Here is a 95879-nt window from a genome sequence, read left to right as displayed (position 1 = left end):
ATGAGTCACGGGGTCAATAAATTGGCATTGACAATGTGCACGCTGTTGAGTTCTCAAGGACCAGACGCACTCCCCACTCGACCCCGAAAGAGGTTCCGCCAGAGAGGCTTTTGGCTTTCGTTGCCCGGGGAAGAACCGTGGTGGACAAGATCTCCGGGTCTGTGACCAGGTGACCGTCTCGGCCGTTCCGTTCTCCGCCTCAGCGGCAACGAGTGATTACTTTACGCAGAGGTGAACGGCAGCACCAACCCGGGCCACATCCCGGGCGTGTCGGCTCTGCGAGGCCCGGAAACACGGGGATCGCGCGGTACGGGCAGTGCCGACCTGCGCCGGGAACGACGGAAGGCACGGTGCGAACCCGCACCGTGCCTCCCGAACGGACGAACCGGACCGACCTACTCGGCCGCAGCCAACTGCCCGCACGCACCGTCGATCTCCTTGCCGCGGGTGTCGCGGAGGGTCGTCGGGATGCCGGCGGCGTTGAGTCGGCGGACGAACTCGTCCTGCACGTGGACCTCGGACGAGGTCCAGACCGAGCCGGGCGTCGGGTTGAGCGGGATCGGGTTCACGTGCACCCAGCCCTTGCCGCGCTTGTTCAGCTTCTCGGCGAGCAGGTCGGCACGCCACGCGTGGTCGTTCATGTCCTTGATGAGCGCGTACTCGATCGAGACACGTCGGCCCGTCTTGACGAAGTAGTTGTGGGCGGCGTCGATCGCCTCGTCCGCCTTCCACTTCGAGTTCACCGGGATGAGCTCGTCGCGGAGTTCGTCGTCGGGCGCGTGCAGGGAGAGCGCGAAGGTGACGGGGATGTCCTCGTCGGCGAGCTTGTTGATCGCGGGGACGAGCCCCACGGTCGACACGGTGATGCCGCGGGCGCTCATGCCGAGACCGTTGGGTTGCGGCGCGACCATGATCCGGACGGCGTCCATCACGCGCTTGTAGTTCGCGAGCGGCTCCCCCATGCCCATGAACACGATGTTCGTCACGCGCTCGGCGTCGACGCGGTCCTTCCCGCCCTTGCGGGGATCACCGCCCAGCTCCCCCGCGGCGATGGCGGCGTTGGCACGGACGATCTGCTCGATGATCTCGGCCGTGGACATGTTCCGGGTGAGCCCGGCCTGCCCGGTCGCGCAGAACGGGCAGTTCATCCCGCACCCCGCCTGGGACGAGACGCAGAGCGTGATGCGACCCGGGTACCGCATGAGCACCGACTCGACCAGCGCCCCGTCGTGGAGCTTCCAGAGGAACTTGATCGTGTCGCCCTTGTCGGTCGCCAGACGACGGGTCTCGGTGAGGAGGGGCGGGAGCATGCCCGCCACGAGTTCCTCGCGCTGGGCCGCCGGCAGGTCGGTCATCTGCGCGGGGTCGGACGTGTAGTGCGTGAAGTAGTGGGTCGAGAGCTGCTTGGCGCGGAACTTCGGCAGCCCCAGCTCGACGACCTTCGCCTCGCGCTCGGCGACCGTCATGTCGGCGAGGTGCACGGGCGGCTTGCCACGCTTCGGGGACGCGAACTGCAGCAGTGGCCGGCCGTCGGTCCCGGTGGCCTGCGTCCAGCCCTCGGTGCGCGGACGCACCTGCGGACGAGCAGAGCGCTGCTCTTCGAAGGGGGTGCGGGTCTCGGAGGCCATCACTCCAGTTTACGGGACGACGACGCTCCGCGGGTGCCGGTCAGCTGCCGGCGGGGAGCACGCGGGCGAAGTGGTGCGCCGCGGAGTACATCGGCACGATGTCGACGACCGCGCCGGGGTGCGGCGCCTGGAGCACCAGTCCGTCGCCGAGGAAGATGCCGACGTGGTCCTCGTTGTCGTACACGACGAGGTCGCCGGGCTGCGCCTCGGACTCCGGGATCGTCGTCGCGGCGGCGTCCTGCGTCGGGACGTAGTGCACGAGCGGGATCCCGACGGCCGCGTACGCGACCATCGTCAAGCCGGAGCAGTCGATGCCCTCGTGGCTCGCGCCGCCCTCGACGTACGGGTCGCCCATGTACTGCAGGGCGGTGGAGACCACGGTCGCCCGGTCGCCACCGGCGGAGAGGATCTTGGAGATCGCGTCCTCCGCCTGCTGGGTGCTGACGCCGAACTTCGTCACGATCGTCGGGTAGGACACCACGGTCGTGGTCGTCGTCATGCCGTCGGTCGACACCACGGGGACCTCGACGTCCCGGGCGACGGTGTAGGTCTGCGTGTGCTGCGAGGTGGTCGTCCCGTGGTGCGCGTCGGTCGACGGGGTCGCGGCGTTCGCCGGGACCGCGAGCGTCAGGCTCGAGGTGATGGCCAGCGCGGGCGCGAGGAGCACCGCTGCGCGCTTCGCGTTGGCAGCCCGGCGGACGTGCCGCGGGTCGACCGCACGTTCGGCTCGGAGCGCTGCGGACCGGGACAGCACGGCCGCTCCGGCGACGGCCGTCGAGGCGACCGGGCGGGTGTTCGACAGGGACACGCTGCGCGCCGGCTTCTCGTGCTCCACGAAGGTCGAGCGGGCCACGGCGGGGCCGAACGCGGAACGACGTCCGCGGGGACGGCGCAGTTCGACGGCTTCGGTCGTGGCCGCGCCGTCGGGGGCTGCGGGCAGTGCGTGGCGTCCCATGGTTCCTTCCGGGTCGGACGAGCCGGCCCGAGCAGATGACGAGGCGACTCGGGAAGATAACGTATTGGTCACGAACCTGGGCCCCGCTGGGCACTCGCCGCGGGTTCCTGCAGTTCGTCACAGGCTCGGGCGTTCCTCGCAGCCCGTTCAGAACCGGCCCGCACGGCTCCGGACGCGGCTCAGGCGGGGGTGGGCCGCATGACGGCGGCGATCCGCGCCTCCCGAGCCCGTGCCAGGTCGTCGAGGCGGGCCGCCAGGGCGCGCACCGACTGGTCGACCGGCGCGTCCCCCGAGATGTCCCCCGGCGACGGCCGGCGGATCAGGGGCGACTGAGCCGCAGGTGGCTCCGCACCCGGTCCTGCACGGCGCTGGCGTCCGGGTGGTCCCAGAGCGCGAAGTGGGTGCCGCCGGGCAGGACGAGGAGCTCCGCTCCCGGCACCTCGTCCGCCGCCCGGACGCTGTTGGACGGCGGGACGTCGACGTCCGCGTCACCGTGCAGCAGCAGCGTCGGCGCCCGGACGGCTCCGAGGTCGAGGTCGGTGACCGCGCCGAGGTTCCGGACGTCCGCCTTCCAGCCGGCACGGTGCGGGCCCGCGGTGTTGCCGGTGCGGGCGAGGTCGAGCAGGAACGTGCGACGCTCCGGGTCGCGCAGGATCCCGCGGACGTGCTCGCGGAGCCGTCGACCGCGCAGGGAGCTCACGCCCGAGACCGCGAGGCGCACGACGACGCCGGGCACCAGTCGCGCGGCGGCCCGGGCGAGCGCGGCGCCGAGGAGGGTGCCGCCGACCAGGCGCTCCGGTGCGGAGACCTCCGGGGGCGTCCAGGGACCGGTCAGTCCGGCCGCCACGACGAGGGAGTGGACCCGCTCGGGGTGGCGGACGGCGAACCGGTAGGCGGCGGGGGCCCCGCCCGACCACGCGAGCACCGCCACGCGGGCGATGCCCAACGCGTCGAGGACCTCGGCGTACCGATCGGCCTCGTCGTCGAGCGAGTCGTGACCGGGTCGGACCCGGGTGCCGAGGTACCCGGGACGTGAGAGCGTGACGACGCAGAAGTCGGCGGACGGCAGGAACCGCGCCATGATCTCGGCGACGTCGATCCCGCCGGGGGTGCCGTGCACGACGAGGACGGGAGCGCCCGCGCCGCGGACGGCGAACTCGGTGTCGTCGGTGACGACGGGACGCGTCTCTGGTGGCATCACCCGACGATATCCGCGGCGGCGATGAGTCGTCTCCGACCGCGGAGGGTGTCCCCCGGGTACTCGCCGTACATCGAGAAGTACGACCCCGAGAAGCGCCCCATGTGCCGGAAGCCGCAGGAGTGCGCGACGGTGGCAACGGAGGTCTCGCGGGGGTCCGCGAGCTGCAGGCCGAGGCGGGCCTTCTCGAGGCGCAGGTCGCGGAGGTACGCCATCGGGGTGCTGCCCTCGCGCCGTTGGAACCCCTCCTGCAGGGTCCGGACGCTGACCTCGGCCGCGGCGGCGATGTCGGTGGCGGCGATGGTCCGGTCGAAGTGCGCGTACATGAACGCCTTCGCACGTTCGACCGTCCCGGCGGGCGCAGCGGTCCCCCGGCGGTCGGCATCGGAGCGGAAGGCGCCGAGCACGGCCTCGGCGAGCCGCAGGTCGAGCGCGGCCCGGTCGGCGTCGACCACGGCGACGTCGAGCAGCGGACGGGCGACCTCGCGCAGCACGGCCTGCAGCGGCGCGAGGCGTTCGGCGGACACGGTCACGGGGAAGGCGAGGGGCACGGGGGCGGCGTCGGTCCCCACGACCGCGACGGCCTCGAGGAAGTCCGCGTCGAAGTGCACGAGGTGCTTCGTCCCTGCCGGTGCCGAGACGTGGAAGGGGCGTCCGGCCGGGTACATCACGGGCACGCCGGCGCGGAGGAGCACGTCGTCGTCCACCACGATGCCGCCCTCGACCGACCACGCCAGCAGGTACTGCCGTTCGGGTGCGAGGAAGCCGGACCGAGCGGCGGACACCGACGACGTGCGGAGACTCAGGCGACCGTCCCCGGTGGCGCGGTACCGGAAGCCGAACGGCGACGAGGACGGGGCGAAGGCCATGTCGTGGCCGTCGTACACGCCGCGGTAGAACTCGAGTGCTTCATCGGGGTCGGTGCCGCTCTGGAGGACCTCCCGGACGGAGGTCCGACGGACCTCCGCGGTCGAGGACTCCGCCGGCGGCCGGTCCGCCGCGGGGATCACCGTCGCTCCGGACCACCAGGCGATCGCTCCCCGACGAGGTCGGCGAGCGACGGCTCGGACTCGACGGGGACGGCCCAACCGCGGCGTGTTGCCCGTCGGAGGTGTCGGTACGTGGTCACCCGCACCGGCTGGACGTCGGCGTTCGACTCGTAGCTGCTCAGTTCCTGGCTGCTCATGGCGTGCTCCCTGCTCGCGAGCCCGGCTCCGCCTCGGCCTCATGGATGCCGACGTCCAGAACGGCCTCAGGGTCAAGGAGGTGCCATCGGAGCGTCGGGAGGACGCGGATCGATGCCGTCTTCTCCAGCGACGGTACGCGCGTGCCGGACAGCCCACGTGGACCGGACACCCAGCCCGCGCTATCCGGACGGACCGCTGTCGGCACGGTCTGGATTGTTCGCATACAATGCGAACATGTTGATCACCGTCGACCCCGGCGCGCGGGCATCGCTCGCGGACCAGGTGGCCGCCCAGATCCGGCACGCGATCGCCCGCGGCGAGTTCCGCAACGGCGAGCGGCTGCCGTCCGCGCGCGAACTCGCGGCCGCCGTCGACGTCAACGTGCACACGGTGCTTCGGGCGTACGCCCAGCTGCAGGACGACGGGCTCATCGAGCTGCGCCGGGGCCGCGGTGCCACGGTGCTGCGATCGGGCAACGCGTCGTTCGACCGGCTGCGGTCGCTGGTGGTGGAACTTCGTGCGCAGGCGGAGGCCCTCGGGGTCCCGCTCGACGACCTGTACGCGATGATCAAGGGGGCACGATGACGACTCGGACGATGGGGACCGGCGCACGACTGGCCGTGGTGGGACCGAGCGTGGCGGTGGCCGTCGCGCTGGTCGTCACGGCGCTCGTGCTCGGACCCGCGCTGCCGGCACGGGTGGCGACGCACTTCGGCGCGGACGGTGTCGCCGACGCCTGGGGGTCGCCGTGGCCGTTCTTCTGGGGGTCCCTCGTGGTGGCCCTGGTCGCCGCCGGACTCGCGGTGGTGGCGCTCGGACGCAGCGACCGCCGGACGTGGGCGACCCTGCTGCTGGTGGCGAACCTCCTGAGCGGGTCCGTCGCGACCGCGTGGATCGCCGAGGCGATCGTGAACCGCGTCGACGACCCGACGTTCCCGGTGTGGTGGGCCGCCCTCACGCTCGCGGTCGGTGTCGCCGTGGCGGTGTCGCCGACGATCGCGCTCGTCCGGACGGCAGCGCCGGTCCCCGCGCACGACGTCCCTCCGTTGGACGTCCCGACGGACGCCCGGGTCGCCTGGCGTGCACGGGTCGGCAGCCCCTGGTTCGCGGGGCTCGGCGTGGTCCTCGTCGTCGGCGGCGTCGTCGCGGCCTGGGCCACCGCGTCCGCGTCCGCGTCCGCCGACATCGGCGCGGCCGTGGTGTCGGGCGGGCTGCTCGTCCTCGCCGGGATCGCGGTGGCGGTGCTCGCGCGGGTCGAGTGCACGGTCGATCGACGCGGCCTCCGGCTGACCTCGACGTGGACGCGGATCCCCCTCGTGCGGGTCCCGCTCGACCGCATCGAGTCGTGCGGGTGGGAGCAGGTGTCGCCCGGGCAGTGGGGCGGGTGGGGCTACCGGATCTCCGGCCGGGGTGTGGCGTACGTGGTCCGTTCGGGGCCGGGGCTCGTCGTCCGGCTCCGGGGCGGCGGAGCGCGGGTGGTCACGGTCGCCGATGCCGAGCGCGGTGCGGCGGCGCTCGGCGCGCTGCTCCGGGCACGCGGGCACGCCTGACCCCCGGGGCGCGTGCGCTCTTGGTGAGCAGGAATGGTCGGGTCGGTCGAGCGGACCCGACCATTTCTGCTCACCATCGAGCAGCGCGGCGGGGCGCGGGGGCGCGGGCGCGGGCGCCCGGGGGCGCGGCGCGGCGCGGCGCGGCGCGGCGCGGCGCGGCGCTACAGGCTCGTCATGCCGCCGTCGACCCGGAAGAGCGCGCCGGTCGCGTAGGACGACTCGTCGCTCGCGAGGTACACCATGATCCCGGTGACGTCGTCCGGGGTCCCCGCCCGGCCGAGCGGCGTCCGGGACACGATCGCCGCGCGGGACTCGGGGTCGCCCGAGATCGTCTGGACGAGCGCCGTCTCGGTGTAGCCCGGCACGACGGTGTTGGCACGGATGCCGTCACGGGCGTAGGCCATCGCGGTGGCCCGGACGAGCGCGTGGACGCCGCCCTTCGTGGACGAGTAGGCGGCGAAGTCGGCGCCCTCGCCGTTCAGGCCGGTCGGCGACCCCGTCACGATGACGGACCCGCCGCCACCGGCCGCGAGCATCGCCCGGACGGCGTGCTTCACGGTGAGGAAGGTGCCCGTCAGGTTCACCGCGAGCGTGCGGTTCCAGGTCTCGAGCGAGACGTCGGCGACCTTGGCGTCGTGGCCGAAGAGCTGCACGCCGGCGTTGGCGACGACGACGTCCGGCACGGCGCCGCGGGCGACCAGGGTGGCGAAGCTGGCCGCGACGCTCGACTCGTCCGCGATGTCCACGGTGAGCGCGATCGCCGAGTCGGCAGTGGCAGCCGCGGCAGCCGCCGCACTCGCAGATGCAGCGGCAGCCGCGGCGTCCCGGTCCGCGTACACGACCCGCGCCCCCTCGGCCACGAACCGGTCCGCGATCGCCCGCCCGATCCCCGATCCGGCCCCGGTCACCAGGGCGGTCTTCCCGGTCAGTCGTCCGGCCATGCGTGCGCTCCGTCCTCGGGGCGGCAGTGCCCCGTCCTCGGAGCGACGTCGCTCCTGGACACATCATTGCGCAACCGGTTGACCGACTGGTAGCAAAGGGACATGACCGACGACGGTGCGTGGGCGGACTCGACCGCCGAGGACGTGCTCGCCGTCGGACCGTGGCGTGTGACCCTCCGCGGCGCCGAGCTCGCCGACGTCCGCCACGACGGGGTGCCGGTGCTGCGCGGCATCCGGTTCGTCACCCGCGACCAGGACTGGCGCACCGCGGACGACACCGTCACCCGCCGGACGACCGACACCGACACCGACACCCAAGCCGACACCGAGGCCGAGGCCGACGCGACCGACGAACACGGGCACGCGCGGGCCCGGACCCGCGCCCGCATCGAGGTGACGAGCGCCTTCGACGGCGCCGAGGTCCTCCGCACCACCCTCGACCTCACGATCGCCGACGACACCCTGCACGTCGACGCGACCGCCACCACGACGGCGCCGTTCCGCCGCAACCGCATCGGCCTGGTCGTCCTGCACCCGCCGGCCCTCGCCGGCACCTCGTTCGCGGTCCGCCACCCGGCAGCGCCCGCCACGGCGCACACGTTCCCGCTGTGGATCGCCCCGCACCAACCCGCGACCGACGTCGCCGGGTACGCGTGGACGACCGGCGGCACGGACTGCACGCTCGACCTCACCGGCGACGTGTTCGAGATGGAGGACCAGCGCAACTGGACCGACGCCTCGTTCAAGACCTACTCGACGCCGCTGGCCGAGCCCTTCCCCGTCGCGCTCGACGCCGGTGCCGTCGTCCACCAGGCGCTCACGCTGCGCGCGGTGCGACACCCGGGAGGCGCACCCTCCCCCGCCCCGGACCTCGCCGCGCTCGACGGGCCGGCCCCGACCTCCGTGGTCACCCCGCCCCCGACCCTCCAGCTGCTGGCCGCCTCCGCCCCGGCCGCTGCGCGCCCGGACGACGCGGCACTCCCCGGCGGCGTGCCGATCCTGGTCGAGCCCGTCCTCGGCGACCCCGACGTCACCGCGGTGCTCGCCTCCGCTCGGCGGGACGCCCGAGGCGCACCGCTCGACGTGCGGTTCGTCACCGACGACCCGGCCCTGCTGCGCGCCGCGGTCGACGAGGTCCTGGAGTCCGGGCCGGTGGTGCGCGTCGGCGCGTTCGACCCGTCGTCGCACGTGACGACCACGGCGCTGCAGCGGGCGCTCCGGGGGGCGGCGGCCGCACACGAGGGACTCGACGTCGTGGCGGGGACACGCGCGCACTTCACCGAGCTGAACCGCACGATCGACCTGTTCGGCGACTGGGACGGTCCGCTCACGTTCAGCGTGACGCCGCAGATGCACGACCGCAGTCGTGCCCAGGTGACCGAGTCGATCCGGATGCAGCGCTGGGTGGCGATGAGCGCCTCCAGGCTGGCCGCCGGCAGGCCACTCCACGTCGGGCCGGTGACGCTGCGTCCGCGGTTCAACGCGGTGGCGACGTCACCGCGTCGGGCCGTGACCGACGCGTCGGTCGAGGCCGGCTACGGGCCGCAGTCCGTGCCGGACGCGACGGATCCGCAGCAACACTCCGCGCCCGCCGCCGCGTGGTTCGACGCGGCGGTCCAGGCGCTCACGGTGCCGGGAGTCGCCTCGATCACGCTCGCCGAGGCGTGGGGACCGAGGGGAACGCCCCGCCGGAAGGGGGTCGGCGGGGCGTTCCGGTCGCGGGGGTGATCAGCGCTTGACGGCGTCGATCTTGAGCATCTTGGCGATGACGCTGTCGAGCTCGCTGTCGTCGAAGACCTGCTTCCAGTCCTCCTTGATGAGCTTCTCGCGGCCGTAGCCCATCGCGATGTGGCAGGCGTCCGAGAACGGGTTCGAGCCGCGCAGGCCGTTGGTCAACGCGATCCAGGTGTGGCCGTAGAGCATGGCGCGGGCGGCCTCGCGGGGCACGCCGACACCGGTGACGGTCTCCTCGAGGGCGTCGTTGAGGAAGTCGCCGATCATGCAGGCGATGGTCTCGACGAGCGTCGGCTCGAGGACGGCGAGCTGCTTCACCGTGACCCAGTGCACCTGGATGACGGGCGCGTACATGGTCGTGATGACGGCCTCGGCGACGGCCTTGGCGGCGTCGCCCTCGTCGCCGAGCGACTCCGACGCGTCGAAGGCGGCGATGACCTCCTGCGGGGCGGCGATGCCACCGAAGGTGTCGTCCCACTCCTCCTTGGTGGTGCGCTCGAGGAACACCGACGGGTGGCACGGGTGCGCGACGGCGTAGTGGATGTCCTCGCGCTTCGCGAGCAGCCCGGCGTAGGCGGCGGCCGGGTCGAGGGTCAGGATGCTGGCACCCGACTTCATGACGGGGACGAGCTGCTCGGAGATGCTGCCGAGCAGGACGTCCGGCACGGCGAGGATCACGACGTCGGCGACCTTGGCGGCCTCGACGCTGTCGGTGAGCGACCGGCCGAGGGCCTCGATGCGCTCCTGCCCGGCGGGCGAGGCCTCGCTGTAGAGCGTCGTGTACTCGCTCTTGGCGAAGTTGTTCGAGACGCGGGTGCCCATCTTGCCGCCGGCACCGATCACGGCGACGGTGACGTCGGCCGTACCGGATCCGGCAGCGACGGTGTGGGGGGTGGTGACGGTGTCGGTCATGATTCCTTGCTCCTGATGTACTCGATGGTGTGTTCGGTCCACGCCGCCTCGATGCGGGTGGTGGTCTGTGCCGGGTCGCCCGTGGCGCCGAGGGCCTCGTCCTGCCAGGGCAGCCAGAACTCGACCACGCGGTTGATGCCCCGTGCGTCGGGGTGGATCGCGGCGCGGACGGCGTCGTAGTCGAGGAGACCGGTGCCGGTGCGGACGCCGGTGTACTGGAACCCGACCCAGCCCGGTGAGCGGGTGAACCCGGAGTCCTTGACGTGCCAGTTGCGGGTGTACGGGGCGGCCGCGGCGACCACGTCGGCGGGGTGCTCCAGCCGCGCGACGGTGTTCGCCGGGTCGAGGCAGATCCCGAGGTGGTCGGAGCCGACGGCCCGGACGACGGCGACGAGGTCCTCGGTGGCGACGACCTCGTAGGTCTCGAGCGCGAGCGTCACCCCGGCGGCCTCGTACGCGGGGAGCGCCCGGCGCAGTCGGCGTTCGGTCTCGAGGGCGTCGGGCTGGTCGTCGCCGCTCGTCCACATGCTCCGCACGAGGGTCGCGCCGAGCGCCTGCGCGACGTGGAGGTACCGCGCGAGGTGCTCCGGGGCCGTGCCACGGGTGCCGACCTCGAGCGCGAGCCCGAGCTCGTCGGCCAGTGCCCGGATCGCGGCCAGTCGGTCGTCCGAGGCGGTGTCGAGCGGCAGGTGATCGCAGATCTGGAAGAGGTCGACACCGTCGTGCGCCGCTGCGTCCCGCATCGCGTCGTCGAGCGACATCGGGTCCGGCACGCGGTCGGACATCCGCCAGAAGTAGGCGTAGGTGGAGAGGCCGAGCAGGGAGGTCATGCGGTCGCCCCCAGCTGCGCGGCTTCGTCGAGGATGGTCCGGATGGCGGCGGGGTCGTGCGCGAACCGTCCGAGGAACAGCCCGCCGATGCGCCCCTGCCCACGGGTGAGCAGGCCCGGTCCGGCGCTACCGCCGTAGATCGCGACGGAGCCGGAGAGCTCCGGCCGGGAGGCGAGGTGCTCCTCGATCCCGGCGAGGACCGCGACGATGTGCTCGTCGGGCGCGGGCGCCGGGGCGCCGATCGCCCACACGGGTTCGTACGCCGCGATGACCGGCCCGGCGAGACCGTCCGCGGTCGCGGTCGCCAGGAACCGGTCGAGCTGCGCGGTCACGTCCGCCACGGCGGTCTCACTGGAGGCAGGGCCCACGCCGGCCGGTTCCGACGCGTCGCGGAGCTTGCGGAGCGACGTGGCGGCCGAGCCGGTGGGGAGGGTGGTCTCCCCGACGCAGATCAGGGGCCGCAGGTGGTTGCGGAAGGCGGCGTGCACCTTCCCGGCGATCTCCTCGTCGGTCTCGTGGAACAGGGAGCGCCGCTCCGCGTGCGCGATCTCGACGAGCGCGACGCCGATCTCGCGCAGCTCCGCACCGGACACCTCGCCGGTGAAGGCGCCGGTGTCCGCCCAGGCCAGGTCCTGCGAGCCGAGCGTCACGGGGGCGTCCCCGATCACCTCGCGCACCGGCACGAGCGCGGGGAACGTCGGGATGACGAAGAGCTCGACGGCGCCGGACTGCACCGCGGGGTGGGTCCGGGCGATGTCGGCCACGGCGGCTGCCCACTCGAGCGTCCGGGCGTGGGAGAAGTACATCTTCAGCGACACCCCGATCGTGAGCGGGGCGGCTGCCGTGGACGCGGGCATCAGGCGTCGGTCCCGACCGGGGCCGACCCGTCGGCAGTGCTCGTTTCGTACGAGCAGATTGCCTGCACCTTCTCCGCGCTCGCGGACGACGTGTCGAAGGTGTAGCCGAGCCACTCGCGCGCCATGCGCCGGGCGACCTCGACGCCGACGACGCGCTGGCCCATGCAGAGGACCTGGGCGTCGTTCGAGAGGATCGAGCGCTCGACGCTGAACGAGTCGTGCGCGGTGACGGCCCGGATGCCGGGGACCTTGTTCGCGGCGATCGCGACGCCGAGTCCGGTGCCGCAGATCAGGATCGCCCGGTCCGCCTCGCCGTTCGCGACGAGCCGTGCGGCGTCGACGGCGACGTGCGGGTAGGCGGTGTGCCCGTCCGCGTCGACGCCCACGTCGACCACGGACTCCACCCGCGGATCGGCGAGCAGATCGGCCTTGATGATCTCCTTGTAGTCGAACCCGGCGTCGTCGGAGCCGACGACGATGCGGAACTGCTGCTCGGTCATGGGGTCTTCCTTACTTCTCGGAGAGCGTCGCGAGGACCGCGGCGGTGATGAGTGCGAACGAGATCGCACCGGCGTCGGGGGTGCCGACCGCGTCCTCGCCGTGGGTCCGGGCGCGGCCCATCCGCGGCAGCAGGTCGGCGGTGGCGTCGGCCGCGGTCGTGGCGGCGGCGGACGCGGCGGACCAGGCGGTGACCAGGTCGTCGCCGGCCGCGATGCGGGCGGTGAGGACCTCGTCGAACGGGACGAGCGCGTCGACCATGGTCTTGTCGCCCGGGACGGCCCCGAACGCGAGGACGGCCTCGGCGGCCGCGTGCACGGCGCCGGCGACGGTGGTGGCCGTCGGGCGCGAGGTGTCCCCGAGGACGCGACCCAGTGCCTCCAGGGCCGCACCCCAGATCGCGCCGGACGTGCCGCCGGCCTTGTCGGACCAGGCGTCACCGGCGATCGCGAGGACCGATCCGGCACCGGCGCCGCGTGCTGCGGCGTCCTGCGCCGCCGCGTCCGCCGCGGTGGAGCCGCGCTGCATGCCGATCCCGTGGTCGCCGTCGCCGGCCACGGCGTCGATGCGGCCGAGTTCGTCGGCGTGGGCGTCGATCGTCGCGCGCACGGCCGTGATCGCCGTCGCGATGCGGGTCGCGGCCACCCGGGACTCGTCGGTGCCGACGCTCACGGGGACGACCACGCCGGCCTCGAGGACGTCGGAGGACACGGGCTCCTGCGGGACGGCACCGCCCTTGCGGTAGGCGGGACTGTCGGCCGGGGCGGCCCACAGTTCCTCGAGCTCGTCGTCGAGCCAGAACAGCGTCAGCGAGACGCCGGCCATGTCGAAGCTCGTGACGAGTTCGCCGACCTCGGGCTCGACGACGAGTGCGCCAGCCGCGGTCAGTCGGCGCTGCACGGCGTCGAACACGACGAAGAGCTCCTCGTACTTGACGGAACCGAGGCCGTTGAGGATCGGGACGACGCGTGCTCCGTCGGCTGCGACACCGGACGGCAGCTCGGTGAGCAGCTTGTCGACGAGCAGGTCCGCCAGTCCGGACGCGGTGGGGACGTCGGCTTCGTCGATGCCGCGTTCGCCGTGGATGCCCATGCCGATCGCCATGCGCCCCTCGGGGACGGTGAACAGGGGTTCGTCCGCGCCGGGCAGCGAGCAGCCGGAGAACGCGACACCGAACGATCGGGTGCGGTCGTTCGCCCGCTCGGCGATCGCCGTGACGGTGTCGAGGTCGTCGCCCCGCTCGGCGGCGGCTCCGGCGACCTTGAACACGCAGAGGTCGCCCGCGATCCCGCGGCGCTTGTGGGCCTCGGCGCTCGGGGCACTCGCGACGTCGTCGGTCACGCGGACCGTGCGGACGTCGATGCCGGCCGCGGTGAGTGCCCGGGCAGCTGCGTCGAAGTTGAGGACGTCGCCGGCGTAGTTGCCGTAGCTCAGGAGCACCCCGCCGCCGTGCTCGGATGCATTCGCGACCGCCGTGACCTGCTGGGCGCTCGGGCTGGCGAACAGGTTCCCCATCGCCGCACCGGCCGCGAGCCCGTGTCCGACGAGCCCCCCGAACGCCGGGTAGTGCCCGGACCCGCCGCCGACGACGAGCGCCACGGTCCCCTCGGGGCTGGTGGTCGAGCGGGCGACGCCGCCGTGGACCTTCCGCACCCGGGAGCGGTTCGCGGCGACGAAGCCGTCGACCATCTCGTCCGCGAAGTCCGCGGGGTCGTTGAACAGGCGGGTCATGCGTGGGACTCCTGGGTCGTGGTCGTCGCGGCCTGCGCGGCAGCGTCGGCGTCGCGTCGCTCGTTCCGCTTCGTGGTCCGGCCGAGGACGAACATCAGGACGCTCGACAGCACCATGAAGAACCCGACGATGAACATCGGCACCTGGTACCCGCCGGTCCACTCGCTGACGGCGCCGGTGATGTACGGCGCGGCGAAGCCTCCGAGGTTGCCGACGGTGTTGATGAGCGCGACGCCCGCCGCTGCTGCGGCACCGGTGAGGAACTGCGTCGGGACGGTCCAGAAGTTCGGCAGCGCGGCGAAGATCGAGCACGCGGTGATCGCGATGACGGCGACCGTGGCGGCCGGGCTGTTCATGTAGAGGGCCACCGGGATGCTCAGGCCGCCGACGAGGGCGGGGACCGCGATGTGCCACACCCGGACGCCGCGCCGGAACGCGTCACGCGACCAGAAGTAGAGCACGACGGCGGCGGGCACGTACGGGATCGCCGTGATGAGCCCCTTCTGGAACAGGTCGAACGTGGTGCCGAACTGCTCCTGGAAGCCGTCGATGATGGTCGGCAGGAAGAAGCTCAGGGCGTACAGGCCGTAGATGAAGCCGAAGTACACGGCGGCGAGCATCCAGACGCGACCGGAGCCGAACGCCGCTCGGAGGCCGCCCTTGCCGTGCGCGCTCCCCTCCTTCTGGCTGTTCTCCTTCGCGAGGGCGCCCTCGAGCCAGAGTTTCTCGTCCTCGTCGAGCCACTTCGCCTGCGACGGCTTGTCCTTCAGCACGAAGAGGCACAGGATGCCGACGATGATCGCGGGGATCGACACGCAGAGGAACATGAAGCGCCAGCCCGCGAGGCCGCCGAGCAGTCCCTCGTGGGTCATCAGCCAGCCGGCGAGCGGCGAACCGATCACGCTGGTGAGCGGCTGCGCCAGGTAGAAGAGCGCGAGCATCTTGCCGCGGTGCCGGGCGGGGACCCAGGTCGACAGGAACAGGATCGCGCCGGGGAAGAACCCGGCCTCGGCGATGCCGAGCAGGAAGCGCAGGCCGACGAGCTGCGGGTAGTTCTGCACCCACGTGAAGAGCAGCGAGACGATGCCCCACGTGATCATGATGCGGGCGAGCCAGACGCGGGCGCCGAACTTGTGCAGCGCCAGGTTGGACGGCACCTCGAGCACGAGGTAGCCGATGAAGAACACGCCCGAGGCGAACCCGAACTGTGCGGCGGTCAGGCCGAGGTCGGCCTCCATGCCGTTCGGGGCCGCGAAGGAGATCGCGGTGCGGTCGAGGAAGTTGATGAAGAACATCAGCGCCACGAAGGGCACGATGCGGATCGCGATCTTGCGGATGGCCGTCTTCTCGACGACCGAGGTGGGGATGCCTCGCGTGGCGGGGATGTCCACGATGACTCCTGCTCGGGTGGGGTGGTGCTCCGGTCGGCTGCTGCGCCGGGGACGGAGGTGACGCATCGGTGCGCACGGACCAGTGTGCGCGGTCACTCCAAACTTGTCAACCGGTTGACCATTCCGTGCCGCCGCGGCTCGGCGAGGAGTCCCACCGCAACCGGTTGACCGACCGGTACGCTCACTGCATGCCCGCGTTCAGCCCGGACGACCCGCTCAACATCCGCCTCGAACTCGAGTCGGTGCCGACGGGCTCCCCCGCCTCCGAGGTCGCCCGACAGCTCGTGTCCCTGCTGACCGCCGGCGACCTGGCACCCGGTTCGCGGTTGCCCTCGGAACGGGTGCTGGCCGAACGGCTCGGGGTCGGTCGGTCCGCCGTGCGAGAGGCCCTCGCGGCGCTCGAGATCCTCGGCATCGTGCAGATCCGCCCGGGTTCCGGCACGTACCTGCAGGGCGGGACCTCGGACCTGCTGCCGACGACCCTGTCGTGGGGGCTCATGCTCGCGTCGAACCGGACGCGGGAGCTGCTCGAGGTCCGGTCGTCGCTCGAACGCACCGCGGCGATCCTCGCCGCACAGCGTGCGACGCCGGCGCAGCTCGACGAGCTCCAGACCTACATCGACCGACAGCACCAGGCGCTCGACGACCCGGACGCCTTCATCGACGCCGACGTCCGGTTCCACGTGCTGCTCGCCCGCTCCGCCGGGAACGACGTGCTCGCCGACCTGCTGCAGAGCCTCCGCTCGATGCTCAGCGTGTGGGTCGGCCGTCGCGTCCGGACCCGCCAGGCCACCGAGGCCGCGTACGAGGAGCACCGTGCGATCCTCGAGGCGCTCCGGGCTGGGGACGTGCTCGCGGTGCAGCGGGCGATGGACGACCACATGGCCACGGCGAGCGCTCGCATCGAGCACGCCGGCCCCGCCGACTGACGGGCGGGGCGCGGGGGCGCGCGGGCGCGCGGGCGCTTCGTGAGCAGAAATGGTCGGGTCGGGGACAGCGTCCCGACATCTTCTGCTCACGATCGGGCGGCCAGGAGGCGCGGCGCGGCCCCGCCACGCACGGTGCGACGTTGCCGGGGTGGCAACACCGCTTGGGTTCCGGCGGTCCGTGCGGTGGAGTGACGGCATGCACACGCACCGGGAGCCGTCCGACACGACCGCACGCAGCTGGTGGGAGGCCCGCTACGCCGAGCACGACGGGATCTGGTCGGGGCGGGTGAACGCGGTGCTCGCCGACGTCGCGTCGTCGCTGCCCGCGGGACGCGCGCTGGACCTGGGCTGTGGCGAGGGCGGCGACGTCGTCTGGCTCGCCCGGCAGGGGTGGGCGACCACCGGGGTGGACCTGTCGGTGACGGCGGTCACCCGCGGGTCCCGGGCTGCCGTCACCGCCGGGGTCGAGGAGCGGACGGCGTTCGTCGCGGCGGACCTCGACTCGTGGGACACCGCGGCGCGGTTCGACCTCGTCACGGCGTCGTTCCTGCAGTCGTGGCCGGTCGAGATCCCGCGTGGGGCGATCCTGCGGCGGGCGGCCGGGTTCGTGGCGTCCGGCGGGCACCTGCTCGTGACGGCGCACGCCGCGCCCCCGCACGGGGACCTGCCCGAGGAGATGCGGGCGTACCGCTTCCCGACGCCGGCGGAGGACCTCGCGGCGCTGGGGCTCGACGACGGGTGGGAGGTCGTGGCCGCCGAGCTCCGACCGCGCACCGCGGTGACGCCCGAGGGAGCGCCGCACGAGGTGCTCGACAGCGTGGTGCTGGTCCGCCGCCGCCCCCTCAGCGAGGCAGGGGCAGGGGCAGCGGCACCGATGCCGTGAACGCCCGGACCACCCGGTCGACGACGTCCGTCGCCGGGGCGTCCCACACAGCCTGGTTGAAGATCTCCACCTCGACGTCCCCGGAGTACCCGGCGGCGGTCACGGCAGCGGTGACCGGCCCGAAGTCGATGTGCCCGTCCCCCATCACACCGCGCGAGAGCAGCGGGTCGGCGGCGATCGGGGTGAGCCAGTCGCACACCTGGTAGCTCGCGATCCGCCCGGCGGCACCGGCGCGGGCCACCGAGGCCGCGAGTGCCGGGTCCCACCAGACGTGGAACGTGTCCACGACCACACCGACGGCAGCGGCCGGGAAGGGCGCCGCGAGGTCGAGGGCCTGCGCGAGGGTCGACACGACGGCCCGGTCGGCGGCGTACATCGGGTGCAGGGGCTCGACGGCGAGCTGGACGCCGGCGTCGAGGGCGTGCGGGACGAGGTCGGCGAGGGCGTCGGCCACGCGGTCCCGGGCGTCGATCAGGTCGCGGGACCCCTCGGGCAGCCCTCCGGCGACGAGCACGAGCACCGGCGCGGACCCGGGCGCGCCGGCCTCGGCCAACGCCGCGGTCTCGTCGATCGCCCGGCGGTTGTCGTCGAGTGCCCGCTGCCGTTCGGTGCCGGCCGGGAGGGTGAAGAAGCCGCCGCGGCAGTGCGAGGACACCCGGAGGCCGGAGTCGGCGACCATCCGCACGGCCTCGGACAGCCCGACCTCGGCGACGGGCTCCCGCCACGTTCCGATCGCCTGGACGCCGGCGGCGCGGACGGTGTCGAGGGCGTCCCGGAGCGAGGCGTACTTGATCGTCGCCTGGTTGATCGAGAGCCGCGGATGCGGGGGTGCGGAGCCCGGGGCGGCCCCGGTCCGCGTGGCGCGGACGACGGGGGTGCTCACGCGACGGCCCCGGAGAGCGGGCGGTCGGCGGGGGTCGAGCCGCGCCTCCTGGCCGTCACGGGCACACCGGACACGGTGAGCAGGTCGTGCCACCGCGACGCCGCGAGCGACGGGTCCTCGAGCGCGCCGCAGGCGTTCGCGAGCCGGACGGTCTCGGACAGGTGCGGCAGGGAGCGGCCGGCGTGCTGACCGCCGACCATGGCGAAGGCGCCCTGGTGGCCGTTCAGCCAGGCGAGGAAGGCGATGCCGGTCTTGTAGTGCCAGGTCGGGGCGCTGAAGACGTGGCGGGACAGGGCCTCGGTGGGGCCGAGCAGCGCGCGGAAGGCGGTCTCGTCGGGGAGGGCCCGGACGGCGGCGGAGGCGATCGGCGCCACGGCGGCGAACGCGCCGAGCAGGGCGTCGGAGTGCGTCCGATCGGTCCCGGCGATGAGGTCGACGTAGTGGAAGTCGTCGCCGGTGAACATCCGGACGCCGGCGGGCAGCTGGGAGCGGAGGGCGACCTCGGCCCGGGCGTCGAGCAGGCTCATCTTGATGCCGGCGACCTTCGACCCGGCGTCGCCCATGATGTCGAGCACGGTGTCGGGGCCGTGCTGACCGCCGAAGTAGCCGGCGAGGGCGGGGTCGAACGCCTCCCCCAGCCAGTGCAGGACGACGGGGGCGCTCGCGCGCTCGATGACCCTGCGGTAGACGCGGCGGTAGACCGCGGGATCGCTGCCCGCCAGGCGCGCCAGGTGCCGGCTCGCCATGAGCACGACCCCCGCGCCGGCGTCCTCGGCGTGGTGGAGCTGGGCGACGTAGGCGTTGACGACCTGCTGCTCGGTGGCGACCTGGTCCGGGAGGTCGTCGGTGTTCACGCCGACGACGATGCGGCCGCCGACGGACTGCGCCTCGCGAGCGCTGCGCGTGATGAGCTCGCGCGTGGCGGCCGGGTCGAGCCCCATGTTCCGCTGCGCGGTGTCCATCGCGTCCGCGACGCCGAGGCCCCACGACCAGAGGTGGTGCCGGAACGCGAGGGTGGCGTCCCAGTCGAGGTCCGCCGGCGCACCCGGCGTGTTGTCGGCGGCGGTGCGCGGGACGACGTGGGCGGCGGCGTAGACGACGCGCTCGGTGAGCGGGGCGGTCGGCTTCGCGGTGGCCGCCACGGCCGGCTCGCGCAGGTCGACCCGGCTGGTCGTGCCGTCGGGCGCGAGGAGGGTCAGGGTGGTCATGCGCGTGCTCCGACGGTCTCGGCGTCGTCGGCGCTGTCGGCGCGGTCGGCGCGGCCGGTGCGTTCGGCGCTGTCGGCGCGTTCGGCGCTGTCGGCGCTGTCGGCGCGTTCGGCGCTGTCGGCGCTGTCGGCGCGTTCGGCGTTGTCGGCGCTGTCGCCCTGGAGGCGCGGCTCGGCCCCGGTGGGCAGGGTCAGCTCCGGCAGGTCGATGCGTCGTCCTTCGGCGCTCGAGCGCAGACCGGCCTCCGCGAGCGCCACGCCGCGGGCACCGGACAGCAGGTCGTAGGGGTGCGGGCGGCCGGCCACGAGGTCGTGCAGGAAGTCCTCCCACTGCGCGCGGAAGCCGTTGCCGAACACCTCGTTGTCGGGGACCTCGAGCCACTGCGCCCTGTAGTCGCGGTCGTCCCGCAGGTCGGGGTTCCACACCGGCTTCGGCGTCGCCGTCCGGGGCTGGATCCGGCAGCCGAACAGTCCCGCGACGGCGCTGCCGTCGGTGCCGTCGACCTGGAACTCGACGAGCTCGTCACGGTCGACCCGGACCGCCCAACTCGAGTTGATCTGCGCCGTGATGCCGCCGGCGAGGTCGAACACGCCGTAGGCCGCGTCGTCCGCAGTCGCCGCGTACCCGGCCCCCTGCTCGTCGGTGCGCTCGTCGATGTGCGTGACCGCGCGGGCGTACACCGACTCCACGCGGCCGAACAGCTGCTCGAGGACGTAGTTCCAGTGCGGGAACATGTCGACGACGATGCCGCCGCCGTCCTCGCGGCGGTAGTTCCAGCTCGGCCGCTGCGCGGTCTGCCAGTCCCCCTCGAACACCCAGTAGCCGAACTCGCCGCGGACGGAGAGGATCCGGCCGAAGAACCCGGAGTCGATGAGCCGGCGGAGCTTCCGGAGGCCGGGCAGGTAGAGCTTGTCGTGCACGACGCCGTTCGGCACGCCGGCGTCGGCGGCGAGGCGGGCGAGCTCGAGTGCCTCGTCGGAGGTCTCCGCCGTGGGCTTCTCGGTGTAGACGGCCTTGCCGGCGGCGATCGCCTTCCGCAGGGCGTCGGCGCGGGCGCTCGTCACGGCGAAGTCGGCGAAGACGTCCCAGCGGGGATCGGCGAGGGCGGCGTCGAGGTCGGTCGTCCAGTGCTCGAGGCCGTGCCGGGTGGCGATCTCCTCGAGCTTCGCGGCGTTCCGGCCGACGAGGATCGGTTCGACCTGCAGCCTCGTGCCGTCCGGGAGCGGGAGCCCGCCGTCGTCGCGGATGGCCAGGATCGACCGCACGAGGTGCTGGCGGTAGCCCATGCGTCCGGTGACGCCGTTCATGATGATGCCGATGGTGCGCGTGGTCAACGCGTGCTCCCTTGCTCGCTGTGGCCCGCTCGCCACCGTGGTGGAAAGCGCTTGCCGGAACCGTACACCACGGCCCGTGCCGACCGCACGCGCGTGTTCGGGTGTGTGCGTTCGGGGCGGGGCGTGCGGCGTGGGCGTGCGGGGGCGTGCGGTGCGCGGGCCCGGGGCGTGCGCACCCCGCGCCACTTCGTGAGCAGGAATGGTCGGGTCGCGCCACGGCACCCGACCGTTTCTGCTCACGATCCGGGCGACGGGACGGGCCCGGGCGCGGGGATGGGCGCGGGCGACGGGGACGGGCGCGGGCGACGGGGACGGGCGCGGGGCGCCCGGGCGCGGCGCGCCCGGGCCGGGCCCGCTAGCGCGCTGTGCTCGCGCGCAGCACGACCTCGCCGTCGATGGCGCCGTCCGCCTCGAGCCCGAGGGCCCGCCGCACCGCCCGCTCCCCGATCTCCTCGAGGGGCAACCGCACCGTGCTCAGCGCCGGCACGACGTCGGCGAGCATCCGCACGTCGTCGAACCCCGCGACCCCGACGTCCACCCCCGGGACGAGCCCGCGCTCCCGGATCGCCGCGACCGCCCCCACCGCCATGAGGTCCGTGACCGCGAACACGCACCGCGGCAACGCCCCCGAGCCCGCCGCAGCCCGGTCGAGCAGCGACACCATCGCCCGGTACCCGCCGTCCCGCGTGAACTCCGACGGCACCACGGCGTCGTCGGGCACCCGGATCCCGTGGGCGGCGAGGCCCGCGACGAAGCCCTCGTAGCGCGCGTGCGCGGTGGCGAGCGACGGATCCCCGGCGAGCACCGCGAACGAGTCGTGCCCCTGTTCCACCAGGGCCCCGGCGAGCGCCGCAGCACCGCTGAGGTTCCGGATCACGAGTGGTTGCACTCCCGACACGCCTGCCACGGCGCCGTCGAGGTCGGACACGAGCGCCGACACCCCCGCTCCGGCCGCGACGAGCCCGGAGACGGCCGACGCCAGCTCGGCGCCACCACCGAGACGACGGCTCACCGCGAGCACCACGGCCCGCGGCCGGAGCCCCGCGACGACGCCGAGGACGGCCGCCTCACGCGACGGGTCCCCTCCCGTCGACGTGATCGTGACGACGAGCCCGGCGTCGTCGGCGGCACGGATGGCCCCGGCGGCGATGGCTGCGAAGTACGGATCGGCGATGTCGCCCACGACGAGCGCGAGCGTCGTGGTGGTCCCGCGGGCGACCGCCTGGGCCTGCACGTTGGCGGTGTACCGGAGCTCCCGGGCCGCAGCGTGGACGCGGTCGACCGACTCCTGCCGGACCTTCCGCACGCTGCCGTTGAGCGCGCGCGACGCGGTCGCGAGGGAGACGCCTGCCCGCGCAGCCACGTCGGCCAGGGTGACCGAGCTCCGTTCGGGCATGTCGCGCCTCCAGTCCGTCGGCTCCGCGCTGTGTGGCGAGGGCTGTCTGTGGCGAGGATAGCGATTTCCCGCCCGCCGGGGCGGAGCCGCGGCAACGGATCGAGCCGTCACGTCACAATGTCCAAACATTCTGCAGGAAAGCGCTTGCCAGAATCACCGGGCGTCGTGTAGACCTTGTCTCCTCGGCCGAGACACCCCGAACGCTCGCCCACGGCAGACGCCAGTGGTCCCGAACGAAAGCAGTGACGATGAAGTCATCCAAGAAGATGCTCGCGCTCGCCGGCGGCATCGCCGCACTGGCGCTCCTGAGCGGCTGCGCCTCCGGCAGCGGTTCCGGCGACGGCGGCAAGGTCGACCAGCTGACCTTCTGGCTCTCCACGTCGACGGCGCAGGAGAAGGGCTACCAGGACCTCGCGACCGACTACGAGAAGAAGACCGGCGTCACGGTCAAGATCGTGAACCTGCCGTACGACGGGCTGCAGACGAAGCTCCGCGAGTCGGCGCAGGCGAACTCGCTGCCCGACGTCGTGCGAGCCGCGGGCATCGACCCGATCTGGACCGGCAAGACCGTCGACCTGGCCTCGATCGTGGACGACGACGCGAACAAGATCGACAAGGACATCATCGCGAAGGACGACGACGGCAAGGTCACCTCGATCCCGTCCGACGTCACCGCGGCGGGCCTGTTCGTGAACAAGTCGCTGTTCGACAAGGCCGGCATCGCCTACCCGACGGACCCCGCGAAGGCCTGGACCTGGGATGAGTTCCTGCAGGCCGCCGACCAGGTGAAGGCGAAGACCGGCGCGAAGTACGACCTGGTGTTCGACTCCTCGCCGTCCCGCCTGCGCGCCTACATGTTCACCAAGGGCACCGACTTCATGCAGCAGGAGAAGGACGGCTCCTTCCCGACCGACGCGAAGACCGTCTCGGCGCTGCAGGACTTCGCCGACATGAACGACGACTCGACGATGCCGAAGTCGGTGTGGACGAGCGGGCAGGACCCGAACGCCCTGTTCAAGAGCGGCCAGGTCGTCGCCTACTTCTCGGGCGTCTGGCAGTCGTCGGACTTCGCGTCGAACATCACCGACTTCGACTGGGCCAGCGCCGCGACCCCGGCCGACCCGACGCACGCCACCGAGATCAACTACGGCGGCAACATCGTCGGCTTCGAGAACTCGGACGCCCGCGGGACCGCGGCGAAGAAGTTCATCGACTACATGTACGAGCCGACGAACTACGCGAAGCTCGTGACGACGAACGGCTTCCTGCCGGTGGAGACCGGGCTGGACATCAGCTACCCGTTCGAGTCGCAGGCCGCCAAGGACTCCTTCGCGCTCTACCAGAAGGAGATCGACGCGGCCGACCCGATCTCGAGCTCCTACGCCAAGGAGAGCGCGAAGTGGGCGGTCGAGGGCAAGGAACTCGGCACCGACCCCACCACCGCCGAGGTCGGCAAGCTCATCAACGGGCAGCAGTCGGCCAAGAAGACCCTCGAGACGATCACGAAGTACTACGAAGAGCACGTCGGATGACGGATCGGGGTCGGGTGCACGCACCCGACCCCGGCGTCTTTCCCCCAGCAACACCGCGACGAACGAAGAGGATCATCGTGAGCATCCCCACCGCAGCCGGCGACGTGCAGACCGCCGTGCCCACCCCGGTGCCGCCCCGCCGGCCCGGAGCCGCGAAGACGACCAAGCGCCGCCGCTCCGGCGTCAGCAAGCCCGTCCTCGCCCCGATCCTCTTCGTCAGCGTCAACGCGGTGCTGTTCGTGGTGTTCTTCGTGTGGCCCGCGGTCATCGGCCTCGGCTACTCGTTCACCGACTACAACGGTGTCGTCGCCCCGAAGTTCATCGGGCTCGAGAACTACTTCGAGCTGTTCGCCGACGACACCTTCTACGCGGCACTCCTCCGGACGTTCCTCTACGCGATCGTGGCGGTTCCGCTCGGCTTCGTGCTCTCCCTGTCGATGGCGCTCATGCTCACGAGCCCCGCGGCGAAGGGCCGGAGCGTCGCCCGCATCGTCTTCTTCGTGCCGTGGCTCATCTCGCCGATCGTGACCGGCGTCATCTGGCGGTGGATGTTCGGCGAGAACTTCGGGCTCGCGAACTTCGTCATCGAGTCCTTCGGCGGCAAGGCCGTCCCGTGGCAGTCGAACGCGGACCTGTCGCTGCTCGTCGTGGTGTTCGCCACCGCGTGGGCCGGAGCCGCCTTCAACATGCTGCTGTTCGTGGCCGCGATCCGGAACGTGCCGCAGTCCTACTACGAGGCGGCGTCCCTCGACGGCGCCGGCGCCTGGCACCAGTTCCGCTACATCACGCTGCCGAGCATCGCACCGACGTCGTTCATCGTGGTCCTGCTGTCGTCGCTCGGCGCCTTCAAGGAGTTCGCGACGATCCAGGCACTCAACGGCGGCGGTCCCGGCACCGACAACAACCTGCTCGTGCAGTACATCTACACGAACGGGTTCCAGAACGCCCACATCGGCTACGCGAGCGCGGCGTCGATGGTCCTCATGCTCATCCTCATGGCCATCGCGCTCATCCAGCTGGCCGTGAACCGTCGGACGGAGGCCCGCCGATGACCGCAACCCTGCCCAGCGCCTCCGGCGCACCCGCGACCGACGTCACGTCGGGAACCACCAGGAACACGACCAGGACCAAACGCCTCGACGGCCCGCGCCGCCCCAGGGCCATCGCCGCCACCGCCCTGCTCTGGGTCTTCATCATCGCGTTCGGCTTCCCCGTGCTCTGGTTCGTCCTGAGCGCGTTCAAGCCCGGCGGCGAGCTGTTCTCCTACCCGCTCACCCTGTTCCCGAAGACGTGGTCGGTCAGCGGCTTCACGGAGGCCTGGGCGAGCTACGACTTCGCCCGCTACTTCGGCAACACCGTCATCGTCGCGCTGGTCACCACCGTCCTCACCGTGCTGGCGAGCGCGGCGACGGGGTACGCGCTGGCGAAGTACGACAACAAGTGGCTCAAGGTCTTCTTCGTCTGCATCCTCGCGACGACGATGCTCCCGACCGAGGTCATCCTCGCGCCGACGTTCATCGTGATCCGCGACCTCGGCATGTACGACTCGCTCGCCGGCATCATCGTGCCGTCGGTGATCACCGCGACCGGCATCTTCATGTTCCGGCAGTTCTTCCTCACCGTGCCGGACGACCTCGTCGAGGCCGCCCGCATCGACGGCGCGAGCGAGTTCGGGATCTTCTGGCGGATCATGCTGCCGATCTCCCGCCCGATCATGCTGACGCTCGCGATCTTCTCGTTCCAGTGGCGGTGGAACGACTACATCTGGCCACTGCTCGTCCTCAACGACCCGCACCAGTTCACGATCCAGATCGCGCTGCAGAGCATCGTCGGCGCGGAGAACGTCAACTGGACGGTCCTGCTCGGCGCCTCGGTGATCTCGATCATCCCGCTCGTCCTCATCTACCTGGTCTTCCAGAAGTACGTGAACGGCGCGGACCTCAACGCGGGCCTCAAGGACTGATGGGCTTCCTCGACCTCGCCGGCACCGCGGCCGACGCCGACGCGGCCCGGCTCCGGCAGGCCACCGACGCCCCGGAGACGCTGCAGCACCGCGAACTCATGGCGCGCGCCCTCACCCTGGTCGGGGCGTGGGTCCGGAACGAGCGGACGGGAGGCGCGGCTCGCCCCACCGACGACGACCTCGCCACCGCGCACGGCTGGGTCCGGCACCTCGCCACCAGGCAGTCCCCCGGCGGCACGTTCGTCGGCGGCGACAACGTCCTCTCCCCACCCGACTCCGCGTTCACGGTCAACGACGTGTGCGACGCCATCGAGCTCCTCGCGCCGTACCGTGCGACCGTGCCGACGGCCGCGGCGCTGGCCGACGACCTCGACGAGATCGTGCACCGCGCGACCCCGGCGTTGCTGACGGGTGGCGTGCACACCCCGAACCACCGGTGGGAGATCGCGGCCGCACTCGCCCGCGTCCACCGGCTCCACCCCGACCCGGCCCTCGTCGAGCGGATCGACGAGTGGCTCGCCGAGGGACCGGACATCGACGCCGACGGCCTGTGGTCCGAGCGCAGCCCGAACTACGCCGCGGCGGTCTCGTGCCCGTCCTTCCTCGTGCTGGCGTCGGTGCTGGGGCGGCTCGAGCTGCTCGACCCGGTGCGCCGCTCGCTCGACGCGACACTCGCGCTGCTCCTGCCCGACGACACCGTCGAGACCGTGCAGTCCCGACGGCAGGACCAGTCGCGGCCGTTCGGGATCGGACCGTTCGCACCCCTGCTCTGGCACGTCGCGGTGCTCGACGGCCGAGCCGACCTCGCCGCCGTCGCCGCCCGGGCAGCGGTCGCCGACACCTGGCAGCCCGGCGCGGTGGCCGCACGGGCGATGACCGACCCGGTGCTCGAGCGGCCGCTGCCGGCGGGCGCACCGCTCCCCCGGTGCACCTCGACGTTCCGGGCGGCACGGCTCGTCCACGTCCGCGAGGCCGACCGCGACGTCGTGCTCTTCGCCGGCTCGGACGTCCCGGCGGCCGGACACGTCCGCTCCGGGCTCGCGAACAGCCCGACGTTCCTGCGGGTCGTCGCCGGCGCCGTCGTCCTCACCGACGTCCGGCTCTCGCGGGAGTTCTTCGGCCTCGGCCCGTTCCGCCCGACGAGGCTCGAGGACCTCGGCGCCGGCCGGTTCCGGCTGACCGAACGCGTGTCGGCCGACTACCACCAGCCGCTCGCACCCGAGCACCGGCGGGCAGACGGTGACTACGCGCTCGCCGACGAGGGGCGGTTCTCGGCGTCGATGGCTTTCGGTAGCCGGACCGCCGACGAGGTGGCGCTCACGACGACGGTCGACGTCGCCCTGACGGCCGACGCGGTCACGCTCGACATCGAGACCGCTGGGGCCGACGTCCCGTGGTCGCTCCAGCTGACGTTCCGCGACGGGGGTACGTTCTCCGGTGTGAGCACCGATGCCGCCACCGCCGAACGCGTCCTCGTCACCGGGACCGCTTCGTACCGCGTCGGCACCGACACCGTGACGATCGGGCCGGGCAACGGCTCCGGCCCCGGGCAACCCGCGTTCTACGCGCCCGGCCAGGACTACGCGTTCCTCGGCGGGACGGACCGGCCGACGGGCTCGCACGTCCACGTCACCGGACGCGCGCCGGGCCGGACCCGTGTCGTGATCGGCACCCCGTCGGTGGGGTCGTGACCACGGAGCGACCGGCGGCCGGAGACCCGAGCCGCACCGCGCCTCCCGGCATCGTCCTCGTCGGCGCGCGCGGCTACGGCCTGCACCACCGGGCGACCATCGACCGGCTCGTCGGCCTCGGTGTCTGCACGCTGACGGCCGTCGTCGACCCGACCCTCGACGCCGACGTGGACGGCGGCGTGCCCGTCGTCCACGACGTCGCCGCGGCCCGCGCGACCGGCCCGGTCGACGTCGTCGTGGTCGCGGCCCCGATCGCCGCGCACCTCCCCCTCGCCCTGGCCGCCCTCGAGAGCGGCGCCGACGTCCTCCTCGAGAAGCCCCCGGTCACGACCCGCGCGGACCTGGCGAGCCTGCTCGACGCCGAACGACGCAGCGGGCGCGTGGTCCAGGTGGGGTTCCAGAGCCTCGGGTCGCACGCGCTGCCCGCACTCCGTGACGGGTCGCTCGTCGGGACCGTCCGGTCCGCCGCGGCCGTCGGCACCTGGACGCGCGACCAGGCGTACTGGGACCGCTCCGCCTGGGCCGGCCGCCGCCGGGTGGACGGGGTCGACGTCCTCGACGGGGTCATCACGAACCCGCTCGCCCACGCCGTGGCGACCGCCCTCGCGCTCGTCGGCTGCCGTCGAGCCGACGAGGTGGCGCGCGTCGAGGTCGAGCTGTACCGGGCGAACGCGATCGAGGGCGACGACACCTCGGCCGTCCGGGTCACGACGACCGCCGGACGCGAGGCGACCGCGGCGCTCACCCTGTGCGGGCCGACCGAGGTCCTCCCGAGCGTGCGGGTCCGCGGCACGACCGGGAGCGCGGTCCTCGGGTACACGACCGACGAGGTCACGATCGACGGGGTGACCCACGGCCTCGGGCGCACCGACCTGCTCGAGAACCTGCTCGCCCACCGGTCCCGCGGCGACGCGCTGCTCGTGCCGCTCGTGTCGACCGGCGCGTTCGTCGAGGTGCTCGAAGCCGTGCGGGCGACCGAACCGGTGCAGATCGACCACCCGTGGGTGACGTGGGACGGCGAGGGGCCCGCGCGTCGGCCGCTCGTCACGGACGTCGAGGCGGTCGTCGACCGCGCGGCGGACCAGGGCGCACTGTTCTCCGAGGTCGGCGCACCCTGGGCGCACGCGGACCGCGACGAGGTGCTCGACGAGCTCGTCGTCGACGGCGTCGCGGTCGCATCGGTCCTCGACGGCGCGGGGACGATCCCGACGTCGTCGCCCCGCCCGTACCTGCACCCGGTGCGGACCCTCGGCGGCACGGTCGTGAGCGCCCACCACCCGCCGGACCACGACTGGCACTGCGGCGTCGGGTTCGCGATCCCCGACCTCGACGGCGTGAACTGCTGGGGCGGACGGACGTACGTCCACGGCGAGGGCTACGTCTGGCGCGACGACCACGGGAGCGCAACGGTCGTGCACGCCGAGCACCACGGCCCCTCCCTGCGGCAGGAGGTCGTCTGGCGCGGTCCCGACGGCCACGTCACCCTGCACGAGGACCGGGCCCTCGCCTGGCGGGCGGTCGACACCGGGTGGGAGCTCACGTGGTCGTCGTCGTTCCGCGTGCCAGGGGACGCGGTCGTCCGGCTCGGCGGCCCGGGCAGCAACGGTCGGGTCGGGGCCGGGTACGGCGGCTTCACCTGGCGCTTCCCGCCGTGCGCCGACATCGCGGTCCGGACGGCGACGGCCAGCGGCGAGGACGCGGTGCACGGGTCGGTCGCGCCGTGGGTCGAGTGGTCGGCCGTGTTCGAGGGCGTCGGCGCCACGATCCGGTTCGAGGCCCTCGACCACGACGACCCGTGGTTCGTCCGTGCCGCCGAGTACCCCGCGGTCGGCTCGGCGCTCGCCTGGCGCACCCCGACGCTCGTGCACCCGGGGGTGCCCCTCGTCCGGTCGTTCCGGGCGACGGTCTCGGACGGCCCGGTCGAGCACGGCGCGATCCGGCACGGCCCGGGCGAGCACGGCCTGGACCGGTCCGCCAATACGCTGGTGGGATGAGCACCGAGGACTGGGAAGCCCGCGTCGCCGAACTCTGGGCCGACGACACCATCGACGACCAGGAGCGCATCAACCGCATGCGGGTCCTCGCCGACGCCGCACCCCACCCGGCGCTGGGCGCGTTCGAGCTCGGCGGGGCGAACGACTCCGGCGGCCACGAAGCCGAGGCCGACGTCCACTACACGGCCGCGACGGCAGCCGGGCTCGACACCGTGGACCCGACGAGGGCGGCGCGGATGGTCGTCCAGCACGCCTCGACGCTCCGCAACCTCGGCCGGGTCGACGAGGCGATCACGATGCTCCGCGACGCCCCCGAGCACCCGGCGACCGGCGCAGCGCCGAAGGTGTTCCTCGCACTCGCGCTGCACAGTGCCGGTCGCCACGACGAGGCGCTCCGGGTCGCGATCGAGGCGGTGGAGCCGACGCTCCCCCGGTACCACCGGTCGGTCCGGGCCTACGCGGCAGCCCTCACCGACGCCTGACCGCGACCACCCGTCAGGGTGCCAGCGGCAGCGCGTCGCTCGTCGTGCGGAGCGACTCCTGACGGATCTCGAGCTGGGTGACGGCGAGCGCGGCGAGGTCGTGCAGGTTCGCGAGGTCCGCCCCGGTCGTCTGGCGCGGCTTCGTGTCGAGCACCGCGAGCGTGCCGATCGGGGTGCCGTCGTGCTTCACCAGCGGGACGCTGACGTAGAACCGGATGCCGAGCGGGCCGGTGACGAGCGGGCTGTGCTGCATCTCGGGGTGCGTCTGGCCGTCCGGGATCACGACGGGCACCGGCACCGGGGCGAACCCGTTGCGGAAGTTGATGTGGCGCGCCGCGTCGTCGACACCGGGAGCGATGTACGACTGCGACCAGGCACGGTCCTCGTCGAGGACCTCGACCAGCGCGATCGGGGCGTCGAACAGTCTCGCGGCCATCGCCGTCGTGCGCTGCAGCGCCTGTTCGGGCAGGCTGTCGAGCGTCGCCGGGCGGGCACGGTCGGCGTCGCCTGCCGGCTGGGCCGCGGACGTCGTCTCGACGACGTGGTCGGCGGCGGTGGTCTCCGCGATGACGACGTCGCGGAGCATGGTCACGAGATCGGCACCGGCCGGGCGCGCTGCCGGGTCCTGCGCGGTCATCGCCCGGAGCAGGACCTTCCAGTGCTCGGGCAGCGGCTCGGGCAGCACCGGGTCGCGGGACAACCGCGCGACGGCGGACTCGACGAGCGACCCCGGGAACTCCCGACGGCGGGTGAAGCACTGCAGCAGCACGAGCCCGAGCGAGTAGACGTCGCTCGGCGGACCGACCTCGCCGCCCCGCGCCTGCTCGGGGCTGAGGTAGGCGGCGGTCCCGGTGGTCACGCCGTCGGCCGTCAGCCGCTCGACACCGGCGGCGAGCGCGATGCCGAAGTCGGTCAACCGGGCACGTGCACGGTCGGAGTCGTTGCCGTAGTCGACGAGCAGGATGTTCGACGGCTTGATGTCGCGGTGCACGACGCCGTGGCTGTGGATGTAGTGCAGCGCCTCGGCCATGTCGTAGCCGATCTCGGCGATGTGGCGGGAGGCGAGCGGGCCGACGGAGAGCCGGTCCTCGAGGTCCTGCCCGGCGACCAGCGCCATCACGAGGTACCGCTGACGGGTGCCGTCGTGGCCGGTGACGACGCCGGTGTCGAGCAGGCTCACGAGGTTGTGGTGCTCGAGGGACGCCAGGACGCCGAGCTCGGCCTCCTGCCGGGCGACGTCGACGGTGCCAGCGTGGAACACCTTCACGGCGACGGGCCGGTGGAGGCTCTCGTCGACCCCGCGGTACACGACGGACATGCCGCCCTGGCCGATGGCGTGTTCGAGCCGGTACCGCCCGTCGAGCAGTGGGGCCGTGGACGCGGTGTCCTCGGTCGGACTCATCTGACCCTCGTTCTCGGTTCCGGCAGGCAACGATGCATCTTCGCATCCCGGCGGGGATCGTGTTCCGTCGACGCGCTCAGCGGCCCGTCGCCACCGTGCTCACCCGCAGGTCGTCGAAGGTGCTCGTGAAGCCCGCACCGCCGAGCGAGATCAGCCCGATCCGCGGCTCGGCCCCGAGGTCCGCCGTCCACGTCCCGCCGCGCACGAAGTGCCGTCCGTCGACGCTGGTGTACGCGGTGTATCGGTGCTCCCCGGCCACGAACCGGTGCACGATCCGCAGCGTGGTGGTGTCCCCGACCGGCCCGACGACCATGTTCCCGTAGGTCGGGGCGCCGGCCGGTTGCCCGGAGACCTGCTTGCCGAACTCCGTCTGCCGGGTGTCGAAGATCGAGTTCGAGGTCAGGCGGACGTAGTCGCTGTCGCTCCCGTACACGATGAGCCCGCCCTGCACGTAGTTCACGCCGTCGCCGGTCGCCGGGGTGTCGACCGCGACGGTGGTCTCGGCCACCCAGTCGCCCCGAGGAGCCGGTTCGGACAGGACCGAGGCGAGCGGTGTCTGCGGCGGGTGGATGTCGGCGTCCTGCGTCCGCCACCGGAAGGCACCCCCGGCGACCGTCCACGCGGAGGCATCGGGCTCACGGGTCCAGCGGAGCGCCGGCGGCAGGGTCGTCCCGTCGAAGTCGGTGGACAGCGCACGGATCGTCCGACCGGGCACGTCGACCGGTGCGGCGGTGGCGCGGTACGTCGGCCGTTGACCGGGCTGCGCCACCGGCCCCGGTTGCACGCCGTCCGAGGGGCCGGCTCCGCCGCGGACCACGGGCCAGCCGTGCACCCAGTCGAGCGGGTCGATGAGCACGGGCCGCTTCGTGTAGGTGCCCTGGCCCACGTAGTACGGGTCGTCCCGGTCGACGGCGTGGTAGACGATCCAGTCCTGCCCGGCGAGGTCGGTGACGACCGTGTTGTGCCCGGTGCCGACCCAGCGGTTGCCGTTCTGGGCGAGCAGGGGCGTGCCACCTACCCGGGTGCTCGTGATCCGCACGCCGTCCTGGTCGGTGAACGGGCCGAGCGGGCTGCGCGACCGGGCGACGAACACGCCGTACCCGGTCAGGGCGCCGTTGCAGCAGTTCGTGGCGGACCCCATGAAGTACCACCAGCTATCGTGCCGCATCAGGTACGTGCCCTCGTAGCGGTTGTCGATCGCGATCTGCCGCTCGGTCGAGGGGATCGACCGCAGGCCGTCGGTGCTCAGCCGGCGGACGTTCACCCCGCCGAAGTAGCTGCCGAAGTACAGGTACGTGCTGCCGCGGTCGGTGATGACCTCGGGGTCGAACTCCCACCGCTGCCCGGTGCCGTTCGGTGCCGCCTGCGGTGCCACGACGGGTCCGCCGGAGTCCGTCCACGGTCCGGTCGGGCCCGGGCTCGTCGCGACCCCCACGGCCGACCCGCCGCCGGTCGGTGCCGTGCCGCTGGGGGTGTCCGACGCCGCGTAGTAGAGGTACCACGTGCCCGGACGCCCGTGCGTCCCGGCGCGGTACACGACGTCCGGCGCCCAGATGCCGTTCGCGTCGCCCACCCAGGCCGGCTTCGTGGGGAAGGCGTCGTCGACGTACGTCCAGTGCGTCAGGTCGGTGGACCGGTACGTCGGGACCCCGTGCTGCACGAGCGACCCGTCCGGGTTCTGCTCCGTCGCCGTGAGGGCATCGGTCGTGCAGTAGAGGTACCAGTTCCGGTCGCGTCCCACCCCGCGCACGACGGTCGGGTCGGCGCAGCTCGCCGCGGTCTGGCCGTCCGGCAGTGCGAGCGTCATCGGGTTCTGGTGGGTCGGCGCGGCACCGCCCCGTGCGGACGTGGTCTCCGCGGCGACGGCGGGCGCACCGCTGGCACCGACCTGGAGGAACGTGGTCGCGAGTCCCGCGACCGTCGCGATCGCGAGGACTGCTCTGAGTGACCGGCGCACGGTGGACCTGCTCTCGTCGTCGAGGAGCGTGCGGACGAGCGTGAGCGTACGCTCACGCCCACCGGCCCGTCCGACGAAGGAGTCGCGAGATGCCCGCACGGTTCGTGTACTGGATCAACGCCTCGCTCGACGGCTTCGTCGAGACCGAGGCCGGTGAGCACAGCGGCGTCGAGGGACCGGAGTGGATCCGGATCGACGAGACCGTGCACCGCGAGTTCAACCGCCGCGCCCGGGCGATGACGCTGTCCGTCGAGGGCCGCATCGTCCACGACATGATGGACCCGTTCTGGCCCGACGCCCGCACCGACGAGTCCCTGCCCGCGTACATGCGCGAGTACGGCGAGATCTGGACCGAGCAGCCGAAGGTCCTGGTCTCCCGGTCGCGGACGGCGGCGGACCACAACACGCGGATCATCGGCCGCGACGAGGACGCGATCGACGAGCTCGCCCGCATCCGCGCCGAGTCCGACGGCGACGTCGGTGTCGGCGGTCCGAGCATCGCGACACAGCTGCTCGACGCCGGACTCCTCGACGAGCTGATGGTCTTCACGCACCCCGCCGTCCTCGGGCGTGGGCGGCCGCTGTTCGACCCACCGCCGTCGGGTGCGCGACCGCCGTTGGTCCTCGACCTGCTCGAGCAGCAGCGGTGGGACAACGGGGTGACGCTGCACCGGTACGACCTCCGGCGCTGATCAGCCGGCGGACGGTGCCGTCCCGACGATGACCAGCCGCCACGCGCTCGACCGGTCGCTGTCGAAGCCGTTGAACGCGACGGAGTCGACGTCCGTGCTCGCGAGCCGCGTCAGACGGATCGGGTTCGGGCTGTCCCGGCAGGCCACGGGGTCGAAGGTGAAGTCGCCGGATCCGCCCCGGGACTCGATGCGGACGATCCCCCGCATGTGCCCGTTGCCGAAGCACGAGAACTCGAGGTGGTCGATCGCCTTCGCGGCCGGGAACCGCAGCGTGACGCCGGTCCCGACCTCGGACGGGTCCTCGTCGCCGGGTTGGATGTCTGCGGTCAGCACGCCGAGGACGTCCGGGTCGGTCTCCGTCGCCGCCTCCTGCGCGCTCCGCCAGTCGGCGAGCGCCTCCTCGTCGACCGTCGGCGTCGCCGTGCAGCCGGCCAGCAGGAGCAGGACGGCGAGCGGCGGGACGAGGAGGTGGGGGCGGTGCACGGTGCGAGCCTACGGAACTGGAGGCGCGGCGCCAGCTGGCACCGCGCCTCCAGTCCGGGGGATGGTGGCGTCAGACGTCGCGTCGGCGTGCGACCACGAGTGCGAGTGCGCCCACCACGGCCACCTCGGCCGCGAGCACGCCGAAGCCGCCCCAGCCGTTCAGGACGATGCCGTCCTGCGGCGCGGCGTCGCCGGCCGAGTAGGTGAACAGCTGCATCCCGGCCTGGTCGGGCAGGAACTTCGTGACGTCGAGGAGCCACTGCGCCTGCAGCACGCTCGCGATGAGCGACAGCACGATCGGGACGACGAGCAGGAGCCCGAGGGTGATCGCGATCCCGCCGGCGCTCGACCGGACGAGGAGTCCGATGCCGTACGCGAGCAGGGCGAGGAGCGTGACGTACACCGAGGCGCCGAACAGCGGCATGAACACCGACGGATCGGCGAGGTCGGCGTGCACGCCCTTGCCCGCCTGCAGGGCCGCCGAGGCGAACACCCCGATCCAGATCGACACCGCGCTGACGACGAAGGTGGTGACCGCGAGGACCGAGGCCTTCGCGAGGATCACACCCGTCCGGCGGGGGTCGGCGGTGAAGGTCGAGCGGACCTGGCCGGTGCCGTACTCCCCCGTGATGATGAGCACGCCGAGCACCGCGACGACGAGTGCCGTCAGGGAGACGCTCGCGGTGTTGATCGTGACGAGGGTGCCGTTCGCGGAGTCCTGGGCGACGGGCGTGCCGACGTCGAGGGCGTTGCCGATGAGCACGGCCATCGCGATCGTGACCACGACGAGGATCGCCAGGCACCAGATCGTGGAGCGGATGCTGCGGAGCTTGATCCACTCGCTGCGGACGAGCCGGCCGAAGCCGAGCCCGATCGTGGGCGGCAGGGTCGTGGGCGGCAGGGTCGTGGCGGTCATCGGGTGCCCTCCGATCGGTACTCGACGTCGTCCCGGGTGAGCGCCATGTAGGCCTCTTCCAGGCTGGCGCCCACGGGTGTGAGCTCGTGCAGCGGGACGCCGACCTGTGCGGCGATGTTCCCGACCGTGGTCGCGTCCGGGCCGACCACCATGAAGGTGCCGTCCTCGCGCGGGGTGACGGAGGCGTTCGGGCCGATCGCCTGGAACAGCTGGTCGGGGGCCGGCGTGCGGACGACGACGCGGCTGCCGCCGGTGCCACCGCCCGCCGCGACGAACTCCTGGATGGGGGCGTCGGCGAGGACCCGGCCGCGGCCGAGGACGACGACGCGGTCGGCCGTCTGCGCCATCTCGCTCATGAGGTGGCTGGACAGGAACACGGTGCGCCCGTCGGCGGCCATGCGGCGGGCGAGCTGCCGCACCCAGAGCACGCCGTCCGGGTCGAGGCCGTTGACCGGCTCGTCGAGGATGAGCGTCTTCGGGTCGCCGAGCAGTGCCGCGGCGATCCCGAGTCGCTGCCCCATGCCGAGCGAGAACCCGCCGACGCGCTTCTTCGCGACGGAGTCGAGGCCGGTCATGTCGATGACCTCGTGCACGCGGGACTTCGGGATCCCGTGGGTCGCCGCGAGCGAGAGGAGGTGGTTGTAGGCGCTGCGGCCCTGGTGGACGGCCTTCGCCTCGAGCAGCGCCCCGACCTGCCGGAGCGGATCGCGGAAGGACGTGTACGGCTGCCCGTTCACCGTTGCCCGCCCGGCCGTGGGGCGGTCGAGCCCCATGATCATGCGCATCGTGGTGGACTTCCCGGCGCCGTTCGGCCCGAGGAAGCCGGTCACGCTGCCCGGCCGCACGACGAACGAGACGTCGTCGACGGCGGTCTTCGGACCGTACTGTTTGGTGAGGTGCTCGACTTCGATCACGGCGGCCACGCTACGGGGACCTGGGAGTCGGCCGCGTCCACCCTGAGGGGGAGATGGGGTGGACCGCTCGGCGGACCCGGGCGCGACCTCGGCTCGGCGCGCGACCCCCAAAGACCCGTTTGACGGTCGCCTCGTGTCCGACCACGATGGCCTCCGTGTCCACCATCGAGAGTCTCCGGGCGACCGCGCACCCCGTCCGCCTGCGACTGCTGTCGCTCGTCACGGGTGCGGCGATGAGCGCTGCCGAGGCCGGGCGCGAGCTCGGCGTCTCCCAGGCCGCGGCGAGCTACCACCTGCGGGTGCTCGAACGCGCTGGACTCGTGCGGGTCGTCGAGACCGTGCGGCTCCGGGGCGGCGACGCGAAGCGGTACCGGCACGAGTCGTCGGCTCGGCGGTTCCGCCTCGACGACGGCGACGGGAGTGCTGCTCCGGAGGTCCTCCCCGCGGACGACCAGCGTGTCTACGTCGAGGCCCTGGTCCAGGAGCTCCTCCGGCGCACCGACGACCGCACGACCGGTCCGTCGACCTCGACCGACGCCGAGCTCTGGGTCGGACCGGAGACGTGGCGCCGCGTGGTGCAGCACGTCGGGGACGCGGCCGCGCTCCTGCACGCCGCGGCCCGACCACCGCGGACCCCGGGAACGGTGCCGGTCTCGATGACGGTCTCGATGTTCCCGCTGCGGCGACCGTGAGGACGCCGAGGGGCACCGGGCCGCTGCGGCACGCCCCGTTCCGGTGGCTCGTCACCGCCCGGACGGTGAGCATCGTCGGGAACGCGGTCGCCCCCATCGCCCTCGCGTTCGCGGTCCTCGACCTGACCGGCTCCCCCGTCGACCTCGGTCTCGTGGTGGCGGCGCGGTCGGTGGCGAACGTCGCCGTCCTGCTCTTCGGCGGCGTGCTGGCCGACCGGCTGCCCCGTGACGTGCTGCTCGTGGTCACGTCGCTCGCGGCCGCTGCCACCCAGGCGACGATCGCCGTGCTCGTCCTGACCGGCAGCGCCACCGTCCCGCTGCTCGTCCTGTTGAGCGTCCTGAACGGCGCGGTCGCCGCGGTGAGCCTGCCGACGACCGCGGCGATGGTGCCGGAGACCGTCCCGGCGACGGAACTCCGTCCCGCCAACGCGGTGATCCGGCTCGCGCTGAACGGCGGCACCATCGTCGGGGCGTCGGCGGGTGCGGCGGTCGTCGCCGTCGTCGGTGCCGGCTGGGGGCTGGCGATCGACGCGGCGGGGTTCGCGCTCGCCGCGCTGCTCTTCACACGGATCCGGCTGCCGAGACGCGTGCGGGACGTCGACGCCGAGCCGACGTCCGTGCTCGCCGACCTCCGGGACGGCTGGGCGGAGTTCACCCGGCGCCGGTGGGTCTGGACCGTGGTGGCGCAGTTCACCGTCCTGAACGCCGCTTTCGTCGGTGCGACGACCGTGCTCGGCCCGGTGGTGGCCGACGGGTCCTTCGGTCGAGCTGCCTGGGGGCTCGTGGTGTCCGCGCAGACCGTCGGGCTCGCGCTCGGCGCGGTCGTGGCACTGCGGTGGCGGCCCCGGCGAGCGCTCGGCATCGGGGTCGCGACGATGGCGGTGACCGCGCTGCCCGCAGCGGCGCTCGGACTCGTGCCGACGCTCCCCGTGCTCCTCGTCGCGTTCCTGCTTGGCGGCACGGCCCTCGAACTGTTCTCCATCGCCTGGGACCACGCGCTGCAGACGAACGTGCCGCGGGAGCTGCTCTCGCGGGTGTACTCGTACGACATGGTCGGGTCGTTCATCGCCGTGCCGCTCGGCGAGGCGCTCGTCGGACCCCTCGCGGGGGTGGTCGGCACCCCGGCGACGCTCGTCGGGTGCGCGGTCGTGATCGTGTTGGCCACCGCCGTCGCCGCGTCGACCCGGAGCGTCCGGCGCGTCGAGGTCACCACGGCCTGACGTGCCGCCGCAGCCGGCGCCGGGGCTAGCCTGACGCCGTGAGCGACGCACTGGACGACGGGCCGTTCTTCCATGGGACCAAGGCGGACCTGCACGTCGGCGACCTGCTGACCGCCGGGTTCCGCTCGAACTACCGGCCCGAGGTCGTGATGAACCACGTGTACTTCACCGCGCTCCGGGACGGCGCCGGGCTCGCGGCCGAGCTCGCGGCGGGCGACGGACTCCCCCGGGTGTACGAGGTCGAGCCGACCGGCGCCTTCGAGGACGACCCGAACGTGACGGACAAGAAGTTCCCGGGCAACCCGACGCGCTCCTACCGCAGCACGGCGCCGCTCCGGATCACCGGCGAGGTGACGGACTGGCCGCGATTGACGCCGGAGGCACTCCAGGCGTGGCGCGATCGGCTGGCGGCGCTGCGCGCGGACGAGCGGGGGGAGATCATCAACTGACCGCCGCGCGCGGCGGAGGACGTCAGCGCGACCGCGCCCGGTACTCCCCCGGCGGCCCGCCGCACGCCCGGGCGAAGTGCGCGTAGAAGCTCGACTGCGACCCGAACCCCGCCGCGTGCGCGATCTCCGACGTCGTCATCGAGGTCGTCGCGAGCAACCGCTGTGCCTCGGCCACCCGGCACCGGGTGAGGTACTCGAGGATGGTCGTCCCGACGTCCTGCCGGAACACCGACATCGCGTAGTGCGGGTGCAGGTGCGCCGCCGCGGCCACGTCGGCCACCTCGATCGGCTCACGGAACCGGTCGACCACGAACCGCACCATGTCGATCACCCGGTGCATGGCGTCCGCGGTGCCGTGCCCGCCGCCCGGGCGGAGGTCGACGGCGTCCCGGTGGTGCCGCAGCAGCCGTCGGACGAGCGCCTGGGCCTCGAGGTTCGCGATGGTCTCGGCGCCCTCGTCCGCGAAGTCCCGCTGCCACGAGCCGAGCATCGACTCGACGTCACGACCGGCGGCCTCGGTCGGCACGACGACCGGCCGGTTGAGCAGCATCGCGCCGAGGTCGTGGTCGGGCAGCCCCCACGCGAGCACCTCGCCGAGCGGGATGTGCACCCACCGGAACTCCCCCGTCCCCGTCCCGTCGCCGACGAGCTGGTGCGGGGTCCAGCCCCAGAAGAGCGCGATCTCGCCGGCGTGCACGCTGACCGGGGCGCCGCCGAAGCGGTAGTCGAGGTGCCCGTCGAGCACGAGGTTGATCTCGAGGTCGTCGTGCCGGTGGGACGACGGCATGAGCGGCGCCGGGCCACGGTGGCTCCAGTACGCCGCTTCCATCGTCTCCACGTCGAGCACACCGCGAGCCTACGACAGCGACCCGAGGGCCCGACAGCGACCCGAGGGCGCCCATCCGAGGATCCTGGAACCCCGCCGTCCGAAGCCGGAGGCCCGCACCCGCCCCCGCTTCCTAGCGTCGTTGCATGACCAAGATCACCATCATCGGCGCCGGCGGCTTCGTCTTCCCGTTCCGCCTCATCGGCGACCTCGTCTCCTTCCCCGCACTGCAGGGCGCGACGCTGCACCTCATGGACCTCGACGCGGGCAGGGTCGCCCGCACCGCGAGCGCTGCCCGCGAGCTCGTCGCCCACCACGGCCTCGGCACCGAGGTCCTCGAGACCACCGACCGTCGCGAGGCCCTCGCCGACGCGGACGTCGTCATCATCACGTTCCAGGTCGGCGGCGTGGAGTCGTACAAGTGGGACGTGGAGATCCCCCGGAAGTACGGCATCGACCAGGCCGTCGGCGACACCGTGGGACCCGGCGGCGTGTTCCGCTTCCTGCGCTCCGTGCGCGCCTACGAGGACATCGCCCGCGACGCGCTCGAGCTCTGCCCGGACGCCCAGTTCATCAACTACGCGAACCCGATGGCGATGGCCACGGCGTTCCTCAACGCGAAGGGCCTGCGCACGGTCGGCCTCTGCCACAGCGTGCAGGGCACCACGCGCATGCTCGCCCGGACCCTCGACGTGCCGTACGACGAGGTCGAGTACGTCAGCGCCGGCATCAACCACCAGGCCTGGATCCTCGAGTTCAAACGGCGGAACGGCGAGGACCTGTACCCGCGCCTCCGCGAGGTGATGACCGCGAAGCACCGGCGCGGCGTCGCGGCGGCCGACCTGCACGACGACGACGGCGACCACAGCGAAGCGGCTGCGGCGGCGAGCAACTACGAGGGCGGCAACGAGCAGGTCCGCACGCAGCTGATGCGGTCGTTCGGCTACTTCGAGACCGAGTCGAGCCACCACGCGAGCGAGTACGTGCCGTACTTCCGCAAGGACCCGGAGACGGTGCTCGAGTACATCCCGGAGCGCTGGGACTACTACGAGATCTGTCTCGCCCACGACGAGCAGGGCGACGTCGACCAGCAGCTCGAGAAGCTCAAGGCCGATCTCTCCCCGTCGGTCGAGTACGGCGCGAGCATCGTCAACGCGATCGTCACCGGCGTCCCCGCGGTGGTCTACGGCAACGTCCCGAACCGCACCGGCGTGATCGCCAACCTGCCGTCGGACGCCTGCGTCGAGGTCGCCTGCCTGGCTGACGGCAACGGGGTCACCCCGATCTCGTTCGGCGAACTCCCCCCGCAGCTCGCGGCGATCAACCGGACGAACACGAACGTGCAGACCCTGGCCGTCCGCGCGGCGCTGACCGGCAGTGTCGAGCACGTCCACCACGCGGTCGCGCTCGACCCCCTCACCGCGGCGCACCTCACGCTCGACCGGATCGCCGAGATGACCGACGAGCTGCTGCACGCGCACGCCGCGCTGCTCCCGGAGTCGCTGCGTCCGGCGACCGCGGCACCGGCCGCGCAGGGTGCCGTCCAGGAGGCGCGACCCGCCCTCGTCTGACCGCCCCGTCCGCCGACGGGGCCGGGTCCACCGCGCGACCCGGCCCCGTCACGGACGCACCCGGACCCCGGGACGCGCACCGCGCCTCCTGGACCACCACGGCACCACGACCTCGAAGGAGAGGACCATGCCGACCCGACCACCCACCCAGCTGGCCCGACGCGGGTTCCTCGCGTTGGCCGGCATCTCGATGGCCGGCGCACTCGCCGCCTGCGCCGGCCAGGGCACCGCTGCCCACGGCGGCACGAAGCACATCCGTCTGTCGACCTGGAACATCCCGACGGACATCACGAGCTACCAGCAGATCGCCGACGAGTTCGTCGCGGCGCACCCCGGCACCAGCGTCGCCGTCGAGGTCACCACGGGCCAGTTCCACCAGTGGTTCATCACCCGGCTCGCCGCGGACCTCGCGCCCGACGTCATCCGGATCACCCCGCAGCAGATCGGCCGGTACGCCGCGAACGGCAGCCTCGTCGACATCTCCGGCTCGATTCCGAAGGACTACCAGCAGGACTACAGCACGCCGTTCTGGGCGATCGGTGCCCGGGACGACGGTGTGTACGGCGTCTTCCAGCACACCGACAACTTCATCACCTACTACAACCGCGAGGTCATGGACCGGATCGGGGTCACTCCGCCGGAGAGCCTCGCGGACGCGTGGACGTGGGACGAGTTCCTCGACGTCGCGAAGGAGGTCAAGCAGGTCACCGGCAAGTACGCGTTCGGGTACGGCTGGTCCGCGCCGGAGACCGCCTACCGGTGGCTGCCGTTCGTCTACCAGAACGGGGGTGCGTTCCTCGGCGAGGACGGTGCCACCCCCTCGATGGACACCCCCGAGGCGATCGACGCCCTGGCGTTCGGACGCAAGTGGTACGCCGACGGCCTCGCCACCACCGGCAACCTGTCGAAGAGCGGCGGCGGGGACGTCTCCCGCAACCTGTTCCTGACCGGGCAGATCGGCATGATGCTCAACAACCCGGAGTCGATCGTGCAGCTCGACACCGACATGCGGGACAACTGGGGCACGGCGCCGATGATCCGCAACGTCGGTGAGGCGAGCGACCTCGGCGGCAACGCCCTCGCCGTCACGAAGTCGAGCAAGCACCCCGAGCTCGCGGCCGAACTCGTCGCGATGATCACCTCGCGGCCGAAGATGCAGCAGTTCTGCCACGACGGCAACTGGCTGCCCGCCCGCGAGTCCCTCGACGCGGCGGACATCGGGTACGCCGCGAACTCGGACACCATGCAGCGGTTCATCGACCAGGGGTCGACCATCCCGCTGTCGATGGTGAAGGCCGAGAGCGGGCAGTACTTCTCGTCGCTCAACGCGGTGTTCGCCGACTACCTCGACCTGTGCCTGCTCGGGCAGCTCAGCCCGAAGGAGGCCTCGAGCCAGATGATGGAGGCGATGCGCAGTGTCACTGCGAACTGAGACCGGGCCGGTCCGGACCACGGCGTCGACCGCCCCGCCGACCGGTGGGCGCCCCGCCGGTGGTGCCGCACGACGACGTCAGGGCCGGTTCGTCCCCTGGGTGTTCGTCGGCCCCGCCTCACTGCTGTTCCTCGGCTTCTCGCTCATCCCGATCGTGACCGCCATCGCCCTGAGCTTCCAGGACTCGAGCACCTCGCTCGGCGACGGCACCTGGGTCGGCGGGAAGAACTTCGTCGACATGGGCTCCGACCCGCTCATCGGGACGGCGCTGCGGAACACGCTCGTCTTCACGATCGGGACCGTCCCGACCGCGATGGCGATCGGCCTCGCCCTGGCGGTGGCGCTGAACCGACCGCTGCCCGGGCGTTCGGTGTTCCGTGCGCTCTTCTTCGTGCCGATGGTCGCCGCCGGCGTCGTGGTCGGCGTCATCATGTCGTGGATCTTCAACGGTGACTACGGCGTGGTGAACAACCTGCTCGAGGCGCTCGGTCTTGGCCGCGTGCCCTGGCTGACCGCGCCCGGCTGGGCGATGGCGACCCTGGTGATCGTCGTCGTGTGGACCCGGATCGGGTTCTGCATGGTGATCTACCTCGGCGCGCTGCAGTCCGTGCCCGCCGAGCTCAAGGAGGCAGCCGCGATCGACGGCGCCTCGCGGTGGGTGCGGTTCCGGACGATCACGTGGCCGCTCCTGCGACCGACGACGTCGATCCTGCTCATCCTCAACGTGGTGTTCTCGCTGCAGGCGTTCGACGTGATCTACGTGATGACCGGCGGCGGCCCCGGCTTCTCCACCACGGTGCTCATCCAGTACGTGTTCCGGTCCGCGTTCATCGACGCGCGGATGGGGTACGCCGCGGCGCTCGGGCTGGTGCTCGTCGCGATCCTGCTCGTGTTCACGCTGCTCCGGCAGCGGGCCAACAAGAAGGCTGAGGAGGCCATCTGATGGCACTGTCCGTTGCGGGGTCGACCCGCGCCTCCCGTCCGACCGCCGCGCGGCGGAAGCCACGCCCGGGCCGCTGGGTGCTCGTCGCCGCACTCACCGCGTTGGCGATCCTGATGGTCTTCCCGCTGTACTGGATGGTCGTCTCCGCGCTCACCCCTGGCGGCCAGTCGCAGAGCGGCACGTTCTCGCTCTTCCCGACCCGGCCCACCTTCGAGAACTACGCGCAGGTGTTCAGCACGCAGCCGGTCTGGCGGTGGCTCGGGAACTCTGCGCTCATCACCAGTGTCGGCACCGCGCTGAGCGTCGTCGTCTCGCTGATGGCCGGGTACGCCCTGGCGAAGTTCCGGTTCGTCGGGCGGGGGCTGCTCTACTCGGCGTTCCTCGTCACGATCATGATCCCGATCCAGGTCACCCTCGTGCCGAGCTTCCTCGTCGTCGCGAAGATCGGGCTCGTCGACTCCCCCTGGGCGGTCATCCTGCCGACGGTGTTCGACGTGGTCGGGATCTTCATCGCCCGGCAGTTCATGCTCGGGGTGCCGGACGCCCTGATGGAGGCCGCGCGGCTCGACGGCGCCGGCGAGTTCCAGACCTTCTTCCGGGTCGTGCTGCCGACCTGCGGTCCCCTCGTCGGGGTACTCGTGATCCTCGGGTTCATGACCCGGTGGAACGACTTCCTCTGGCCGCTCGTCGTGCTGCAGGGCAACGAGAACCTCACCGTGCCGGTCGCGCTGTCGACGCTGACGAACAACCCGGCGTTCAGTTCGCCGTGGGGTGCCGTGATGGCGATCGCCACCGTGACGGTGCTGCCGCTGCTCGTGGTGTTCCTGGCGTTCCAGCGGCAGTTCGTGCAGGGCATCGCCTCGACGGGGATCAAGTAGGCCGCGCCGCGGCGCGGAGCACGGCCCCCACGACGCGCGCGGGCTCCGGCAGCCGCTCGTTCGTGGCCGACGCCCGGAAGGAGTCGAGTGCGAGCGCGGCGAACCGCCGCGCGGCACCGAGTCGCTCGGCCGGGTCGTCCCCGCCCAGCCCCCGCGCCGCGAGCAGCACGAGGAGCAGGTCGTCGACGACGAAGTCGGGCCGCAACCGTCCCGCGGCCTTGGCTCGCAACGCCAGGCCCGCCATCGCGTGCAGGAGCTCGGCGCGGTGCCGTGCGAGCCGGTCGGACACCTGGCCCGCGGCGACGAGCGCATCGACGAAGCCCTGGTTGCGGGCGTTCAACTCGACGGTCCGCTCGACGACGGAACGCAGGCCCAGCCAGGGGTCCGGGAGCGCGGCACCCTCGAGGACGATGCTCCGGCAGAGCTCGAGCTCGTCCTCGAACGCGGCGTCGACGAGGTCCTGCCGGGTCGGGAACCGCCGGTAGAGCGTCGCCGGCCCGACCCCCGCGTGCCGGGCCACGTCACGCATCGTCACGTCGAGGCCCCGCGCGCCGAACAGCTCGCGCGCGGCCTGCAGCACGCGGTCGCGGTTCTCGCGCGCGTCGGATCGGAGGTGAGACGTCTCGTCGGTCATCGCTCCCACTTTACTCAAGTGGACGCGGGCGTCCGTTAGCGTCGCGAGCATGCACGCAGTCACCATCCAGTCCTTCGGTCCGCCGGACGGCCTCGTCCCCACCGAGCTCCCCGAACCCGTCGCCGCGCCCGGCCAGGTCCTCGTCGACGTCGAGGCGACCGGCGTCGGCGGCGTGGACGCCGTCATCCGGCGCGGGACCATCGCGCGCCCCGGACTCGATCCCGGGTACGTCCCGGGCAGCGAGGTCGCCGGGCGCGTCGTCGCCGTCGGGGACGAGCGGGACGCCGTCTGGCTCGGCCGCCGGGTCTGGGCGTTCACGGGCGTCGGTGGCGCGTACGCCGAGCGTGTCGTCGCCGGGACCGGAGACCTCACACCGCTCGACGACGGGTTCGACGCCGTGGACGCCGTCGCCCTGGGGTCGGCCGCCCCGGTCGCCCGGTTCGCGCTGGCGCACGCGCACCTCGCCCCGGGCGAACGGGTGCTGGTACGCGGAGCCGCCGGCAGCATCGGGATCGCCGCCGTCGAGCTCGCCGCACAGGCCGGTGCCGCGGCGGTCGCGGTGACGACGGGTTCGGCCGAGCGAGGCGACCGGCTGCGCGGGTTCGGCGCCACCCACGTGCTCGACCGACAGGGCGCGGGCGACGGGCCGGACTCCTACGACGTGGTCATCGACGTCGTCGGCGGCCCCGCGATGCCCGCGTTCATCGACCGTCTGGCACCGAACGGTCGGCTCGTCCTCGTCGGCGCCGTGGCCGGCATGCCGCCGGCGGACTTCGGTGCGCACCTGCTCCGCGGCTTCCAGCAGTCGCGGTCGGTCGCGACCCTCAGTCTCGACTCCGTGCCGCGCGACGCCCTGGCGTCGGCGCGGACGGAACTGTTCCGCGCGGCCGCCGCGGGGACCCTGTCCCCGGTCGTCGACGCGGTGCTGCCGCTCGCAGACGCTGCGGAAGCGCACCGCCGCATGGACGACGGCGAGGTCTTCGGACGGATCGTCCTGACGCCCTGATCCCGGCCATGGACAGACGGGAGGCGCGGGGCCCCCGGGGCCCCCCCCCCCCCGCCCTCCCCCGGGGGGGGGGGGCGGCCCCCGGGCCCCCCGCGCCTCCCGTCCGTCACCTGGTGACGTCAGCCGCGGATCACGGAGATCTCGTCGGCCTGCGGACCCTTCTTGCCGGGGCCGACCACGTAGCGGACGTGGTCGGTGTCCTCGAGCGAGCGCAGGCCCGTCGACGCGACGATGCTGGAGAAGTGGGCGAACAGATCGTCGGACCCGTCGTCCGGGGTGATGAAGCCGAAACCCTTGTTGTTGTCGAACCACTTGACGGTTCCGGTGGGCATCAGAGCCACCCCTCTCAGTGGATGCGCAGTTGCGCGACCATCGGGCAGGCGAACGGGTCACGAGCAGCGAGCCCGACCCGGTTGAGGTACCGGACGACGATGCCGTACGAGCGCAGCAGGGTGGTCTCGGTGTAGGGCACGTCGAGCGTGTCGCAGTGGTCGCGGACGAGCAGGCGGGCCTGCTTCAGCGCCGGACGCGGCATCGACGGGAACAGGTGGTGCTCCACCTGGTAGTTCAGGCCGCCCATGAGGAACGAGACCCACCAGCCACCGCGGATGTTGCGGGAGGTGCGGACCTGGCGCGAGAAGAAGTCGACCTTGGCGTCGTGCGCGATGGTCGGCATGCCCTTGTGGTTCGGGGCGAACGAGGCGCCCATCATCACACCGAAGACAGCGAGCTGGACCCCGAGGAACGCGCAGGCCATGCCGAAGGGCAGGAACCAGAACACGATCGTCAGGTAGATGCCGAAGCGGGCGACGAGCAGGCCGGCCTCGAGCCAGCGGTGCTTCACGTCGGCCTTCGTGCCGTTGCCCGTGACGATGCTCATCACGGCGTAGCGGTGCAGGTTCAGGCCCTCGAGCGTGAGGAGGGGGAAGAACAGCCAGCCCTGGAAGCGCATGAACGTCGTCATGAGCGGGCCCTTCACCGACGCGGCGTCCTCCGGCAGGAAGCGGATGCCGTCCGGCGCGATGTCCGGGTCCTTGCCGACGGTGTTCGGGTTGCCGTGGTGGCGGGTGTGCTTGTTCATCCACCACGAGTAGCTGAGGCCCACCATGAACGTGCCGAGCCAGCGGCCGGCGTGGTCGTTCCACTTCTGCGAGGCGAAGACCTGGCGGTGCGCGGCCTCGTGCGAGAGGAACGCGAACTGCGTGAAGAGGACGCCGAGGGCTCCGGCGACGATGAGCTGGAACCACGAGTCGCCGAGGAACGCGAACGCGACCCAGGCGAGGGCGAGGGTGCCGATGAGGGTTCCGAACAGGGACCAGTAGAAACCGGTGCGGCGGCGCAGGAGGCCGTTGTCCTTCACCTGCGCCAGCAGCGCGGAGTAGGTCGAGGTGCCCTTGCGGGGACCTGTTGCGGGACGGGTGCGGGTGTAACCCGGTGCGAGCGGAGTGGTGGTCATGAGGACCGCCTTCCGGTACGGATCGGTCCTTCAACCAATGCGAGTGAGTTCACGCGTTTGCGCTTGGCGCGACACTAGGGGCGGAACATGCGTGTTCGCCTGGGAGTCCGGTTTGCGTCGGTCCGTCTGCCACGATGTTCCGTCGGTCCGTCTGCCACGATCGACGCATGCCTCTCGACGGACGTCCCCTCGAACGCCTCGGCTTCCTGACCATCGGGTCGTTCGACCCGGCACGGCCCCGACTCGGTCACGAGGAGACCCTCCGGGTCATCGAGCGCGCCGAGGCCCTGGGCTTCGACAGCGCGTGGTTGCGGCACCGGCACGTGCAGCACGGCATCTCCTCCCCCGTCGCACTGATGGCCGCCGTCTCACAGCGGACCTCCCGGATCGCGCTCGGGACGGCCGTCACGCCGATCGGCGCCGAGAACCCGTTCCGGCTCGCCGAGGACCTGGCGACGGTCGACGTGCTCCTCGGCGGTCGTCTCAACCCCGGTTTCTCCTCCGGCACCCCGATGCACTACGACCTCTACCGGGACGCGCTGTACCCGGACACCGCCGAGCAGGAGGACTTCGGCGACGCCCGACTCCTGCGCTTCCGTGACCTCGTCCGGGGCGACCCGGTCGTCGAGGTCGCCGAGCAGCGCGGCATCGAGGAGTTCGCCACGACCGTGCAGCCGCAGAGCCCGGGCCTCGCCGACCGCCTCTGGTACGGCACGGGCAGTACGCGGTCAGCGGTGTGGGCGGCGCAGAACGGCTTCCACCTGCTCACCTCGAGCGTGACGCGGAGCGAGATCGGCACGGACTTCGCGACGAACCAGCGCGCCCAGGTCGACGCCTACCTGGAGGCGCACCCGTCGCCGGCGACCGCCCGTGTCTCGCAGGGTCTCGTCGTGATCCCCACCGACACCGCGACACCGGAACAAGAGGCCCGGTACCGCGCCTACGTCGAGGGTCGGTCGGGTCGCGTCGGGGTGCCGATGGGGCCGGGGAAGCTGCTCTTCGCCGCCGACCTGGTCGGGACGTCGGCCGAGATCGCTGATCGGCTGCGCGCGGACGCCGGGTACCAGGTGGCCACGGAGGTCGCCTTCGCGCTGCCGTTCTCGTTCGAGGCGGAGGACTACGCGCAGATCATCACGGACATGGCGGAGCGGCTCGGGCCGGCGCTCGGGTGGGCGCCGGTGTCGGCCGGCGGGCGCTGACGCGGTCGCTGACCGGCGATCGAGCCGGATCCGCATCGGTGCGCGGTTCGACCGGCGCCCGTGACGGACGGGAGGCGCGGTGCGGGCCCCCCCCGCGCCTCCCGTCCCGGATGTGCGCGCGTTCGACGGCGGCACGGCCGACGCGGGGGCGTCGGCCCGACGGTGGAGGTCCCACACCCAGCGGGCCCCCACCGGGGTCGCTCTCCTAGGACCCGATGCCCAGGTGCGCACCGCCGGCGACGTCCAGGGAGACCCCCGTGACGTACCGGTTCGCCCGGTCGGTGAGGAAGGTGATGGCGCTCGCGACCTCGTCGGGCTCGGCGAACCGCTGCATCGGCAGCTGGGCGGCGCGGGCGTCGCGAGCGGCCTGCGCGGACCCCGACTGGTCGGCGAGCTGCGACCAGAGCGGGGTGTTCACCGGTCCGGGGTTGACGGCGTTGACCGAGATGCCCGCCGGGCCGAGGATCTTCGCCATCGACCACATGATGTGGAGCACCGCGATCTTGCTGGCGTTGTAGGGCAGGTAGTCCACCCGCGCTTCCTTCGCGGCCACCGACGACAGCAGCAGGATGGTCCCGGCGGTCCCGGCGTCGCGCATCGTGTTCGCGACTTCGCGCGTGATGGTGAACGTCCCGGTGGCGTTGATGCGCATGATGTGCTCGAACTCCTCGGTCGTCGTCACGAGTGGGTCCGGGGTCCCGCCGAGCACGCCCGCGGCGTGCACGAGGACGTCGATGCGGCCGTGCTCGGCGACGACCTGTCGGACGACGTCCGCGGTGCGCTGCTCGTCGGTGACGTCGAGCTCGAGGAACCCGTCGATGGGCTGGCCGTCGAGCGGGGCGCGGTCTGCTCCGACGACGAGGTCGCCGCGAGCACGGAGCGCGGTGACCACGGCGGCACCGATCCCACCGCTCGAGCCGGTGACGAGCGCGATCTGGCGGTCCGCCGTCGCTGCTACTGCTTCGCTCTGCTGGACCATGTGCGTCCTTCCTGTTCCTCGGTCGGCAGCGCTGCCGCGGCGAGGATCCGATCGAGGAGTTGTTGGGTCTTCACTGCTTCCCACCCGGAGGTGAGGGGTTGCTGCCGGTCGCGGACGCGGTCGAGGAAGTGGCGGACGGCGTCGGCGAAGCCGAAGCTCTCGGTCGCCGTCGCCCAGCCGAACGCCTCGGGACTCATCGAACGCACCGTCCGGACGCCGTCGACGGTCACCGCGACGGAGTCGGGCGCGATGACCTCGGCGGAGCGCATCTGCCCGTACGCGTCGAGCTTCTCGCCCCAGGCGCCGGCTGCACGAGCCGCCACGAGGATGCCGGTGTTCCCGGTCGAGAACCGGACGAGTGCCGCGGTGCCGTCCTCCTCCCACCGGTCCGTCCCGGCAGCCGCCGCCGTCACGTCGACGACGTCCCCGCCGCAGAACCACCGGAGCAGGTCCACCATGTGGATGGCGTTCTCGAAGGTCGCCCGGTACTCCGAGCCGGCGCGGTTCTTCTGCGCGACGCAGAACGACGCGCCCGACTCGCCGAACGCCTCGCGCGCGGTGACGTAGACCGGGGCGAAGCGCCGGTTGAGCCCGACCATGAGGACCCGCCCGTGCTCGTCGGCGAGTTCGGCGAGGCGGACCGAGTCGGCGGCGGAGGTGGCGAGGGGCTTCTCGCAGAACACGTCGACACCGGCACGGAGCGCGCTCTCCACCGCGGCGACGTGCTCGGAGCGCGGGGTGAGGACGAAGACCGCGTCGAGCGTCTCGGCCGCGAGCATCGCGTCGACACTGCGGTACACCGCGCCGAACCCCCACCGCCGCTGCAGGGCGCTCGGGTCGTCGCGCCGCGACACCAGCGCGCGCAGCTCGACGTCGTCACGCTGCACGAGGGTCGGCAGCTGCGCGATGCTGGCGATGTTGCCAGCACCGACCACGCCGATGCGGAGCGCGCTCACGAGCGGACCCCGGCGCCCTGGTCGGCCCCGTGCAGCTCGAGCTGGAGCAGGAGGTTCCGCAGGTGGTCGGCGCCCCGCCGGAACCCGGTCTCCGGGTCGTCGAGGTCCTGCGGGTGCCACCGGTACTCGTACTCGAGGGAGAGCACGTCGTCGTAGCCGACCTCGCGCAGGCGTCGGAGGATCCGCGACCAGGCGAGCGAACCGTCGCCGACGACGCGCGACGTGACGGCGCGCTCCTCGGCGTGCACCCGGGCCGTCTCCGAGGCGACGAACGGAGCGTCCGGGTCCTTGAAGACGAGGTCCTTGACGTGCACGTGGCCGATGAGGTCCCCCTGCACGGCGAACGCCGCGTCGACGTCCTCGTCGTGGGTGAAGGTGAGGTTCGCCTGGTCGTAGAGGACCCGGACGGCGGGCGAGCCGACCGCGCGGACGAGGGCGGCCGTGTCCCGGGCGGTCTGGGTCATCGTGCCGAAGTGGTTCTCGGCGCAGAGCACGACACCGGCATCGGCCGCCGGGCCGGCGAGGTCCTGGAAGGAGCGGACGAGCTGCGACCAGTGCGCCGCGTGGTCCTGCTGGTCCGGCTGCCACGCTCCGGAGTACACGCGCACACGGTTCGCACCGATCGCCTGCGCGGTGTCGATCGCCGATCGCAGTTCGTCCACCGCGGCGCTGCGGACGCGCTCGTCGGTGGCGTTGATCGCGGTCGTGTACGGGGTGAGCCCGACGATCGGGATCCCCTCCCCGTCCGCGACCCGGGCCGCCTCGGCCGCGGCAGCCGCGTCACGGACCGGCAGGCCGCTCCGGTAGTCGTCCTGGTAGATGACCTCGGCGGCGTCCAGGCCGGCGCGGCGGAACAGCCGGAGTGCTTCGGGAACGGTCTGGTCGGGCGTGCCGAGCGTGTGGCCGGCGATCTTCATGGGAGGTCCTTCGTGGTCGTGGTGGTCGGCTTCGTCCAGTCGGCTGGTCCGACCAGGCGTGGAGGGTCCTGCACCCGTGAGCGGTCGACGAACTCGAGGATGAGTCCCCAGTCGGTCCGCGCGTACACCCAGCGGTTCCCGGCGACCGCGGGGCTGTCACCCCCGACCTCCTTGCGGTGTCCGAGCACCTCGACGCTCGGGTGCTCCGCGATGGCCTCGACGACGGCGTCGACGTCCTCGACCACGAAGCAGAGGTGGTGACCGCCGGCGTCGCTCGCACGGGGGAACACCGCGGACCGGTCGTCGCTCCACCACTGGAACAACTCGATGTTGAGGTTCGGCGGCAGACGGAGCATGGCCAGCTCGAGACGCGCGTCCGCGGGCACACCGAAGTGCAGCGGCATGAACGCCGCGTCCGGTCCCCGGGTGGAACGGTAGAGCTCCTCGGCGCCGAGCACGCCGGTGAAGAAGGCGATCGCTGCCTCGAGGTCGGGGACGGTGAACGCGGTGTGGTCAACCCAGCGCAGGCCCGGCAGCGTCCGGGAGTCGGTCATGATCGGGGTCCTGAGGTCGAGGATCGGATGAGCAGGGACGGTGGGAGCACCTCGTGTCGGACGGGACCGCCGTCGAGGAGGCTCTCGCCGAGGTCGACCGCGATGCGCCCGAGGTCCCCGATGGGCTGTCGGACACTGGTGAGCCGGGGCGCCACGTGCGCGCCGAGGTCGAGCCCGTCGAACCCGACGACGGACACCTCGTCCGGCACGCGGTGACCGCGCGCTTCGAGCTCGGCGATCACGGCGAACGCGATGACGTCGTTCGACGCGATGATCGCGGTGGCGCGGACCGGCTCGGCGAGCCAGTGATCGACGATGCCGCGGCCGAGTTCGACGCCGTCCGGGGCACCGAGCACGAGCGGCGCGACGCCGTGTCCTGCCGCGATCTCCTCGTACGCCTCGTGACGGTCCTGCGCCGTGTAGGTGCCGACGATGCCCGGGGCGTACGCGATGGCACGGTGCCCGAGCAGCGCGAGGTGCTCGAACGCGAGCTCGACACCCCGGCGGCTGTCCACCGTCACGGTCGGCACCGTCGGGTCGTCCTCCACCCGGTCGAGCACGACGACGCGGTTCCCCGAACCGTAGGTCCGCAACGCCTCGAGGTCGACGCGGGTGGACGGAGCGACGATGCCGAACGGTGAGTACATCGCCTGCATCGCGGTGACGTACCCGGCCGTGGAGCTGCCGTCGTTCTCGGTGACGCAGAGGACGAGCTGGTAGCCGCGCTGTTCCGCCGCCGCGGCCGTCGCCCGCGCGAGCTCGGCGAAGAAGGGGTTGGTGATGTCCGGGATGACCAGCGGCACGAGTGTGCTGGACCGGCGGCGGAGCGCTTGGGCGAGCGGGTTCGTGGAGTACCCGAGCTCTGCAGCGACCCGGAGCACGTGTTCGCGGGTCTGCGCCCGGACGGCGGTCGGGTTCGAGAACGCGCGGGAGACGGTCGAACGGTGGACACCCGCCGCCGCGGCGACGTCGTCGATGCTCGCGTCGGTCATCGCTGCACTCCCTCGGTTCCGCCGAGGTGCCAGATGCGGGCCATCGTGTCCTCCAGGTCGTCGAGCGTGGGCATGCCACGGAACCCGTCGGCGAGCGCATCGGCGACCGCGTCGACGAACCGCGTGTAGAGCGGGTCGCTGTCGACGTCGATCACGGTCTGCTCGGTGACACCGTCGGTCCCGGTGAACCGCGCCGTCCCGTCCGTGTCGATCGAGACGAACCCGTCCGTGCCGGCGGCGGTGAAACTGCAGTAGCGCTTGGCTGGCGCGTCCGGGAAGGCGTAGCCGACCTCGATGACGGCCTCGGCGCCGGCGTCGGTCGTGAGCACCAGTGTGGCGTGGTCCTCGACGGTCTCGCCGTGCAGCGCGTGACTGCGCGATCGGAGGCTGACCGCCGCCGGACCGAGGTGCTGGAGCGCGAGGTCGACGAAGTGCGGCCCGAGGTTGACGAGCGCTCCGCCGCCGGCGCGCGTCGGGTCGAGCATCCAGGGGCTCCCGCCGTGGCGGTACCGGCTCGGCGGACCGGCGATGAACGACGCGCGCTCGTAGCTGATCCGACCGGCCTTGCGGAGCCAGGCATCGACCGGCCCGCCGCGCTGCACCAGCGCGACCGTGGCCGGGACGTCGGCGGCGTGTGCGGCGGCCACGACGGAGCGGAGTTCCGCCAGGTCCACGCCGAGCGGCTTCTCCACGGCGAACGGGATCCCGCGGTCGACGAGCGTCCGGCAGACGGCCGCGACCTCGTCGTGCGGGCTGAGGACGTAGGCCAGATCGATGTCCGGGAACGCGAGCGCCTCGTCGACCGCGGCGACGATCGGGGCGTCCCAGGCGGCACCGTCGGCGACGGCGGCGGGCTGGGCGTCCTGGACGGCGAGCACGTCGTGCCGACGCAGCACGGCGTCGCGGTACAGCGGCGTGTGCCAGTGCGAAGCGCCCAGGACGACGACACGGGTGCGGTCGGGTTCGCTGGATGCGGGTTCGCTGGTCACGTGACTTCCTCGTCGTTGCGGAGCATTTCTGAGATCGATTGCTGAGATCGATTGCAGTGATCGTGCCACGCGGGTCGAAATCGTGTCAAGGCTGGGAGTCCGCTGAGTCGACGGCGTCCGAAAAGTGGTGTATCCACTTGACCCATGCCTCAGAAACTCGACGTCCTCAACACCATCCGCGACTCCGGCAACGTGCTCATCGTCCGCCTCGACACCGCCGACAAGGCCTTCGACGCCGCTTCGGCCGCGGTCGAGGGCGGCATCCGCGCCCTCGAGATCACGCTCTCGATCCCCGGAGCACTGCGGGTCATCGAACGGCTCTCGGAACGCTTCGCCGACCGCGACGTCGTGTTCGGCGCCGGCACCGTCCTGGACGAGCACGCGGCGTGGGCGAGCATCCAGGCCGGCGCACGGTTCCTCGTCAGCCCGAACCTCAACCCGGCCATGATCCGGGTCGCGAACCGCTACCAGGTCGCGACGATCAGCGGCGCCTACACGCCCACCGAGGTGCTCGACACGGCCGAAGCCGGTTCGGACATGGTGAAGATCTTCCCGACCGAGGCCGGCGGGATCCCGTACGTCAAGGCCATGCTCGCCCCGCTCGCGCAGATCCCGATGGTGCCGGCCGGCGGCGTGACGACCGCGAACGTCGGCGAGTGGTTCGCCGCCGGGGTCACGGCCGTCGGCGTCGGCAGTGCGATCACGAAGGCCGGCGGCCCCGAAGGCGACACCACGAAGATCACCGCGGCTGCTGCGGAGTTCGTCGAGGCGATCGAGCGGGCACGGAGGTGACGGGGGCGCTGCCCAGCGCGTTCATCACGCTCGGAGGCGCGGGGTCCGGCAAGAGCACCGTGTCGAAACAGCTCAGCCGGATGACCGGAGCCGTGTACCTCGACAAGGACACGATGTCCGGCGCCCTGGTCCAGGCGGCCCTCGAGGCACTCGGACACGACCCCACGGATCGCGAGTCGAACCCGACGTACGTCGAGCGGATCATGCCGCTCGAGTACCGGACACTGTTCGCGGTGGCCGCCGACAACCTGGCGCTCGGCCACTCGGTGGTGCTCGATGCACCGTTCGTCGCCTACCTCGACGATCCGGCGTTCCTGTCACGGTCGACGGTCGCTGCCGGCTGGCCCGCCACGAACGTCCACGTCGTCCACGTCCGCGCCTCGGCCGAGATCGTCCGGGCCCGACTCCAGGAGCGGGGGCTCGATCGGGACCGCGCGAAGCTCGCGGACTGGGACGCGTACTGGGCGCGGTTCGGTGAACGCGCCTGCACCTGGGACGGGGCACACCACGCCACGATCCGCAACGTCGACGCGGCGCAGGCCGCCGAGGACCTCGAGCGCCTCGTGATCCAGACGAGCGCTTGACAGGCCCCGAGGGCCGTGCGATGGTCTGTAACAGCGTTACCGAGTAACGCTGTTACAGACCCCGATGACGAGGAGAAGCAATGGCGCTCCAGGACGATGTCACCAACGGCATGAAGGTGCTGCACCTGCTCGCACCCGAAGCCGACGGCCTCGGCGTCAGCCAGGTCGCGACCAGCCTCGGTCTCAACAAGGCGATCGCGCACCGTCTGCTCGCCGCCCTCGTCGCGGCCGGCTACGTCGCCCAGAACCCGAAGACCTCGGCCTACTCGGCGACGCACCGCCTCGGTGCCCTCGGACTCCTGCAACTCTCGGCGTCCGGCATCGACACGTGGGCACAGCGCGAACTCGACGCGCTCGCCACCACCAGCGAGGAGCTCGTCCGCCTCGCGGTCGCGTCCTCCGACTCGCTGCAGTGGATCGCGAAGGCGCAGGGGTCGAACTCCTCCCTCCGGCTCGACCCGGTCATGGGCCGGGACGCCGTGCCGCACGCGACCGCTTCCGGCAAGGCCTGGCTCGCCACGCTCACCCCGGACGAGGTGCAGCGGGTCATCGACCAGCACCACCTCACCCCGCAGACCCCGCGGACCGTCGTCGACCCCGAGGCACTCGCCGAGGAGCTCGCGTCGGTGCGACACCGCGGGTACGCCACCACCTACGAGGAGATGGACCCGGGCATCAGTGCCGTGGCCGCCCCCATCTTCGGCGCCGGGCGTGACCGTCCCGCCACGGGCACGATCAGCATCGCCGGCCCGTCCGTGCGCATGACCCGGGCCCGTCTGGCCGACCTCGCACCGGCCGTCATCGCGGCGGCCGACGAGATCGCCGCCACCTGGCCGTCCTACGCGTACCTCACCTCGGAATCCGTCAGCGCGTAGACCGAACCCGCACCGCACCTCCCGACCCCCGCGTCCTCCCGCCCGTGGAGGTCCCCTTCTCCGGCGCGCCCTCGCGTCGAACCTCGGCGTGCCCCGAACGCACGACGACCACTCGAACAGGAGAGTTCAATGACGACCTCGCACTCCACGCCGGACCCGTCCGCTCCGGACAGCACCGATCCCCTCGCGCACAAGGGCCGCACGAAGAACCTCGTCGCCGGCACCGTCGGCCACTTCGTCGAGTGGTACGACTGGTACGTCTACGGCCTGCTCGCCGCGATCTTCTCCGCGCAGATCTTCCCGTCGCACTCCGCCTTCGCGTCACTCATCGCCGCGTTCCTCACCTACGCGATCGGCTTCGTCGTCCGCCCGCTCAGCGGCATCATCATCTCGCCGATCGCTGACCGGTACGGACGACGACGCATCATGGCACTCGGCATCTCGGGAATGGCGCTCGGCGCCCTGATCATCGGGCTGACGCCGCCGTACGCGACCGTGGGCGTCCTCGCCCCGATCATGTTCGTCGTCGCCCGCATCCTCCAGGGCATCTCCGCGGGCAGCGAGGGGCAGAGCGCCATCGCGTACCTCGTCGAGCACGCGCCGGCGAAGCGACGCGGCCTCTTCGGGTCCCTCACGAACCTCGCCAGCGGCCTCGCCACCCTCGCCGCGACCGGCGCCGCTGCGATCGTCACCTCAGCGTTCGCCCCCGACGCGCTCGCGTCGTACGGATGGCGGATCCCGTTCATCTTCGGCGGGCTCATCGGCGTCATCGGTCTCATCATGCGAGCCCGATCCGACGAATCCCCGGAGTTCGAGGCCAGTGCCGCGGTCGACCAGAAGTCCGCACCGAAGAAGCTCCTCGAGCTGCTGCGCAACCACCCCAAGGCGATCATCCAGACGGCCGCGCTGTCCGCCCCCGCTGTGGCCTACTACACGTGGGCGACGTTCCTGCCGACCTACGCCAACCTGACCTCCGGTCGGGACCTGTCGCAGACCCTCGCCGGCAGCGTCATCGGCCTGGTCCTGCTCGTGATCACCGTCCCGCTCACCGGCTACCTGTCGGACCGTCTCGGTCGCCGGAAGATCTTCCCGATCATCGGCGCGATCGGCATGGTCGTCCTCTTCTACCCGCTCCTGCTGCTCCTGAACCAGCCCGGCTTCGGCGTCTACATCCTGGTGGCCGCCTCCGGATGGGTGGTCCTCGGCATCTGGCAGGCCGTCTACCCCACCATCCAGGCCGAGCTCTTCCCGGCGGCCGTCCGCGTCTCCGGCATCGGGTTCGCGCACCAGATCGTCATCGCGGTCTTCGGCGGCACCGCACCGCTCATCGCGGCAGCGTTCGTCGGCTCCGGTCACCCGATGCTCGTCGCCGTCTACATGATCGTCATCGTCGCGATCTGCCTCGTCGTGTACTTCACCCTCCCCGAGACCGGCAGCCGGAACCCGCAGGCAACCGTCTCCGTGACGGACAGCATCGCCGTCGTCGAGGACAAGTCCGCGAAGACGACCGCCGACACGACGGACGTGCAGAACGAGTCCTCGCAGGTCTAGCCCGACGAGGACCCGGAACGACAGCGGCACAGAACCGAACGGAAGTCCCACATGATCATCAACACCTTCTCCTACCTCTGGTCCGCGACGGCCACCGATGCGATCTCCCAACTGATCGACCACGGCTACACGACGTTCGAGATCCCGATCAGCTCTCCGCACTGCTGGCCGGAGGAGATCGACGCCGCCGAACGGGCGTCGACGCGCGCTCGTCTCGACCAGGCGGGGGCGTCCATCCGGTCGCTCAACGCCGGCGGGTACGACCTGAACCTCGCGAGCCCCGCGGCGAGCATGCGGCGCAATAGCATCGAGCACATCGCCTCCGTGATCGACCTGGCCGCGGAGTGGGGTGCCCGGGACGTCGTCATCTCCCCGGGCACACGGCGGCCCATGATCTCGCCGACGGTCGACCAGGTCCACGGCTGGATGTACGAGAGCCTCGAGGAACTCCTCCCGATCGCTCGCCGGAGCGGACAGCGGCTCCTCTTCGAGAACACGCCGTACTGCTTCGCCCCGACGATCGGCGACCTCGCCCGGATCGTCAGCACCGTTGACGACGATGCGCTCCGCATCGTGTACGACGCCGCGAACGCCGCGTTCATCGAGGAGGACCCGGTCGCCGGTCTCCTCGCGCACGCCGACTCCATCGCGCTGATGCACGTCTCCGACACCGGCCTGGAGACCTGGGGACACGACCCCATCGGCACCGGGATCATCGACTGGCGAGCGCTCGGCGCTGCGGTCGACTCGACGATCGGTACCGAGAACGTCGTGCTCGAGGTCATCCGCGAGGAGAACCCCGTGCTGGAGTTCGACAAGGCGATGACCGAACTGCGCACCACCGGCTGGGACGTCGCGGCCTGAACGCCGCCCACGATCCCCGACACACACACCACGAAGGAGAACGGCAATGAGAGCACTGGTCACCGGCGGAAGCAGCGGCATCGGCGCAGCGGCGAGCGTGCGACTCGCAGAGGCTGCGTTGGCCCGGGGCGAGCAGGCGATGATCGCCGTCGCCGGGCACGAGGCCAACGATCGTCAGCAGGAGGTCGTCGGGACCATCCGCGGCATGGGCGGCACCGCCATCGCCCTGACCGGGAACCTCGGTGACCCTGCGGTCCCGAGCCGGCTCGTCGGCGACACCGTGGAGGCGTTCGGTGGCCTGGACGCCCTCGTCGCGAACGCCGGCGTCGCGAACCCCGCACCCCTGAACGACGTCAGCCTCGAGGACTGGGACGAGATGTTCGCGGTCAACCTCCGCGGCGCGTGGCTCCTGGCGAAGGCGAGCTTCGCGCACCTCCAAGCCAGCGGTGGCGCCGCGTGCTTCACCTCGTCGATGTCCGGACAGCTCCCCCACGCCGGCTCCGGACCGTACAGCCCGACGAAGGCGGCGTTGACCCTGATGGCGCAGACGTTCGCCCTCGAGTGGGCGCCCGACGGCGTCCGCGTGAACGTGGTGTCCCCCGGCATGACCCGGACCGCGATGACCGAGAAGATGTACCTGGACCCGGACGTGAAGGCAGCGCGGGAAGCGATCATCCCGCTGCATCGGATCGGCGATCCCCTCGACATCGCCAACGTCATCGAGTTCCTCGTGTCGCCGCTCGCCGGCTACGTCACGGGCCAGGACATCTGCGTCGACGGCGGGTTCTCGAAGTCGATCCTCAGCCACATCCCCGGCCGCCCCAGCTCGAAGTGACGCATCGCCGCTCGGCGGCGCGTCCACCCGCGCCGCTGAGCGGCCGAGCGGCCGAGCGGCCGAGCGGCCGGTGAACGCCCCACGCGGTGTTCAGTGCGCGGCGAGGAAGGGGTCGAGGACCGCCCACGTGGCCGCGGGTGCCTCCAGGTGCGGAAGGTGCCCCGCCGCAGGGACGACGTGGAACTCGGCACCCGGGACGGCAGCGGCAAGCGGACCTCGTCGTCCTTCCTGCACAACGGCACGAGGGCGATGTTCGAGCAGGCGGGCTTCACGTTCGAGCGCCACATCGGCACGAGCAAGACCGTCATGCGGCTGACCGTCCCCCCGGCTCCGGTCGGCTGACGGCACCTCCACCGCTGTCGGCGACACCGACCGGGACCCTGCGGTCACCCGTTGATGATCTCCGTCGCGATCCGCGCGGCGTCGTCGATCGGGATCGCGAAGCCGATGCCGATGTTCCCGGAGCTGTAGCCGAGGGTCGCGATCGAGCTGTTCACGCCGATGACGCGGCCGTCGAGGTCGACGAGTGGCCCGCCGGAGTTGCCCGGGTTGATGGAGGCGTCGGTCTGCAGGAGCGGCTGCGTCGACCGTTGCGAGGTGCGGTCGAGTGCGCTCACGATGCCGGACGTGACGGTGCCGTTGAGTCCGAGCGGCGATCCGACGGCGATGACCTGCTGGCCGATGCGGAGGTCGTCACTGACGCCGAGCTCGACCGCCGGGACGGCGAGGCCCTGGGCTTCGACGACGGCGATGTCGCTGTCCTCGTCGCCGCCGAGGACCCGGCCGGGGACCGCGCTGCCGTCGGGCAGCACGAGCGACACGCGTTCGGCGCCGTCGATCACGTGGTGGTTCGTCATGACGTGACCGGCATCGTCGATCACGAACCCTGATCCCGACCCTGAGGTCGTCCGCACCTGGACCACGCTGCGGAGCATCCGCTGCGCAGCGGCCTCGGCATCGCCCTGCGTCGAGGTCGCGGACGGCGCCTGCTGCGTCTGTCGCAGCACGGTCGGCGCGCTGGTCGCGTCCGGGGCGACGAGGAGGGCGCCGGTGGTCCCGGCGGCTCCGCCGAGCGCGATCGCGGCGACGAGGATCCCGGCGGACCGCCACCGTCGCTGCGGGCGCAGCTCGCCGGATCCGGTCGCGTCGGCGGGGGCCGGCTGCGGCTCCGGGATGGCGGGGAAGGAGGACGGGAGGCGCGGTGCGGGGGTGCGGCGCGCCTCCCGTCCGTCCTGTGGCACGTCGGGTGACCCGGCGATCCAGGTCTGCGGCCCGCGGGGCCGTCCGATGCCGTCTGGCTGGTTGGTCATGGCCTGTCCTTGTCGGTCAGATGATGCGGGAGGACCAGCGGAGGGAGAACGCGCCGGCGACGACGGCGAGGAGCAGGCCGAGCAGCGCCAGGTACGGCGTGATGTCGACGGGTTCGACGTGCCAACCGATGGAGGATCCGATGTCCTGGTAGACGTTGCGGAGCTCGTCGGTGCTCTCGGCGCGGTAGAACCGACCGTCGGTGTCGTCGGCGAGTTGCCGGAGCGTGGTCTCGTCGACGGGCACCGCCTGCTGTCCACCCCAGAGGTCGGCGACGCCGTCGGCGGTGCCGTAAGCGATGGTGGAGACGGGCAGTCCGGCCTCGCGGGCGGCCTGTGCTGCTGCGGAGGGGTCCCGGCCGGCGGTGTTCGCACCGTCGGAGAGCAGCACGAGTCGCGCGGGGACGCGCTCGGCCTCGTCGCCGGCGGACGGGGTCGGCGACGGTCCTGCGGCCGCTCCGTCGGCACTGATCCGGTCGACCTCGTCGACGGCCTCGAGCACGGCTTCGCCGATCGCGGTCCCGCCGCCTCCGTCGTCCAGCGCGGCGATCGCGTCGCGGACCGCTTCGTGGTCCTCGGTCGCCGGTGCGATCACCTCGGCACCGCCGGCGAAGCTGATCGCGCCGACGTTGAAGGTCTCGGGCATCTCGGCGACGAACTGCTCGGCGGCGGACTTCGCCGCCTCGAGGCGGTTCGGTCGCACGTCGTCGGCCTGCATCGACCCCGAGGTGTCGATCGCGACGATGACGGTCGCGCGTTCGTAGGGGACGCGGATGTCGAGCTGGGGTTGCGCGGCGGCGACGCCGAGGCTCCCCAGCCCGAGCAGGACGAGCGCGGCGGGCAGGTGCCGACGCCAGCGAGGGCGCTTCGGCACGAGCTTGTCGAGCATCGGCAGCGTGGCGAACCGGACGGCGTAGCGCTGGCGGCGGCGTTGCACGAGGACGTACGCGATCGCGAGCGCGGCGACCGGGATCAGTGCGAGCAGCAACCACGGGGTGGTGAAGGTCATCGGGTCCTCCGGGCTGGTCGGGTGGGGGTGCGGTGCCGACGGTGGACGAAGCGGGTGAGGACCCGGGCGAGGTCGTCGTCGGTGCGGAGCACGAGGTGGTCGGCGCCGGCGCTGCGGACGGCCGCCGCGGTCGCCTCCCGGTGCGCGGCGGCGCCTGCGGCGTACGCGTCGCGGATGCGGCGATCGGAGGTGGAGACCTCGCGCTGGGCACCGGATTCGGGATCCGTGAGCAGCACGTCACCGACGTCCGGGAGTTCGAGTTCCCTCGGGTCGACGGTCTCGACGACGATGACGTCGTGCCGGGCGGCGAGCTTCCGGAGCGGTCCTTCCCAGCCGAACGGCCCGGACGGCTCCCCCGTGGGGTCGAGGAGGTCGGAGACGACGACGCGGAGGCCACGTCGGGGCGCCTGTGCGGCGAGCCGGGTGAGCGCCGCGGCGAGGTCGGTGGCGGAGACGCCGTCGCGGTCGTGGTCCGGGGCGCGGAGCATCCGCCGCGCGGCGATCCGTCCGGGGCCGGGAGCCTGCCATCGGACCCCGTCCCGTCCGACGAGGCCGACGCCGACCCGGTCGCCGCCGCCCCGCGTGAGCAGTCCGACGGCCGCGGCGACCCAGGTGGCGACGTCGGCCTTCTCGCGGGTGGTGGTGCCGAAGGCCATGCTGGGGGTCCGGTCGACGAGGACCCAGGTCTCGAGCGCGTGCTCGGCTCGGGTGAGCCAGACGTAGGGCTCACCGGCGCGGGCGCTGGCGTTCCAGTCGATCCGGCGGACGTCGTGGCCCGGCTGGTACCGGACGAGTTCCTCGGCGTCGCTGCCGGTGCCGATCGTGAGGCCCGGGTGGTCGCCCTGGAACGCACCGTCGATGCGCCGTCGGACGGTGAGGTCGAGGCGCCGGAACGCGAGCTCCTCGGTCATCGGCGGCCGCCGTCGTCCGACCGCGCCGCCGCGCGGTCGGTGGCGGGAGCGGCCGCGGCGGGGGGCTGCGCAGCTGGGGGGTACTGCGTTCCGTCACCCGCCGCGACCGCGTTCGGGTCCCCGGCTGTCGCGACGCGGGGCTGCGGCACGACCTGCAGCACGGTGTCGACCGCGGTCCGGGGGTCGACACCGTCGGCGACGGCGTCGAAGGCGAGGACGAGACGGTGCGCGAGGACGTCCGAGGCGACGTCCGCGACGTCGCCGGGAAGGACGTAGTCCCGCCCGCGCAGGAGTGCGAGCGCCCGCGCCGCGGCGACGAGTCCGAGTGATCCACGAGCGCTGACGCCGTACTCGAGGACGCCGTCGAGGGTGTGGATGCCGTACCGGTGCGGGTGCCGGGTGGCCATCACGAGCTGCACCGCGTACAGCGCAACGGCGTGGTGCACGAAGACCTGCTCCGCCTCCACCTGCAGCCGGCGGACCTCGTCGATCGTCAGGATCTGCTGCGCGACGGGCCGCACGGCGCTCATCCGCTGCACGATGGTGAGTTCCTCGAGTTCGTCGGCGTGGTCCACGTCGACCTTGAGCAGGAACCGGTCGCGCTGCGCCTCCGGGAGCTGGTAGACGCCGTCGTTCTCGATCGGGTTCTGCGTCGCGAGCACCAGGAACGGATCGGGCAGCCGGTGCGTCTGCCCACCGATGGAGACCTGCTGTTCCGCCATCGCCTCGAGGAGCGCCGACTGCACCTTCGCGGGGGCACGGTTGATCTCGTCGGCGAGGACCAGGTTCGCGAAGACGGGACCCCGTTCGACGTCGAACGTCTCGGTGGACGGTCGCCAGACCCGGGTGCCGACGATGTCCGACGGCATCAGGTCCGGGGTGAACTGCAGGCGGACGAAGTCCCCACCCACGACGGTCGCGAGGGTGCGGACGGCCAGGGTCTTCGCGACACCCGGCACGCCCTCGAGCAGGACGTGGCCGCGGGCGAGCAGGCCGATCATCATGCGCTCGACCATCGCGTCCTGTCCGACGATGACGTGCTTCACCTCGAAGAGCGCGCGTTCGAGGACGGCTGCTGCGGACGGGAACGGTGCTGCATGTGCTGCGTCGGTCATGGGGTGTCCTCCTGTCGTTCGGGTGTCCCCACTCCAGCTCGGAGGGGCGAAAACGACGGGAAGCCGGAGCGAAACCCGACCGAAAAGGGTGTTCCGGCAGTCCCTGTTGCCACGCAGCACGCGCGGTTAGGTTCTCTCCATGCGGGTGCTGCTGGTGGAGGACGAGGCCGGACTGGTCAGTGCACTCCGTGTCGCCCTCCAGCGGGAGGGCTACGCCGTCGACACCGCGCTGCGGCTGGCCGACGCTCGCGAGAAGCTCGCGGTGACCGAGTACGACATCGTCCTGCTCGACGTCAACCTGCCCGACGGCACCGGGTTCGACCTCGCCGACGACATCCGCTCCGGCCGGCTCGTCGCCGGTCCGTCCTCCCCCTCCGGTCACGAGCCCGGAGGCCCGACCGACGTCACCGACGTCGGCCCGCGCATCCTCATGCTCACCGCCCGCGGACAGCTCCGGGACCGGGTGCGAGGCCTCGACCTCGGCGCCGACGACTACCTGGTCAAGCCCTTCGCGCTCGTCGAGCTGACGGCGCGGATGCGCGCGCTCACCCGCCGCGCCGGCGAGGCGGCGTCGTCGGTGCTCGTCGACGGCCCCGTCGTCCTCGACACCGCCCGGCAACTCGCCCGACGCGGCGACCGCGAGCTCGCGCTCACGCTGAAGGAGTTCGGCGTCCTGCGCTACCTGCTGGGTCGGATCGGGTACGTCGTCCCCGCCGAGGAACTCCTCGAGCACGTCTGGGACGAGAACGCCGACCCGTTCACGCAGACCGTCCGGGTCACCGTCGGGACGCTCCGCCGGAAGCTCACCGTCGACGACGAAGACCCGGCGATCGAGACCGTCGTCGGCCGCGGCTACCGGCTGCGCGACCTCACGCCTCCGGTCGAGCACGAGGTCCTGGGGTCGCCGGCGGTCGGCTCAGCGTCGTGACCGCGCTCGATCGTGCGCGTCGCGAGTTCGGCGGCCGACGCTTCCTCCGACTCCCGACCTGGGCGCGCACCATCCGGATGCGGCTCACCCTGACCTACAGCGCGGTCCTCTTCGGCATCACGGCCGCAGCACTCGCCGCGGTCTACGTCGCGCTCTCGAGCACGGTCAGCGCCGCGCCCCTCAACCCGGTGACGATCAAGAAGTTCTACAAGACCGCCGACGGCACCATCGTCTACAAGCCCGGCGAGCAGTTCCAGGTCGCCGACCTCGAGACGGTGCAGCGGGCGGTCAACTACGCGTCGCTGCAGTCGCTGCAGACGTACTCGATCGTCGCCCTGGTCGTGATGTTCGCGCTGAGCCTCGTGATCGGGTGGTGGGTCGCGGGGCGAGCGCTCCGCCCGGTCGACGCCATCGCCAAGGCGACGCAGGAGATCACCGCGACGGACCTGTCCCGACGCATCGACGCATCGGGCCCTCCGGACGAACTGCACACGCTCGCGGACACCATCGACGGCATGCTCGATCGGCTCGACAGTGCGTTCCGCGCGGAACGGATGCTCGTCGAGGACGTTTCGCACGAGCTCCGCAACCCGGTGGCGGTCGTGCAGTCGAACGTCGAGGCCGTCCTCGCCGACGACGATGCGACGCCGGAGGAACGCCGCGCCGCTGCGACGGTGGTGCTGCAGTCGACGCACCGGATGATCCGACTGCTCGAGGACCTCCTCGCCACCGCGCGCGCACGCTCCGAGGCGTTCACCGACCGGGACGTCGACGTCGCCGAGCTCGCACGGGCCGTGGCCTCCGAGTACCGCGTGCTGGCGGACCGACGTGACCTCGCCGTGCACGAGCGCATCAACGGTGGCCCCGTCGTCTTCGCCGACCCGGATGCGCTCGCCCGGGCTCTCGGCAACCTGTTGTCGAACGCGGTCCGGCTCGCGCCGACCGGTTCGACCATCACCATCGGCGTCGGGAGCAACCGCGGCTGGGCCTGGATCGCGGTGCGTGACGAGGGACCCGGCATCGCCGAGGACGAACGTGCCCGCGTGTTCGACCGGTTCTTCCGGAGTGCCGACGAGACGCATCGTTCGACGGGGACCGGGCTCGGGCTGTCGATCGCACGACAGATCGTCGAGAGCCACGAGGGCCGTCTCCGGCTGACCAGTCGCGCCGGCACCGGGTCGACGTTCACGATCTGGCTGCCGGAGCGGGCGCTGCCCGGTGCACCCGCACGGTCGGAGGAGCCACCGACCGGCGACCCGGTCTCGTGATCTCCGACGTGGTCAGGGACGGCTCCCCGCCCGACGACGCGCACGGAGGTCCGACGGCAGCACGAGCACGAGCGTCGCGACGAGTGCGATCGCGAGCATGACCGAGCCGCCGGTGTAGGCGTCCGACACCCGGCCGGAGAGACTCGCTGCACCGGCACCGACCGCGGTGAGGACCGCGACGCCGAGCGTGGAACCCAGCTGGTGTGCCGTGTTGACCAGGCCGGAGGCAGCGCCGGCGTCCTCGGCCGGAGCGCCCGCGATCCCGGCTGCGGTCAGCGGCCCGAAGCAGAGTCCCTGCCCGATGCCGAAGAGCACGAGCGGGCCGGCGAACCCGGCGAGGTAGCCGACGTCCGGCGTGATCCGACTGAGCCAGAGCACCGCGACCAGGACGACGGCGATCCCGACCGCGACCAGGACCGCGTTGCCGAACCTGCGGGTGAGGCGGGGGACGAACAGCGAGACGGCGAACTGCAGGAGCGTCATCGGGAGGAACGCGACGCCTGCCTGGAGCGCGGTCCAGCCGTACACACCCTGCAGGAACTGCGTCGTGAAGAAGAAGAACGCGATGCCGGTCCCGGCGAACAGCAGTCGGGCGATCGCCGCACCGGATCGGCCGGCGTCGGCGAAGAGGCGGAGCGGCATGATCGGGTGGACCGCGCGCCACTCATCGAGCACGAACACCGCGAGGACGACCACGCCGACGACGATCGGCACGAGGGTCGCCGTCGCTCCCCACCCGCGGTCGCCGCCGTTCACGATGCCGTACACGAGTGCGCCCATGCCCAGGGTGGACGTGATCGCGCCGAGCAGGTCGAAGCGTCCGCGCGTCGGCGCGACCTGCGGGAGGTACCGGACGGCGAGGACGATCATCACCACGGCGATCGGGACGTTGATGAAGAACCCGGCACGCCACGAGACCAACCCGGCGAGCGCTCCCCCGACCACCATGCCCAGGCTCGCGCCCACTCCGGCGGTGGTGCCGTAGAGCGAGACGGCTCGGGTCCGCTCCGGTCCGGCCGGGAACGTCGAGGTGATGAGCGACAGCGACGACGGCGCGACGACCGCCGCGCCGATGCCCTGGAACGCCCGGGCGGCGATGATCCACGCCTCGTTCTGCGCCGTCCCGACGAGCAACGACGCGAGCCCGAACAGCGCGAGTCCGACGACGAACACCCGCTGGCGTCCGAGGAGGTCACCGGCCCGGGCCCCGAGCAGCAGCAGGCCGCCGACGACGAGCGTGTACGCGTTCTGCACCCACGACAGCGCCGTCGGCGACAGGTCCATCCCGCGTTGGATCTCGGGCAGCCCGGTGAAGATGATCGAGTTGTCGAGGACGATCATGAAGTAGCTGACGAGGACGATGGCGAGGACGACTGTCCGGTGCACCACGCGTGGGGACGCGGGTCGTGCTGTCGCGGTGGGTGCGGTGTCGGGGGCGGCGGTCATGGACGACAGTCCATCGCGCTGCGCCGTCGGGCGGCAGTGACGGGCTTTCCCTGTACCAGCGGTCCCTCCTTCCCACCGTCGCAGGCGCGTAGCGTGGTGGGATGGACCAGCACCACGGCCCCGCGAGTGACGGCTCCCGGCACAGCACCGAGATCAGCGACTTCCTGCAGAGTCGGCGTGCTCGGATCACGCCGGAGCGCGCAGGCATCATCGGTGGCGGCCGTCGACGTGTGCCCGGGCTCCGACGTGAAGAGCTGGCGATGCTCGCCGGCGTCAGCTCCGACTACTACGCGAAGATGGAGCGTGGCCACCTGGCCGGGGTCTCCGCCGAGGTCCTCGACGCCCTGGCCCGCGCACTGCAGCTCGACGAGGCCGAGACCGACCACCTGCTCGACCTCGCCCGTGGGGACTCCCCCGTCCCGGTGCGACGACGCACGCCGAAGTCGACCGACCACGTCGTCCGCCCGAGCCTGCAGCGCTTCCTCGACACGATCACCGGCACGCCGACCATCGTCCAGGACCGCCGCACCGACGTCGTCGCGACGAACGCACTCGGCCGCGCGCTGCTCTCCCCACTCCTCGACGACCCCGCGAACCAGGGCAACAACGCCCGCTTCACGTTCCTGAACCCGGCGTCGCGGAACTTCTACGTCGACTGGGAGCAGGGCGCTTCGAGCCTCGTCGCCTCGATGCGCAGCCATGCCGGCAAGAACCCGCACGATCGTGACCTGACGGACCTCATCGGCGAGCTCGTCACGCGCAGCGACGACTTCCGCCGCCGCTGGGCCGCGCACGACGTCCACTTCCACCGATCCGGCACGAAGCGACTGCACCATCCCGAGGTCGGCGACGTCGAGGTGGCCTTCGAAGCGATGCAGCTGCCGGACAGCCCGGGATGGACGATGTACGGGTACACGACCGTGCCCGGATCACCCAGCGATGAGCGCGTCCGGCTGCTCGGGAGCATCGCCGCGAGCGAGAGCGCCGCTGCGGCCGGCGCGACGACGGACACGACCGGGACGGTGTGAACACCGCTCGCCGGTTCGTCCCCGACGGCATCGGGACCGTCACGCCTCCCCCTCCGGACGGCTGCGACCCGTCACCGGTCCGGACCTCGTCGTGACGCGTCACGAGCAGGTGCCACGCCGAGCGCGCCCCGCGACGTGCCGGCCCGGGGCTCGTGGGAGGATCGCACCGTGACGACGGAGACCGACGGCCCCGAGCGGCGCCCGCACGGAACGGGGCGCCTCCCGACGATGCGCGACGTGGCCGAGCACGTCGGGATGTCCCGGCAGCTCGTGTCGCTCGTGCTCCGGGGAGCGCCGGGGCCGAGTGCCGAGTCCCGCGAACGGATCCTCGCCGCGGCCGCCGAGCTCGGGTACCGGCCGCACACCTCCGCTCGCCTCCTGCGTGAGGGACGGACCCGGCTCATCGGCGCCGTGTTCAGCATGCGGAACCCCTTCCAGGTCCGGTTCGTGGAGCGGCTCTTCGCCCGCGCAGCCGAGCAGGGGTTCGGCGTCGCGCTCGGCCCCGCGGGTGCGGACCGCTCGACGGACGAGATCGTGGCCGACCTGCTCGGCGAGCGCGTCGAGGCGCTCGTCGTGTTCAACCCGGACCCCGGCACGACCGCGCTCGAGGACGCGAGCCGCCTGGTGCCCGTCGTCCTGCTCGGCGAGTGGACGGACGCGCCGTACGCCGACAACGTGCACGTCGACGAGGCCGGCGGACTCCGCGCGGCCGTCGAGCACCTGGTCGGCCTCGGCCACCGCCGGATCGCCTACGTCGGCGGCGAGGACGGACTGGTCGGCCGGGACCGCGCCACCGCCTACCGCGGCGCGATGGCGGCCTGCGGCCTCGACGACGAGGTCGACGTCGTCCCGTCCGGCTTCAGCGAGGAGGGCGGTGCCGCGGCCGCCCGCTCGCTCGTCGCGCGCGAGTCGTTGCCGACCGCCGTCGTCTGCTGCGGCGACCAGTGCGCCACCGGGCTCCTCGCCGTGTTCGCCCAGCAGGGCGTCGAGGTCCCCGGCCGGGTGTCGGTGGTCGGGTTCGACGACAGCTACCTCGCGTCGCTCAGCTACCACCGGCTGACCTCGGTGCACCAGGACGTCGAGGCGACCGTGGACGCGGCGCTCTCGGCCGTCGTGGACCGGACCGACGGCGACGGCGGCGCGCGCCGTCGCGTCGCGACGCCCACCGGGTTCGTGGTGCGCGAGTCGACGGGTCCTGCCGCGAGCGTCTGACGGACGGGAGGCGGGGGGCGGGCCCGCACCGCGCCTCCCGTCCCTGACGAGGTCCCGCTGGACTCAGCGCACGCTGCGGATGGGCAGGACCACGGCCGCGCCGACGAGCGCGACGATCCCGGCGACCCACAGCAGCACCTCGTAGTTGTCGCCGGCGCCCACCCCGAGGAGCAGTGCCCCGAGGCCGGGTGCGATCGACTGCGGGAGCGAGTTCGCGATGTTCATCACTCCGAGGTCCTTGCCGGGCTTGTCCGGTTCGGGCAGGACGTCGACGACCAGCGCGCTGTCGACGGCGACGTAGATGCCGTAGGCGAAGCCCATGACGACCTCGGCGGCGTAGAAGTGCGCGATGTCGTTCGCGAAGACGAGGACGACGAGGCCGACCCCGAACAGCACCGTGGAGCCCGCGACGAACACCTTCCGGCGTCGCAGCCGGTCCGACGCCCAGCCGGAGAACACCGTCCCCACGAGCAGCGCGATCGTGTACAGCAGCACGCCGAGTGCGATCGCCGACGTGGCCCGCGCCGTGGTGAGTCCGATGTGGTCTTCCATGTAGAACAGGCGGAACGTCGTGAACAGGAACGTCGCGAGCGTGATGAGGAAGCGGGACCACCAGGCCATGCCGTAGTCGGGGTGCTTGATCGGGTTCGTCCAGAACGTCCGCAGGATGGTCAGCCACGAGAACGGCTTCGGACGGGTCTCGGGGAGGCGGTCGGGCGTGACGAAGACGTACACGACGACGCAGAGCACCCCGAGGACACCGGGCAGGATGAACAGCAGCGGCAGGTTCTGCACGAGCAGCACCGCCGCGTAGGTGCCTGCCAGGATCGCGACGTTCTGGGCGAAGCCGATGACGCTCGCGGCACGGCCGCGCTGCAGCTCGGGGACGTTGTCCGCCCAGCTCGCCATCATCGCCGAGAACGCGGCGTTCGACCCGAGCTGACAGATGAGCCACGCGACGGTCAGCGCGCCGACGTTCGGGGAGAACGCGACCATCGTGAGCCCGCCGAGCAGCACCAGGATGCCCGCGAGCAGCCACGGCCGGCGGCGACCCCAGCGCGTGCGCGTCCGGTCGCTGAGCGCGCCGAACAGCGGGTTGCCGATGATCGCGCCGAGGGAGCCGAGCGGGAGCGCGACGCCGATGACGGACGCCGGATCAGCGGGGTCGAGCGCCTGCGCCTTGAGCTGCATGCTCACGAAGACCGGCGACAGGATCGCCACGTAGATGCCGAACTGGGCGAGTCCGAGCGCGGTCAGGTACCAAGCGCTGACGTTCTGGGTCGGGGTGGCGGTGGTGAACGGGTGGGCCGGCAGCCGTGTCGACATGCGACTCCTCCTTGGGTCGTGTCCACGTCGTCCGGTCGGAACCCGATCATCGGTGATCGGATTTGGCTCGTGCTAACCTGACGACGACGGCGATGTTATCTCGTGCCAAACGAGATTGCCACCACTCGTCGGAGATCCACGGCAACGCGAGCACTGGAGCACGATGATCCCCACGGTCCTGCCAGAACCCGACCTCTTCACCACCGGCTCGGGCGAGCCCGTCCTGCGATGGGGCATCGTCGGCCCCGGGTGGATCGCGGGCGAGTTCGCCACCGCGATCCGGTCCCACACCGCGCAGCGCCTGGTCGCGGTGGCCTCGCGCTCGCTCGACCGCGCGACCGCGTTCGCCACCGAGCACGGGATCGAGACCGCCCTCGGCAGCGTCGACGAGCTGCTCGCACGCCCCGACGTCGACGTCGTGTACATCGCGACGCCGCAGAGCGACCACGCCTCGACCGCGCTCGCAGCGATCGCCGCCGGCAAGCACGTCCTCGTCGAGAAGCCGTTCACCGTCACGGCCGCCGAGGCTCGCCAGGTCGCCGACGCCGCCCGCGCCGCCGGGGTCCTCGCGATGGAGGGGATGTGGAGCCGGTACCTCCCCCAGGCGTCCGTCCTCCGCACCCTGCTCGCCGACGGCGCCCTGGGCGAGGTCCGCAGCGTCCTCGCCGACCACGGCCAGGCGATCCCCTTCGGCCCGGACCACCGGCTGTTCCGTCCCGAGCTCGGGGGCGGCGCCCTGCTCGACCTCGGCATCTACGCGGTGCAGTTCGCGTCCACGGTGCTCGGCGCTCCGACGCGGGTCACGGCGCGCGGGGCGATGACCGAGTCCGGCGTCGACGCCTCCGGCTCCCTCGTGCTGGAGTACGCGGACCAGGCGCAGGCGCTGCTCCACACGACCATCGCCGCCCGGACGCCCACGACCGCGTCGATCGCCGGAACCGCCGGCACCATCGACTTCGCCGGACCCTTCTACAACCCCGCGACCTTCACCATCTCGGCCGCCGCACACGGCTCGCCCGTGCAGCACTGGGAGGACCCGACACCGCTCCGGGGCTTCGCCGCCCTGGCGTGGGAGGCCACCGCGCTGGCACGCTTCGTCGGCGAGGGTCGTACGGAGTCCCCGCTGCACACCCTCGACGAGACGATCTCGATCCTCGAGACCATCGACACCGCCCGCGCGCAGATCGCCGCGGGCTGAGCAGGAGACGACGATGTCCGACCTCATCACCACCCTCGAACAGCAGGAGCGCGAGCTCGTGCTCGACACGTTCACCCACGACGACGCCTGGGAGCTCGGCCTGGTCCTCCGCGGGATCGCCGCCGACGCCGGACACGGTGTCGGCATCGACATCCGGCGCCCGGGACTCCGACTCTTCCGCGCCGCACTGCCCGGGATCACCCCCGACCAGGACGTCTGGATCGACCGGAAGGCCGCCGTGGTGCTCCGGATGGAGGCCTCGAGCGCGCTGGTCGACGCCCGACTGTCCGCTGCCGGGGTCGACCCCGCCGCGATCGGCTGGCTCGGCTCGGACTACGCCGTGACCGGTGGCTCGTTCCCGATCCGGGTCCGCGGCGTCGGGGTCGTCGCGGCCGCGACCGCCTCCGGCCTGTCCTCGATGGAGGACCACGAACTCGTCGTCGCCGGGATCCGGGCGTTCCTCGAGGGGCGCCGGTGACGGCACTGCGCGTCGCGGTGATCGGATCGGGCATGATCGCGGCCGCACACGTCCGGGCTGCGCGGGACGCCGGAGCGGTCGTCGTCGGCCTGCTCGGGTCGTCGGCAGCGCGGTCGCGGGAGGTCGCCGAGCAGTGGGGCGTGCCGATCGGGTACGCCTCGCTCGACGACCTGGTCGCCGCCGGCCCCGACGTCGTGCACGTGTGCACGCCGAACGACACCCACGTCGACTACGCCGTCACGCTGACCGCTGCCGGGCTGCACACGGTCGTCGAGAAGCCCGTCGCGACCACCCTGCCCGAGGCGCGTCGACTCGCCGATGCCGTCCGCGTCGCCGGCACCGTGAGCACGGTCCCGTACGTGTACCGCTACCACCCGATGGTCCGCGAGCTCCGCGCCCGGATCGCCGCCGGGACACTCGGCCGCGTCCTCACCGTGCACGGGTCGTACCTGCAGGACTGGATGGTCGCACCCACGGCGTCGACCTGGCGGGTCGACCCGGCCCGGGGCGGCGCCTCGCGGGCGTTCGCGGACATCGGAACGCACTGGACCGACCTGGCCGAATTCGTCACCGGAACACGGTTCGCGGAACTCACGGCCCGCACCTCGATCGCGTACGCCGAACGTCCGGACCCGTCCACGGCCGGCGCGTCGTTCGGCGGACCGGACGGCACCGCCGCGGCCACCGTCCCCGTCCGCACCGAGGACACCGCCGTCGTCAGCTTCGCCGGCGCCGACGGCTCGCTCGCCAACGCCGTGGTGTCGCAGGTCGCCGCCGGCCGGAAGAACCGCCTGTGGGTCGAGGTCGACGGCACGACCGGCTCCGGGGTGTTCGACCAGGAGCGACCCGAGTCGGTGTGGTTCGGCGGCGAGGACGGCTCCACGACCGTGCACCGAGCCGAGGGGTCCGTCTCCGCCGACCAGGCACGCCTCAACCGGACACCGGCCGGGCACCCGCAGGGGTGGACGGACGCGTTCGCCGCGTTCTGCGCCGACACCTACGCGGCCGCCCGCGGCGAGACCCCCGAGGGACTGCCGACGGTCGAGGACGGCGTCCGCTCACTCGAGGTCGTCGACGCCGTGCTGCGCAGCGCCACGACCGGCCGGTGGACCGGCATCAGCACCGGAACGGAGACACGATGACGACCACGACCAACCCGGTCACCCTGTTCACCGGACAGTGGGCCGACCTGCCCTTCGAGGAGGTCGCACGCCTCGCCGCCGAGTGGGGGTACGACGGCCTCGAGATCGCCGCCTCGGGTGACCACCTCGACCTCGCGCGCGCCGACGAGGACGACGCCTACCTGCGCTCGCGCCTGGAGGTCCTCGACCGGCACGGCTTGGGCGTCTGGGCGATCTCGAACCACCTCGCCGGGCAGGCCGTGTGCGACGACCCGATCGACTTCCGCCACCAGGCCATCGTCCGCCCGGCGATCTGGGGCGACGGCGACGGCGAGGGCGTCCGGCAGCGCGCGGCCGCCGACATGCAGCGCGCGGCCCGGGTCGCCCGGAAGATGGGCGTGGACACCGTCGTCGGGTTCACCGGGTCGAGCATCTGGCAGTACGTCGCGATGTTCCCGCCGGTCGGTCAGGACGTCATCGACGCCGGCTACCAGGACTTCGCGGACCGGTGGAACCCGATCCTCGACGTCTTCGACGGCGAGGGCGTCCGGTTCGCCCACGAGGTCCACCCGTCCGAGATCGCCTACGACCACTGGACGAGCGTCCGCGCCCTCGAGGCCATCGACCACCGCGACGCGTTCGGCTTCAACTGGGACCCGTCGCACATGGCATGGCAGGGCATCGACACCGTCGGGTTCATCACCGACTTCGCGGACCGCATCCACCACGTCGACTGCAAGGACACCCGGATCCGTCCGGCGTCCGGCCGCCAGGGCATCCTCGGGTCGCACCTGCCGTGGGGCGACCCACGCCGCGGCTGGGACTTCGTCTCGACCGGACACGGGGACATCCCGTGGGAGGACGCCTTCCGCGCCCTGCGGCACATCGGGTACACCGGGCCGATCTCGATCGAGTGGGAGGACGCCGGCATGGACCGCCTGCACGGCGCCGCCGAAGCGGTCGGGCACATCCGGTCGCTGCTCTGGCCGCAGCCGGAGGCCGCGTTCGACGCCGCCTTCAGCAACCAGTAGCGGTGGCCGTCACCGTGTGACGGACGGGAGGCGGGGGGGGGGCGCGGGCCGCGCCCCCCCCCCCGCCGCCGGTCCCACCTCGACTCGCGTTCGCGAGCCGCACCTGCTCAGGCGGGCAGGGGTACGAAGTCGAACTCCTGGAACGACGCGACCTCGTCCGCCCAGCGGGTGGCGACGAACCCCTGGTGCGCCGGGTGGGCGTCGTACGCCGCGTAGGCGTCCTGGTCGGCGAACGCCATCGAGAACTGGAAGCGGAAGTCACTCTGCTCCGACACCTGCCGCGACACCGTGAAGTCGCGCACGCCGGGGATCGCCGGCAGGGTGGCTCGCGCCGCGGCGAGGAACGCGGCCTCGCCGGCGGAGTCGGGCTCGTGGACGAGCGTGAAGCAGACGGTGTGGACGATCACGCGGCATCTCCGATGGGGTAGTCGACGAAGGCGAAGGCGGACCCGTCGGGAGCCCACCCGTTGACGTTGAGGGTGCCCTGTCCGCCGTCGAGCTCGACGACGGTCTCGGCTGCCTGCCAGACCTCGGGGCCCCAGGTGCTGACGGGTCCGGCACCGGTGACGAGGCGCAGCCGGACCCGCTTGTCCGCCGGGTGTCCCTCGGTGCCGGGTGGGAAGGACAGGTAGACGGCGGCGTCGTCGGTCGGCGCCGGGTGCGGGAACCAGTTGACGTGCTCGTCGACGGTGAGCTGCTCGATGCCCGAGCCGTCCGGCCGGACCCGTGCGATCTGCGCGTGGCCGGGAGCGTCCTCGAACTGTTCGGTGTTGAACAGGATCCACCTGCCGTCCGGGGTCCACTCCGGGCCGTCCGCGGCAGCGGGCTCGGTCGTCACCGCGCGGTCGGCGCTGCCGTCGGCGGCCATCACCCGGATCGTCCCCGACGACCACACGGCGTCACCGGACGGATCGAGGTGCACGTACGCGAGTTCGGAACCGTCGGGGCTGACGCCGTGCAGGAAGTGCAGCCCGCCGTCGTCAGCGGTCACCCGGGTGGCGGGACCACCGGCGAGCGGTGCGGACCAGATGTGGAAGTCGTTCGCGCTGACGTGCACGGTGACACCGTCGGGATCGAGCACGTGGTCGTTGTTGAGCGGCGGGAGGCCGGGGATGTCCACCGCGCTCGGGTCGGCGGAGCCGTCGGCCGGCATCGTCCACAGCACCCCGTCGGCGTTCAGGACGAGCCGGCCGTCGGCGGTCCAGTTCGGCGCCTCGTACAGGCGCTCGGCGGACTCGTGCACGGTGGTCACACTGCGGTCGGCCCGGTTCCAGATCCGGATCCGGCAGCGCTGGCCGGGGGCGAGGAGGCGGCCGGGTGGGGTGGCTTCGGCGTCGTTGCGCATGGTTCCCTGCTGTCGAAAGAGGATTGGCTCGTGCTAATCCTAGAGCATGCGTCCCTCGTACTCGTCGTCCGTGATGTGTTCGAGCCAGGTGGTGCTCGTCGCCGGGTCGTCGCCGCGCTCCACCATGGCGATGTGCTCCATGAAGACACCGGGTGCCGCCGCGTGCCAGTGCTCCTCGCCGGGCGGCGTGTACAGGGTCTGGCCCGGGTGGACCTCGACGATCCCGCCGGTGCGGGTACCGAACCGGCCGATGCCCTGCGTCACCCGCAGGTACTGACCCTTCTCGTGCGAGTGCCACGCGGTCCGGCCCCCTGGGGCGAAACGGACCATGGCGACCGTCATGTGCTGCCCGTCCTCGTGCGGGGTGGCGATCGGGTCGAGCCACACGTCGCCGGCGAAGCGCTCAGGCGGGTTCTTGCTGGTCGGGACCTCGGGTTCGATGTGCACGGTGCTCCTCCTGGTTGCTGTCGTCGGTGCGGGGTCAGGGGCGGTCGGGTCGACGGGTGCCGCTCTGACGAACGCGGTCGAGGTCGTCGACGACGCGCTGCGGCTCCTGGTCGAGCGGCAGGTTGTCCGCGTCACCGGCACCGTCGACCGAGTCGCGGTCGTCCGCCGGCAGCGCGGCGAACACGGGGCCGAGGTCCTGCTGTTCCGGCCCTCGATCGGCCACGAGTTCGAACGTGCGGTGCTCGGCGTCCGGACTGGTGAGGCTCTCGACGAGGACCCGAGCGATCTGCCGCCGGGCGATGACACCGTCGGCCGGGGTGCCGGTCTGGTGCGTGTCGCCCTGACGCGGGGCGATGCGGAGTTGATCGTCGTCGTTGTGGTCGAACCACCCCGGACGGACGATCGTGTACTCGTTCCCGCTGGCGCGCACGAGCCGTTCGCCGCGGCGCTTCCACTCGGAGCTGTCCCGGAGCGCCGTGACGCCGATCGTGGTCATCAGTGCGATCCGCACGCGACGGCCCCGCAGGGCGTCGAGGACGTTCTTGACGGCCCCGTAGTTGACCGCTTCGGCGTTCCCGTTGTCGCCGTGCGTGAAGACGACGGCGTCGATGTCCCCGACGGCGTCCTGCAGGCTGGCCGGGTCGGTCAGGTCGCCGATGACGACGTCCACGCCGCGGGCGAGTCCCTGCGCCTTGTACGAGGTCCGGGCGAGCGCGCGGGTCCGGTGTCCTGCGGCCACGGCGGTCGCGACGACGTGACGGCCGACGCTGCCGGTCGCGCCGACGACGAGGACGGTGAGGTGCTGGTCGGTCATGGTGGTGCCTTTCAGGAGAGGCCGGCGGCGCTGAGCCACCGGTCGACGTCGGACCCGGTACCGCCGTCGCGGACGTCTTCGCCGCGGACAGCCAGGCCGTCGCCGACACGGGCGCCCGTGCGGAGGTCACGGTAGAAGGAATCGGTGTTCCCGAGTCCACTCACCGCGTAGGACACGAACGGACGGAGCGACGTGTCGGACAGGTCGACCGCCTCGGCGAACGTCGCCATGATCATCGGCGGCTGCACGTTCCAGATCGGGCTGCCGAGCAGGACCGTGTCGTACTCGGCGAGGTCCGGCAGGTCGCCGGCGATCCGCGGGCGAGCGTCGCTGTCCTGCTCCTCGACGTTCCGACGCACGGTGTCGTCGTAGCGGTCCGAGGACGGTTCGGCCGCCTCGATGCGGAACACGTCGCAGTCGATGCGGTCGCGGATCAGGTCGGCCAGGACCTCGGTGTTCCCGGTGTCGAGGGTGCGTCGACCACCGTTCCAGTAGTTCTCGCCGGCGCGCGAGAAGTACGCCAGCAGGATGCGGTGGTCGCGGTCGGTCGGTGGCACGGAGCTCCTCGGAGTGGTCGACGGGGCGGGGTCGGGACTGCAGGCGGCGAGGCTCGCTGCTGCTGCGGCGGCCACGGCCGCAGCGCCGGCGCCGCGGATCAGTGCGCGACGCGTGAAGACGGGACGGGTCACGGCAGTGGTCCTTCCGGTGTCCGGACTGGAGGCGCGGTGCGGGCTGGCCCCGTCCTCCCTCGCAGGCTCGGTCGGCGCGCCCCGCGCAACGCTTCGCGTCGCCGCTGAGCGGGGCGCGCCAGTCCGTCAGGGGTTCAGCCCAGGCGACGGGCGCTGAGCCAGCGCACCATCTCCGGGTCCTGGTGGTCGAAGAACTGCGACTCGCCGGTGTGCAGCGCCGCGATCTGGGCCATCTGCGCCTCGGTGAGCTCGAAGTCGAAGACGTCGATGTTCTGGGCCATGCGGTCCGGGTTGACGGACTTCGGGATCGCGACGACCCCGCGCTGCGTGAGCCAGCGGAGGACGACCTGCGCGACGGACTTGCCGTGGTCCTGGCCGATGCCCTCGAGGACCTCGTTCGTGAAGAGGCCGTTCTTGCCCTCGGCGAAGGGGCCCCACGACTCGATCTGCACGCCCTCGCCGCGCATGAGCTCCTGGTAGTCGGTGTTCTGCTTGAACGGGTGCGTCTCGATCTGGTTCACCGCGGGGACGACCTCGTTGTTGATGATGAGGTCGAGCAGCTGGTCGGGGGCGAAGTTCGAGACTCCGATCGCACGGGCCTTGCCGGCCTTGTTGGCCTGCTCCATCGCGCGCCACTGCCCGTAGTAGTCGCCGAACGGCTGGTGGATCAGGTACAGGTCGACGTGGTCGAGGCCGAGCTTCCGGAGCGAGTCGTCGAGCGCACGCGCCGTGTTCTCCTCGGCGGGAGCGTCCTGGATCCAGAGCTTCGTGGTGACGAAGAGCTCGTCCCGCGGGATGCCGCTCTTCGCGATCGCGGCGCCGACGGCCTCTTCGTTGCCGTACGCCGCTGCGGTGTCGAGGAGACGGTAGCCGGCGTCCAGGGCAGCGCTGACGGCCGCCTCGGTCGCGTCGTTGTCGACCTGGTACACGCCGAAGCCGAGGATCGGCATCTCGATGCCGTTGTTGAGGGTCACTGTCTGCATGCACCCATCACACGCCGCTTCGCCTGCGCGTGGGAGTGACGGGTTATCCGTGTACCAGCAGTCACTCCTCCGTGGCAGACCCTCGCCGTACCGTGGCCGCCATGGACAACCAGGCAGAGGTCAGCGAGTTCCTCCGGACCCGCCGCGCCCGGATCACCCCGGAGCAGGCGGGGATCATCGGAGGTGGTCGTCGCCGCGTTCCGGGGCTGCGCCGTGACGAGGTCGCGATGCTCGCCGGGATGAGCGTCGACTACTTCGCGAAGATGGAGCGCGGCCACCTCGCCGGGGTCTCCGCGGAGGTACTGGACGCACTCGCCCGCGCGCTCCAGCTCGACGAAGCCGAGACGGAACACCTGCTCGACCTCGCCCGGGGAGCTGCCCCCGCACCGATCCGGCGCCGAACGCGCGCAACCGACAGCAACACGGTGCGTCCGAGCCTGCAGCGCTTCCTCGACACCGTCACCGGGACGCCGACCTGGGTGCGGAACCGGCAGATGGACATCATCGCCACCAACCCGCTGGCGCGAGCCCTGTTCGCCCCGCTCTTCGACAGCCCGTCCGGCCGTGGCAACAACGCACGCTTCACGTTCTTCGATCCCGCGGCCCGCGCCTTCTACCCCGACTGGGAAGCGGGTGCCAGCAGCATCGTGGCGACACTGCGTTCCGATGCCGGTCGGAGTCCGCACGACAAGGAGCTCACCGGCCTCATCGGTGAGCTCGTCACCCGATCCGACGACTTCCGCATCCGGTGGGCGACGCACGACGTCCGGTACCACCGAACCGGGACGAAGCGCATCCACCACCCGGAGGTCGGCGACCTCGAGTTCGCCTACGAGGCCTTCGACCTGCCCGACAGCCCCGGCTGGAGCATGTACGCGTGCACGGCCGCCGTCGGCTCCCCCACCGAGGAGCGCCTGTCGATCCTCGGCAGTCTCGCGGCGAGTTCCGCCGCCGCAACGACCGCGCTTCCTCGCTCCGGCGACCAGAACTGACCCGAAAGGCACCCCATGTCGGAATCCGCCAACCGCGTCGCCGTCATCACCGGCGCTTCCTCCGGCATCGGCGAAGCGACCGCCCGAGCGCTGCACGCCGACGGCTACGAGGTCGCGCTCCTGGCTCGTCGTCAGGACCGGATCGACGCCCTCGCGTCCGAACTGGGCGAGGGCGCGATCGCGATCGTCGCCGACGTGACGGACCGCGACAGCCTCGTCGCTGCCGCAGCCCGCGTGCAGGACGAACTGGGTGGTGCGTCGGTGCTGGTGAACAACGCCGGGATCATGCTCCTCGGCCCGTTCTCCTCCGACCAGCGGGACGACTACCGCCGCATGATCGAGAGCAACCTGCTCGGAGCGATCACCGCGACCGAGGTCTTCCTCGACCAGATCACCAGCGGCGGCGGTGACATCGTCAACATCTCCTCCGTCGCCGGCCGTACGGCCCGAGCAGGCAACGGCGTGTACGCCGCCACCAAGTGGGGCATGAACGGGTGGTCCGAGTCCCTGCGCCAGGAGCTCCTGCCCGCCGTCCGGGTCACCCTGATCGAGCCCGGCGTCGTCGCGACCGAGCTCCCGACACACATCACGCACGAAGCGACGAACGCGTCCGTCAACCAGATGTACGACCAGGCGACCGTCACCGCCGAGGACGTCGCCGAGGTCATCGCGTTCGCGCTGTCCCGCCCCCGGCACCTCGCGCTGAACGAGATCCTCCTCCGCCCCTCCACGCAGGTCTGACCCACACCGGCTCGATCGGGCGACGCCCGACGACGAAAGGAACCACATGCAGTACGCACGACTCGGCAACTCCGGCCTCCGCGTCAGCCGCATCGCACTCGGGTGCATGAGCTTCGGCGACCCCGCCAGCGGACACCTCCAGTGGTCGCTCCCCCAGGACGACGCGTTGCCGTACTTCCGGCAGGCACTCGACCACGGCATCACCTTCTGGGACACCGCGAACGTGTACTCGTACGGCGACTCCGAGCGGATCGTCGGCGAGGCGTTGCGCCGCTTCACCAAGCGCGACGAGATCGTGCTGGCGACCAAGGCCTACTTCTCCGACACCCCCGGCAACGCGCCCGGCCTGAACGTCGCAGGGTTGTCCCGCAAGGCGATCATGCAGCAGATCGACGCCTCGCTGGCCCGCCTCGGGACCGACTACGTCGACCTCTACCAGATCCACCGGTTCGACCCGGAGACGCCCGTCGAGGAGACGATGGAAGCGCTGCACGACGTCGTCAAGGCGGGCAAGGTCCGGTACCTCGGCGCATCCGCGATGTGGGCGTGGCAGTTCGCGAAGATGCAGCACGCAGCCGACCTGCACGGGTGGACGCGGTTCGTGTCGATGCAGGACCAGTACTCCCTGCTCTACCGCGAGGAGGAGCGGGAGATGTTCGGCCTGCTCGCCGACCAGGGCGTCGGGAGCATCCCCTACAGCCCGCTCGCGAAGGGCCGGGTCGCACGCCCCGCCGGGGAAGGCACGAAGCGCTCGTCGGACGACCCCGTCGGGAACACCTTCTTCGCCGACACCGAACGGGACCGGCCGGTCATCGACGCGGTGCAGCGCATCGCATCGGACCGCGGGGTCCCGATGGCACAGATCGCGATGGCCTGGGTGCTGAAGAACCCCGTCGTCACCGCACCGATCATCGGCGCCACCAAGCCGCACCACCTCGACGACGCCGCCGCCGCGGTCGACATCGAGCTCACCGCCGACGAGATCACCGCGCTCGACGAGCACTACACCGTCCGCGACGCCGGCGGGTTCTGAACGAACGCGGTTCCGCACCACCACCAAGGAGAACGACATGGAGTACACACGCCTCGGCAACTCCGGACTGACGATCAGCCGCATCGCCCTCGGGTGCATGAGCTTCGGCGACGGATCGCGTGGGGTCGGCTGGGCGCTGGACGCCGACGCAGCGGAGCCGCTGTTCCGGCAGGCGCTCGACCTCGGGATCACCTTCTGGGACACCGCGAACGTGTACGGGCTCGGCAGCTCGGAGCGGATCGTCGGCGAGGCGATCCGGAAGTACACCCGCCGCGAATCGATCGTGCTCGCGACGAAGCTGTTCAACCGGATGGGCGACGGACCCGGTGAGTCGGGATCGTCCCGCCGTGCCGTGATGGAGCAGATCGATGCGTCCCTGACACGGCTCGGCACCGACTACGTCGACCTGTACCAGGTGCACCGTTTCGACCCGAACACGCCGATCGAGGAGACGATGGAGGCGCTCCACGACGTCGTCAAGGCGGGCAAGGTGCGCTACATCGGTGCGTCGAGCATGTGGGCGTGGCAGTTCGCCAAGATGCAGGCGGCCGCCCGAGCGAACGGGTGGACCCCGTTCGTGTCGATGCAGGACCAGTACTCGCTCATCATGCGCGAGGAGGAGCGGGAGATGTTCCCGCTCCTCGCCGACGAGGGGGTCTCGAGCATCCCGTGGAGTCCGCTCGCCGCTGGTGTCACCGCACGTCCGTGGGGTCGGAAGAGCACGACGCGTGGAAGCGCGAACCCGGACACCGACCCGAAGGGACGCCCGCTGTGGCTCCCGGAGGACCGGTCGGTCGTCGACGCGGTGGAGCGGATCGCCCAGGCGCGTGGTGTCTCGATGGCGCAGATCGCGCTCGCCTGGGTCCTGCGGAACCCGGTCGTCGCGGCGCCGATCGTCGGTGCGACGAAGGAACACCACCTGGCCGACGCCGTGGCGGCGCTCGACGTGGTGCTCTCCGACGACGAGGCCGCAGCCCTCGAGGCAGGGTACGTGCAGCGAGAGCCGACGTACTTCTCCTGACCGACGGTGCCGGGCCGAACACACCGCCCGCAACGAGAGAGAGGCTCACAGCCGACTGGCTGTGAGCCTCTCTCCATCCGGTCGGGCTGACAGGATTTGAACCTGCGACCCCTTGACCCCCAGTCAAGTGCGCTACCAAGCTGCGCCACAGCCCGCGAGCCCCGAGGGACCCACGTCGCCCGCGTCCGACCGGAGCGCGGAGCAACCCGACCAGCATAGCGGACGCCGGACCCCTCCCGCGCCACGCGGTGTCGTCCCGCGCGAGTCGTCCAGCGTGTCGCGGCTCCACACGACACCCGTCGGATTCCCAGGGTCCCCGCCGCCCGGCTCGTAGGGTGGCCCGATGCGTTCCGGTCCCACCTCCCGTGTCCTCCTCGCACTCGCAGCAGCCGGCCTGCTGCTCGGAGCCGCCGGGTGCACCGGGTCACAGACCGAGACACCCCGGCCGACCCTCGCGACGGCGACGGCGGAGTCCGTGTCGGTCGCGGCCCAGTCCGACGCCGCCGAGCGGTCCGTCCGGACGAGCCGCGCGCTGTTCGCGTCCGCTCCCGGAGCCGTCGTCGCGCCCGCCGACGACGCCGACGCCGTGCGGTCCGCGGCGAGCGCCGCCGAGGCGGCCCACGTCCCGGTCCTCCTCACCGGGAAGGACGAGTCGACGGGGAAGGGCGAGTCGACGGCGAAGGACGGGTCGCCGGCGGCGCACGAACTCGAGCGCCTCGGCGCCCGGTGGTACCAGGCCGAGGGTGACGTCGCGATCGACACCGACGTCCCCGAGCAGGACGCGCCGGACGGCGGGGACGCGCCGGAGCCGAGCCGAGCCTCCAGGCAGGCCACCGTCGTCGTGGCGGACGCGACCGCCGACGCCGCAGCCGTGGCGACCGCGAAGGCGGCGGGTGCCCGCGTCGTGACGATGCCGGACGGTGTGACGGACCCCGCGGCCGCGCCGGACGTCGTGACCGCACTGCACGAGCGGAGCGACCACCCGACGGTGCTGGTGGGGGCGGCGTTCGCCGACCTGCCGGACCCGGAGTGGACCGTCCGCGCCGCCGAGAGCGGGTGGCAGCTGCCCGACGGCGGGCAACGGCCGTTCGACGGACACCGGTACGTGGCGCTCTACGGTGCGCCGGGAGCGCCGGCGCTCGGCGTCCTCGGCGAACAGGACCCGACGGCGACGGTGCAGCGCGCGAAGTCCGTCGCGGCGTCCTACAAGGGGCTCGGCGACGTGCCGATCACGCCCGCGATGGAGGTCATCGCGACCGTCGCCGCCGGGGACGCCGGCGCGGACGGGGACTACTCGACCGAGCTGCCCGTGTCGACGCTCGAGCCCTACGTCGACGCCGCGCACGACGCCGGCATGCCCGTGATCCTCGATCTCCAGCCGGGGCGCGCGGACTTCCTGTCGCAGGCGAAGCGGTACGAGTCCCTGCTGTCGAAGCCGGGCGTGTGGCTGGCGCTCGACCCCGAGTGGCGGCTCGGGCACGACCAGGTCCCGCTCGAGCAGATCGGGAGTGTGCAGGCCTCCGAGGTGAACGAGGTGTCCTCGTGGCTCGCGGACCTGGTCCGCTCGAAGGGGCTTCCCCCGAAGGCGTTCGTGCTCCACCAGTTCCGGCTGTCGATGATCCAGGACCGCGCGTCGCTCGAGCAGCACCCCGAGCTCGACATGCTCGTGCACGTCGACGGGCAGGGGTCGCAGCCGGACAAGCAGGCGACGTGGAAGGCGCTGCACGTCGGGGCGCCCGAGGGCATCCACTGGGGATGGAAGAACTTCTACGACGAGGACCAGCCGATGCTGACGCCGCAGCAGACCATGGCGGACGTGGCGCCGACACCGTCGCTGATCACGTACCAGTAGCGGATCGCCTCGGCCAGTTCTCCACAGACGGGAGGCGCGGGTCGGGTTTCGTCGGTCGGTGCTGACAGCATGGGGTCATGTCTGTTGCCCCACCACCTGCTCCGCCGTCCGCTGCGATCGCTGCGGAGGCGCAGGAGGCGCTGCACGCCCTGACCGGCCGGCCCGACGCGGTGTTCCACCCCGGGCAGCTCGAGGCGATCTCGGCGCTGGTGGAGCACCGGCAGCGCGCCCTCGTGGTGCAGCGCACCGGGTGGGGGAAGTCCGCCGTGTACTTCCTCGCGACCCTGCTGCTCCGGCGACGCGGGGGCGGCCCGACCGTGCTCGTGTCGCCGCTGCTCGCACTCATGCGCGACCAGGTCGCCGCGGCTGCCCGGGCCGGGGTGCGTGCGGTGTCGATCAACTCGGCGAACGCGCACGAGTGGGGTGAGACGCAGGCGGCGCTCGCCCGCGACGAGGTGGACGTCCTGCTCGTCTCCCCCGAGCGGCTCAACAACCCGAGGTTCCGCGACGAACAGCTGCCGACGCTCATCGCCCGCATGGGCATGCTCGTCGTCGACGAGGCGCACTGCATCTCCGACTGGGGGCACGACTTCCGGCCGGACTACCGCCGGCTGGCCGAGCTCATCCGGTCGCTCCCCCACGGCGTGCCCGTCCTCGCCACCACCGCGACGGCGAACGAGCGCGTGGTCGAGGACGTCGCCGAGCAGCTGACCGCCGGCCCCGACGACCCCGTGTTCACCATCCGCGGGTCCCTCGCGCGGGCCTCGCTGCGGCTCGGCGTGCTGTCGCTCCCCGACGCCCGACAGCGGCTCGGCTGGTTGCTCGCGCACCTCGGCGACCTGCCGGGCAGCGGCATCATCTACACGCTCACCGTCTCGGCGGCCGAGGACATCGCCCGGCTCCTGCGCGACAACGGGTACGCGGTCCGCGCCTACACCGGGCGCACCGACACCGACGAGCGCGAGCAGCTCGAGCAGCAGCTCAAGGGCAACGAGCTGAAGGCCCTCGTCGCGACGAGTGCGCTCGGCATGGGGTTCGACAAGCCGGACCTGGGCTTCGTCGTCCACGTCGGGGCGCCGTCCTCCCCCGTGGCGTACTACCAGCAGATCGGTCGTGCCGGTCGCGCCACCGACAACGCCGACGTGCTCCTGCTGCCCGGGCGCGAAGACCAAGAGATCTGGCAGTACTTCGCGAGCGCCTCGATGCCGACCGAGTCCCGGGCGTCCGCGGTGCTGCACGCGCTGTCCCGTGACTCCGCGATGTCGACCGTCGCCCTCGAGGGACTGGTCGACATCAAGCGCTCCACCCTCGAACTCCTGCTCAAGGTGCTCGACGTCGACGGCGCGGTCCAGCGCGTCGCCGGCGGGTGGGTCGCCACGGGGCAGCCGTGGGAGTACGACGCGCCCCGCTACGAGCGGGTCGCCGCAGCCCGCGCTGCCGAGGCCGCCTCGATGCTCGACTACGAGTCCACGTCGCAGTGCCGCATGCAGCTCCTGCAGCAGGACCTCGACGACCCGTCCGCCGAACCGTGCGGTCGCTGCGACAACTGCACCGACGCCTGGTACCCGACGTCGGTGTCGTCGTCGGACGCCTCGGGTGCCGCCGCGGCGCTCGACAAGGTCGGGGTCGAGATCGCCCCGCGCGCCCAGTGGCCGTCGGGCATGTCCTCGCTCGGCGTCCCCGTGCGCGGCAAGATCGGCGCCGACGAGCTCGTCCAGCCCGGACGCGCCGTCGCCCGACTCACCGACCTCGGGTGGGGTGGGCCGCTCCGTGCCCTCTTCGCACCGGGGGTTCCCGATGCCCCGATCTCGCGGGAGCTCGTCGACGGGTGCGTCCGTGCGCTCAAGGACTGGCCGTGGGAGACCCGTCCGACCGGGGTCGTCGCGATGTCGTCGCGGTCACGGCCCGAACTCGTCGGGTCGCTCGCGCAGGCACTCTCCTCGATCGGTCGGTTGCAGTTCCTGGGCACGCTCGGCCGGAACGGTGGGACGCCGCGCGGCGACGGTGCGACGAACAGCGCCTACCGGTTGTCGGGGGTGTGGGACACGTTCGTGGTCGATCCTGCGCTCGGGGCCGCGCTGCAGTCGCACGAGGGGCCGGTGCTGCTCGTGGACGACCTCGTCGACAGTCGGTGGACGATGACCGTGGCGGGGCGCGAACTTCGGCGGGCAGGGGCGTCTGCCGTGCTCCCGTTCGCGTTGGCCACCGTCGCCTGACCCGGTCGTCAGCCGTTCGGGTTGCTCAGACCGTCGGCAACCCACTGCAGGAAGACGACGACGGCCACGTCGACCAGCAGCGTCCCGCCGGCCACGAACAACCCGGCCGCTGCGACGACGACCGCTGCCGGACGCGGCCCGGGCACCCGGAACAGGGCCACCACCGTGGCGAGGAGCGCGGCGAGCGAGACGATCCCCGTCACCACCCACCACGGTGGGAACCCCTCGGTGAACACGCGCGCCAGGCCGACCGCGTGTGCGACGCCGGCGATCAGTGCGGCGGCCCCGGGCGCGGCGAGCCACCAGCTGCTCGCGCCGCCGAGCGTGCGGTCACCGGACGAACGTGCTGTCATGTCGGACCTCCCCCGGACGCCCCGATGGGCGCCGCCCCGGCGGTCATCGTCGCACACCGGAGGCGCGGTGCGGGCCGGCACCGCGCCTCCAGTCCGCCGGAGCGGGTCTCAGGCGCCGATCGCGTCCAGCTCGGCGAGCGCGTCGGACGGCAGGGCGAAGCCCGCCGAGGCGACGTTGTCGCGCAGGTGCGCGACGGACGAGGTCCCCGGGATGAGGAGCATGTTCGGCGAGCGCTGGAGCAGCCACGACAGCGCCACGGTCAGCCGCGACACCCCGAGCCGCTCCGCGACGGCGTCGAGCGCGCCGGACTGCAGCGGCGAGAAGCCGCCGAGCGGGAAGTACGGCACGTAGGCGATGCCCTGCGCGGCCGTGCTGTCGACCATCGCGTCGTCCTCGCGGCGGGCGACGTTGTAGAAGTTCTGCACGCAGACGACAGGGGCGATCGACTGCGCCTCGGCGAGCTGTTCGGCGTTCACGGTCGACAGGCCGAGGTGCTTGATGAGTCCCTGCTGCCGGAGTTCGGCGAGCGCTTCGAACTGCGGCGCGAGGCTGCCCGGCTCCGGGGCGTCGAACCCGCCGACGCGGAGGTTCACCACGTCGAGCTGCTCGAGCCCGAGGTTGCGCAGGTTGTCGTGCACCTGCTCGACGAGCTCGTGCGGCTCGCGGGCGTGCGGCCACCCGCCGTCCGCATCGCGACGGGCGCCGACCTTCGTCACGATGTGCAGGCCGTCGGCGTTCGGGTGGACGGCCTCGCGGATGACCTCGTTCGTGACGTGCGGGCCGTAGAAGTCGGCCGTGTCGATGTGGGTGATCCCGAGCTCGACGACGGTGCGGAGGACGCGGATCGCCTCGTCGCGGTCGGTGGGCGGCCCGAAGACGCCGGGGCCCGCGAGCTGCATGGCGCCGTACCCGACGCGGGTGAGGTCGAGGTCGTCGGCGAGGCGGAAGGAACCGCCGGGGAGTGTGGTGTCGGTCATGTCCACCACGATGCTCCCGGTCCGCCGGGACGGACAGGTCCCCGTCGACCCTGGGACCACGGGGACCAGGAACGGACCGCGCCGGGTCCGTAGCATCGAGGGGTGAGCGACAACACCCTCGGCGAGTACCTCCGGGCGAGGCGTGCGCTCGTGCGCCCGGAGGACGCCGGGCTGCGCGTCACCGGCGTCCGACGCACGCCGGGGCTGCGCCGCGAGGAGGTGGCGACGCTCGCCGGGATCAGCGCGGACTACTACCTCCGTCTCGAACAAGGGCGTGACCGGAACCCGTCGGGGCAGGTGCTCGACGCGATCGCACGGGTGTTCGGCCTCGACGCCACGGCGAACGCGTACCTGCGCGGTCTGGCCAGCGCATCCGGATCGGGTGCCGCGGCGCCCGACCGGGCCAGGGGATCCCGCGGAGGCCGGAGTGACCGGGTCCCGACCGGGACGCTGCAGTTGCTCGACGTCGTCGGGTTGCCCGCCTTCGTCGAGAACCGCGCGTTCGACGTGCTCGCGGTGAACCGGCTCGCGTCCGCGTTGGCGCCGGGGATGCGTGCCGGCGAGAACCGGCTGCGCACGATGTTCCTCGGCCACACCGAGCAGGGGCGCTACCCGGACTGGGAACAGCAGATGGGCGGCATGGTGGCAGCGTTCCGGTCCTCCATCGGGACCCGTGTGGACGACCCGGCGATCACCTCGCTCGTCGGCGAACTGTCGCTCGGCAGCGAGGACTTCCGTCGGCTGTGGGCGCGGCACGACGTCCGGCCGCTCGCCGGGGGCACCGTGCGGATGTGGCACCCGGAGGTGGGCGAGCTCGAGCTCCGGCGGGAGAAGCTCGGCATCGGCGGGACGGACGGGCAGCTGCTCGTGCTGCACCACGCCGAACCGGGGTCGCCCTCGGCGGGGGCGTTGGCGCTGCTCGGGAGCCTGGCCGTGGGGCCTGCGGGCGGCGCGGGCGGCGGGGCGGGCGGCGCGGCTGGCCGACTCGGAACGACATCGTCGACGTCGTACGACCTCGACTGAGTCGCTCCCCCGCGCGTGCAACGGTGCGCGTCCGCAACGAGCGACATCACCGGTGTCGAACGACGTCGACGATGTCGCATCGGCTCGGCACCAGCCAGCGCCATCACCGCCCGCCGCCGCCCCCTCAGCCCGCCGCAGGCCCCGAGCGTCGCGCCGGCTTCGGGAACGCGGCCCGCATGTGGTCGGTCGTCAGCACGTCCCCGATGCCGATCATCAGCAGCGAGAACACGATCTGCTCGATGACCATCCAGAACGGGTAGAGCCCCGGGATCGCCGCGACCACGAGCGTCACGACCGGGAAGATCCGGCTGAACAACCGCAGTCGCTGGTACGCCCAGTAGTACCCGAGCTGCGCCCGCCACGCGAACACGTAGAGCGTCAGTGTGATGAGCAGGACGACGGTCGCACGGAACCACACCGCCCACGGGACCGTCTGCCCGGCGTTCGTCAGGAGGATCGCCACGACGATCGCTGTCAGGCCGACGACGGTCTCGGCGACGAGCAGCCACCGGATCCACCGGAAGGAGCGGACGGTCTCGGGGTGGTCGAGCATGTCCTCGCGGATGACGTAGTCCGCCTGCCGTCCGCCGGCCAGTCGGTCGAGGTGCAGACGGCACCACAGGCGGTCGGCGAGGGCACCGAGCCCGGCGTTGTGCTGCGTCACCCTCCCATGGTGCCGTATCCGGCGGCGCGATCCGGCACCGCGCCACGCTGCCGTGTCCGGCGGCGCGAACCGGCACCGCACCACCCTGCCGTGTCCCGCAGCGCGAACCGGCACCGCGCCTCCAGACCGACGACGCCTCAGTCGGTCGGCAGGAGCGCAGCTCCCCCGAGGACCGCACCGGAGTCGGGGTCTAGCAGGACGATCGAGCGGACCGGGTCCGGGATGCCGCGGGGTGCCTCGAGGTCGAAGGTGATCGTCTGCACGTCGGACGGGATCGTGCCGAGGTCGTCGTCGTCCTCGTGCCCCGTCCAGAGCCCGGGCCGCGCGCCGACGACCGTGCCCTCGGAGAGCACCACCCGGACCCCTGGCAGCTCCGTGTCGGAGGACGCCACCCGGAGGTCCGTGATCCTGACGAGCAGGTGCTCCCCGGCGCGGGCGATCCGGACGTGACCCGAGGCGGACCGGTCGTCTGCCGAGGCGATCCCGTCGATCGGAGCGATCGGGACGAGGTCGCCGGCCACCGGCGGGACGCGCCGCCACCACGGGTCGATGGGCGACCCGTCGGCATGGTCGTCGGTGGCGGGCTCGGGGACCGGGGCGCCGAGCGTGTTCGACGGGGACACGAGGGTGCCGCCCCGCAGACCCTGTTCCGCGAGCGGGGTCGTCGTCGCGACCGGCTCCGCAGCGTCGATGCCCCGCTCGGTCTGGATGGCGCGCCAGGCGACCAGGACCGCGACGAGGGCGAGCAGAGCGACCGCTGCGAACAGCCATCGTCGACTCGCCCTCGTCATGTCGGATCTCCTGATCGACCTCAGCGCTTGCGGCGCTCGCGCACCCGCATGTTGACGTTGATCGGCGTGCCCGAGAAGCCCCAGACCTCGCGCAGTCGACGCGTGATGAAGCGTCGGTACTGCGGGTCGAGGAAGCCCGTCGTGAACAGCACGAACGTCGGCGGCTGGCTCGACGCCTGGGTCCCGAACAGGATGCGCGGCTGCTTGCCACCACGGACCGGGTGCGGGTGCTCCTGCACGAGCTCGGCGATGAAGGCGTTGACCTTGCCCGTCGGGATGCGGGTGTCCCACGAGTCGAGCGCGGTCTCGAGCGCCGGCACGAGCTTCTCGAGGTGGCGACCGGTGCGTGCGGAGATGTTGACGCGCGGGGCCCATGCCACGTGCGCGAGGTCCTGCTCGATCTCGCGCTCGAGGTAGCGGCGGCGGTCGTCGTCGAGCAGGTCCCACTTGTTGTATGCCAGCACCAGCGCACGACCGGACTCGAGGACGAGGTCGATGATGCGGAGGTCCTGCACGGAGATCGGCTCGGTGACGTCGAGGACGACCACGGCGACCTCGGCCTTCTCGAGCGCCGCGGTCGTGCGGAGCGAGGCGTAGAAGTCGGCCCCCTGCTGCAGGTGCACGCGCTTGCGGATGCCGGCGGTGTCGACGAAGCGCCAGACACGGCCGCCGAGCTCGATCTGCTCGTCCACCGGGTCGCGGGTCGTCCCCGACAGCTCGTTGACGACGACGCGCTCTTCGCCGGCGGCCTTGTTCAGGAGCGAGCTCTTGCCGACGTTCGGACGGCCGAGGATCGCGACGCGACGGGGTCCGCCGACCTCCTGCTTGGCGACGGCCGAGGTGTCGGGGAGCGTCGTGATGATGAGGTCGAGGAGATCGGCGACGCCACGACCGTGCAGCGCCGACACTGGGTACGGCTGCCCCAGACCGAGGTTCCAGAGCTCGTAGGCGTCGAGGTCGCGCCGGTCGTCGTCCGACTTGTTCGCGACGACGATGACCGGACGGTCGGTGCCGCGGAGCATCTTCACGACGTGCTCGTCGGTGGCGGTGATGCCGACCGTGACGTCCACGACGAAGAGCACCGCGTCGGCGAGGTCGATCGCGACCTCGGCCTGGGCGGCGACGGAGGCGTTGATGCCCTTGGCGTCGGGCTCCCACCCGCCGGTGTCGACGAGGGTGAAGCGCTTGTCGTTCCACTCCGCCTTGTAGGCGACGCGGTCACGCGTGACACCCGGGGTGTCCTGCACGACGGCTTCGCGGCGACCGAGGATGCGGTTCACCAGCTGCGACTTGCCGACGTTCGGTCGCCCGACGATCGCGAGCACCGGGTAGGCCGGCAGGTACGTGATGCCGTCCTCGCCGAGCTGCCCGGCTTCGAGCAGGGCGACGTCCTCTTCGTCGAGCTCGTAGTCCTCGAGCCCGGCGCGGAGCGCGTTCGCCCGCTGCTCGGCCTCGGCTTCGTCGAGCCCGGCGATCCGCTCGCCGAGGGCGTCGTCGTACTCGGGGAAGTCGTCGTGTTCTGGGTTGTCCAGCTGCGCCATGTGGGTGTCCTTGCCGGCGACCCTTCGGCCGCGTGTTGTCAGTGCGTGGCCGCGCGTGGCCCTGGTGGTCAGTGCCCGGTCGCGCGGGCCAGGTCGACGACCGCTTGCACGGTCTGGTCGAAGTCGAGGTCGGTGGAGTCGAGCGTCGTGACGCCGTCGGCGGCGTTCATGAAGTCGACGACCTTCGCGTCCGCCGCGTCGCGACGAGCGAGTGCGGCGGAGGTCTCGGCGGCCGACTGGGTGGTGACCTCAGCCGAGCGCCGAGCCATTCTAACGGACTCGTCGGCCGTGAGGAGGATCCGGACTTCGGCGTCGGGCGCGACGACCGTGGTGATGTCACGCCCCTCGGTGATGATGCCCCGGCCCTCGGCCTTGCGCATCACGTTCCGGAAGAGCTGCACGAGCCGCTGCCGGACCTCGGGCAGCTTCGCGATGTGGGCGACCGCGGCGGTGACCTCGGGCGTGCGGATGGCGTCGGTGACGTCGGTGCCGTTCACCTGGACGAAGTAGGCGTCCGGGTCGGTGCCGATCTCGTAGTCGAAGGTGTCCCAGCTCGCCAGGACCGCGGCAGCGTCGTCGAGGTCGACCTGCTGCTGCAGGGCGTGCCAGGCGAGCGCACGGTAGGCGGCGCCGGTGTCCTGGTAGCCGAAGCCGAGCGCGCGCGCCGCGGCACGGGACACGCTCGACTTGCCGCTGCCCGCGGGGCCGTCGACCGCGATCACGAACTTCGCGACGAAGGCGCCGTCCGGCAGTCCGGCCGGCAGGGGGTCGCGCGTCGAACCGGGCTCGCCGCCGCCCTGCCCGTCGAGACCGCCACCCGCACCGCCGGCACCGCCGATCGGGCCGGGCTGGTCGCCGGGCGCGGGCAGCCCCGTGTCGGGTCCGTCGGGTCCACCGGTCACGCCGGAGTCGTCGTTGTTCAGGCCCATGCTGCTGCGATCCTCCATCCGCGACCCTCGAGTTCGTCGACGAGTCGCTGTTCCTGCTCGGGCACGACCGACACCTCGACGATGCCGATCTGCGCGCCCGGTGAGTGCTCGAGGCGCATGTCCTCGAGGTTGATGCCGATCTCCCCGATGAACGTGAGGAGGGCGGCGATCTGGCCCGGGGTGTCGTCGACGAGGACGACCACCTGGGCGAAGCGCTTCGTGGTGCCGTGCTTGCCCGGCAGCCGTTCGACGCCGCGGTTGCCCGCGGCGATGGTCTCGGCGAGGGCGCGGGGCGAACCGGGCGCGGTCGGGTCGTCGAGTGCGGCGAGCACCCGGTCGAGGTCGTCGCGGAGGTCCGCGAGCACCGGCCGGATGCGCGACGCGTTCGCACCGATGATCTGCACCCACAACCCCGGGTCGCTCGCGGCGATGCGGGTCACGTCGCGGACGCCGCCGCCCGCGAGGCCGAGCGAGCCGTCGGGGGCGTCCCGCAGCCGGGAGGCCATCAGCGTGGACACCAGCTGCGGTGCGTGCGAGACGTACGCCACCGCGAGGTCGTGCGACTCCGGTTCCATCGGGACCACGGTCGCGCCGACGTCGAGCGCCAGGTCTTCCACCACGGCGGCACGCTGGTACGTGATGTCGTCGTGCCCGGCGATCACCCACGGCTGTCCGAGGAAGAGATCGGCGCGCGCGGCGGTCGGCCCGCTGCGTTCGCGGCCCGCCATGGGGTGCGAGCCGATGTAGCGCGAGATGTCGGCGCCGGCTGCACGGAGCGAGGCGAGCGGCCCCGACTTCACGCTCGCCACGTCGGTCACGACGGCATCGGGGAACGCCGCGAGCTCACGCTCGACGACCGCCGCCACGACGTCCGGGGGAACCGCCACGACCACGAGTTCCGGGCGGTCACCGGGAGCCGGTCGACGCCCGGCGCCGTAGTCGACGGCGAGCGCCAGGGCTGCGGGCGAGACGTCGTCGAGGACGACCTCGACACCCTTCTCACGCAGCGCCAGGCCGATGGACGCGCCGAGCAGGCCCGCGCCGACGATCCGCACGGGTCCCCGGAGCCGCCGGTCGAGGGCCGGTTCGGCGAGCGGGGTGGTGGCGTCGGTCACCCCGCAAGCCTACCGATCGTCAGTCCGAGGACTCTTCGCCGTCCGAGGCCTGGGGAGAACCCTTCGCCTCACGGGCGATGCGGAGGAGCGAACCGAGCTCGACCGTCGACAGCTCCCGGGTCTTGCCGATCGGCAGGGACCCGAGGTGCAGCGGCCCGAACGACCGCCGGACCAGTTCGAGGACGGGGTGGTCGACCTCGTCGAGCATGCGGCGAACGATCCGGTTGCGACCGGAGTGCAGCGTGATCTCGACGAGCGACTCCCCGCGCGAGGACTCGAGCAGGCGGACCTTGTCGGCCGCGATCGGACCGTCCTCCAGCTCCACACCGTCGAGCAGCCGCTGCACCGTCGCGGGGTTCACGTTGCCGCGCACCTTCGCGATGTACGTCTTCGTCACCCCGAACGACGGGTGCGCCAGGACGTGCGCGAGGTCCCCGTCGTTCGTCAGCACGAGCAGCCCGGACGTCTCGGTGTCGAGCCGCCCGACGTTGAACAGGCGCTCCTCGTACCGGTCGACGTACTCGGACAGGTCACGACGTCCACGCTCGTCCTGCAGGCTGGAGACCATGCCGGTCGGCTTGTTGAGCAGCACGTAGCGGCGCGAGCTGTCGATCTGCACCGGGACGCCGTCCACCGCGATCTGGTCGGTCTCGGGATCGACACGCCGGCCGAGCGCGTCGACGACCTCGCCGTTGACCGTCACGCGGCCCTCGACGATCAGGTTCTCCGCGACGCGGCGAGATGCCACGCCCGCAGCGGCGATCACCTTCTGCAGGCGCTCCCCCTCTGCCTGGAGGCGCGGCGCGGCCCCGGCGGTCGCCGTCCCGTCCGCCGCGTCCCAGTCCGGGATGATCGGGCGCTCGGGCGTGCCCTCGAGCGGCTGGCCCTGCTGGTCGCGGGCACCCTCGGGCTGCGGGGTGGTCCGGCGGTCGGCGCCGCGCGGGCCGGTGTTCCGGGGCCGGTCGCCGTTGCGCGCCGTGGTGGTGCCGCCGACGTAGCGTCGGCCGTTGTGCCACACCGTGCTGGGTCGGCCGTCCGGGGCGCGGCGGTCCTCGCGGGCCGGGTCGCGGCGGCGGTCGTCGTCGCGTCGGGGAGCGTCACGACGGTCGTCACGCCGGTCGTCACGGCCGCGGTACCCACCGGACGCGGGGCGCTCGTCACGACCCCGGTACCCGCCGCGGTCGTCGTCACGGCGGTTGAACCCGCCGCGGTCGCTGCCGCGGCGGTCGTCCTCGCGGCCGACGAACCGACCCCGGTCTCCCCCGCGCTCGTCGCGACCCCGGTACCCGCCGCCGGACGCCGGACGCTCGTCACGGCCGCGGTAGCCACCGCGGTCATCGTCACGGCGCGGAGCATCACGGCGGTCGTCACGACCCCGGTACCCGCCACCGGACGCCGGACGCTCGTCACGCCCGCGGTACCCACCACCGGAGGCCGGACGCTCGTCGCGCCCGCGGTACCCGCCGCGGTCATCGTCACGGCGCGGGGCATCACGGCGGTCGTCACGACCCCGGTACCCACCACCGGACGACGGACGCTCCTCACGGCCGCGGTACCCGCCGCCAGTCGACGGACGGTCGTCACGGCCGCGGTAGCCCCCGCGGTCGTCGTCACGCCGGCCGGACCCCGCACGGTCGTCACGACCCCGGTACCCACCGCCAGAGGACGGACGCTCGTCACGGCCCCGGTACCCACCGGAAGCAGGACGC

General features: G+C 72.2%; 95 protein-coding genes and 1 tRNA gene (1 of these 96 only partly in view). 44 read left to right on the top strand and 52 right to left on the bottom strand.

What is annotated here, in order from left to right; all coding sequences use genetic code 11:
• Positions 1-395: 395 nt before the first annotated feature.
• From rlmN to WFH25_RS12855, 5 genes are all read right to left on the bottom strand, one after another.
• Positions 396-1628 (bottom strand): 23S rRNA (adenine(2503)-C(2))-methyltransferase RlmN, encoded by a 1233-nt coding sequence (gene rlmN / locus WFH25_RS12875; RefSeq protein ID WP_070416448.1) that lies wholly within the window; start codon positions 1626-1628, stop codon positions 396-398.
• Between the two features lie 40 nt (positions 1629-1668).
• Positions 1669-2583, bottom strand: a complete 915-nt coding sequence (locus tag WFH25_RS12870; protein ID WP_071295487.1) for a C40 family peptidase — start codon at positions 2581-2583, stop codon at positions 1669-1671.
• A 319-nt stretch (positions 2584-2902) separates the two neighbouring features.
• Complete coding sequence (locus WFH25_RS12865) at positions 2903-3781, bottom strand: alpha/beta fold hydrolase (protein ID WP_336697967.1); 879 nt, start codon at positions 3779-3781, stop codon at positions 2903-2905.
• Entirely contained in the window at positions 3781-4791 is a 1011-nt protein-coding gene (locus WFH25_RS12860; protein WP_071303625.1) for a helix-turn-helix domain-containing protein, read from the bottom strand. The genes WFH25_RS12865 and WFH25_RS12860 overlap by 1 nt, the downstream gene beginning before the upstream one ends.
• A complete protein-coding gene (locus WFH25_RS12855) occupies positions 4788-4967 on the bottom strand; it encodes a hypothetical protein (protein WP_070416453.1) in 180 nt (59 codons plus the stop codon). Before WFH25_RS12855 ends, WFH25_RS12860 begins: the two co-directional genes overlap by 4 nt.
• A 235-nt stretch (positions 4968-5202) precedes the next feature.
• Here WFH25_RS12855 and WFH25_RS12850 point away from each other — a divergent pair, with 235 nt between their 5' ends.
• Together WFH25_RS12850 and WFH25_RS12845 are read left to right on the top strand one after the other, a co-directional pair.
• Positions 5203-5553, top strand: a complete 351-nt coding sequence (locus tag WFH25_RS12850) for a GntR family transcriptional regulator (RefSeq protein ID WP_336697965.1) — start codon at positions 5203-5205, stop codon at positions 5551-5553.
• The gene (locus WFH25_RS12845) at positions 5550-6518 is read left to right on the top strand and encodes a DUF1648 domain-containing protein (RefSeq protein WP_336697964.1); all 969 of its coding nucleotides are present in this window, start codon (positions 5550-5552) and stop codon (positions 6516-6518) included. Before WFH25_RS12850 ends, WFH25_RS12845 begins: the two co-directional genes overlap by 4 nt.
• A gap of 161 nt (positions 6519-6679) precedes the next feature.
• On the opposite strand, the gene WFH25_RS12840 is transcribed toward WFH25_RS12845, so the two are convergent.
• Positions 6680-7459 (bottom strand): SDR family NAD(P)-dependent oxidoreductase, encoded by a 780-nt coding sequence (locus WFH25_RS12840; RefSeq protein WP_336697963.1) that lies wholly within the window; start codon positions 7457-7459, stop codon positions 6680-6682.
• A gap of 102 nt (positions 7460-7561) precedes the next feature.
• On the opposite strand from WFH25_RS12840, the gene WFH25_RS12835 reads away from it, so the two are divergent.
• The gene (locus WFH25_RS12835) at positions 7562-9187 is read left to right on the top strand and encodes a hypothetical protein (RefSeq protein WP_336697962.1); all 1626 of its coding nucleotides are present in this window, start codon (positions 7562-7564) and stop codon (positions 9185-9187) included.
• On the opposite strand, the gene WFH25_RS12830 is transcribed toward WFH25_RS12835, so the two are convergent.
• Genes WFH25_RS12830 through WFH25_RS12805 form a run of 6 tightly spaced genes read right to left on the bottom strand, consistent with a single transcriptional unit; the run spans position 9188 to position 15412 of the window.
• Positions 9188-10105, bottom strand: coding sequence for a phosphogluconate dehydrogenase C-terminal domain-containing protein (locus WFH25_RS12830; RefSeq protein ID WP_092383824.1), 918 nt, complete (start codon positions 10103-10105; stop codon positions 9188-9190).
• Positions 10102-10935, bottom strand: a complete 834-nt coding sequence (locus WFH25_RS12825; RefSeq protein WP_336697961.1) for a sugar phosphate isomerase/epimerase family protein — start codon at positions 10933-10935, stop codon at positions 10102-10104. The genes WFH25_RS12830 and WFH25_RS12825 overlap by 4 nt, the downstream gene beginning before the upstream one ends.
• Positions 10932-11792, bottom strand: coding sequence for a triose-phosphate isomerase family protein (locus WFH25_RS12820; protein ID WP_336697959.1), 861 nt, complete (start codon positions 11790-11792; stop codon positions 10932-10934). The genes WFH25_RS12825 and WFH25_RS12820 overlap by 4 nt, the downstream gene beginning before the upstream one ends.
• Complete coding sequence (locus WFH25_RS12815) at positions 11792-12292, bottom strand: ribose-5-phosphate isomerase (protein ID WP_336697958.1); 501 nt, start codon at positions 12290-12292, stop codon at positions 11792-11794. Before WFH25_RS12815 ends, WFH25_RS12820 begins: the two co-directional genes overlap by 1 nt.
• Before the next feature lie 10 nt (positions 12293-12302).
• The gene (locus tag WFH25_RS12810) at positions 12303-14021 is read right to left on the bottom strand and encodes a dihydroxyacetone kinase family protein (protein WP_336697957.1); all 1719 of its coding nucleotides are present in this window, start codon (positions 14019-14021) and stop codon (positions 12303-12305) included.
• Positions 14018-15412 carry an MFS transporter gene (locus WFH25_RS12805; protein WP_336697956.1) on the bottom strand — a complete coding sequence of 465 codons (1395 nt, stop codon included), beginning with the start codon at positions 15410-15412 and terminating at the stop codon, positions 14018-14020. Before WFH25_RS12805 ends, WFH25_RS12810 begins: the two co-directional genes overlap by 4 nt.
• Before the next feature lie 188 nt (positions 15413-15600).
• Between WFH25_RS12805 and WFH25_RS12800 the strand changes: the two genes are divergently transcribed.
• Positions 15601-16341 carry a FadR/GntR family transcriptional regulator gene (locus WFH25_RS12800; protein WP_070416464.1) on the top strand — a complete coding sequence of 247 codons (741 nt, stop codon included), beginning with the start codon at positions 15601-15603 and terminating at the stop codon, positions 16339-16341.
• A 196-nt stretch (positions 16342-16537) separates the two neighbouring features.
• On the top strand, positions 16538-17224 hold the full coding sequence (locus tag WFH25_RS12795; protein WP_336697955.1) for a class I SAM-dependent methyltransferase: 687 nt from the start codon (positions 16538-16540) through the stop codon (positions 17222-17224).
• Here WFH25_RS12795 and WFH25_RS12790 read toward each other — a convergent pair.
• The 4 genes from WFH25_RS12790 to WFH25_RS12775 form a co-directional block, all read right to left on the bottom strand.
• Entirely contained in the window at positions 17184-18107 is a 924-nt protein-coding gene (locus tag WFH25_RS12790) for a sugar phosphate isomerase/epimerase family protein (RefSeq protein ID WP_442892415.1), read from the bottom strand. The genes WFH25_RS12795 and WFH25_RS12790 overlap by 41 nt on opposite strands.
• A complete protein-coding gene (locus WFH25_RS12785) occupies positions 18104-19315 on the bottom strand; it encodes a DUF993 family protein (RefSeq protein WP_336697954.1) in 1212 nt (403 codons plus the stop codon). The genes WFH25_RS12790 and WFH25_RS12785 overlap by 4 nt, the downstream gene beginning before the upstream one ends.
• Entirely contained in the window at positions 19312-20622 is a 1311-nt protein-coding gene (locus WFH25_RS12780; RefSeq protein WP_336697968.1) for a Gfo/Idh/MocA family protein, read from the bottom strand. Before WFH25_RS12780 ends, WFH25_RS12785 begins: the two co-directional genes overlap by 4 nt.
• Before the next feature lie 382 nt (positions 20623-21004).
• Positions 21005-22045 (bottom strand): LacI family DNA-binding transcriptional regulator, encoded by a 1041-nt coding sequence (locus WFH25_RS12775; RefSeq protein WP_336697953.1) that lies wholly within the window; start codon positions 22043-22045, stop codon positions 21005-21007.
• A 248-nt stretch (positions 22046-22293) separates the two neighbouring features.
• Between WFH25_RS12775 and WFH25_RS12770 the strand changes: the two genes are divergently transcribed.
• The 6 genes from WFH25_RS12770 to WFH25_RS12745 all read left to right on the top strand — a co-directional run bounded on the left by WFH25_RS12770 (position 22294) and on the right by WFH25_RS12745 (position 29707).
• On the top strand, positions 22294-23577 hold the full coding sequence (locus tag WFH25_RS12770; RefSeq protein WP_229086647.1) for an extracellular solute-binding protein: 1284 nt from the start codon (positions 22294-22296) through the stop codon (positions 23575-23577).
• A 77-nt stretch (positions 23578-23654) separates the two neighbouring features.
• Positions 23655-24629: a carbohydrate ABC transporter permease gene (locus WFH25_RS12765; RefSeq protein ID WP_217647206.1), complete on the top strand. Its 975-nt coding sequence runs from the start codon at positions 23655-23657 to the stop codon at positions 24627-24629.
• Positions 24626-25540: a carbohydrate ABC transporter permease gene (locus tag WFH25_RS12760; protein WP_336697951.1), complete on the top strand. Its 915-nt coding sequence runs from the start codon at positions 24626-24628 to the stop codon at positions 25538-25540. Before WFH25_RS12765 ends, WFH25_RS12760 begins: the two co-directional genes overlap by 4 nt.
• Positions 25540-27231 (top strand): hypothetical protein, encoded by a 1692-nt coding sequence (locus WFH25_RS12755; protein WP_336697950.1) that lies wholly within the window; start codon positions 25540-25542, stop codon positions 27229-27231. The genes WFH25_RS12760 and WFH25_RS12755 overlap by 1 nt, the downstream gene beginning before the upstream one ends.
• The gene (locus WFH25_RS12750; protein ID WP_336697949.1) at positions 27228-29225 is read left to right on the top strand and encodes a DUF6807 family protein; all 1998 of its coding nucleotides are present in this window, start codon (positions 27228-27230) and stop codon (positions 29223-29225) included. Before WFH25_RS12755 ends, WFH25_RS12750 begins: the two co-directional genes overlap by 4 nt.
• Positions 29222-29707, top strand: coding sequence for a tetratricopeptide repeat protein (locus WFH25_RS12745; protein ID WP_092383850.1), 486 nt, complete (start codon positions 29222-29224; stop codon positions 29705-29707). Before WFH25_RS12750 ends, WFH25_RS12745 begins: the two co-directional genes overlap by 4 nt.
• Before the next feature lie 13 nt (positions 29708-29720).
• Here WFH25_RS12745 and WFH25_RS12740 read toward each other — a convergent pair whose 3' ends face one another.
• Both WFH25_RS12740 and WFH25_RS12735 read right to left on the bottom strand, forming a co-directional pair.
• Positions 29721-31109, bottom strand: coding sequence for a serine/threonine-protein kinase (locus WFH25_RS12740; RefSeq protein WP_092383852.1), 1389 nt, complete (start codon positions 31107-31109; stop codon positions 29721-29723).
• Positions 31110-31185: 76 nt separating this feature from the next.
• On the bottom strand, positions 31186-33165 hold the full coding sequence (locus WFH25_RS12735; RefSeq protein WP_336697947.1) for a family 43 glycosylhydrolase: 1980 nt from the start codon (positions 33163-33165) through the stop codon (positions 31186-31188).
• Between WFH25_RS12735 and WFH25_RS12730 the strand changes: the two genes are divergently transcribed.
• A complete protein-coding gene (locus tag WFH25_RS12730; RefSeq protein WP_070416472.1) occupies positions 33156-33758 on the top strand; it encodes a dihydrofolate reductase family protein in 603 nt (200 codons plus the stop codon). The genes WFH25_RS12735 and WFH25_RS12730 overlap by 10 nt on opposite strands.
• On the opposite strand, the gene WFH25_RS12725 is transcribed toward WFH25_RS12730, so the two are convergent.
• The 3 genes from WFH25_RS12725 to WFH25_RS12715 form a co-directional block, all read right to left on the bottom strand.
• Complete coding sequence (locus WFH25_RS12725; protein WP_336697945.1) at positions 33759-34241, bottom strand: hypothetical protein; 483 nt, start codon at positions 34239-34241, stop codon at positions 33759-33761.
• A 70-nt stretch (positions 34242-34311) separates the two neighbouring features.
• A complete protein-coding gene (locus tag WFH25_RS12720) occupies positions 34312-35157 on the bottom strand; it encodes an ABC transporter permease (protein WP_336697944.1) in 846 nt (281 codons plus the stop codon).
• Positions 35154-36071 (bottom strand): ABC transporter ATP-binding protein, encoded by a 918-nt coding sequence (locus tag WFH25_RS12715; RefSeq protein WP_071303698.1) that lies wholly within the window; start codon positions 36069-36071, stop codon positions 35154-35156. The genes WFH25_RS12720 and WFH25_RS12715 overlap by 4 nt, the downstream gene beginning before the upstream one ends.
• A 155-nt stretch (positions 36072-36226) precedes the next feature.
• Between WFH25_RS12715 and WFH25_RS12710 the strand changes: the two genes are divergently transcribed.
• Genes WFH25_RS12710 through arr form a run of 3 tightly spaced genes read left to right on the top strand, consistent with a single transcriptional unit; the run spans position 36227 to position 38432 of the window.
• Positions 36227-36763 carry a helix-turn-helix domain-containing protein gene (locus WFH25_RS12710; protein ID WP_083414121.1) on the top strand — a complete coding sequence of 179 codons (537 nt, stop codon included), beginning with the start codon at positions 36227-36229 and terminating at the stop codon, positions 36761-36763.
• The gene (locus tag WFH25_RS12705) at positions 36760-37983 is read left to right on the top strand and encodes an MFS transporter (RefSeq protein ID WP_336697942.1); all 1224 of its coding nucleotides are present in this window, start codon (positions 36760-36762) and stop codon (positions 37981-37983) included. The genes WFH25_RS12710 and WFH25_RS12705 overlap by 4 nt, the downstream gene beginning before the upstream one ends.
• Positions 37984-38021: 38 nt before the next feature.
• Entirely contained in the window at positions 38022-38432 is a 411-nt protein-coding gene (arr, locus tag WFH25_RS12700) for an NAD(+)--rifampin ADP-ribosyltransferase (protein WP_309779125.1), read from the top strand.
• A gap of 22 nt (positions 38433-38454) precedes the next feature.
• On the opposite strand, the gene WFH25_RS12695 is transcribed toward arr, so the two are convergent.
• Complete coding sequence (locus WFH25_RS12695; protein WP_092383866.1) at positions 38455-39279, bottom strand: helix-turn-helix domain-containing protein; 825 nt, start codon at positions 39277-39279, stop codon at positions 38455-38457.
• Between the two features lie 125 nt (positions 39280-39404).
• Between WFH25_RS12695 and melA the strand changes: the two genes are divergently transcribed.
• The 4 genes from melA to WFH25_RS12675 all read left to right on the top strand — a co-directional run bounded on the left by melA (position 39405) and on the right by WFH25_RS12675 (position 44082).
• On the top strand, positions 39405-40829 hold the full coding sequence (gene melA / locus WFH25_RS12690) for an alpha-galactosidase (RefSeq protein WP_336697941.1): 1425 nt from the start codon (positions 39405-39407) through the stop codon (positions 40827-40829).
• 127 nt (positions 40830-40956) lie between these two features.
• A complete protein-coding gene (locus WFH25_RS12685) occupies positions 40957-42261 on the top strand; it encodes an ABC transporter substrate-binding protein (protein ID WP_071295460.1) in 1305 nt (434 codons plus the stop codon).
• The gene (locus WFH25_RS12680) at positions 42245-43204 is read left to right on the top strand and encodes a carbohydrate ABC transporter permease (protein WP_336697938.1); all 960 of its coding nucleotides are present in this window, start codon (positions 42245-42247) and stop codon (positions 43202-43204) included. Before WFH25_RS12685 ends, WFH25_RS12680 begins: the two co-directional genes overlap by 17 nt.
• Entirely contained in the window at positions 43204-44082 is an 879-nt protein-coding gene (locus WFH25_RS12675; protein WP_336697936.1) for a carbohydrate ABC transporter permease, read from the top strand. Before WFH25_RS12680 ends, WFH25_RS12675 begins: the two co-directional genes overlap by 1 nt.
• Here WFH25_RS12675 and WFH25_RS12670 read toward each other — a convergent pair.
• A complete protein-coding gene (locus WFH25_RS12670) occupies positions 44075-44716 on the bottom strand; it encodes a TetR/AcrR family transcriptional regulator (RefSeq protein ID WP_336697935.1) in 642 nt (213 codons plus the stop codon). The genes WFH25_RS12675 and WFH25_RS12670 overlap by 8 nt on opposite strands.
• Before the next feature lie 49 nt (positions 44717-44765).
• On the opposite strand from WFH25_RS12670, the gene WFH25_RS12665 reads away from it, so the two are divergent.
• Positions 44766-45722 (top strand): zinc-binding dehydrogenase, encoded by a 957-nt coding sequence (locus WFH25_RS12665; RefSeq protein WP_336697934.1) that lies wholly within the window; start codon positions 44766-44768, stop codon positions 45720-45722.
• Between the two features lie 119 nt (positions 45723-45841).
• Here the strand turns inward: WFH25_RS12665 and WFH25_RS12660 are convergent, their stop codons facing one another.
• Together WFH25_RS12660 and WFH25_RS12655 are read right to left on the bottom strand one after the other, a co-directional pair.
• Positions 45842-46054, bottom strand: a complete 213-nt coding sequence (locus WFH25_RS12660; RefSeq protein ID WP_070419121.1) for a cold-shock protein — start codon at positions 46052-46054, stop codon at positions 45842-45844.
• Positions 46055-46068: 14 nt separating this feature from the next.
• Entirely contained in the window at positions 46069-47178 is a 1110-nt protein-coding gene (locus WFH25_RS12655) for a fatty acid desaturase family protein (protein ID WP_070416482.1), read from the bottom strand.
• Between the two features lie 167 nt (positions 47179-47345).
• Between WFH25_RS12655 and WFH25_RS12650 the strand changes: the two genes are divergently transcribed.
• Complete coding sequence (locus tag WFH25_RS12650) at positions 47346-48377, top strand: LLM class flavin-dependent oxidoreductase (protein WP_336697933.1); 1032 nt, start codon at positions 47346-47348, stop codon at positions 48375-48377.
• 205 nt (positions 48378-48582) lie between these two features.
• On the opposite strand, the gene WFH25_RS12645 is transcribed toward WFH25_RS12650, so the two are convergent.
• From WFH25_RS12645 to WFH25_RS12620, 6 genes are read right to left on the bottom strand one after another with little or no spacing between them, the layout of a single operon-like run.
• Positions 48583-49356: an SDR family NAD(P)-dependent oxidoreductase gene (locus tag WFH25_RS12645; protein ID WP_336697932.1), complete on the bottom strand. Its 774-nt coding sequence runs from the start codon at positions 49354-49356 to the stop codon at positions 48583-48585.
• The gene (locus WFH25_RS12640; protein ID WP_336697931.1) at positions 49332-50312 is read right to left on the bottom strand and encodes a Gfo/Idh/MocA family protein; all 981 of its coding nucleotides are present in this window, start codon (positions 50310-50312) and stop codon (positions 49332-49334) included. Before WFH25_RS12640 ends, WFH25_RS12645 begins: the two co-directional genes overlap by 25 nt.
• Entirely contained in the window at positions 50309-51229 is a 921-nt protein-coding gene (locus WFH25_RS12635) for a sugar phosphate isomerase/epimerase family protein (RefSeq protein WP_336697929.1), read from the bottom strand. Before WFH25_RS12635 ends, WFH25_RS12640 begins: the two co-directional genes overlap by 4 nt.
• The gene (locus WFH25_RS12630; RefSeq protein WP_336697927.1) at positions 51226-51783 is read right to left on the bottom strand and encodes a VOC family protein; all 558 of its coding nucleotides are present in this window, start codon (positions 51781-51783) and stop codon (positions 51226-51228) included. Before WFH25_RS12630 ends, WFH25_RS12635 begins: the two co-directional genes overlap by 4 nt.
• On the bottom strand, positions 51780-52775 hold the full coding sequence (locus tag WFH25_RS12625; protein ID WP_336697926.1) for a LacI family DNA-binding transcriptional regulator: 996 nt from the start codon (positions 52773-52775) through the stop codon (positions 51780-51782). Before WFH25_RS12625 ends, WFH25_RS12630 begins: the two co-directional genes overlap by 4 nt.
• Positions 52772-53764: a Gfo/Idh/MocA family protein gene (locus WFH25_RS12620; RefSeq protein ID WP_336697924.1), complete on the bottom strand. Its 993-nt coding sequence runs from the start codon at positions 53762-53764 to the stop codon at positions 52772-52774. The genes WFH25_RS12625 and WFH25_RS12620 overlap by 4 nt, the downstream gene beginning before the upstream one ends.
• Positions 53765-53908: 144 nt before the next feature.
• On the opposite strand from WFH25_RS12620, the gene WFH25_RS12615 reads away from it, so the two are divergent.
• From WFH25_RS12615 to WFH25_RS12585, 7 genes are all read left to right on the top strand, one after another.
• On the top strand, positions 53909-54556 hold the full coding sequence (locus WFH25_RS12615; RefSeq protein ID WP_309779111.1) for a bifunctional 4-hydroxy-2-oxoglutarate aldolase/2-dehydro-3-deoxy-phosphogluconate aldolase: 648 nt from the start codon (positions 53909-53911) through the stop codon (positions 54554-54556).
• On the top strand, positions 54553-55140 hold the full coding sequence (locus WFH25_RS12610) for an AAA family ATPase (RefSeq protein WP_336697923.1): 588 nt from the start codon (positions 54553-54555) through the stop codon (positions 55138-55140). Before WFH25_RS12615 ends, WFH25_RS12610 begins: the two co-directional genes overlap by 4 nt.
• Positions 55141-55220: 80 nt before the next feature.
• The gene (locus WFH25_RS12605; protein ID WP_309779109.1) at positions 55221-56015 is read left to right on the top strand and encodes an IclR family transcriptional regulator; all 795 of its coding nucleotides are present in this window, start codon (positions 55221-55223) and stop codon (positions 56013-56015) included.
• Between the two features lie 129 nt (positions 56016-56144).
• Complete coding sequence (locus tag WFH25_RS12600) at positions 56145-57566, top strand: MFS transporter (protein ID WP_336697922.1); 1422 nt, start codon at positions 56145-56147, stop codon at positions 57564-57566.
• 51 nt (positions 57567-57617) lie between these two features.
• Positions 57618-58430: a sugar phosphate isomerase/epimerase family protein gene (locus WFH25_RS12595; RefSeq protein ID WP_336697920.1), complete on the top strand. Its 813-nt coding sequence runs from the start codon at positions 57618-57620 to the stop codon at positions 58428-58430.
• 46 nt (positions 58431-58476) lie between these two features.
• On the top strand, positions 58477-59265 hold the full coding sequence (locus tag WFH25_RS12590) for an SDR family NAD(P)-dependent oxidoreductase (protein ID WP_336697919.1): 789 nt from the start codon (positions 58477-58479) through the stop codon (positions 59263-59265).
• A 156-nt stretch (positions 59266-59421) separates the two neighbouring features.
• Positions 59422-59607, top strand: a complete 186-nt coding sequence (locus WFH25_RS12585; protein ID WP_336697918.1) for a hypothetical protein — start codon at positions 59422-59424, stop codon at positions 59605-59607.
• Between the two features lie 44 nt (positions 59608-59651).
• Here WFH25_RS12585 and WFH25_RS12580 read toward each other — a convergent pair whose 3' ends face one another.
• The 4 genes from WFH25_RS12580 to WFH25_RS12565 are packed head-to-tail and all read right to left on the bottom strand — an operon-like array spanning position 59652 to position 63607.
• Complete coding sequence (locus tag WFH25_RS12580; RefSeq protein ID WP_336697916.1) at positions 59652-60575, bottom strand: S1C family serine protease; 924 nt, start codon at positions 60573-60575, stop codon at positions 59652-59654.
• Between the two features lie 16 nt (positions 60576-60591).
• Positions 60592-61581, bottom strand: a complete 990-nt coding sequence (locus WFH25_RS12575; RefSeq protein WP_336697915.1) for a VWA domain-containing protein — start codon at positions 61579-61581, stop codon at positions 60592-60594.
• A complete protein-coding gene (locus WFH25_RS12570) occupies positions 61578-62492 on the bottom strand; it encodes a DUF58 domain-containing protein (RefSeq protein ID WP_336697914.1) in 915 nt (304 codons plus the stop codon). Before WFH25_RS12570 ends, WFH25_RS12575 begins: the two co-directional genes overlap by 4 nt.
• The gene (locus WFH25_RS12565) at positions 62489-63607 is read right to left on the bottom strand and encodes an AAA family ATPase (RefSeq protein WP_336697912.1); all 1119 of its coding nucleotides are present in this window, start codon (positions 63605-63607) and stop codon (positions 62489-62491) included. Before WFH25_RS12565 ends, WFH25_RS12570 begins: the two co-directional genes overlap by 4 nt.
• Before the next feature lie 139 nt (positions 63608-63746).
• On the opposite strand from WFH25_RS12565, the gene WFH25_RS12560 reads away from it, so the two are divergent.
• Entirely contained in the window at positions 63747-64535 is a 789-nt protein-coding gene (locus tag WFH25_RS12560) for a response regulator transcription factor (protein ID WP_092383886.1), read from the top strand.
• On the top strand, positions 64532-65803 hold the full coding sequence (locus WFH25_RS12555) for a sensor histidine kinase (protein ID WP_336697911.1): 1272 nt from the start codon (positions 64532-64534) through the stop codon (positions 65801-65803). Before WFH25_RS12560 ends, WFH25_RS12555 begins: the two co-directional genes overlap by 4 nt.
• Before the next feature lie 12 nt (positions 65804-65815).
• On the opposite strand, the gene WFH25_RS12550 is transcribed toward WFH25_RS12555, so the two are convergent.
• Complete coding sequence (locus WFH25_RS12550) at positions 65816-67189, bottom strand: MFS transporter (protein WP_336697910.1); 1374 nt, start codon at positions 67187-67189, stop codon at positions 65816-65818.
• Between the two features lie 161 nt (positions 67190-67350).
• Here WFH25_RS12550 and WFH25_RS12545 point away from each other — a divergent pair, with 161 nt between their 5' ends.
• Together WFH25_RS12545 and WFH25_RS12540 are read left to right on the top strand one after the other, a co-directional pair.
• Entirely contained in the window at positions 67351-68277 is a 927-nt protein-coding gene (locus tag WFH25_RS12545) for a helix-turn-helix domain-containing protein (protein ID WP_217647208.1), read from the top strand.
• A gap of 168 nt (positions 68278-68445) precedes the next feature.
• The gene (locus WFH25_RS12540) at positions 68446-69489 is read left to right on the top strand and encodes a LacI family DNA-binding transcriptional regulator (protein WP_336697908.1); all 1044 of its coding nucleotides are present in this window, start codon (positions 68446-68448) and stop codon (positions 69487-69489) included.
• 63 nt (positions 69490-69552) lie between these two features.
• Here WFH25_RS12540 and WFH25_RS12535 read toward each other — a convergent pair whose 3' ends face one another.
• The gene (locus WFH25_RS12535) at positions 69553-70815 is read right to left on the bottom strand and encodes an MFS transporter (protein WP_336697907.1); all 1263 of its coding nucleotides are present in this window, start codon (positions 70813-70815) and stop codon (positions 69553-69555) included.
• A 163-nt stretch (positions 70816-70978) separates the two neighbouring features.
• Between WFH25_RS12535 and WFH25_RS12530 the strand changes: the two genes are divergently transcribed.
• Genes WFH25_RS12530 through WFH25_RS12515 form a run of 4 tightly spaced genes read left to right on the top strand, consistent with a single transcriptional unit; the run spans position 70979 to position 74643 of the window.
• Positions 70979-72013 (top strand): Gfo/Idh/MocA family protein, encoded by a 1035-nt coding sequence (locus tag WFH25_RS12530; protein ID WP_336697906.1) that lies wholly within the window; start codon positions 70979-70981, stop codon positions 72011-72013.
• 13 nt (positions 72014-72026) lie between these two features.
• A complete protein-coding gene (locus WFH25_RS12525; protein ID WP_092383896.1) occupies positions 72027-72491 on the top strand; it encodes a heme-degrading domain-containing protein in 465 nt (154 codons plus the stop codon).
• Positions 72488-73633: a Gfo/Idh/MocA family protein gene (locus WFH25_RS12520; RefSeq protein ID WP_336697905.1), complete on the top strand. Its 1146-nt coding sequence runs from the start codon at positions 72488-72490 to the stop codon at positions 73631-73633. Before WFH25_RS12525 ends, WFH25_RS12520 begins: the two co-directional genes overlap by 4 nt.
• Entirely contained in the window at positions 73630-74643 is a 1014-nt protein-coding gene (locus WFH25_RS12515) for a sugar phosphate isomerase/epimerase family protein (RefSeq protein WP_336697904.1), read from the top strand. The genes WFH25_RS12520 and WFH25_RS12515 overlap by 4 nt, the downstream gene beginning before the upstream one ends.
• A gap of 107 nt (positions 74644-74750) precedes the next feature.
• On the opposite strand, the gene WFH25_RS12510 is transcribed toward WFH25_RS12515, so the two are convergent.
• The 6 genes from WFH25_RS12510 to WFH25_RS12485 all read right to left on the bottom strand — a co-directional run bounded on the left by WFH25_RS12510 (position 74751) and on the right by WFH25_RS12485 (position 78921).
• Entirely contained in the window at positions 74751-75050 is a 300-nt protein-coding gene (locus tag WFH25_RS12510; protein WP_336697903.1) for a Dabb family protein, read from the bottom strand.
• On the bottom strand, positions 75047-75988 hold the full coding sequence (locus tag WFH25_RS12505) for a TolB family protein (protein WP_336697902.1): 942 nt from the start codon (positions 75986-75988) through the stop codon (positions 75047-75049). Before WFH25_RS12505 ends, WFH25_RS12510 begins: the two co-directional genes overlap by 4 nt.
• Before the next feature lie 39 nt (positions 75989-76027).
• Complete coding sequence (locus tag WFH25_RS12500; protein ID WP_092383904.1) at positions 76028-76435, bottom strand: (R)-mandelonitrile lyase; 408 nt, start codon at positions 76433-76435, stop codon at positions 76028-76030.
• 34 nt (positions 76436-76469) lie between these two features.
• Positions 76470-77249 (bottom strand): SDR family oxidoreductase, encoded by a 780-nt coding sequence (locus WFH25_RS12495; protein WP_336697901.1) that lies wholly within the window; start codon positions 77247-77249, stop codon positions 76470-76472.
• An 11-nt stretch (positions 77250-77260) separates the two neighbouring features.
• A complete protein-coding gene (locus tag WFH25_RS12490; protein ID WP_336697900.1) occupies positions 77261-77938 on the bottom strand; it encodes a flavodoxin in 678 nt (225 codons plus the stop codon).
• 134 nt (positions 77939-78072) lie between these two features.
• Entirely contained in the window at positions 78073-78921 is an 849-nt protein-coding gene (locus WFH25_RS12485; protein WP_336697899.1) for an aldo/keto reductase, read from the bottom strand.
• A gap of 101 nt (positions 78922-79022) precedes the next feature.
• On the opposite strand from WFH25_RS12485, the gene WFH25_RS12480 reads away from it, so the two are divergent.
• The 4 genes from WFH25_RS12480 to WFH25_RS12465 are packed head-to-tail and all read left to right on the top strand — an operon-like array spanning position 79023 to position 82708.
• Positions 79023-79913: a helix-turn-helix transcriptional regulator gene (locus tag WFH25_RS12480; protein ID WP_336697898.1), complete on the top strand. Its 891-nt coding sequence runs from the start codon at positions 79023-79025 to the stop codon at positions 79911-79913.
• 15 nt (positions 79914-79928) lie between these two features.
• On the top strand, positions 79929-80654 hold the full coding sequence (locus tag WFH25_RS12475; protein WP_092383914.1) for an SDR family oxidoreductase: 726 nt from the start codon (positions 79929-79931) through the stop codon (positions 80652-80654).
• 46 nt (positions 80655-80700) lie between these two features.
• On the top strand, positions 80701-81687 hold the full coding sequence (locus WFH25_RS12470; protein ID WP_336697897.1) for an aldo/keto reductase: 987 nt from the start codon (positions 80701-80703) through the stop codon (positions 81685-81687).
• A gap of 37 nt (positions 81688-81724) precedes the next feature.
• On the top strand, positions 81725-82708 hold the full coding sequence (locus tag WFH25_RS12465; protein WP_092383918.1) for an aldo/keto reductase: 984 nt from the start codon (positions 81725-81727) through the stop codon (positions 82706-82708).
• A gap of 81 nt (positions 82709-82789) precedes the next feature.
• Here the strand turns inward: WFH25_RS12465 and WFH25_RS12460 are convergent.
• Positions 82790-82863, bottom strand: a tRNA-Pro gene (locus WFH25_RS12460).
• 188 nt (positions 82864-83051) lie between these two features.
• On the opposite strand from WFH25_RS12460, the gene WFH25_RS12455 reads away from it, so the two are divergent.
• Both WFH25_RS12455 and WFH25_RS12450 read left to right on the top strand, forming a co-directional pair.
• Positions 83052-84560, top strand: coding sequence for a hypothetical protein (locus WFH25_RS12455; protein WP_336697895.1), 1509 nt, complete (start codon positions 83052-83054; stop codon positions 84558-84560).
• A gap of 77 nt (positions 84561-84637) precedes the next feature.
• Positions 84638-86776, top strand: a complete 2139-nt coding sequence (locus WFH25_RS12450) for a RecQ family ATP-dependent DNA helicase (RefSeq protein ID WP_336697894.1) — start codon at positions 84638-84640, stop codon at positions 86774-86776.
• Between the two features lie 8 nt (positions 86777-86784).
• Here the strand turns inward: WFH25_RS12450 and WFH25_RS12445 are convergent, their stop codons facing one another.
• Together WFH25_RS12445 and WFH25_RS12440 are read right to left on the bottom strand one after the other, a co-directional pair.
• Positions 86785-87129, bottom strand: a complete 345-nt coding sequence (locus tag WFH25_RS12445) for a hypothetical protein (RefSeq protein WP_336697893.1) — start codon at positions 87127-87129, stop codon at positions 86785-86787.
• 108 nt (positions 87130-87237) lie between these two features.
• The gene (locus WFH25_RS12440; protein WP_336697892.1) at positions 87238-88107 is read right to left on the bottom strand and encodes an oxidoreductase; all 870 of its coding nucleotides are present in this window, start codon (positions 88105-88107) and stop codon (positions 87238-87240) included.
• Positions 88108-88209: 102 nt separating this feature from the next.
• Between WFH25_RS12440 and WFH25_RS12435 the strand changes: the two genes are divergently transcribed.
• The gene (locus tag WFH25_RS12435; RefSeq protein ID WP_336697891.1) at positions 88210-89130 is read left to right on the top strand and encodes a helix-turn-helix domain-containing protein; all 921 of its coding nucleotides are present in this window, start codon (positions 88210-88212) and stop codon (positions 89128-89130) included.
• A 124-nt stretch (positions 89131-89254) separates the two neighbouring features.
• Here the strand turns inward: WFH25_RS12435 and WFH25_RS12430 are convergent, their stop codons facing one another.
• The 6 genes from WFH25_RS12430 to WFH25_RS12405 form a co-directional block, all read right to left on the bottom strand.
• Positions 89255-89794 carry a hypothetical protein gene (locus tag WFH25_RS12430; RefSeq protein WP_336697890.1) on the bottom strand — a complete coding sequence of 180 codons (540 nt, stop codon included), beginning with the start codon at positions 89792-89794 and terminating at the stop codon, positions 89255-89257.
• Between the two features lie 137 nt (positions 89795-89931).
• Positions 89932-90585, bottom strand: a complete 654-nt coding sequence (locus WFH25_RS12425; RefSeq protein ID WP_336697889.1) for a hypothetical protein — start codon at positions 90583-90585, stop codon at positions 89932-89934.
• Positions 90586-90605: 20 nt separating this feature from the next.
• Positions 90606-92126 (bottom strand): ribosome biogenesis GTPase Der, encoded by a 1521-nt coding sequence (gene der / locus WFH25_RS12420; protein WP_229086682.1) that lies wholly within the window; start codon positions 92124-92126, stop codon positions 90606-90608.
• 68 nt (positions 92127-92194) lie between these two features.
• On the bottom strand, positions 92195-92878 hold the full coding sequence (gene cmk, locus WFH25_RS12415; protein ID WP_267484435.1) for a (d)CMP kinase: 684 nt from the start codon (positions 92876-92878) through the stop codon (positions 92195-92197).
• Positions 92879-93045: 167 nt separating this feature from the next.
• A complete protein-coding gene (locus WFH25_RS12410) occupies positions 93046-94170 on the bottom strand; it encodes a prephenate dehydrogenase (RefSeq protein WP_336697888.1) in 1125 nt (374 codons plus the stop codon).
• 19 nt (positions 94171-94189) lie between these two features.
• Positions 94190-94945 (bottom strand): pseudouridine synthase, encoded by a 756-nt coding sequence (locus WFH25_RS12405; protein ID WP_070419123.1) that lies wholly within the window; start codon positions 94943-94945, stop codon positions 94190-94192.
• A 234-nt stretch (positions 94946-95179) separates the two neighbouring features.
• Between WFH25_RS12405 and WFH25_RS12400 the strand changes: the two genes are divergently transcribed.
• A protein-coding gene (locus WFH25_RS12400) for a hypothetical protein (RefSeq protein WP_336697887.1) crosses the window boundary here: on the top strand, positions 95180-95879 show its 5' portion. The gene runs 92 nt beyond the window's last position; only the first 700 of its 792 coding nucleotides appear in the window; it begins with the start codon at positions 95180-95182; the stop codon falls past the right edge of the window.

Source organism: Curtobacterium sp. USHLN213, assembly GCF_037144815.1.
GTDB lineage: Bacteria > Actinomycetota > Actinomycetes > Actinomycetales > Microbacteriaceae > Curtobacterium.
The sequence above is the reverse complement of the archived record's forward strand: the minus strand, read 5'-3'. Positions and strand labels throughout refer to the sequence as shown.

Excerpts from the sequence above, each read along its gene's own strand:
- rlmN (WP_070416448.1), bottom strand. The coding sequence starts at position 1,628 with ATGGCCTCCGAGACCCGCACCCCCTTCGAAGAGCAGCGCTCTGCTCGT.
- WFH25_RS12870 (WP_071295487.1), bottom strand. The coding sequence starts at position 2,583 with ATGGGACGCCACGCACTGCCCGCAGCCCCCGACGGCGCGGCCACGACC.
- WFH25_RS12865 (WP_336697967.1), bottom strand. The coding sequence starts at position 3,781 with ATGCCACCAGAGACGCGTCCCGTCGTCACCGACGACACCGAGTTCGCC.
- WFH25_RS12855 (WP_070416453.1), bottom strand. The coding sequence starts at position 4,967 with ATGAGCAGCCAGGAACTGAGCAGCTACGAGTCGAACGCCGACGTCCAG.
- WFH25_RS12850 (WP_336697965.1), top strand. The coding sequence starts at position 5,203 with ATGTTGATCACCGTCGACCCCGGCGCGCGGGCATCGCTCGCGGACCAG.
- WFH25_RS12845 (WP_336697964.1), top strand. The coding sequence starts at position 5,550 with ATGACGACTCGGACGATGGGGACCGGCGCACGACTGGCCGTGGTGGGA.
- WFH25_RS12840 (WP_336697963.1), bottom strand. The coding sequence starts at position 7,459 with ATGGCCGGACGACTGACCGGGAAGACCGCCCTGGTGACCGGGGCCGGA.
- WFH25_RS12835 (WP_336697962.1), top strand. The coding sequence starts at position 7,562 with ATGACCGACGACGGTGCGTGGGCGGACTCGACCGCCGAGGACGTGCTC.
- WFH25_RS12830 (WP_092383824.1), bottom strand. The coding sequence starts at position 10,105 with ATGACCGACACCGTCACCACCCCCCACACCGTCGCTGCCGGATCCGGT.
- WFH25_RS12825 (WP_336697961.1), bottom strand. The coding sequence starts at position 10,935 with ATGACCTCCCTGCTCGGCCTCTCCACCTACGCCTACTTCTGGCGGATG.
- WFH25_RS12820 (WP_336697959.1), bottom strand. The coding sequence starts at position 11,792 with ATGCCCGCGTCCACGGCAGCCGCCCCGCTCACGATCGGGGTGTCGCTG.
- WFH25_RS12815 (WP_336697958.1), bottom strand. The coding sequence starts at position 12,292 with ATGACCGAGCAGCAGTTCCGCATCGTCGTCGGCTCCGACGACGCCGGG.
- WFH25_RS12810 (WP_336697957.1), bottom strand. The coding sequence starts at position 14,021 with ATGACCCGCCTGTTCAACGACCCCGCGGACTTCGCGGACGAGATGGTC.
- WFH25_RS12800 (WP_070416464.1), top strand. The coding sequence starts at position 15,601 with ATGCCCGCGTTCAGCCCGGACGACCCGCTCAACATCCGCCTCGAACTC.
- WFH25_RS12795 (WP_336697955.1), top strand. The coding sequence starts at position 16,538 with ATGCACACGCACCGGGAGCCGTCCGACACGACCGCACGCAGCTGGTGG.
- WFH25_RS12785 (WP_336697954.1), bottom strand. The coding sequence starts at position 19,315 with ATGACCACCCTGACCCTCCTCGCGCCCGACGGCACGACCAGCCGGGTC.
- WFH25_RS12780 (WP_336697968.1), bottom strand. The coding sequence starts at position 20,622 with ATGAACGGCGTCACCGGACGCATGGGCTACCGCCAGCACCTCGTGCGG.
- WFH25_RS12775 (WP_336697953.1), bottom strand. The coding sequence starts at position 22,045 with ATGCCCGAACGGAGCTCGGTCACCCTGGCCGACGTGGCTGCGCGGGCA.
- WFH25_RS12770 (WP_229086647.1), top strand. The coding sequence starts at position 22,294 with ATGAAGTCATCCAAGAAGATGCTCGCGCTCGCCGGCGGCATCGCCGCA.
- WFH25_RS12760 (WP_336697951.1), top strand. The coding sequence starts at position 24,626 with ATGACCGCAACCCTGCCCAGCGCCTCCGGCGCACCCGCGACCGACGTC.
- WFH25_RS12755 (WP_336697950.1), top strand. The coding sequence starts at position 25,540 with ATGGGCTTCCTCGACCTCGCCGGCACCGCGGCCGACGCCGACGCGGCC.
- WFH25_RS12745 (WP_092383850.1), top strand. The coding sequence starts at position 29,222 with ATGAGCACCGAGGACTGGGAAGCCCGCGTCGCCGAACTCTGGGCCGAC.
- WFH25_RS12740 (WP_092383852.1), bottom strand. The coding sequence starts at position 31,109 with ATGAGTCCGACCGAGGACACCGCGTCCACGGCCCCACTGCTCGACGGG.
- WFH25_RS12730 (WP_070416472.1), top strand. The coding sequence starts at position 33,156 with ATGCCCGCACGGTTCGTGTACTGGATCAACGCCTCGCTCGACGGCTTC.
- WFH25_RS12720 (WP_336697944.1), bottom strand. The coding sequence starts at position 35,157 with ATGACCGCCACGACCCTGCCGCCCACGACCCTGCCGCCCACGATCGGG.
- melA (WP_336697941.1), top strand. The coding sequence starts at position 39,405 with ATGACCAAGATCACCATCATCGGCGCCGGCGGCTTCGTCTTCCCGTTC.
- WFH25_RS12685 (WP_071295460.1), top strand. The coding sequence starts at position 40,957 with ATGCCGACCCGACCACCCACCCAGCTGGCCCGACGCGGGTTCCTCGCG.
- WFH25_RS12675 (WP_336697936.1), top strand. The coding sequence starts at position 43,204 with ATGGCACTGTCCGTTGCGGGGTCGACCCGCGCCTCCCGTCCGACCGCC.
- WFH25_RS12670 (WP_336697935.1), bottom strand. The coding sequence starts at position 44,716 with ATGACCGACGAGACGTCTCACCTCCGATCCGACGCGCGCGAGAACCGC.
- WFH25_RS12665 (WP_336697934.1), top strand. The coding sequence starts at position 44,766 with ATGCACGCAGTCACCATCCAGTCCTTCGGTCCGCCGGACGGCCTCGTC.
- WFH25_RS12660 (WP_070419121.1), bottom strand. The coding sequence starts at position 46,054 with ATGCCCACCGGAACCGTCAAGTGGTTCGACAACAACAAGGGTTTCGGC.
- WFH25_RS12655 (WP_070416482.1), bottom strand. The coding sequence starts at position 47,178 with ATGACCACCACTCCGCTCGCACCGGGTTACACCCGCACCCGTCCCGCA.
- WFH25_RS12650 (WP_336697933.1), top strand. The coding sequence starts at position 47,346 with ATGCCTCTCGACGGACGTCCCCTCGAACGCCTCGGCTTCCTGACCATC.
- WFH25_RS12645 (WP_336697932.1), bottom strand. The coding sequence starts at position 49,356 with ATGGTCCAGCAGAGCGAAGCAGTAGCAGCGACGGCGGACCGCCAGATC.
- WFH25_RS12635 (WP_336697929.1), bottom strand. The coding sequence starts at position 51,229 with ATGAAGATCGCCGGCCACACGCTCGGCACGCCCGACCAGACCGTTCCC.
- WFH25_RS12630 (WP_336697927.1), bottom strand. The coding sequence starts at position 51,783 with ATGACCGACTCCCGGACGCTGCCGGGCCTGCGCTGGGTTGACCACACC.
- WFH25_RS12625 (WP_336697926.1), bottom strand. The coding sequence starts at position 52,775 with ATGACCGACGCGAGCATCGACGACGTCGCCGCGGCGGCGGGTGTCCAC.
- WFH25_RS12615 (WP_309779111.1), top strand. The coding sequence starts at position 53,909 with ATGCCTCAGAAACTCGACGTCCTCAACACCATCCGCGACTCCGGCAAC.
- WFH25_RS12605 (WP_309779109.1), top strand. The coding sequence starts at position 55,221 with ATGGCGCTCCAGGACGATGTCACCAACGGCATGAAGGTGCTGCACCTG.
- WFH25_RS12600 (WP_336697922.1), top strand. The coding sequence starts at position 56,145 with ATGACGACCTCGCACTCCACGCCGGACCCGTCCGCTCCGGACAGCACC.
- WFH25_RS12595 (WP_336697920.1), top strand. The coding sequence starts at position 57,618 with ATGATCATCAACACCTTCTCCTACCTCTGGTCCGCGACGGCCACCGAT.
- WFH25_RS12590 (WP_336697919.1), top strand. The coding sequence starts at position 58,477 with ATGAGAGCACTGGTCACCGGCGGAAGCAGCGGCATCGGCGCAGCGGCG.
- WFH25_RS12580 (WP_336697916.1), bottom strand. The coding sequence starts at position 60,575 with ATGACCAACCAGCCAGACGGCATCGGACGGCCCCGCGGGCCGCAGACC.
- WFH25_RS12575 (WP_336697915.1), bottom strand. The coding sequence starts at position 61,581 with ATGACCTTCACCACCCCGTGGTTGCTGCTCGCACTGATCCCGGTCGCC.
- WFH25_RS12570 (WP_336697914.1), bottom strand. The coding sequence starts at position 62,492 with ATGACCGAGGAGCTCGCGTTCCGGCGCCTCGACCTCACCGTCCGACGG.
- WFH25_RS12565 (WP_336697912.1), bottom strand. The coding sequence starts at position 63,607 with ATGACCGACGCAGCACATGCAGCACCGTTCCCGTCCGCAGCAGCCGTC.
- WFH25_RS12560 (WP_092383886.1), top strand. The coding sequence starts at position 63,747 with ATGCGGGTGCTGCTGGTGGAGGACGAGGCCGGACTGGTCAGTGCACTC.
- WFH25_RS12545 (WP_217647208.1), top strand. The coding sequence starts at position 67,351 with ATGGACCAGCACCACGGCCCCGCGAGTGACGGCTCCCGGCACAGCACC.
- WFH25_RS12535 (WP_336697907.1), bottom strand. The coding sequence starts at position 70,815 with ATGTCGACACGGCTGCCGGCCCACCCGTTCACCACCGCCACCCCGACC.
- WFH25_RS12530 (WP_336697906.1), top strand. The coding sequence starts at position 70,979 with ATGATCCCCACGGTCCTGCCAGAACCCGACCTCTTCACCACCGGCTCG.
- WFH25_RS12525 (WP_092383896.1), top strand. The coding sequence starts at position 72,027 with ATGTCCGACCTCATCACCACCCTCGAACAGCAGGAGCGCGAGCTCGTG.
- WFH25_RS12515 (WP_336697904.1), top strand. The coding sequence starts at position 73,630 with ATGACGACCACGACCAACCCGGTCACCCTGTTCACCGGACAGTGGGCC.
- WFH25_RS12505 (WP_336697902.1), bottom strand. The coding sequence starts at position 75,988 with ATGCGCAACGACGCCGAAGCCACCCCACCCGGCCGCCTCCTCGCCCCC.
- WFH25_RS12495 (WP_336697901.1), bottom strand. The coding sequence starts at position 77,249 with ATGACCGACCAGCACCTCACCGTCCTCGTCGTCGGCGCGACCGGCAGC.
- WFH25_RS12485 (WP_336697899.1), bottom strand. The coding sequence starts at position 78,921 with ATGCAGACAGTGACCCTCAACAACGGCATCGAGATGCCGATCCTCGGC.
- WFH25_RS12480 (WP_336697898.1), top strand. The coding sequence starts at position 79,023 with ATGGACAACCAGGCAGAGGTCAGCGAGTTCCTCCGGACCCGCCGCGCC.
- WFH25_RS12475 (WP_092383914.1), top strand. The coding sequence starts at position 79,929 with ATGTCGGAATCCGCCAACCGCGTCGCCGTCATCACCGGCGCTTCCTCC.
- WFH25_RS12470 (WP_336697897.1), top strand. The coding sequence starts at position 80,701 with ATGCAGTACGCACGACTCGGCAACTCCGGCCTCCGCGTCAGCCGCATC.
- WFH25_RS12465 (WP_092383918.1), top strand. The coding sequence starts at position 81,725 with ATGGAGTACACACGCCTCGGCAACTCCGGACTGACGATCAGCCGCATC.
- WFH25_RS12455 (WP_336697895.1), top strand. The coding sequence starts at position 83,052 with ATGCGTTCCGGTCCCACCTCCCGTGTCCTCCTCGCACTCGCAGCAGCC.
- WFH25_RS12450 (WP_336697894.1), top strand. The coding sequence starts at position 84,638 with ATGTCTGTTGCCCCACCACCTGCTCCGCCGTCCGCTGCGATCGCTGCG.
- WFH25_RS12445 (WP_336697893.1), bottom strand. The coding sequence starts at position 87,129 with ATGACAGCACGTTCGTCCGGTGACCGCACGCTCGGCGGCGCGAGCAGC.
- WFH25_RS12440 (WP_336697892.1), bottom strand. The coding sequence starts at position 88,107 with ATGACCGACACCACACTCCCCGGCGGTTCCTTCCGCCTCGCCGACGAC.
- WFH25_RS12425 (WP_336697889.1), bottom strand. The coding sequence starts at position 90,585 with ATGACGAGGGCGAGTCGACGATGGCTGTTCGCAGCGGTCGCTCTGCTC.
- der (WP_229086682.1), bottom strand. The coding sequence starts at position 92,126 with ATGGCGCAGCTGGACAACCCAGAACACGACGACTTCCCCGAGTACGAC.